Genomic DNA, 115,343 nt, shown 5'->3' with positions numbered 1-115,343 from the left:
TGCTGGTGAAACTATCCCCAAAACTGTTAGTTTCAAGGTTTTTGCTAATCCAGCGTTTGCACCCTATGAACAAATGCGGGGAGATAGAAAACCATCCCTTGATATCTACTCCCTAGCAGCTTCGCTTTACTATGCGGTAACAGGTGAACTACCAGAAGCTTCTCTTAATCGCAGGCTGTATGGTATGGCGTTAGTTTCGCCACAAGAGCATATTTCTAGTATGAGCGATCGCATCAATCAAGCAATCCTCACCGGGATGGAATTAGAACCAGAAAACCGTCCCCAAACTATGCAGGAATGGTTGGAATTGCTTGCTGATGAAGTTGTCACAACTTGGACTAGCGGACATCAGTTACAGAATGGCAAATACACCATTGAAAGAGATATTGCTCAAGGTGGTTTTGGCATTACTTATTTAGCCAGAGATGAAAATAACCGACAAATTGTCATCAAGACTTTGAATGAAAGAGTGCAACGTCGTCCAGATTTTGCCAAACTTCAGCAAGATTTTCTCAACGAAGCCGTAAAATTGGCAAAATGCAACCATCCCCATATTGTCAAGGTTAAAGAAGTATTCCAAGAAAAGCACCTTTGGTGCATGGCAATGGAATATATTGAGGGTGAACACCTTGCAGATAGGGTTGTGAATAGAGGTGTTTTATCGGAAGTTGAAGCGGTAGGATATATTCAGCAAATTGGGGAAGCATTAACCGTAGTTCACAATAGCGGGTTGTTGCATCGCGATGTAAAACCTGCGAATATTATTGTCCGTGCTGGTAAGCCAGAAGCTGTATTAATTGACTTTGGTATTGCACGAGAGTTTACACCCAATGTCACAAAGCTACATACTGCGAATTTATCTCACTGTTTTGCACCCATTGAGCAATATAAAACCGTGGCAAAACGTGGTGCATATACAGACGTTTATGCTTTAGCAGCAACGTTATATTTTTTGGTAACAAATAGATTGCCACATCCAGCTATAACTAGAGCTAGCGGTGTAGTATTGGAAGAGCCAAAAAGTATTAATCCTAATATTAGTATTAGGGTTAATCAGGCGATACTCAAAGGGATAGAATTGGAAGCAGAAAACCGTTCACAAACAATGCAAGAATGGCTTGATTTACTGTCAGTTCCAAAACCACCACCACCACCACCTCCTCCTCCTCTACTCCCAGATGATTTAAGTTCTGACAAAAATGTAGATTACCGTAGACTAGCAAATTTACTCAAAATTGGCGAGTGGAAAGAAGCAGATAAGGAAACTTTAGCTGTAATGCTTGAAGCATCTGGCAGAAAAAATGAAGGCTGGATGGATATTGAATCTATTAAAAATTTTCCCAGTACTGACCTTCATACTATAGACCAACTTTGGGTTAAATACAGCAATGGTAAATTTGGCTTTAGTGTTCAAAAAAATATTTTGGAAAATATTACCGCAGCTCCATCCATTAAAGAAAATATCAAGTTTGGCAGTCAAATCGGCTGGTATAGGGATAAAAAAGGTTGGTTAAGTGGAAAAAACCTATATTTCCATACATCTATGCACCAAGGATATCTTCCATTAGCAATTCGTTTAGGAATACCTCTTCGTGGATGTCGCTTATATTGGGAGTATTTTGTATGTGTTTCTCTGGTTTTTAGTTTCTCTTGCGTCCAGTTATTATTTTATATCCTTGTAGGAAATATGTTTATATATGGGGAGTTTTTTAGGAATTTAGTAGGGCAATCTTTTAGTAATTTTATTGGTGTGATTATTATTATATTAGGATTAGTAATCTCGCTGTTCTTCGTTTTGACTTTTATACCTTATGCGATGTATGACAGGAATGTCAATAGAACTTTGCAGGCTTATGAGATTATTTATAGTAGACTAAAATAATGAATTTATTTAAAATAATATCTTGATGCGATCACTAGCACAATATAAAAGCGATCGCATTTTGATAGAGAATATTTTTGGTGCGATCGCCAGCACAATATAAAAGTAATAGCATTTTTGTAGAGAAGATTTTATTGGTGCGATCGCAATTTAGTAATGTAGCGACTGTCTTAAAAGTCAAGCGCTCTTATATTTCCTAATTCAAATTCCTGATGTTAAAGTAACGGTAAGATTAGGAGATCGCAAATACTATAATTGAGACGGGAGGTAAACAAAAATGCTAAAAACAATTGAAGGAATTTATAAAAACGGCAAAATCGAACTATCTGAAACACCCCAAGGTATTACTGAAAGCAAAGTCTTTGTCACTTTCTTAGAAACAAAACCCACCATTTGGCCAGAAATTATTATGCAACATGAAGGTGTAGCAGAAAGTATCACTTTTGAGTCCTACCGAGATGAACTGTTACCACCTAACGAAATAGAGTTTTAATGATGGGATATTTACTCGATACCTGTGTAATTAGTGATTTTGTCAAGGGGGAAGAACTTACTATCAAGCGATTAAAGTCTAGCACTCCCAGTGATATTTTTATGTCATCCTTAACAGTTATGGAAGTAAAGTATGGATTAGCAATCAATCCCCAACGCGCCATCAAAATTCAACCATTGATTGAAACATTATTAAGTACAATCACAATTGTATCTTTCGGAGTAGCAGAAGCTGAACAAGCTGCCAAAATTAGAAGCATCCTCAAAACAGCAGGTACTCCTATCGGTGCTTATGATGTACTGATTGCATCAACAGCACTAACTCACAATCATATTCTTGTCACATCTAATATTCGAGAATTTCAAAGAGTGCCCAGTTTGCAAATTGAAAATTGGCGTTCTGCTTAAAGTCAAAAATAGTAGCGACTGTCTTAAAAGTCAAGCGTTCGCTCTGTTAGTAATATTATTATGCCTAAATATGATATAGTAGTAGGCGATCTCATTTTTTAGAGAAGATTTTGTTAGTGCGATCGCCAGCACAATATAAAAGTAATCGCATTTTGATAGAGAATATTTTTGGTGCGATCGCAGTACTGAGAAGATAGCGAGAGTTTACGGACTTTCAATATTTCTTTGTTTCCAATAATTAGGTTTGCGCTTACTATGAGCGATGGCAATTACCCAAATCACTTCTTCAAGCTCGGTATAAAAAATCAAATAGGGAAAACGTTGAATAGTATAACGACGTATTCCTTCAATCTTGTGTGGGGTTCCTAAATTGGGGTTTTCTCTAATCCTCTACTAAATCAGAAATTTGTCCCCTAACCCAAGTGCGAAAAGCACGGGTTGTAGCGATTTCTCCATTCTGTTTACTTTCTTGAATAAACCGAGGTATTTCTCTCACAGTTATAGGTATAAAAGTAGGACTAACTTCAACTTCTATATATTGTCGATTTTCTAGCCTATAAATTCGTAACACAGTCCCGTTGTATCGCCAAAATTCGGGAATTCCCATCGCTGCATACAATTGCAACTTATCTATTTTTGGTTTGGAATATTCCACCTCTAACACCAGATCTGGAGGTGGATCGGATGCTAAATCTATATTTTCTTTATTTCTTAGCAAAAATTCGTTTTGAATGTAGTAGCTGCTATCTGGTTCTCCCCCACGTTCTAAATCATCCCTAATTAATGTGAGAGACCCAGATCGTTTAATCTCAAATCCCAATTCTTCACAAAGTACACCAACAAAAACCTCAATTAGGCGATTTGAGTTTTCGTGCGGCATGAGTGGAGTCATAATTTCTATTATTCCATTGTCATAAGCAATTCGATTTTTGCGTTCTGTACCCATTTCAGCTAACATAGTTTTAAATGTCTGCCAGCTGATGTTCTCAAGTAAGACTCTGGTTTCTGCGGGTGTCGCTGTGGTCACCATAATTCAGTTCTCTTTTGTTTGTTGGGCTGGACTTGCACCATTTTCAATCACCGTAGTTAGGGCAATGTAGACAACGTCAGAATCAAGGTTTGAATCAAATGCCAACAGTGCCGACTCTACAAAAATTGCCATCAGATAACTTGATTCTTAGATTTTAAACCACCAAGTGCTGAGGACAAAATCATCAAAATTCATGACATACACTACTATAGATTTATATTAGCTCTAATCTAGCTGATAACTCTGGTAGGAAAACTTTGCTGATACAAAATCGTTATCGTTTACTCCAGCTAATTGGTAAAGGGGGATTCTGCAAAACTTACCTCGCTGTAGATGAAAATCAATATCCCCCAGTTCCTTGTGTTGTGCAACAATTTTCACGGCGCAATCAAACACCAGAAAATTTTTCCCAAACAGCACAACAGTTAAAGCTACTAGGTCAACATCCGCAAATTCCTGCTTTATTAGCACACTTTCAAGATGAACAATATTGCTACTTTGTACAGGATTTTATCGCAGGTACTAATTTAGCTACGCTTCTAGAAGCAGAAGGTGCTTTCAGTGAAAATCAAATTTGGCAACTTTTAGCAAATTTATTACCAGTTCTCAAATTTATTCATGACCGCAAGATTATCCACTGTGATATTAAACCTGAAAATATTATTCGCAGAGCCGCTGGAGAATTTGTCTTAGTTGATTTTGCTGCGGCTCAAATTTTCAGTGAGATTGACCAGTTTCTTGGTAAAGATTGCATTGGTAGCCCTGAATATATTTCACCAGAACAAGTAAGAGGAAAAGCCGTTTTTGCCAGCGACCTTTACAGTTTAGGTGTCATTTGCATTCACTTACTAACTCAGATTCCGCCCTTTGATTTATATGATGTTGCCAATGATTGTTGGGTTTGGCAAGAATATCTTAGCACCAAGGTAAGCGATGTCTGGCGACAAGACGCTTCTCTTCGAGAGGCTTCGCCAACGCGTCTACGCCTGACACAAATCCTCAATAAACTTCTATCAAAGTCCATCAGCGATCGCTTTCAATCAGCTGATGAAGTTATGCTAGCAATGGGAATTACTGATATACCTCATCAGCCTGTATCTGCATTACCCGCCAATAAGTGGCAATGCATACATACATTTAATCCTATTCCCAGTGTATCTACTGGGATAAACTGTGTTAGCTTCAGTCCTGATAAGCTCACTCTCGCCAGTGGTGACGATAAAATTATCAGATTGTGGGATTTAAATACCCAAAAAGTCTTAACTACCTTATCAGGACATTCCCAAGCCGTAAAATCAGTAGTTTTCAGTCCTGATGGCAAAATTTTGGCATCAGCTAGCGATGATCGCACAATTAAATTATGGGATATTCATCAATTCCTAGAAATTTGCACCTTAGTGGGACATTCACACGCTGTCAAATCAGTAGCTTTCAGTCCCGATGGACAGATTATTGCTAGTGCTAGCTGGGATAAAACAGTCAAACTCTGGGATGTGAATACTGGTAAGGAAATTTCTACCCTCAGCGGACACAAATTACAAGTGAATTCCGTAGCATTTAGCCCGATCCCCCCTTCGCCCCCCTTAGAAAGGGGGGTTGGGGGGATCTTAGCCAGCGCTAGTTGCGATCGCACAATTCGCTTGTGGAAAATACTTAATGATGAAGTTAAAACAGAAACAGAAAAAACAGAATTTAAAAACCGCCCAGATTGCACCTTATTAGGAATCCTTTCAGGTCATGCATGGGCGGTTTTAACAGTCGCGTTTAGTCCCGATGGCAAAATTTTGGCTACGGGTAGCGACGATAACACGATTAAATTATGGGAGGTAAACACTGGTCAGGTAATTACCACACTTTCAGGCCATTCTTGGTCAGTTGTCGCAGTGACTTTCACGGCTGATGGCACAATGTTGATTAGTGCCAGTCGCGATCGCACTGTGAAACTGTGGCGGGTGAGTACAGCAGAAGAAATTGCCACTCTCACTGGGCATACAGACTCTGTATCTACCGTTGCTGTCAGCCCTGATGCACAACTGATTGCTAGTGGCAGCAGGGACAAGACTATCAAATTGTGGCAACTTGTAAAACAGGGAGACTAAGGGAGAAATTTCAAGCGCTACCTGTAAAGGCGACTTCGGGAAATTTCAATTGTGCTTCTGCCATTGGACGGTTTCTGCCTTCCTCTTGCCAGTAGTTAATCACTTCTGTGGCTTTATTGAGTAACTCAACCCGATCCAAATCGCTAATCCAGTGTTTAGACTCTAATTCCTTCTTTAACTCTTCCCAAGCATCATTTCTCGGCCAGAAAAAGTACTTGGTTAAAGGACTTGTACCTTTACCGACAACTTGATCGACAGCAAGAGCAACGTTTTCATCCAACCAAAGAATTTTCAAAATAAACTTGGTCAATCAAACCTCCGGGAATATCCAAGCATTACTAACTTCGCGATCGCTTATTCTAACTTAATACCTTAGCAGATGGCTAAACAGTTGTATGACAAAACAAAATTCACCACGCGCGATCGCAGTTTTTGATATTGACGGCGTGATTCGTGATGTTAGTGGTTCCTATCGGCGAGCGATCTCAGACACTGTTGAGTATTTTACCAATCAAGCTTATCGTCCGACACCATTAGACATTGACCAGTTAAAATCCGAAGGTGTGTGGAATAACGATTGGGAAGCTTCTCAAGAATTAATTTACCGTTACTTTCAATCTCAAGGACAGTCCCGCGCCCAAATACAACTTGACTACAACACGATTGTTGCTTTTTTTCAATCCCGTTACCGAGGTACAGATCCCAACAATTTCACTGGGTATATTTGTGATGAACCTTTATTATTACAACCTATATACTTAAAACAACTAACACAAGCTAGTATTGCTTGGGGATTTTTCAGCGGTGCAACTCGTGGTTCTGCTAACTATATTTTAGAAAAACGCCTCGGACTCAAATCCCCTGTGTTAATTGCGATGGAAGATGCACCAGGTAAACCAGATCCCACAGGACTATTTGCGACTGTGCAAATTTTAGAAAATAATTGTGAGAACTTACCGACCGTATTTTATGTGGGAGATACGGTGGCTGATATGTACACAGTTGAGAAAGCACGAAATTTGCAACCGCACCGCACTTGGATTGGTGTAGGTGTTTTACCACCTCATGTCCAAGAAACAGCAGCGCGCCGTGATGCTTATGCCCAAACACTCAAAAAAGCAGGGGCAGCGGTAGTGTTGAGTAATGTACAAGAATTGAACCCAATAAAGATTCAGGAATTATTAAGCTGATTACCTCGATACGTATTCTAAGATTTTAGTTTATTGTTTAGCCCAGCAGGAGGAGTAAAGATGATAGCTAAGGGAAAACGTTCTCAAAATCAGCCCATCCTCCAGACTAGCTCTAGTTCAGTTTGACGAGTTGTAGAATGCGATTGCTGGGGAAGTATCTACCAATTTTATCTTCATTGCTGTGTTTGAGCCAAAACAGGTTTGCCTGTAGCAACAACTTGCTCAATAATATCAGCGGCTCGACTTACGCCTCCAGCACGGTGAGTAGCTTCTTGTAAGCTTAGCGCATTCTGTTTATAAGATTCTTGCGTTAATACCTGCTTTACAGCATCTCGTAACCTGGGAACATTCAATTTATTGAGAGGGATAAATTCACCCGCCCCTGTCCAAGCGATACGTGCTGCTACTCCTGGCTGATCGTTAGCAACAGGAATTGCTACCATTGGTACTCCCTTTTTCACGCATTCCATTGTTGTATTCATTCCCGCATGAGTAATCATGAGGGTTGCTTTTTCTAGGACTTCCAATTGAGGTGCGTATTCAACTACTAAAGGATTTCCTGGTAAATTTGGCAATGATTCGGGTTTAGCAGAACCTCCCAAAGAAATCACTAACTGGGCATCTAATCCTTCACAAGCTGAAGCAATAGTTTCAAAAACCCAAGTCAGACGATTTTGCAATGTTCCCATCGAAGCGTAAATTAAGGGTTTATCGTTCAATTTCTCATAGGGGAAAGAAACAAGTGCCCGATTGGCTGAAGTATGGAAGCTTCCTGTGAAATGGAACCAAGGAGGCAATTCCTGCCTAGGATATTCAAACTCAGCAGGTGCATTACTTATTTGAGCTAATTGAGAGTAGCCATAATTATTTTGAGAGTACAGCGGTAATTTCCATTCTTGGCGATACTCATCTATCAATTGTGTGATTGGTTTAGTAATGCGATGAAGTAAGGTATAACCCGCTTGATTACGTAAACGTGCCCACAAAGCTGGGCTATATTTCCAAGTTGTACAAAAAGGAGGAATTGTAGGCTCTCGATTAAATACTACAGCACTGCATACAGTGACGAAAGGAATACCCAGAAAATCAGCAATTGTTCCTCCCTCTATTGAACTTTGGTTAACTAGTAAGGCTTCTACACCTGCTGCTTTCATTGCTGCTGGAGCATCTCGAAGCGTCACAGCCGAGATTTGTTTAATCAACTCAATAGTATATTGCAATGCAGCTAGTCCCCGCAGTTGACCTAATTTGGCCAAAGCTGCTGCTGATGAGCCGACTAGAAAATCTTGTTCTCCGATTGGCGAGAATTCTATTCCAGCTGCTAATACTTTGGATTGAGTGTCAAGATTTCCGAAGAGAGTGACGCGATGACCACGCCGTTGAAGTTCTTGCCCCAAGGGAAGCATCGTGTTTAGTGGGCCTGTTGCTGCACCTGGACTAAGAATGCCAAAATGAGTCATAGCCAATACCCTACTGAAGTTTTAAGAACTTATCTAAGGCAGTTACCATGCTAGGCGGCCAGCGGCGAATATTTGTTACCCAGTTGATATCCTTGTAGCGGTTATCCAGTCCGACGGCTGCTACCCAATTACTTTCGGCTTCGCCTTGTTGTCCTGTTACCCAATAAGCAGCGGTTAAAGCAGCACGCATATCAGCAAACTTAGGATATTTACGGACAATATTTCGCATTTCCCGAATAGCTGGCTCGATTTGTCCAGTTTCATAAAGCGCTAAGGCATAGTTAGCGCGAGCAAAGGCGAAATTGGGGGCGATTTCAAAGGATTTTTTATAGTCAGCGATCGCATCTGACCATTTTCCTAAACCCGCTTTGGCATTACCGCGATTGTTATATGCCATCGCATCCTTGGGATCTAGTTCTAGGACATGATTATAATCTGCGATCGCCTCTGACCATTTACCCAAACCTTCCAACGCTGTACCCCGATTCAAATAAGGATCGGTAACATTTGGGGCTAATTCTATAGCTTTGTTGTAATCTGTCAATGCTGCTTGTAACTTGTTCTGACTCACCCGCGAATTTCCGCGATTACTCCATGCACCTGCATTGGTGGGAAATTCTTCAATTATCTCTGTCCAGTAACTTTCAGCTGTGACAAAATCACCCTGATTAGTCGCCGCAAAAGCTTTATTCGCCAACTCATCTCCTTTTTGTAACTGCTCTTGAGTCACACTAGGAGGTTGAGATAATGCCATGACTGGTGTACAAAAGCCAAACACAAGCAACAAACTGAGAAAAATACTAATTAACTGAATCATCTGGCTTTATCTGTTTCTATCTGTAATCGGGAATGGGGATTAGGGGTTAGGGGCTAGGGGCTAGGGGAATGAGGGAGTGTGGGGAGTGTGGGGAGTGTGGGGAGTTTTCTTCCCAATGCCCAATGCCCAATGCCCAATGCCCCATGCCCTAACTCCTATTCAAAATCATCACAGCAAAGACATCTGTTCGTTAGGTGGCTTAAAGCCTAAATGTTTGTATGCTGCGGTTGTGGCTGTTCTCCCACGGGGAGTGCGGCTGAGATAGCCAATCTGCATCAAATAAGGTTCGTAGACTTCTTCAATTGTTTGGGTATCTTCCCCTGTGGCGGCGGCAATTGTTTCTAATCCTACTGGCCCACCATTAAATTGTTCAATTATTACACTCAACATTTTGCGGTCTGTCCAATCTAATCCACAGGGGTCAACTTGGAATAGTTGCAATGCTTCGCCCGCAACACCTTCATTAATCTCGCCTGAGTTTTTTACTTCCGCATAATCACGTACTCGCTTGAGTAGCCTATTTGCTATTCGTGGCGTTCCCCGCGATCGCTTAGCAATTTCTGTCGCCCCATTTTCTGTAATTGGGGTTTGGAGTAATTGGGCAGTTCTCAGTACAATCTTACTGAGTTCATCAACTTCATAAAATCGCAGTTTTTGAACTAAGCCAAAGCGATCGCGTAGTGGTGAAGTTAAAGCACCGACACGAGTTGTGGCTCCCACTAGGGTAAATTTTGACAGAGGTAAACTGCGGATGCGAGCGCTGGAGCCTTTGCCAATGGTAATATCTAAGCGATAATCTTCCATCGCCGGATAGAGAATTTCTTCTGTCATCCGCGAAAGTCGATGAATTTCATCGACAAACAGAATATCCCCTGGTTTTAAGTTCACCAATAGCCCTACAATATCCCGTGGACGTTCTAGTGCTGGCGCACTCGTAATTTTGTAGTTTACCCCCATTTCTGATGCTAAAATCATTGCCATTGTGGTTTTACCCAATCCCGGCGGCCCGTATAGTAGCAAATGATCCAGCACTTCACTTCTGGACTTAGCAGCTTTGATGGCAATATCTAGCACATCTTTTAAGTCTTTCTGCCCAATGTAATCGGCAAATCGGTGCGGACGAATACTTTCTTCCTGCTTACCTTGTTCATCTATCGCCGCCTCGGCCTGCAAAAGTTCTTGATCACAAGAAGCTTTTACCGAATCCTGATGCTGCTTTTGTGGTTGTCCATTGGGTTCTTGAGGCTGTTTTTTCGAGGAGATAATCGCCATAATTCAGCTATCAACCTTAACTTGAGGACTGTGTGAGTGCCATGTCGGCTACAAAACTAGGCATACAAAGATTTTCGCAACAGAATACGCACGCCCATTTAAAATTTAAATTCCGGACAATTACCCAGGAGTTAAAAAAATATTATGTTATCTAAAAGAATCTTACCTTGCTTGGATGTTAAGGCGGGACGGGTTGTCAAAGGAGTTAACTTTGTTGACCTCAAAGATGCCGGCGATCCGGTAGAACTGGCAAAGGTTTACAATGATGCCGGTGCTGATGAGTTAGTGTTTCTGGATATTACGGCGACTCATGAAGACCGAGACACGATTATTGATGTAGTTTACCGGACTGCTGAACAGGTCTTTATTCCACTGACTGTGGGCGGTGGAATTCAAACCTTAGAAAATGTTAAAGGTTTGTTACGAGCTGGGGCAGACAAGGTTAGTATTAATTCTGCGGCAGTACGTGACCCAGACTTAATTAATCGGGCAAGCGATCGCTTTGGTAATCAATGCATAGTTGTTGCTATTGATGCCAGACGCAGAATTGACCCAGAAAATCCAGGTTGGGATGTGTATGTGCGCGGTGGTAGAGAAAATACCGGGAAAGATGCCTTACTTTGGGCACAAGAAGTCGAAAAGCGTGGAGCTGGAGAACTACTGGTGACAAGTATGGATGCTGATGGTACTCAAGCCGGTTACGATCTGGAATTGACAAAATCTATCGCTCATGCTGTACAAATTCCCGTGATTGCTTCTGGTGGCGCTGGCAATTGCGAACATATCCACGCTGCACTCACACAGGGGAAAGCTGAAGCGGCATTACTCGCATCACTTTTACACTTTGGGCAATTAAGCGTCGAACAAATCAAAAATTATTTACGCGATCGCTCTGTTCCAGTAAGAATGCTTAATTAAATCATGATTTATCCTTATATCCACATCTATCCCAGGTCAGAGACGCTTCCCCAAAACAGTGTTAATATGAATTAACTAGTATGAATAAATATTAAGAAATATGTTGATTCCTATTCTATTGTTTGATGTCGCCCTAGTGGCTTGGTCACTGCACCTGATGGAGAAAGCCTTTGAGCATAAGGAATTTTCCTTAATGTTGGCTGGTACATTAGTTGCCCTCGCGGCAGCAGCGATGTTAGTAGTTTACTTCCTCATGGGGCACTGTATGACCTACTTGCTGCAAGTATCTTAATCAAGTAGTGAGTGCTTGTATCTGAGTAGCAGCAATCATGCTTTACATTAATCATATATTAATAATTGACAAAGTTTATCTGTTCAGGCATAATAGATAATGCATCGCAAGGGGTTATAGCTCAGTTGGTAGAGCGCTTCAATGGCATTGAAGAAGTCAGCGGTTCGACTCCGCTTAGCTCCATTTCTCCATAAAATAAATAATTTCTTAGCTCGTGTAGTGAGAACTTGATTGCTTATTAGCCTTTGTCAGCACGATCGCATTTGACGCGATCGCAATCTAAAAATTTCGGCGCTGTGGCAATATCTGCAAAATCTGCTGGCAACTTTGCAGATGAGGGACGTTGCCCAAAATCCCTACAAGCTAAGTAGCAAATATTACTTAAGTGGCGCATAGCTTGGACTTTCGAGATATACAGATTTAACATTGTTGAACCTTAATTTAATGTTCAGCAATGTTTAAGTGTATCATGGAACATTGCTGAACATTGTTAAACATTATTTAGCCTTGTAACAAGGTAGTGGGGTTATGATGAACTGGCGATAAATGTTTTAAAGATTAATGAGCCAAAGCGATCGCGTACAAACTTCGATATATTTCCCCAAAGATATCCACGATGCTTTGGTGAGATGGGCGCAAGAAGAAGACCGTCCCATCAGTAATCTTGTTGTGCGGATTGTGAGTAAGGCAGTTGAAGAGCGAGAGAAGCAAAATCCGCCGCAATAATATGTAGCCGTTGCATTTACGCCAATTTGAGCATTCCTGGTATACGATATATCCTCAGCCACTACATGAGCTAAGTCCTTGGGCGTGGTATGTTATTGGTTCTTTGCAAGATGTCAAAACTTCAAGGCAAAGTGTCAGACGGGCTTGAGAACGTCTGGCAAAGTTGATTTGGGGAGGTCTTTTAAAGGCTACACAAAATGGCAATTAAGAAAAGTGAACTTTATAGTTCGTTATGGAAAAGCTGTGATGAACTGCGGGGTGGTATGGATGCCTCGCAGTATAAGGATTATGTACTGGTATTATTATTTGTTAAATATGTATCTGATAAATATGCGGGTGTCGCGGATGCGCTGATTGAAGTGCCTGAAGGGGGAGGCTTTCAGGATATTGTGGCGCTTAAAGGACAGAAAGATATCGGGGATGGTATAAACAAAATTATCGCCAATTTAGCCGAAGCCAATGATTTAAAGGGTGTTATTGATGTAGCTGATTTTAATGATGCTGACAAGTTAGGTAAGGGTAAGGAAATGCAGGATAGGCTTTCCAACTTGGTGGCGATTTTTGAAACCCCTGCTTTGAATTTTAGTAAAAACCGCGCCGATGGTGATGATATTTTAGGCGATGCCTATGAGTACCTGATGCGGAACTTTGCCACGCAATCGGGTAAAAGCAAGGGTCAATTTTATACTCCGGCGGAAGTGTCCCGTGTCATCTCTCAAGTTATTGGGGTTAATTCAGCCCAAAGCCAGAGTCAGACGATTTACGATCCGACTTGTGGTAGTGGTTCTCTGTTGTTAAAGTCGGCGGATGAAGCGGAACGGGGCTTAACTATCTACGGGCAGGAGATGGACAACGCTACCCGCGCCTTGGCTCGGATGAACATGATCCTGCACGGACACCCTACTGCTGAGATTTGGCAGGATAATACTTTATCAAGTCCTTATTTCAAAGATGCGGATGGTAGCCTGAAAACTTTTGATTTTGCTGTGGCTAATCCTCCGTTTTCCTCAAAAGCTTGGAGTAATGGACTTAATCCAGCCAAGGATGAGTTTCAACGGTTTGATGGCTTTGGCATTCCTCCAGCTAAAAATGGGGACTATGCCTTTTTGCTGCACATGGTGCGCTCCCTGAAAAGTAATGGCAAAGGGGCGATTATTCTGCCGCATGGGGTGCTGTTTCGGGGGAATGCGGAGGCGGAAATTCGGAAAAATCTGATTTGCAAGGGCATTATCAAGGGGATTATTGGGCTACCGCCGAACCTGTTTTATGGGACGGGGATTCCTGCCTGTATTATTGTGTTAGATAAGGAAGATGCCGAGAATCGCCAAGGCATTTTTATGATTGATGCCAGCAAGGGGTTTGTTAAAGACGGCAATAAAAACCGTCTGCGGGAGCAGGACATTCATAAGATTGTTGATGTCTTCAACAAACAGCTTGAGGTGGCGAAGTATTCGCGGATGGTTCCAGTTGAGGAAATTGAAGGGAATGAGTACAACCTGAATATCCCCCGCTATATCGACAGTCAGGAAGAGGAAGATATTCAGGATATTGAGGCGCATCTTTTGGGGGGGATACCCAAGCGAGATATTGAGGCTTTGAGCGATTACTGGCAGGTTTACCCGACGCTGCAACAGGAATTATTTGAGGCGGCGGATCGCCCAGGATACCTGATGCTTAAAATTCCAGGAGCAGAAGTCAAAGCTTGTATTTTTGCTCATCCTGAATTTATCAGCTATGGGAAAAACATCCAAGCGGTTTTTGAAACGTGGCAAGAAAAACACACGCCTTTGCTGAAAGCCATCCAGCCGGGAGATAAGCCCAAGGCGATTATTCACGCGCTTTCGGAAGACTTGCTGCAAGGGTTTACGGGTAAAAGTCTGATTGATAAGTACGATGTTTACCAGCACCTAATGACCTATTGGGTGGAAAGCATGAAGGACGATGTTTATATTTTGGTTGAGGATGGCTGGAAGGCAGAACTGAAAGCGGTGACGAATAAGAAAGGTGTAGTAACAGATTATGTCTGCGAACTGATTCCCAAGGAGTTGATGATTAACCGCTATTTTCAAGCTGAACAGGCGGCGATTCAAGAATTGGAAACGAAAAAAGATGAAATTGTCCGCCAGCAGGAGGAACTGCAAGAAGAACATGGCGGTGAGGAGGGTTTGCTGGAAGAAGTTACTAATGACAGTGGGAAAATTACCAAAGCGAATGTGAGCGATCGCATCAAGGCAATTAAAAATGATGCCACCTTTGCGGATGAGTTAAAGGTGTTAAAGGCTTATTTAAAGCTGATTGAGCAAGAGGCGGAAATTAGTAAACAAATTAAAGTATTGACTCAATTTTTGGATAATTATGTGTTAACAAAATACGGGGATTTAACCGAGGACGAGATAAAAACGCTGGTGGTAGATGACAAGTGGATGCCGACGTTGCAACAGGCGATCGCTTCAGAGATGGATCGGATTTCGCAACGGTTGACACAGCGAATTCAGGAGTTGGCGGAACGGTATGATACGCCTCTGCCGCAGTTGACGAGTAAGGTTGATGAGTTGACAGCTAAGGTTGAGGGGCATTTGCAGAGAATGGGGTTGGTGTGGTGAGAGAGACAGAAATACCAGAAGGTTATAAACAGACCGAGTTAGGGGTTATTCCTAATGATTGGGAAGTTCAATTAGTTGGTCAATGTTTTGAGGTTTTTAACAACCTGCGTTACCCAATTAGTGAAGAAGTTAGAAAGAAAAAGTTTGGAGACTATCCATACTATGGTCCGACAAAAATCCAAGGCTATATTGATGAATATAGGGTTGAAGGAGAGTATGCTTTAATTGGGGAAGATGGAGACCACTTTCTAAAGTGGCGTGAATTATCAATGACATTATTGGTAAAAGGAAAATTTAATGTTAATAATCACGCTCACTTAGTTAAAGGAACTAAAAACCTGACTCAGTGGTTCTATTATTACTTTTGCCACAGAGAACTCACTCCATATTTAACACGGCAGGGAGCGGGAAGATATAAGTTAACAAAAAATGCTTTGCTCCAAATTCCGTGTGTTATTCCTCCCACTCTCAAAGAACAAAAAGCGATCGCCCAATCCCTCAGTGATGTTGATGCCCTGATTACAGAGTGCGATCGCATCATCACCAAAAAGCGCAACACCAAGCAAGGCACGATGCAGCAACTCCTCACTGCTCAAAAACGCCTGCCCGGTTTTAGCGGTGAGTGGGAGGTGAAGCAGTTAGGTGAGATGAGTTTAGTCAGTTCCGGAGGAACTCCGAATAGAAATAATCCATCATACTGGAATGGGAATATTCCTTGGATTACAACATCTCAAATTGACTTCAACACCATAACTTCTCCAGACGAGTTTATTACAGAAATAGGCTTAAATAATTCATCTGCAAAAATATATGACGAGGGTACTCTGCTCATGGCGATGTATGGGCAAGGTAAAACTAGAGGAAAAGTAGCAATACTAGGAATTAAAGCTACAACAAATCAGGCTTGTGCATCCATCAGGCTTTATCAACTTACTTCTAATAAATATGTATTTTTCTATTTGTCTCACAAGTACGATGAAATCAGAAAACTGAGCAACAATGGTAATCAAGAAAATTTGAATGGAGAAATAATCAAATCTATTCGCATCCCAATTCCTCCTCTTACCGAACAAAAAGCGATCGCCCAAATCCTCAGCGACATGGATACAGAAATCACAGCCTTAGAACAAAAGCGCGATAAATACAAAGCCATAAAACAGGGCATGATGCAAGAACTTCTCACCGGAAAAACGAGACTAATTAGCAGTTCTTGATCAACGTTAGAGTTTTCAACCGCCAATCTCTAGAATAGAAGCAAGAATAAGAGCTAAACCAGATTATGGAACACATTGCTACCAGCGAACTACCTGAAACCCTGCAACAAATATTTGCAGAAATACAACGCACCAAAACACCCGTAACCGTCACCCATGAGGGAGAACCCTTAGTCATTATCTATCCTGCCACCCCTCAACTCCAGCGCCCAGCATTTGGAGTAATGAAGGGTAGCGGCGAAATATTGGGAGACGTGATTGCTCCAGTAATCCCTGCTACCACATGGGAAGCACTCCAGTGAAGTTGTTACTTGATACCCACATCTGGCTTTGGTATTTGCTTGGTAACGAACGCCTATCTCCTCAACTTCAAACCACTATTGCAGCAGCAACAACCGAACTTTGGCTCAGTCCAATTAGTATCTGGGAAACGCTACTTTTAGCAGAAAAAGGACGAATATCTTTACAGCCTAATCCAGTTGCATGGATCGATTTAGCCTTAAATACTCTAGAAATTCATGAAGCTCCACTTAACCGCCACATCGCTATTTTAAGCCGTCAGATTCAGCTACCACATCAAGATCCAGGCGATCGCTTTATTGCCGCTACAGCAGTTCACCACCAGTTGACCTTAGCCACAGTCGATACCAATCTCACGGGTACTTCCTGGTTACAAACATTAAGCTAGACAGAAAATTCACGGATGACACAAATAAAGATGACATAGTTTGATTAACAGTGTCATCTTTAAAGCTGAGTAAATCCGTGATTATCGCAGTAAGAGGGTTGCTATGAGCCAGGTCGGACAACGCGAACGCCAAACCCAAAACCGCATTGTGCAACTATTTCAGCAACAATTAAAATATCGCTATCTGGGTGATTGGCACGACCGACCTAACAACAGCAACATCGAAACGGAAATCCTCACCGCCTTCCTACGCGACAAACAAGGCTACAGCAACAGCCTGATCACCAAAGCCTTGTATGAACTCAACAAAGTCGCAGGCGATCAAAGTAAAAGCCTTTATGACATCAACAAACAAGTTTATAGCCTCCTGCGCTATGGGGTCAAAGTCAAAGAAGAAGTTGGCGAGAACACCCAAACCGTTTGGCTGATTGACTGGGAAGAACCCCTAGAAAATGATTTTGCGATCGCCGAAGAAGTCACCGTTAAAGGCGAAAACACCAAACGCCCAGATATAGTTATATACATCAATGGCATCGCCCTTGGTGTTCTGGAACTTAAACGCAGCACCGTCTCCGTCTCCGAAGGTATCCGCCAAAACCTCGATAATCAAAATTCTATATTTATCAAGTCCTTTTTTAACATCATGCAGTTAGTCATGGCAGGTAATGACACCGAAGGACTTCGCTATGGTACTATCGAAACCGCAGAAAAATATTACCTTACCTGGAAAGAAGACACCTACAGCGACATCGAGAATCGTTTAGATAGACATCTACTTCAACTCTGCGACAAAACCCGCTTTCTCGAAGTTATCCACAATTTTGTTGTCTTTGACTGTGGTGTGAAAAAACTCTGCCGACATAATCAGTATTTTGGTGTCAAAGCAGCCCAAGTTTATCTTTCCCGTAAGGAAGGGGGCATTATCTGGCATACCCAAGGCAGTGGTAAAAGCTTAACTATGGTTTGGCTTACCAAATGGATTCGGGAATATAACCCTAATGCTCGTGTGTTAATTATGACAGATAGGGAAGAACTAGACGAGCAAATTGAAGGGGTGTTTTTAGGTGTTAACGAAAACATCTATCGCACAAAAAGTGGTCAAGACTTAATTACCCAACTGAATAATACTACCCCTTGGTTACTTTGCTCCTTAATCCATAAATTTGGCAGAAAAGACAGTAATGCAGAACAACGTGGTTACGACAACTACATAGCCCAACTCAAGAGCAGTTTACCCCAGAACTTCCAAGTCAAAGGCGATATTTATGTCTTTGTTGATGAGTGTCATCGCACCCACTCCCAGACAGGTAAATTGCACAAAGCCATGAAGGAAATTTTGCCTCATGCCTTGTTCATTGGCTTTACTGGTACACCCATACTCAAAAAAGATGAACGGAATAGCCTAGAAATATTTGGGGAGTACATTCACACATACAAATTTGACGAAGCTGTGACAGATAAAGTTGTTCTAGATTTACGCTACGAAGCTCGTAAAGTAGAACAAAATGTTACCTCTCAAACCAAAATTGACCAATGGTTTGAAGCCAAAACCAGAGGCTTAACTGAACAAGCGAAAACCCTACTTAAGCAACGCTGGGGAACTATGCAAAGAGTCCTCAGTTCTAAATCACGCCTGAGTAAAATTGTCGGCGATATTATCCTAGATTTTGAAACCAAAGACAGACTACAAAGTGGACGGGGTAACGCCATTCTCGTAGCAGGTAGCATTTACGAAGCTTGTAAATATTATGAGTTATTTCAAGCAGCAGACTTTACAAAATGCGCCATTATCACCTCTTATGATGCCTCAGAGAAAAGCATTAAAGGCGAAAGCACCGGAAACGATGAACGCACTCAAAAGCTCCAGCAATACGAAATTTATAAAAAAATGCTGAATGGGAAAAGCCCAGAGAAATTTGAGGAGGAAGTTAAAGAGAAATTTATCAAATCACCTGCCCAAATGAAGCTACTGATAGTAGTTGACAAACTTCTAACAGGCTTTGATGCTCCTCCTGCTACCTATCTCTACATTGATAAAACCATGCGTGATCATGGACTGTTTCAAGCAGTTTGTCGTGTCAATCGCTTAGATGGGGAAGATAAAGAATATGGCTATATTATCGACTACAAAGACCTATTTAAAAGCTTAGAAAAATCAGTTAAGGACTATACCTCAGAAGCTTTTGAAGATTATGACGTAGACGACGTTGATGGCTTATTGAGTGACAGATTAGAAAAAGGCAGAGAACGCCTAGAAGAGACTAGAGAAGCTATTAAAGCCCTTTGCGAACCTGTAGAGCCACCTCAAGATACTCCTGCCTATATCCGCTATTTCTGCGGGGATAATAACAAACCAGACAGCGTTCAAGACAACCAGCAAAAGCGTGTTGCCCTGTATAAATACACATCCGCTTTAGTTCGAGCCTATGCCAACCTTTCTAATGACATGGTACAAGCTGGGTACAGCACAGCAGAAATCGACACTATTAAACAAGAAGTTAAGCATTACGAACAGGTACGTGCTGAGGTAAAACTTGCCAGTGGAGATTATATTGATTTAAAAGCCTATGAACCCGCTATGCGCCACTTAATAGATAACTACATTGGTGCAGAAGAAAGCGAAACTATTGCTACCTTTGACGACATGACACTGGTTGAGTTGATAGTCAAAAGGGGTGCTGATGCTGTTAACGCATTACCCCAAGGCATCAAGCAGAACAAAACAGCAGTAGCGGAAACCATTGAAAACAACTTACGCAAAGTTATCATTGACCAACAACCAACCAACCCGAAATATTTTGAGAAAATGTCCACATTGCTGGACGAATTGATTCAAGCCAGAAAAACAGCATCCCAAGAATATCAAGCTTACTTGCAGAAAATTGTTGAGTTAAGTAAACAAGTTGCTCAACCCAGCAGTTCCTCAGAGTATCCTCAATCATTGAACTCTCCTGCCAAAATAGCTTTATACGACAACCTTAATCAAGACGAAGTATTAGCTCTAGCGATAGATGAAGCGATTCGTAAAACCAAAAAAGATAGTTGGCGAGGAAGCATAATCAAAGAACGCGAAGTGAAAAATGTCATTAAACAACATCTAGATTCTCTAGAAGATGTAGAACGCATTTTTGAAATAGTCAAAAGCCAAAGCGAGTATTAGGATGCATCAAATTACAGTTGGTGAACTCGTCATAGACGTTGCCAGAAAAGACATTAAAAACCTGCACTTGGCAGTTTATCCCCCTGATGGTCGAGTACGTATCGCCACACCCTTACACCTGGATGACGAAGCTGTGCGTTTATTCGCCATCTCCAAACTAGCTTGGATTAAAAAGCATCAAGCTAATTTTGAAACACAAGAACGCCAGTCACCAAGAGAATTTGTATCTGGTGAAAGCCATTACTTCCAAGGTAAACGCTATTTACTAAATGTCATCTATTACCAGGGATCTCCCAAAGTAGAAATTAGAAATAATGCATATATTGACCTTTATGTCAAGCCAGGAAGTGATGAAGCGCAACGCCAACAAGTAATGATGTCCTGGTATCGACAGCAGTTAAAACAAGATATTCCCTCATTAATCGCCAAATGGCAAAAGAACATGGGAGTTCAGGTTGAGGACTGGGGGGTAAAACTGATGAAAACCAAATGGGGAACCTGCAACATCCAAGCCAAACGCATCTGGCTCAACCTGGAACTAGCCAAAAAAGACAAGCACTGCCTAGAATACGTTGTAGTTCATGAAATGGTACATCTGTTAGAACGTCATCATGGCGATCGCTTCGTGGCTTTGATGAATAAATTTCTGCCCAATTGGAAATTTTACAAGGATGAGTTGAACCGTTCCCCCCTTGGAAGTTATTGAGTTCACCATAGTCCTGATAACCGCAAGCAAGATCAGATTGAGCGTGATAATCTGAGGTACAACACTGGTTCTCAAGTCCTTACCCTGAGCCATGATGAGGCTTAGGTAAGGAAGTTGAGGCATTTAGCTAGTTTGTGAGTTAACAAGGAGTGCGATCGCATTTACAGAACTAGAACTTAAGCACCAATCAAAAATGTGGTGTTTATTGATTGTGCATAATTCCTTCTTAATCCATGCCACTAATCTCAGCACTATTCAGGCATTGTTGATACAGTCTCATAAATGGGAATACTGAGACTAGTGCATCGACAAGAAGAAATGGCTAACAAATCAAAAGAATCTGCACGGCTAGCAGATGTCAAGCAGCGTTTAGCAGACAATTGTGAACAACAGAGACTCATGGCTTTAGAAGAAGCACTGACACTAGGTCAGGAAGGGTTTGATTTGTTTACGCAGCAGGCTTTGCAGGATCAATCGGAAAAAATACGACAATCGGCTTACTGGATACTCCATCAATACAATCCTTATCTCCGCAAAAATTCTCAAGAAGCAAACTCCTCTAAGCGGATCTTTCCCACAGACACAATTGCGTGTGTTGCTATTAGTCATAATAACCAAATTCTAGTAGGCGGAAGTTGGCAAAAAATTTGGGTTTGGAATTTACAGACAGGAGAATTGCTTCGCACCATTGATGGGCATTCTCATTGGGTTTTATCCGTGGCTATTAGTCCAGACGGCAATACCCTTGTCAGTGGTAGTGCAGATAAAACTGTTAAATTTTGGAATTTAAAAACTGGACTACTAATTCGACAAATAAATGCTCATTCCAACTGGGTTAGTGCTGTCGCTATCACACCTGATGGCAAAACTTTAGTTACTGCGAGTGCCGATAAAACAATAAAAATCTGGAATTTTGATACAAATCAATTGCAACGTACGCTGTTGAAGCATTCTGGTTCAGTCTTGAGCCTAGCAATTAGCTCAGATGGAAAAGTTATTGCTAGCGGTAGTACAGATAATTCAGTTAAATTATGGAATCTACAATCAGGAGAATTATATCGCAGTTTAGAACAACATTTAGATTGGGTACAAGCAGTTAGTCTTAGTAAAGATAGCAAATTATTGATAAGTGGTAGTCGTGATGGAAGTATTAAATTTTGGCAAGCAGACTCCGAAGATGAGAATGAATCACAATCTTCTAATTTAGAAAATTCTAGTTTAATTAGTAGGTTCACAGCAGGAGCAGTTTATTGGATTGGTGCACCATTCTTTGGACTTGGCAAGCTAGTTGGCAAAGGAAATAATAAATTAAAATTAAATATTAATAATTTAGAATGTAGCAGCACTCTTCATCAAGATTTTCTGAGTTCAGTAAATAATATTATTATTAGTACTGAAAGCAACATTATTATCAGTGTAACTGATGATAATACTATTAAGCTTTGGAATATTGAAACAAAGCAATTAGTTCGTAATTGGATAGGTCACTCTAGCTTTGTTAATTCTGCTGCTATCAGTTCTGATGGCAAAATTCTTGCCACTGCCAGTAATAACTGGATCAAACTTTGGAATTTACATACAGGTCAATTACTGCATTCTTTAAAGGGTTGTTCTGAACCAAGATTAACCTCTTTATCAATTTTTCCCTCTCAACTACAAATGGAATGTGGTCAGAGCCAAACTTTTAGTATTAAAGGACTCGACCAATATAGTCAAGAAATTACTGTCGAAAAATTCTTATGGCAGGCAAAGGGAGGCAATATTGATCAAAATGGTTTATTTATAGCAGGTGAAAAAGAGGGGAAATTTACAGTTATAGCTACAACAGGAATGTTTCACATTTCTGCATCAGTTACTATTATCGAACCTCCCAAATTGACAAAATTAGTTATTATACCTCAACAAACAAACTTGGAGTGTGGTAAAACTCAAACTTTCAAAATCCGAGGTTTCGATCAGCGAGGTTCCGAAATTACTGTAGAAAAAGTGTTGTGGCAAGCAACAGGTGGCGCTATTGATGCTGATGGAATTTTCCATGCAGGACAAAACCCTGGCGCATTTACAATTACAGCAAATGTAGAAGCAGTCAAAGCCTCTACTTTAGTCACACTAATTGAACCACCAAAGCTTCAAAAATTAATTATTTCGCCTTTACAACCAACTCTAGATTTCGGGCAAAGTTTACATTTTACTGTCCAAGGTGTGGATCAGTATGGTAATAATATCAATATCAAAGAAATTTCTTGGCGTGCAACAGGTGGGACAATTTCTCCCGACGGTAGATTGGGAGCAAGTTACCAAGAGCAAAAAATTACTGTCACTGCTAGTGTTGGAGATATTAGTAGCTCTACAACCCTTAATTTTATTGAACCTGCGAAATTAACTACATTAGTAATTTCACCCGAACAAATTGAAATGAAACCTCGTGAACATCAACGCTTTAGCGTTAGAGGTTTAGACCAACGTGGTAATGCGATCGCAACTGGGAAAATAGCTTGGAGTGCCACAGGCGGAACAATTGATCAAGACGGAAATTTCATAGTTACTGACAATGCTAAGGGTGACTTTAGCATCTCAGCTAAGGCAATTGAACACAATATAAGTGCTACTGCTAAAGTTGCTATACCTGTAGTTTTGCAACGGTTAGAAGTTTTTCCCAATAACTTACAAATTGAACCCGATCAAATCCAAACCTTTACTGTTATAGGATTTGACCAGGGAGGAGATGAAATTCCCATAATAAGAGTTGATTGGCAATGTACATCAGGAGGACAGATTAATGACGACGGTACTTTCATTGGTAGTTACGAAACAGATATAGTTCACATCACCGCTTCCGTAGGGAATTTAAGTGATGTGGCTTGTGTCAGGTTGCTTCCGGTTTTGACAAGTTTAGAAATTGAACCACACAGGATGCAAATTAAACCGAATGAACGGCTTAATTTGAAGGTTAGGGGATTTGATCAATTTAGAAACGAAGTCAAAATCAAAAATATCCGTTGGCAAACAACTGAAGGCAAGATATATCCTGATGGAACCTTTGTAGCAGTTGACAAAAATGCAAATATCACAGTAACTGCAAGCTTAGGAAATATTGTAGGTACAGCCAGTTTCAAGGTAATTGAACCTTCGAGACTGACTCAACTTATGATTTCCCCAGAACAAATTGTAATGTCTCCTGAGACATTCCAGCATTTCGAGCTAATAGGTTTGGATCAGCGCGGGAATGCGATCGCTATCAGTGGAATAAATTGGAAAGCAACAGGCGGTAATATTGAGCAAAATGGTGACTACTTTACTGATAGAAATCAAAAAGGTCAATTTACCATTACTGCTACTGTTGGAAAATTGAGTGTCTCTGCCCATGTTATTGTTCCTTCAGTCTTAAAACGATTAGATATTTTTCCTCCTCAAATACAGCTAGAACCTGAAGCGACTCAAACTTTTACTGCTGTTGGTTTTGACCAGCAAAATGCTGAAATAGCACTTGAAATAGTTGATTGGAAATCAAGCCAAGGAGGTTCAATTAGCCGCCAGGGATTATTCCAAGGTGGTTATAGCCACAGAAAGGTCACTGTTACTGCCTCGGTTGGTAATATTCACAAATCAGCTGATGTGACTTTGCTGCCGATATTAAGAAAATTGCAGATTTCTCCACTTGCTGTACAACTGAAACCTAATGAAAGTCAAATTTTTAGTGTGATTGGTTTTGATCAGTACGGTGAGAAGATTGATCCAGGAGAAATTTTATGGGAAGCAAGTGGTGGTGAAATTGACCAAAATGGTAACTTCATTGCTGATTTTAATGCTAAAGGTCAATTTTGGGTAACTGCAACCTCTCGTTTAACCTACAAATTCAACAAACAGACAAGGATATTACTTGTTAACGTTGGTATTTCGATAAGACTGTTATCTTATCTTCTTCGTGTTTTGGCACAAGTACAAGATGAATATACATCAGAGCAAAACACAGAAGATGTATCTGAAGTTAGTGCTACATCTACATTAATAGATAATTTTGAGGTGTCTTTACAAGCATGGATACATAAATCTATTAATAAACTAATTTTCCGTACTCTTCTATTTATTAGTAAATTGAGTTTTAAGCAGGCTAGAGCTTATGTTAGCACCTCCGCAGAAGTTACAGTTCTACCTGTTTTAAGATACTTAGAAATTTCTCCTGCTAAAGTACAGCTTAAACCCTATGAAAAGATTAATTTTAAAGTCATAGGTTTAGACCAGCACTACCATGAAATACAGGTTAGTAACGTAGTTTGGAAGGCAACAGGTGGCAATATTAGCTCTAACGGTACTTTATCTGTAGATGATAAATATAAAAATATTACTATTACTGCCACTGTTGGGATAATTAGTAAATCTGCTAATGTCACTGTACTTGATTTACCAAAAATAATACAACCTATAATAGGCAACAATCCTGGAACGATAGCCAACAATCCTGAAACAATAGCCAACAATCCTGAAACAATAGCCAACAATCCTGAAACAATAGCCAACAATCCTGGAACAATAGCCAACAATCCTGAAACAATAGCCAACAATCCTGAAACAATAGCCAACAATCCTGGAGCTAACTCAGGTTATTTTAAAATATCAAAATATACAAACATTTCTGACTGCTATGATGATAAGCAAATTCTGCAAATAAGCGAAGCACTCCTACAAAATTCACCTAATCGCTATCGTCTTGTCCTCTTAGTAGCTCGCCGTGCTAGGCAAATATTGAAAAATCATTTATATGAAGATATGACTTTAAAAGAAGCTGTCATACAAGCGATTGAAGAAATTTATAGAGAATTGTCACAACTAGAGGTTTGATTGGCACAAGAGTGATCGCAAACGCAATTAATTAGTTACTACTTGTATATACTTGTAATAACAATTTCCACTCTAACAAAGCTAAACCCGTCATGTGTCTGACGGGCCTTTTGAAACTTTGGGTGCAGAATTAATAATTTCGTCTATCCATCGCCTGAGAGAATCATTTTCATCTCTCAGGCTGCGGTTTTTCCCAAGAGTTCGTTTTGAATGATTGCAACCTGTTGCTTTAAGTTCTCTAAGTCCCTGTGCATTTGGGTTAAATCCGGTGCTTCGTGGCGTTCTTCGGTAAGGTAAGACCGAATCCATCCCATAATTAATTCCGAAGCTGTTTTCCCTTCAGACTGAACTTTATCCATAAAAGCTTCCTTTGTCTCATCGTCCATTCTAACGATGATTTGATTGTTCAGCTTTGTTGACTGACGCTTTGCCATGTTAGTTATCGCTTCAAACCCTAAATCTGTAATAACTCTATTTACCTCAATTTTGCAGGGTTTGGAAAATTTTGTAGTAACGCTCTTGTTTTAGTAATAACAAGTAACTACAATATAGTAACAAAGCAAAGGCGATCGCCCAGTCGCCAAACCATGCGATCGCCTTTGATAAAACCCCATCAGTGAGGTTATTTACATGATTACACAAGAGGTATTTGACGACCAAACTTTGGCACAATCAGAGTTTGAGGAATACATTGACCAATTAACTGACCCAGCACCACCAGAAATAGAAATTGACTCTGTAACCGATGATTTTGGAGAACTTTATCGAGTTTGGAATGGTTGGCAACTGCTAGGCACTTTTTACCAAAATCTTGAAGGCAAATGGATAGTGCAGCCTTGCAATAGCGATGAAAGACCTTGTTGCGATACTCCTTTGCAAGCGCAGTTGCTCATCATAGCTGTTAATGGCTTGCTAGTGGCAGATGCAGCGTAAACGCTTTGATATATAAATTTCCCATCGCCTAGAGACGTGGTTCATTCCCGTCTCTTTCTTATTGGCTGTGCCTGCCAAGCTGCAGGACTTGGTAAAGGTATTTTGCAGTTACTACATTTTGTTTGCAGACGTAACTGGTGGCGATGTCTATGACAGACTACGGCTAAGTATCTTTGAGAAAATGTTGGTAGTAACAACCTCTCGAACGCCTGGTTAAAGCAATAAAACTTCACTAGCAGTATTACTTAGTAAGCTTTCTGCCGCTTTTTCATACTTCTAAAAGGGGCATGACATTTCTTGCATTCTCCCTGTTCCCATAACGCTGGGATAGCAAAACGCTCTTTGCAGAAGGGGCATTCTGAAAGCAACCGCAACTGGTGGCGATCGCAACCCACTGTTGATTGAAATTGCCACTCCAATCGATGATATGCTTGCTCTGCATAACATGCAGCACACAAGCGGATTGGCTCTAGTTTCATTTTTTCACCCTTGGACGGGAGCATTTGAGCAATTCGGTCTACATCCAAGCCAATTAATTTACCAATTGCCTCTAATTCCTTTTGACTAGGAAACGGATTAAATCGAAATTTCTCCCACCTTGCTAATACTGGACCAATTCCTACAGCTTTACTTAAAGTTCCAGGTGATGATACACAGACTGCTTCGTGTCGCCTAAATCGACCAAAATAGTGACTGATACTTTCTCCTTCCTTCGGTTCGATATACCAAGGTGGATGTTGTACAACTTCTGGTTCCATGATCCCATAATTGACGTTCTACTACTTAGAGGTTGTTTGAAAAGTCGGGAATGTTGTAAAAAAGCTCTCTCAGTATACGCTGTGAATAGATAACAAACAGCACCGAGAGAGTGGTATGAGTAAAGCATACAAGAGCAACCTGAGTTTAGAGCAATATAAATTGATTAGTGACCTAATTCCGGAAGCGAAACCAGGTGGTCGAAAACGTGAAGTCAATATGTGGGAGGTGATTAACGCGATTTTCTACATTTTGGTAGAAGGAGTTAGATGGCGATAAGCCTTCGGCATAGCTTCGCTTACCGCTGCCTGGAGACTTTCCAGCTTGGCAGACGGTCTACACACAATTGGGAACTGGCGTAAAGATGGAACTTGGCTAAAAATTCATGACAGCCTGAGACAATGGGTTCGGATAGAAAATCAACGCCAACAAGCGCCCATCCGAGGCAATAATTCACAGTCAAAGCGTGAAAAGCGCCGCAATGGTCAGCAAGTTAGTTGGTTTTGATGCAGGTAAAAAGACCAAAGGACGTAAGCGATTTATGACCGTCGATACCTTGGGATTAGTGTTGAGGGTTTTAGTCACCGCAGCCAATGTAGCTGAACGAGAAGGAGGAAAACAAGTTCTCAAACGGGTCAAACAGTCTCATCAAAAGATATCTCGTTTGACAACCATCTGGGTAGATGGTGGTTTTGATGGAGAACCTTTTATGCAGTGGGTGATGAATGTTTGCCGTTGGATTGTGCAGGTAGTTTTGCGATCGCAAGAGGCTAAGGGTTTTGTGTTGCTCAAAAAACGTTGGGTTGTAGAGCGAACTTTTGGTTGGCTCATGGGATGTCGCCGATTAGTTCGCGATTATGAGTTATTGCCCGAAACATCCGAGACTTTTATTTATCTTGCAATGATACGTATTATGGTGAGGCGATTGGCATAATTTTTAGCCCTCAAAAACTTTTCAAACAACCTCTAAAGTTACTGCCCAATTCCAAATATCTGCTTTATCCCCACGATTGACATTAGCACCAGAAGTATTTTCGGCGATCGCTTGGGTATATCCTACCCAACCTCCAAGGGTAAATAGGGGGCTGAAACGATAGTTGGCTTCTATGCCATAGTGATTGGCTGTAGTGTTAACCGGAGTAGCAGCAGTAGAGTTAAAGGGATTGTTCGCAAATGCACTACCATAAGACCCTGAAACTACGACATCACCATCATTATTCGCACCTCTGAGGTAAGAGTGAGCATAAGTCAAACCAAGAGTAAAGTCTTTGTTTGGCTGAAATGCTAGTTGTGCTAATGCCCCATAACTACCATCAAATAGAGCTTTACCGTCACTGGGATCGCTTCCTCTACGAGCCAGATAACCACCTGATAAAGTAATTGTGTCAGTTAACTTGAAAATCGCACTCACCCCTGAACCTGTATTGCTAGCGGAGGAGGTGTTACTAGCACGGTAAATCGGAGAGAAACGCCCAAAGCGTGACAACGAACCAATGGGAGTTGAAGAGAACAAAGGGTTAAATGTATTGAAGTTGTCGTAGAATTCTCCACCAATAGCATCAACAATCACGTTGAGGCGATCGCCTACCGGAAAGCGATAATATAACTTGCCCAACTGCACGCTGTTGTCGGCATTATTGGTAGTGTCCCAGGATGTACGAGTCATATTTGTACCTGTGACAGCACCACTAAAGGCAGTTGTGTTGTTAGCTTCTAAACGAGTAAATAATTGGTCTTTACCAGTAAAGCTAGTAATTAAGTTTAGTCGGATGCGATCGCTAAAAGTGGCTCTATCTTGCAGGCTTCTTCAGCAGTAGTAATAATGAAGACCTTACAAAAGTGGACATTACCCTCACACCTCAAATATAATCAAACCAACATAATTGGTATAAATACCAGCATAGTTAGTATATAGTAGCAAGAATTAGGTATTTTGAGAACTGATGACTCTGCTACCATCAAATTATTAATCCATACAGCTAGTACAACCATCACACTACATTTCTCGCAGTATCAAGGATTAAGCCTCTTTACCAACAAAGTCAACCAAATACCAATATTAATTATAATTTTGGAGCTTCTGGTGCTTTGCAGCAACAGATTGAGCAGGGAGCGCCCGCAGATATCTTTATTTCGGCTGGCAAAAAGCAGGTAGATGCTTTAGAGGAAAAAGGACTCTTGCTAGCAGGAACTCGTTCTATCTTGGCAAAGAACCGTCTGGTCTTGATTGTACCTAAAAGTGTTGTGGGCATCACCAGCTTCTACAACCTCAAAGACTCCAAGATTAAGAAAATTGCGATTGGTGAACCCAGGAGTGTTCCCGCAGGACAATATGCAGAGCAAGTCCTTCAGAAATTAAAGATTTTGCCGCAAGTTAAGTCAAAATTGGTTTACGCTAACAATGTACGTCAAGTACTAGCATCTGTAGAAAGTGGTAATGCTGATGCAGGTTTAGTTTACATCACTGATGCCAAAATCTCAGATAAGGTAAAAGTCGTAGTGGCGGCTGATGAAAAATATCATTCTCCCATTGTTTATCCTCTAGCAGTTCTGAAAAGCAGCAAAAATAGTGACGCTGCCAAAGAATTTGCCAAATTTCTAACTAGCAGTCAAGCTAAAGCAGTACTCCAAAAATACGGCTTTATTCTGCCTTAATTTTTCAGAGCGGGTCTTTTCTGAAAAAAAACAGTAGCTATTTATAGCCTGAAATATCCACGTATCAAGTGCTTTGAAAAAAAGTTAAGGGGGAAATGAATTTAAACATGTACCCCCTTTTGCCTTTACCCCGTACTGAAAAGTATTGTGTCCACTCCTATGGATAAATTCATCAAAAATTTTCTACTTGGAATATTGATAGGTAGTAACCTGTTGATACCGATAGCTATGCTCCTAGGTAATAACGATGGGTTCAAGGTTGGATTGATGATTTACATTGTATCTAGCTTATTGGTACAAGAACTAAATCCGCGATCGCGCAGTTTCAAAAGACAGGATTTAAATTATCTGGAATATCTTTAGATTGAAAGCCTATTACAAGAAGGTTTTCAAGCCTGTGACTGAATTCTCTTTGTACTAATTTGCGTTCATCATATTTCGTTTGTTCTTGAATGGCTTTTTGACTGTTGTCTAGTACAAAAAGGATGACGCAGCAAGTTCTTACTGATATTGGCTTTGTTGTCCTCAAACACTATGAAATGCTTCACCAATTCCAAGAAGCGTCGCTTGTCAAAAATTCCTTGAATTAATACCTCTAGTTCAGTTTCTCCTTGGGAGGGAAAGTCTTCGCCGTCAATAGTGCGCCAAGGTAAAAAGTCTTGCCAATCCGAGGTTAACGTACCAACTCGTGCGCGATTTCCACAAGCAATGACTACAAATGCATTGTAGGCAAAAAGGGTTGGTATCTGTTGTTTGTAAATCTGGAATCGTTGATAAGCTTCCTTCAGGAGAGCTTTTTCATTTTTGGGGTGAGTCCAGACAATGACTGCTAACGGTAGCCCATTAATAAAGACAACTACATCGGGGCTGCAAGTATAATTGCCCTCAACAACAGTAAATGGATGTATAACTAACCAATCGTTATTTTGCAGATTAGATGGGTCGATCAGCCATAGTTGATCGTTAACTATTTGCCCATCTCTGTGGTAAGTAATATCAATCCCATCGGTTAATAGTTTGTGAAAGCGACGGTTATTTTCCACTGTCAAACAATTATTTTTGCCAGTCAACTGACAGATAGTTTCTGCGATCGCTGGCAATGGTATTGTGGGGTTAATTCTCTGGCAAGCATTTAACAAGCGATTGCTCAAAATTACTTCGCGATCGGTATGACGTTGTACCGGATGTCTCGCACAGCCAATGTCTGACTGTAAAAGCACTGTGTAGCCGATCACCTCAAACCAGGTGAGGATAGATGGTTCTACAATCAATGGTGTTAAGTGCAAGCGGTGGCGAAGCTTTCTCGCAAGGCTACTCGCTCTTACAGTTGCTATTCTTCGCTGTGCCAGATTCATCGAATTAAAAGAAATAATTTTGAGTTTATGTGAATGGTTGGTATACCAGATAGAAGTTATAATGCTTGCCTAGTAATTATCAAAGCTTAGATCTTCGATTAAAATTGTATCGGTTGTACCATTTTTACCAGCTAAGTTGGTAAAAATGACCATAAATAATTTATAAAAATTCCCATTTTCATTGCACCGCTCTATTTAAGTAGTCAGTGCTATACAATTTAACCAATAATTTATGGCAGTTAGAGTTACTTCAAATGAGACCAAAAATGCATTTTGCGTGTGAGATAGACTAGAGCGATCGCCAGCATTAATTCAAGTGGTACTAGAGAAAAAAATATGCTGGAGCACAACCAAAATATAGCAAATAGTATGGTGAGTATTTGCAATAAATGATTGGTGATTTTTGTAGTGATAGTAAAAAAAAGTAAAGCTAGACCTAGCGCAATCGATGAATAGACAATTAACATTGTGAGCGAGCCTAATGTTTAAGAACCTAAGATGATTGATGAACTGCAAGCAGATCTATGTCTCCCCAGAACAATAGAACTGCTATCGATCTATCAACGCTACAATACCTCCAGAACATTGTAGGATCGGATCATCAGTTCATCAAACTATTAGTTCACCCAGGTATGGGATTTTGTTCCTTCACCATAGCAATAGGAACATCAGCCAACAGTTTGTTCGCTAATAACAATGGTTCAACTACAACTGATTTGGTAACTTTTCTGTTTCTGTTTGGGCTGTTAACCTAGCCTCAGAATCCTTAATCCCAAATATCAAGAGTGATTACTATCTCCCTATCAGCTAAAGCTTAACATATTAAGGGAGGATGATAATATCTTTTTCTGGGTTTATACAGATACATCCCAATTTTTTAGTTACAAAAAGCTACATTGGATTTGCTTACACAAAAGCAGAGTTTTTCATTTTAGGTTATACCTGATTCCTAATGAAAACCTTTTTGCTTTTGCTTTTTTGATTCCCTATATAAAAATCATAGCATACATATTGCCAAATAACTTGCTATTAGACAAAATTCTTGCTTCAGAACATATATTAATGGTCAACTTTCGCTTCTCCTGACGCTAACAGCAGATTACCGATATCAAATAAAAGCTGGATAGTCCCTCGGTAGCCAACTTTGGTGGACTGATTATGGCCTAAACAATCATAAATAGGAATTCCTTGACGATAAAGTGAAATTTTTAGGCGTTTGGCGATCGCAGCTGCATGAGAATTACTAATGAGTAGATCTGAGCCAACAGCCAGTTGCTCAAAGTCCTCTAAATCGCCGATAGTCACACTGGTGATGGGAAGGTTTTCTAGCAGAGGAGAGCGTGTTGTGGTGACGGCGGCGTGAATTTGAACTCCCATCGATTGCAAGAAAGAAACTGTTGACCAAAGTAAATCTGGTTCCAATGCTAAAGAGACTCGTTTAGCACCAAAGTAAAAGCGTGCATCTAGCATCACATCTTGTAGTTGTAGACGTTGGCAACGGTATTTCTCCGGTACACTGTTACCACTGATATCTGCCAATGCTTGCAGAAATTTATCTACAGCTTCTAATCCTGAGAGTGTGTCAAACACTTCGTAGGGTGTACAGAACTTCTGTGATAAGATTCGCGCTGCACCCCGCATACTCTCGCCTAGTGTTAACGTGAACACAGAATGAGCGATCGCTCTTAATTGTGGCAGAGTTGTACCACCAGATGTGACTAAACTGTGTCGAGCGTCTAATAAACGACTATTAAGTAAGCCAGACAGGTCAGGTACAACGATAGGCTTCAAACCAAAAGCACTGACCATTTCTTTAATCTCTTGCACATCACCAGGAGTGAAAGCAGAACTAGCCAAAATTGTGATTTGCTTGGGACAACACTTTTGTTTGTTGCTAGTTTGGGGAATTTCCTTAACTATGCTTTCCACAGCTGCGGCAAAGCCATCTTGTAATGTACCTTTGAAATCTGGTGTCGAGACTAGGTAAATCGGTACTTGGGACAGTTCTGGATAACGTTGGCGCATTTCTTTGAGCAGTCGTCCCATGTCATCCCCTCTGGTTTCCGTCAATCCAGTGGTACATAAACCAATCATTTGCGGTTGAGATAGTTGTACCAATTTGGCGATCGCTTTTTCAATCTTGTCCTCACCACCCAAAATCGTGGACACTTCTGTCATTGCGGTACTAGAGAGGGGAATTACCTTACCCAGATGTTTTGTTAAAACGACTTTGGTAAAAGCACTACAGCCTGGAGAACCATGTAACATTGGCATTATCCCTTGCAATCCTAAAAAAGCTAAGGTTGCGCCTACTGGTTGGCTTTGCTTGAGCGGATTAACTGCAACTGATGTACTTGTGATACTAAGAATCGCCATAATTTCACCTTTAACTGAGAGCAGAGGGTGCACAGGAAGCACAGGAAGTAATATCCTCCTTCCCTTGTCTTCCTTGTCCCCTCATCGGAGCTAAACTTAATCCCAAGGAGCAGGCTGACGTACTTGCTCCCATACAGGACTGTAGAGAGTTGTATATAATTCTTGTGCAACGCTGATAATTCCTGCATAGCTCGTATATGCTTTTTTGCGTTCCTGATTTATGTCTAAAAAAGGAATCTCGGCTTTTATAGCCGTAGTTTGATAGTGACTGCTGGCAATTAATAAATCAGGTTTATATGCGTTAATTATTTGGCTAATTTCAGCTTCTAAAATATTGATATTTTCACCAAATAGACTTTGAATTTTAGCTTTATCATCTTGGCTAATCTTTTTATTGCTAGTAACTCTCACTACCATTCCTAGGTGTTGAATTGCTGAAATAATTGCCCAACTATTCAGATTGGCAATATCAATTAAAATTTGCTTTCCTTGCAGATAAGGATGATAAACAGTAAGTTGCTTATTTAAAGCAGTAGTTTCTGCATTAATTAAATTTTCTGTGCGTAATTGTAACTCTGGATCGCCTAATTTAGCTGCAATATTCCTGAGACAACGGTTGATGTTATCTACACCATAAAAAGACTCTATGATATAAGGAATATCAAAACAATCTGACATTTGTTTTGCCATTTTTAACATGGCTTTGGCGGAGTTATTAACGACATTTAGCTTGGCACGGTGGGCGTAACATATTTCCTGATACCGAGCATCACCTGTAATTTTGGCAAGAACGCGAATACCTAATTTCTCTAACAGTGGTAAGATATTCCAAATATCACCACCAATGTTATATTCACCAATCAAATTGATATCGTAAGGTGTGATAGTATCAGGTTCGTTAGTGCCAATAACGTATTCTAACAAAGCTTCAGTTGCAAGCCATGTTCCCTGATTTCTATGCCCAACAAATCCTGGTGCATCTACAGGAATAATTGGTGTTTTCGTAGTTTCAGTAGCTGCTCTGCAAGCTCCATTAACATCATCACCAATGAGAGCAGAAACGCAGGTAGAGTAGACAAATATGGCTGCCGGTTTGTAACGCCTTTGCAATTCTAAAATCGCTCTGTACAGCTTTTTTGCACCACCAAAAATGATATCGCTCTCATCCATGTCAGTGGTAAAGCAAGTTTTGTACATGAGAGAACCAGAAGACAGACTGTCACGACCACCCCAATAGTTACCGATACAGCCGTTTGGCCCGTGGACTAAATGAGCCGCATCAGTAATAGGTACTAGGGTAATCATTGCACCATCAAAGGCACAATCGGAAGTATCTCCAAACTGGGATAATTGCGTACAAGAGTTATCTTTGTTTTCAGCTTTTGAGCTATGAGGCTGTTCGTTGATTTCTTCTTGACTGGTTTTCATTGCTAGTGATAGGTAGGAGGTAAGGGTTAAAATAAGACAGAATGAAAATTCTTTTTTTCTAGTACTAGAACAAACTAACTTGAATACTTAAATAAGTTTTTAATCATGACTTTAGCTTTTAAAAAATAAGGAATGAGAAATTTTTGTTCCCATTCCCTAAAAAATAACCAACCAAATAGAGAAGGAAAAAACCAAACTTTAGCTAAATTATTAGCTGTGCAAACATTAACAGATTTAGGCTAATACGGTGTCGGCTCTGAGACTACCTCCATATCTTGAACAACAATTGAGGAAAGGATGGACTGAAATAGTCCACCTAATTGATTAAGCTAGCGAGTGCTAATACCAACCTTATTTTTTGTCGCTACCAGCAACGATTTCTACGTTGCCCTTTTTCAGTGCTTCGAGTGCTTCGCCTTCAGCATCTTCTTGTTTCTTGTTAGCTTCTTCTTGAGCGTTGTTCACACCAACCAATTTTGCAGCATTTTCTTCACTTTCGAGAATACCGAATTCAATTAGCAACTCTTCTAATTCATCCATCTCAATGGGAGTAGGAACCGCAAGATTTTGATTGTTGATAATCTTGTCTGCTAATGTCCGATATTCATTAGCTTGATTGCTATCAGGTGCGTACTCATTAACAGTCATCCGGCGCAATTCTGCGTGTTGCACGATGTTATCACGAGGGACGAAGTGAATCATCTGAGTGCTTAATCGGTCTGCCAGTGTGGTAATCAGTTCGTCTTCCCGGTCAGTTTTCCGGCTATTACAAATTAGACCACCCAAGCGCACGCCCCCAGTGTGAGCGTACTTGAGAACACCACGAGCAATGTTGTTGGCTGCAAACATCGCCATCATTTCACCAGAAGTAACGATGTAAATTTCTTGTGCTTTACCTTCACGAATAGGCATCGCAAAACCACCGCAAACAACGTCACCTAATACGTCGTAGGAGACAAAGTCTACGTTTGAGTAGGCACCGTTTTCTTCGAGGAAGTTGATAGCGGTGATAATACCCCGACCTGCACAGCCTACTCCTGGTTCTGGACCACCAGATTCTACGCATCTGATACCTCGGAAGCCTTCAATCACGACTTCTTCAAGTTCTAAATCTTCTACTGCACCTCTTTCAGCCGCCAAATGCAGCACAGTGGTTTGGGCTTTAGTGTGCAAGATCAGGCGGGTGGAGTCAGCTTTGGGATCGCAACCCACAATCAGAATGCGTTGACCCACTTCTGCCATTGCAGCAAGGGTATTTTGGGAGGTGGTAGACTTACCGATACCACCTTTACCGTAGAAAGCTATTTGTCTAATTTTTTCGTCTGACATGATCTCTTATCCTGCAATGGTTTGTTTACTGGGTCGATTTGTTCATGAGGCGTTCACTGTAGAAGGCCAACAGTGACCGGATGTAGAACGTCGTTGGAGGCGTTGGCACTTAGTGCCAGATGGAGGCGATCGCTCTACAGCAAAAGCAGTTAAAATCCAGAACATATTCAAGTTTTGAGAAATTTGTCTTGGTCATTAGTCATTGATGTTGTGACCTGACTAATGGCTTGATTTTGATATAGTTGCGATCGCGCAAGTAATATGAAGAGTGCAAGTATTACCTGGTGACGCGATGAAAATAGGGCTTAAAGTTTCGGCAGGAAATCTCTATATGCCGATGACGGAAGCTAGACAGCGTTGACTAGAATCTAATCTTCAGAGGTTTTTCAAGCCTAGAGAGTGGTTGCACTCGGAATTGAAATTTACGCAGAATTTTTCCGTAAACCACCCAACCAAATTGCAATCAATTCCTAATTGTTGCTACAACTTCCCCAATATTGCTTGTGTCATAACCACCGAGAACTTCTAATTGTGAGTGAACAAGCTTATGTCCCAAAGTACTTAGCAACTGCTGCACTGGTGCTTCTTCCAAATATTCTTTGAGAATTACTAAATCGTATCTTGATTGATGCAGATGTACAAATCCTAGCCCAAAGGTCTTAGCTACCGATGCTGTGCTAATACCTGCGTCAGCCATTCCTGTGGCTACAGCTTCAGCAACATCTTGGTGGCTTCTGGCAATCTGCTCAAAACCCTGAATGGCATGAAACGGCACTTGTTCCTTTTGCAGTGTTTGTTCTAACAGCATCCGACTCCCAGAACCTAGTTCGCGATTAACAATAGTTGCTCCCGCTTCTACTAAGTTGGTAACTGTTTTGATGCCTTTGGGATTTCCTGGCTGGACTAAGAGTCCTTCTTCCCAAACTCCCAGAGTAATCATGACTGCTTCCCTTCCGGCTAATACTTCTCGGGCAAAGGGAATGTTATATTCCCCAGTTTCCGGGTCGTAAAGATGCATTCCTGCAATGTGAGCTTCGCCTCGGCACAAGCTGTGCAATGCCGCCATGCTATTTGCGAAGTTATATTGGACTCGCAGTTGCGGATGCCAACGTTCGGTTGCTCTAGCCCATAATGAAATCACAGGGGAACAGCCAGCAATCACGACCGTGTTATGAAGTGCGGCGATATTATCGTCTAACAGCCGGACTCGAACTTTATCTGTAGCTGCCTGACTTACACCTTCCCCCTTCGGGTTCGACAGTTTGCTTATGCCGGGGAACCCGTCCACCGCAACTGTCTCAGCGTCAGCCGGGATCATATCTTGGCGAAAAGCATCCTTGCCAATCAAAGGATAAGCTATCCATTGCCCTCCCACTCGTGCCAAACTGAGTCTCAGTTGCTGAGCGAATGGGACTTTTTTTGCCAAAACTGCTTCAATTTCCGGTAAATCCTGCTCTATCCAGAATAGATCCTCAACTTGACAACCCAGTGCCTTGGCTAACCGAAGTGTAATAGCAACAGAGGGAGCGTATTGTCCCGACTCTACACCACTAATAGTCTGACGGGTAACTCCGGCTATATTTGCTAAATCTTGCTGGCTCATGCCTAGACGGGTTCTGATTGACTTCAAGTTATTGCGGAGATTGCTATCCTGCTTCATTGGCTTAATTTGCCTGATTTATTCTCTCAATTACAAAAAGCTGTCCCGGATTTAACTGTATCTGTCAATGCAAAAGCGCCGTTATTTCGTCCACCTGATTTACAAGTTTCCTGCGTCTTTGCCGCCTTGATTCCCTATATTTCAACAATATCATAAACTTTGGCTAATTTACTTGCGAAGGGGAAAAATTTTTGCGGAAGACGATTGATTACCAACTGCTAAAGAACAAAAAGCCTTTATGTGTGAGCAATTCAGGGCTTTTTTGATGAAATACTATCAAGTATTTACCAATTAAGTTGGTAAATAGATACATATGATACAGTTTCCAAAGCTGAACTTAGTCTTTGATGGGTGGTAGGCAATCAGCATCAGCTGTAAGAAATACTTAGAGCGATCGCACCAGATAGGTAAATGCCATGAATGAAGCAACAGCCAGCCAAAATTTTCAGACGGGTTATCCAGCCACCCCTGCACATCGGCAACCATTGCCGCCGTCGAAACCCAAGTGTAGCCAGCGTTAATGTTTTGGCTGACTGTGGTAGTCGCGCTCTTATTGGCAGCAAAATCGCCGCCCGGTGTTCCCCACAGAACCGGATTAACAGGATCGTAAAAGCGATCGCTCCAAGTTGCGTCTCCTGGATTCGGTGCAAACCCTTCACCAGTGCCCCCAATAGTACCTGAGGGTGGGACAGGCCCGCTTGTTCCCTCTCCCCAAGAGTTGCTGGCCCGGAAGAGCGAGATATTCCTCGGTGTTTGGTCACCACTTCCAGGATTCCCACTGGAACCAGAGACTTGACCAAGGAATAGGGTAAGTTGCACATCGGTGATGCTTGCTCCAGTTGGTAAGTTGCTAGCAATGTCGAAGTAGATTAATGACCGCCGCGTCGCATTTGAACCGTTGTTACCTACAAATATTCCTACTCCGGTTCCATTGCTGTTATTGTTATTTTGGTAGATCGTTGTATCTCTCTTAGCCCCAATAGTGAGTGTGCCAGCCTGACTTGCACTCGCAATTGTCGCAACCATTGCCACTGCTCCAATCGCAGATAATGATAGCTTTGCCAAGATGCTTGCAATAGACATGAATATTCTTCCTTACATGAGATTGGTTTTATATTGAGATGACCCCGATCTACGAGCAATACAATTTGCCCAAAAATGAAAAGTATTGAAATTAACCTTTGTCGGAAAGACATTCAATCGTAAGTTTGTGCCGATGGAGGTATAGGGCATATTACGACTTACAATTATTACAGGTTAAAAATTCTCTCAATCTAAATTAAAAATTGAATGCTATTTTCTAGCGCCAAAATAAGCGATTTTTACGTGCTCTTAAAGCCAGAATAAAACAACCACCTAATATTAGAGAACCGGACATTGATGGTTCCGGAACTTCTTTAACCACAAGTGAGAGATTATCTGCATAAGCGTCATTTACACGCCCACGAACATAATTCATATCTAAAACAACTTTTATTTCCCTCGCACTCACAGGAACAAAGCCTGTTGTGGACTTAAATAATAAAGCTGTTGTATTGTTTCGTTCCTCTGCGGTTGGGGAAGTAATAAAAGCTGTGCCTAAAGATTGACCATTCTGATTTAGGAAATCAAGGCTAAGTTTGACATTATCTGCATCAGTTTGATAGCCACCTAACCAAGCACTTAAATCATACCCACCTTTACCTGCATCAATAATTGAGGACAGATTACTCACATCAATTAATTGCGAAGCACTAGATGAGCCTCTACTACCTCCACCATAAAATAAATTGAGTCCGCGATTAGTTGGCCCAGGGCTATTTGCATCAGGTAATCCGCTAACGCTGACTGTATTACCAAGAGGGTTGACAAAATCAAACCCTGTTGCACCATATTTCAACACACTAAAATCACCAGTTTTAGTCCAACCTGGAATAGCAGGTATGTCAGTACCGACAGCATTACCAACGCCATCTCCTACTCCCTGTTCTGCATCTGAGTTGACAATTAAGTTCGTGCCTAGTGTGGCTGCATAAAGAGGGTTGCATAGCACAAGAGTAGTTCCAACTCCTGCGATTAAGGTTAAACCCAACTTGGCAATTTTTTGCGAAACTAAAGATAACATACTTAACTTGCTCATGAATATTATTTTTTGTAATAAAATCTTGAGCTACTTCTCCAAGAGCCGCTCTCAAGCTGCCAGCACCGTAAAGAGTAACCGCAAAAGCCTGATTGGGAAACGTGACACTGACAGCACAAGCTATCAATGAAAAGGCAAAATAATGCTTTTTCATGGTTTTGCTCTGATTTTGTTGGTATGACTACTCAGCTAATTCTCAGAAAGTCTTACTTGCACAAGAAATATATGAGTGAGTGAATAAATTAATCACTTCTCCCATCAGCGTTTACTGGTGTATGTTGATATATGCGTGGTTTTTCGGATAAAGTTATAATACCAACATTGTTGGCTGAAATCAATTGGATTACATAGTTAAATCCTAACTTCATCAAACTTTTATACTATCCGAGCCGCTACATCTCAAGCCGTAGGCGATCGCTTATCACCTATTAACTACAGCATTAAATTATATAAATATTATTACCAACCTCATTAGCATCAATTTCAGTAAATCGTGTTTAGCATATCTGTTCGTTGATAGCGATCGCTCCTTTGATAGTTCAGAAAAACAGGCGATCGCTATTGGTATGCTTTGCTCAAATGTGGCTAGATTATGACAATTCCTCAATAGCCAATTGGTTTTTATCAACTTTATTGGTATATACCAACTAAATTTTTGACTAAATTATCATTTGTCATCGTTTCATTACCAAATAGGTTGGTATAAATGCCCAGGTTTGGTATGCTTAAGCGTAAATTACCAAATACGTAGGTATAAAACATCAGGGTTGGTAATAGTACGGGAAATCCACCTTACCCAGAAAACATTTTCAGTATGTTTTTTCTCACCCAAAAAAAAAGATTCCTCAGTTGGATAGCAGCAGCAGTTACTAGCTTGATTATTGTAATCAGCTTGCCGTTGTTAATCAATCCCACAAATCAAACAGCGCAGGCGGCAGTTACCCTGCGAGTTTATGCGGCTGTGAGCTTATCAGAAGTGATACCTGAAATTGAGAGTGATTTTGCTGCGGCTAACCCTAGCTTAGGGGTTAGCTTTGTCAATACTTTTGATTCTTCTGGTGCATTGCTCAATCAAATCAACCTGGCATCAAACGAGTCTGCCGGCATTCCAGATATTTTTATCTCGGCGGCGACAACTCAAATGAATAGCTTGCAGAGTGCAGGAAAATTGGCTTCAGGTTGGCCGAAGACAATTGCAACTAACCGTCTAGTCTTGATCAGACCGAATACTCCTACTAGTCCTGCTCCTTCTCCAGCTATTGCTGGTTTTGATAAATTGGTCAATGGTTCTGGGCTAAGTGGTAGAAGAGGGATTGCGATCGGAGATCCGGCAACTGTTCCCGCAGGAGCCTATGGTCGAGAAGTTCTTCAAAGTACCCTCAGCGGTTGTGGAGCAGGTACTTACAATACCCTCCTCAACAGTACAACTGCCAACAAGCTAGTATTTGCGAGCAATGTCCGTAACGTCTTGGCGGCTGTGCAAAATAAAACCCTCAATGGCAACACAATTGATGCGGGCATAGTTTACACAACCGACCAAAGAATTTCTAGTACTACTACCCTCATCACAACTGCCGCGCAAAACTGCCACAGTGCGATTGTCTATCCGGCGGCTGTACTCACCAGAACTGCTAATCTTTCAGCTGCAACTAGTTTTGCCAACTACTTATCCAGTACCACAGCCAAAAATAGGTTGACTGCTCGTGGCTTTGGTGTTCCCGCATAACTTGTTTGACAGATGTGCGATCGCTTTTTCTTGACAGCTCGATTTTATTTTCGTTTTTTTGAACTATTTGGAGTGAAATCTGATGAAATTAGCAAAAAGTTTCGGACTGTTTGTTGTTGGCTTAACTAGTGCCATTGCGATTACTGGTGCTTATATTCCCCAAGCAAAAGCGGTAAAAGTGAATCTGGTGCAGAATGGAGATTTTGAAGCTGACCCGCTTGTAGATCCTAACTATGACCCCACTCTACCCAATCCTTTTATTACTGGATGGAAAAATGATAGTCAGTTGGAAGGTGGTGTATATGCTAACCGCCTGTCAAATTATCCCAACCCCGAAACCAATGGTTTACGCAGTGTCGAACTGGGTTACACTCCTCCTGGTACATTGGCTAACCTTTCACAAACTCTAGCCACGAAAAAGCATAACAAGTACCAACTCAGCTTTTACCTAGCCTCTGTAGAAGAAGCACCCCGTCTGGACAATATATTTCAAGTATCTGTCGGTGGAAAAAAGCTGTTAGATTTAGCAAATGTTTCTTTTCAAGGATTCACCAAATATACCTTGGATTTTGTCGCCAAATCCAAAGCTACAGATATCAAGTTTTCTAGTCATACTGGATATGACTGGTTAAACTTAGATGATGTTAGCGTCTACAAAGTAGATGATGATGCACAAGGCGGCCCTCACTCTTCTGTTCCTGAACCCTCAACCATTGGCGGTCTAGTAATTGCCGGTTTATTAGGCGGTTGGATGAAGCGCAAGAAAGCCGTGAGTTGTTAGTGTGAAGGCGATTTAACAGAAAAGAATATACCAGGGAGTTGGCTTCGACTGCGCTCAGCCAACGACGGCGACGGCGCTCAACCAACGACGGCGACTGCGCTTAGCCAACGGCGTGCCCTTCTCCTTCGGAGACGCTAGCGCGAACGACTCCGCTCAGGGCACAACGATTGGTACAATATTTTCTGGAAATTTCCTAATCTAAGTATCTTGACGAAGAGACGCGAAATTCCGCGCCTCTTCAAGTGTTAGTGGTATTAAGCCTTTAAACTATTTCCCGCGCTGGCTGTCAGAATCTTACGCACTTGGGCATCAGTGAGACTTTTATTCGCATTGAGCATCAAAGCTACTACTCCAGCCACATGGGGAGTTGCCATAGATGTTCCGTTCCAAGTACCATACTTGTTACCAGGAAGTGTGGAATAAATAGCAACACCAGGGGCTGTCACATAGCTAAGTAGTTCAGATCCAGCTCGGTTAGAGAAGTTAGCGAGATTGCGATATTTATCGACTGCTCCCACAGCCAACCCCCAGTCTTGTGCATAGCTGGCAGGGTAGTATGGTGTTGAGCCACCGTCATTTCCCGCCGCCATGACTACGATCGCGCCTTTGCTGCTAGCATATTTAACAGCTGACTGGATTTGAGTATTCCCCGGATACTTACCTATACTGACGTTGATGACATTCGCGCCATTGTCTACTGCATAACGAATGCCATTAGCGATCGCACTATCGGAGCCTGAACCGCGATCGTCTAATACCTTCACTGGCATAATCTTGGCATTATAGGCAATGCCAGTCACACCAAAGCTATTTTTTACGCCGGCGATCGTACCTGCAACATGAGTCCCATGACCATTTTTATCTAAAGTTTTGTTGTTTTTGTCAACAAAGTTCCAACCGTAAACATCATCAATATAGCCATTGCCATCATCATCCTTACCATTGCCAGCAATTTCTTTGGTATTTTTCCAGATATTAGCGCTCAAATCGGGATGGTTGCGGTCAACTCCAGTATCTACAACAGCTACAAGAATTCCCTTACCTGTATATCCTTTTGCCCAAACTTCTGGCGCTTTGATGATGTCTGCTCCCCAATTGCGACCCCCTAAATTAGGAACATCTGCAAAGGTAGTCTGACCGATAGCACCAGCCACTGCTGCTGCTGCATTAATCAAGCCGTAGCCATTAGTAGAACTAAAGCTATTCTTAACAGTGACAGCTTTAGCAACAATGTTATTGCTTTCATTGGTTTCAATAACATTATTGTAGCCATCAGCTTTGTACAACAGATAATAGCTACCTGCTGTAATATTCTGACCAATCCTGAGTGAAGATGTTTTTGAACTGTAAGCACCTGCTGCCAAACTGCCAACATCGTTGTAGCCTAAATATAAATCATCATCACTCAATGTTTTATCTTTAGATATATAAAACATTGTGGCGCTAGGAAAGGCTTTATCAACACCTCTATTCTTAATTTGATAACTAATTTTCCAGCTATCTCCGACAGATACTAAACTAGGAGCTACAGCATTTTGAACTATCAGATCTGTTTTAGTAGAAGTAATATTGATAGCCTTGGCTAAAGTATTATTGTTTTCATTGCTTTCAATAAAATCTCCATTGCCATCAGCTTGAAATATTAAATAATAGCTACCTGTGGCGATGTTACTTTGAATTTTGAATATGGCTGACTCTGAACTATAAGCACCTGCTGCAAGAATATCTACATAGTCTGAGCCTAGGTATACATCATCATCACTCACTGTTGAATCTTTAGATAGATAAAAAAGAGTATAGCTAGAAAAAGCAGTTTCGTAGCCCTGGTTTTTCACCTGATAGTTTAGTTGTATATTGCTACCAACGGCTGTTGAAGTGGGAGATACAGCATTTTGTATAACTACGTCTGGTAAAGGAGGAGTCAGATTAATAGCGCTAGCAACAATATTGTTGCTTTCGCTGCTCTCACTCACAACTTTATTACTATCAGCTTGAGATATTAGATAATAACTACCAGGCGCGATGCTATTATCGATTTTGATGGTTGTTGATTCTGAAGTGTTAACACCTGTGGCAATAATATCAACCGAGTCGTAGCCTAAGTATCTATCATCATTGCTGAGAGTCTTATCCTGGGATAGATAAAATTTAGTGGTACTAGCAACAGCATTACTTGTACCTTGGTTTTTGACTTGATATTTTAATTCGATAGTACTGCCAATAGATGCTAAACTAGGAATTACAGTATTTTGGATGATTAAGTCTGCTTGGTTAAGAGTAACAGCAATGGCTTGAGCATTAAGATTACTATTATTGGCGATAATTGATGCTAAGGCATTGTTTTGTGAGCTTGATTTGAATATACTGCCATTACTAAAATTAGAATTACAGTCATTAGTAAAATCTGCAAAAGAGTTATCTGTTTTAGTAAGTGGAGCAATAATACTGTTATTTATTTCTGTCAGTTCCACTGTTACTTTCCTATTACTAAGTAAAAAATGGGCGAACTGGGAATTTAAAATTGCATGGCTTGATTGACATAAATCTCAACTGCTGTACCTGCGCTTAGAAACCAAATGTTAGTTCGTTGAGTCATTTGGGAAATTGCTTGTTGATTGCGTTGGGCCATTTGGGGAACTACAGTGTTAATACCACCTTCAAAAATTCCCGCCACAATGTTACGCTCAGGGTTGGTATTGTTAACGATAGTAGTCGAACCACTTGTAGTTACAACTTGAGACTGGGAACGATTAGATAACTCTGCTGCTTTACCAAGACCACCTAAGACAAATAGTCCCATATCCATACTGGCTATAGATGATCCGCGATTAGGAAATTGGTTGGCGATTAGTGGTTTACCTTGGGGAGCACGAATCATCAGTGCATTTGGTGGTAAGTCCCTTTGTGTGAGTTGTCCTTGAATCGGCAAAATAACTTTAACTACGTCTAACTGTACTAAGCCTTGCTCAGAAACAGAACTCAATTGAGTTAATAATTCAGTATTTGCAGGGAAAGCGATCGCACCATCAAAAGCTTTTAATGGTTCTTTTAACCGGACTACAAAGACATTTGTGCGATCGCCATTTTCAGATTTAGACGTTTCGCCAAAGACAGCTGTCGCTAACACAGCTTTAGCATGACTACCAACTACCAGAGATTTTGGACTCTGCTGTACCGCTTGACTCACCACAGCAGTTTGCTGATTTGATGTTTGTTCAGGGTTGGGATTTGTTGTCTGTTGTTCTCCCTCGTCATTATTTTGTTGTGGCTTTGGCGTTACATTCACATGAGATTGTTCGCTCACACCCATCTGTCCATAACTACCTAACTTTGCTAGATTTTGCCAAATTTGCAATAGGTTTGGTGTCGGTGGTGGAGTTTGTGGGTTAACAATAATTGCTTGGGGTAGTGATGAAGTTGGAGCCGGTTGAGAATAAGGTTGAGAAGATGGAGATTTAACAATCCGCTCAACTGTCACTATCCGAGGTACGTAAACTGTTGACATCGGTGTCGGTGTTTTTTGTACCACTGTTTGTCTACTAGAAGCATTCATCTGTAAATTTCGGGGAACGCCTAGAAAAGAAGGCGATATCTGTTTTCCACCTCTAAGTTGTTGTTGTGCTAATTTCACAGCTTCTGCTTGTTCAGTCAAAGCTAATTTTGTTTTGAGAGTCTCTACTTTTTCCTCTAAATTTGGCTCTCTAGATTGCTGTAGGGTTGGCGATCGAGTTTTTCGAGCAACAGCATGATTATTTTTTGGCTTTTGCTGAGTATTACTCATCATCTGAGTCAAAAACCCACCAGCAAATAAAACTATAGCTAAAGTAGCAGTACCTACCAAACCTAACTTAGCAAAGGGATTTGGTGATAATGATTGTTCAGTCTTCTCTTCTATTGGGTGAGATGGTGATGGCTCTTTGTTAGCTGATTCTTCTATTACTTCAGCATCAGTTGATAAAGATTCTGGCTCTAAGCCTACTAATTTCGCCATTCTTAATTCCCAATCGCCCGCATCTACTCCTAATGAATAGTTGTCAGATTGGTGATTAGATACATTTTTTTTAGTATCATCTGGAATAATTGGACTTTGAGTCATAATTTATTAAATTAAAAGTTTTTTCTGTACTGTTATTCAAAATTTTTATTTAAATATCATAATTTACTTAAAAAATATATGTGAAATTAAAATATTAACCCAATGCCTAACTATTATTAAATAATGGTTATTCTCAATATAGGACAAAGGTTTCATATTTATTGCCAATTATATTTGGCATGTTGCCATGAGCCACAGCCGCCATAAATTTAATATTTCTGTTAATTTTTCAGTAGGTTTCACCTGATTAAGAGATAATTTTAGAAAACATTTCTTATTAATACTTCGGCTGGACATCTATTAACTTTGTATATAACTACTTGGCGGATTATCCTAAAGTCGTACTGAAGTAAGACAAATCAGGGTAAGTGAATAAATTAATCACTACCCTCATTAGCATTTACTGTGTATGTTGATATTTGCGTGGTTTTTCGGACTAGACCATAATACCAACCAGGTTGGTGAAAATCAATCTAACTATGTAGCCAATTCCTGACTTTATGAAATCTTGTCGCTATCTAAGCCTCGAAACCTCAGCGCTAGGAACGAGCGTCATTACGAATTGCGAATTCGTATTACTCCATCAAAATTAAGCCCAGGGGATCTAGACGCAAATACCAAGGAAAAGGCTGGTCTTTCATGGTTGCCCATTTTTCTTTGAAGACTTCTGCTTGCAAATGGTAGTCTTGAGGATTATTAGCAGCAGAATGTAGTTTTAAAAACAAGGTCATGCGGTGGGGTGTTTCACTAGTTCTGACTAACCAACAAGGAAAGGTATTTACTTGGTTGGGGTCTTTGGTTAAGCTGATGTGATGGGCACGAATACCAACATGAGATATGTTGTGAGGAATTCCTTCCATAATTTGGAGGTTACAACCCCAATCAGGAGCTTCAACTTCGCCCGATCGCAAAAGCATCGCAGACGAAAAGTTCTTGCAACCTGTGATTTGGGCAACACTCACAGTTGTAGGATGCTCGAAAATCTCGTATTTAGAACCATATTGAACAGCTCGACCATGTTCTAATACCAACAAATTTGGGCAAACTCGGTAAGCTTCCTCCATATTATGGGTAACAAACAAAGACAAGCCTTAGTAATCAGCCAAAATCTCAGTCATTTGCTGTTCTAGTTGACTCCGCAGGTGGGTATCGAGTGCGGAAAAAGGTTCATCTAAAAGTAATGCTTCTGGTTGAGAGGCTAATGCTCTGGCCAAGGCTACACGTTGTTGCTGACCTCCAGACAGTTGGTGTGGATAGCGATCGCCTAATCCTTGTAACTGCATAGCTAATAATTGCTCTTCTACCTGCACGCGGATACTGCCTTTAGATAGTCCCTTGGGTAAGCCAAAAGCAATATTTTCAGCCACAGTCATGTGTGGGAACAAAGCATAATTCTGCACTAAAAAACCGATGCGGCGATCGCGGCTTGGCAGATTAATTCTTTGTTCGGCATCAAACAGTACTTTGCCATTGAGAACAATGCGTCCTCTAGTTGGTGTTTCTATCCCAGCAATGCAACGTAGAATCATGCTTTTACCAGCACCAGAACCTCCCAACAATCCCAAGGGTTGCTCATCGCTATTGAAAGCAACTTCAAGATGAAAACTCGGCAGTTGTTTTTCGATCTCTACACTGAGTCCGACGGTCGAGGATATTGTAGGCAACACAGATGCTTCATTTGTTTGGGTCTTTTGTTTACGTACCCTTGTTTTCCTGTTTCCTCGCCTCCCTTTCTCTCTCGATTCCTGCCAGAAGTTGACGGTAATAATTCCCGATAGAGAAATTGCCATAATCGCGATCGACCAAAACCAGGCTTCATCCATTGCACCTGCTTCCACAGCAAAATAAATTGCCATTGGGATCGTTTGCGTTTGTCCAGGAATGTTACCAGCCAGCATCAACGTTGCACCGAATTCACCCAAAGCGCGAGCAAAAGCAAGAGTTGTCGCTGCTAAAATTCCCGGCAGTGCTAAAGGTAAACTAATGCGCCAAAAAATTGTGGATTCGGTTGCTCCGAGAGTTCTGGCTACCCGCAGGAGATTATTATCAATTTGCTCAAAAGCCCCTAATGCTGTTTTATACATTAATGGGAAGGAAACTACTGTAGCTGCGATCGCTGCACCGTACCAAGTAAAAACAATGCTGAAGTCAAACGGCTGCATGAGTTTCCCCACAGGCCCATTCTTCCCAAAAAAGATTAATAACAAAAAGCCGACAACCGTAGGGGGCAAAATCAATGGTGCAACAAAGATACCCTCAATCAGTGATTTTGCTTTGCCCCGATATCCCAGCATCCAGTAGGCAGCAGCAATACCCAAGAAGAAAGTAATAAATGTGGCTAGTAATGAAGTTTTCAGCGATATCCACAGGGGCGATAAATCCGATGCCATAGTTTTTTGGTTAAGAAGGTACTGAATTAGGGCTAGTTTGAATCGTTTGTTCTACGCTCAAACAGCCCTGTCAAAATTTCTCTTGTTAACTATCAGCTACTGTAAAACCTTGTTTTTCAAACACAGTTTTGGCTTCATTCCCCGATAAAAATTGCGCGAAATCCTTAGCCGCATCGACATTTTTACTGCTTTTGAGCACCGCGATGGGATAGACGATAGGAGAATGAGTTTTTTCGGATGCAGTGGCGACAATTTTGACTTTTGGTGTACTTTTGGCATCTGAGAAGTAGACCAGCCCCGCATCAGCATTACCTGATTCTACGTAATTGAGAGCTTGACGAACGTCTTTAGCGTAAACTGCCTTGCTTTTAACTTGGTCAAGAATTTTTAATGAAGTTAAAACTTGTTGGGCGTATTGTCCTGCTGGTACGCTTTTGGGTTCACCGAGAGCGATTTTCTTAATGCTTGGTGAAGCTAAGTCTTTGAAATCAGTGACAACTGTGGATTTTTGCGGTGCAATCAACACTATTTGATTTTTCAGCAAATCCTTGCGAGTGCCATCAACCAATAAACCTTTTTGCTGTAAAGCATCTATCTGTTTAGTTGCAGCTGAGATAAAAACGTTAACGCCTGCACCTTGTTCAATTTGTTGTTGCAAAGCACCTGAAGAACCAAAATTGTATGTCAAATTGACATTTGGCTTTTGTTTGCTGTACAGAGGCTTGATTTCATCCATTGCATCTTTGAGGCTAGCAGCTGCTGATACCGTCAAAGTTGTTGTTTGGGCTGCTGGGCTAACAGTTGAGGATGGGTTAGATGTAGTCGTTTGACTACAGCCGACAATGAGTAGGAACGAAATTAATACCCAACTCGCAAAAGTCAGGATGGGTTTATTAATCATTTGCACTCCTCAAGCGTTCTTTCTTAATTCATAATCTACCAACCTATGAGCCTATAAGCCAAAAAAATTGGTAAATAAATTGCCGATTATCAAGGTTATTACCAATAATTATGGTAATAACCTCAAATTACGATAGCTTCCTCCTCTCGCTGGTGGGATTGCTGTCTCGGATGAAACAAGTGATCGCATTTACAACCGCCTCAATGAGCACATTAAATCTATCCTGCAAGAAGCTTAAGGAAAAAATCTTCGATTATAAGGTATTGAAAATTACTTAAAGCCAAATACCAGTAAGCTCGCAGCTAAAGACAAGATTGAGCTTAATAAGTAAGTAGGCAAGAAAAAATCAAACTATGTGAAGATAAGTAAATATGGACAATGTATCTACGAGGTTACTAAAAGATGGGTGCAAGCAAATAAGCTTAGCCGAAAGTTTCTATCCTATACCAACATGAACCGCTTCTGCTGCATTCTAAAAAAATCTGGCGCTTTCCAGCTTTTGTGACTTAAAGGAATTGTTTGCCGTTGCGGCAAACAATTCCTTTAAGTCACAGCTTTCTATGCTTGATTGGACTCACGGCAAGCTTATCCTTCCAATTAGGACTAGCGGCAAACTTATGGTTCCAAACTCTAAATTTCATCCAAAATTAGCTGACGCAAGAATGAGGGTTATAACGTTGGTGGCGGCAAAGTTATGGTTCCAGCAGCGGCAAACTTATGGGTAAAGTCACATTCACCACTTCACCTTATCAGAGCGATCGCCTACAGTCTTGACTCATTCCTCAGACAGCTATACAATTCAGATTGTAAAGAAGGGGAGTAGCTGCTGGTAATTAATCGCCAGCCCATCTGAATCAACATACTGGCGATGAGCCTGGTTCAGATGACAAGTATAAAATATTTGTATTTGCAAGCGAGACCTTCACTAAGTTCACACCAAAAAGTGTGGAGCTTGGTGAAGTTTTAGGGCTTTCATCAAGCTTCACATCGTTTAACGATTCTTTAGGAGCTTGAAAGAGTGCTAACAGCTTTTACCGCAGGTTTGTTACTAATTACAGTTTCCGAGTTAGGTGATAAAACATTTTTTATCGCCGTGATTTTAGCAATGCACCACCCCCGACGCTTGGTATTTACCGGAGTGGTAGCGGCTTTAGCGGCAATGACAATCCTTTCGGTGATGTTAGGACAAACAGCATCTTTGTTGCCCAAGGTTTATATTCATTATGCGGAAATCGCTTTATTTATTGCCTTTGGTATCAAGCTTTTGTATCAAGGTAGTAAGATGTCCCGTGCAAGTAGCGAGGAAGTAGTAGAAGAAGCCAAAGCTGCGGTAAAGCAAGCCGATTTAGAATTACCACTACGCAAAACACCACTGGCAATTTTAACCGAAGCCTTTATTTTGACATTTATGGCTGAGTGGGGCGATCGCACACAAATTGCGACAATTGCCCTAGCAGCCGGAAATAACCCCATTGGGGTGAGTGTGGGTGCAGTTTTAGGACACGCCATTTGTGCTGCGATCGCAGTCATTGGTGGCAAATTAATTGCCGGCAGAATCTCCGAACGTCAACTCACTTTAATTGGTGGATGCTTGTTTTTAATCTTTGGTGTTGTTGCAGCAATTGAAGGAGCATAATTTTGGGCATGGGGCATGGGGCAACAGTCAACAGTCAACAGTCAACAGTCAAGAATTTTTCCTTGTCTGCTTTGTCTTCCTCATCCCCCCTAGCCCCTAGCCCCTAGCCTCTAGCCCCTATTTTCACTTTTTACCTTCAGGTGTGGGTGTCGGGGATGTAGGCGGAGTAGGAGTTGGCGAAGCCTCGGCGGCTTTATTAATTTCGTCTTTGTACTGAGCAGGTGCTAAAGCTGAAGCAGTATTAAACAAAGGTTTAGCTTCCGCGACTTTGCCTTGTTGCTTCAATAGCATTGCCTTAGCTAAAACTGGGCGAAAATCTTTGGGATCTTTCTTAGTTGCTTGGTCGTATGCAGCGAGAGCTTGAGTATAACGTTTTTGGGAAGCGTGAACTGTACCCAAAAGTACCTGTACGGCGACTGTATCTATACTTCCCGGCTGGATTTTATTCACTTGCGGTGCAGCAGTCAAAGTCTCTTGCAATAAACCAATAGCTGCTTCGGGGCGTTGTTGGCTTAACAACAGAGACACCATACCTTGTAAAGCCTTCAAATCACCTGGTTTTGTGGTCAAAACAGTACGGTAAGCTTGGGCTGCGCCTTCTTTGTCACCAATTTGCTGCTTTGCTTGAGCCAGTAGTACTGCATATTCTGTCTGTTCTGGATTCAGCTTGGCTAGCTTTTCTAAAGGTTCAATCACTCCCTGAATATCACCTTCTTTGATACTTAAGAGTTCTAACCGTGCCTGTAGCAGCCCTTTAAGAGCAGTCTGATTTTCTGGTTCCCGTTGCAAAACCAACTGATAACCCCGAACTTCGTCTTGCAATTTTGATTTTTGGTCAGGCGAAGGCGAATTACCCTTAGTGCTGGCGTTGTTATTCTGGGCTGGGGTTTGTGTATTATTATTAAATGCAGAAATTAAGGGAACCATTGAAATTCCCACAAAAGTAAGAACTGCCAAAGCCAAGACGACCTTAACTATCCAGCTGCGCGGTTGAGACACAAGACTTCTTTCTCCTGAACTTTAATGACATTATCATCCACATAAATCCGAGTAAATCCGAAAGTTAAAAATTTCCAAAACTTTGCGGAATACCGTCGATTGCCTGTGAATTTTATAACAAATAACTATCCACGCTGCTAAAGTAAGTGATGACTTTAGGAGGAGCCGTCAGAATTCTAGCTATGATATGCTTCCCGAAACTAGTCTAAAGACGCTAAATTACACATTTAGTGTAGAAGTGCGTCTTTAGAATGCTAATGGGCGTTCTAAAGTGGTTGGTTGAAAGCAAATATACTTTCATCAGCCGCACAAACGCTCTTTTCAGCTGCCTTCGTAAAATCCCACAATGGGATGTGTCTCCGCCGCAAGGAGTTTTTTATGAATTCCGACCTGATGCCGTCGCCTGAATCTTCCAATTCTTCTGTCTCTGACCAGAGTCCAACTCAAGTAGAGACAACAGCTAGTGTTCCTACAGTAGCAACCAATGACTCTAAATTAGACAATTCGACTGTTAACCCCAGCGACACTAGCTCCAATGGGAACCTAGCCAATCGGCAGCAACCGATTCCGCCGCCTAGTGAACCCATGCAGTACCGCGCCATCGGCTTAGTCCGAGGTCGTTACCGTGCCAGCGATGAACAATTTACTCAAGGTGATCTGCTAACCACAGATGGTGTAGAACTCAATGCCGTTCTCCTAGGACGGATTATGAGTTTAGTTAAGAATCATTTGGATTTAGAACAAGAACATCTGTGGGTAGTTTATCCACGGACAAGACAAGAAAATGACACATTGCACCTCCAAATTGTCGGAGTTTGGGAGCCGGAAAAACTGGCTAAACATTTGACAGAGGAGGATGAGGAAGATTCGGAATTAGAAGAATTACAGATCTTAGATGATACTGTATCTGCTAGTTCCCAAGAATCTACAAGTAACCTCAAACCCTCATCAGACATACCTGATGGTGGTTTTTCCGTTCGTGGTGAAGTAGTCTACCAGTCTTTTGATGCCAAGAGCTTAGTGGTAAAAATCAAACAGGCTCCGCGCAAACCAACTGACAAACCCAAATATTTTAAATTGAAACTGACGGGTGTTTTAACTACCAAAGCAGTAGGCAAGTTTTGGGATTTTCAAGTTAAGCGACAAGCTGACCTATTACTAATAGAAAGTGCAGAAGCGATCGCTGACTTACCCAAAAAGCGCAGACCACCATTCAACAAAGGTGGTTTCCGTGGTGGCGGTGGTGGTGGTGGTGGTGGTAGAAGACCATTCCCCCCCAGACGCGGTTCAGAAACTCCACGCCCAATCAAAAAAATAGGCGGCGATTCCTCAGCTGTGTCTAAACCTGTACCAAAAACGCCGGCTCCTAAGCCGATTAAGCGTCCGAAACCAACCCAAGAATAGGGGATGGGGCATGGGGCATTGGGCATGGGGCATTCGTCCCCCTTGTCCTCCTTGTCCCCCTTGTCCCCCTTCCCTCATCCCTAGCTCCCAATATCAAAATTCCGTCCAGCGGTCTTGAGGTAGAAAAGAACGCTCCATCGGAATTGGGGAAACTGCTTCTGTCAGGGTAAATTTGCCAGCTTCGATCCACTGTTTCAACTCTAGGGCAACTTTTCGAGAAAGAAACAAACTTGCTAGAGGTGCAACACGCACTGTTCTACCTTCAATGGTGACACGCCCAGACTTGAGTTGGGCGTAACTCACCAAACCAAATGTGGGACGAACGCGCCGGGGAATAGAAAAGTCTACAATGGGCGCGACTAAATCTTTATCTTGTACTGCGCAATGTTCTACTACTTGGGCGGATAATACCGGAAATGGAACACCTACGCCCAACATTAATGAAGGACCATAGCTTTTGAAGTAACATCCCCTCACCCAACGAGCATCCATTTGCTTGGCATCACCGATTAAAGCTAATGTGGCAGCAGGCCCAATGGGCGTATGATTGGCTAACCGTTTTTGTAAGGGGAAGTGTTGAGTACCTTCCCAGGCGACATAACCAATACCACCGCCTAAAAAAATTCGCGTTCCGATACCAATAAGTTGTAAATCTGGGTCGTTGAATAAAGGCGAAATCGCACCGGGATTAGAATAAACAGCATTTCCTAACCGTGGTTGTAAAGGCCCAAGATAAGTAAACAATGGGCGATCGCCTCCATTTACCCCTACAATAAAATTTTGATACAGATTACGCGGGTTAAATAAATAAAACTGATTTATCGTTTCCCGCATGATAGTAGTTTCAAAGGTGGCGCGTGGGTAACAATCTGTAACTTGTCCTTGGGCGCGTACTTGGACAGCTTTCCCGGCGATTAAATCTTCTATCACATGACCGCCGCCCCGTTCCCTCACTTCTTCACCATCGTTCGCCTCCACAGCAGAACTAGCACCAAGGTATAAATCTACTGCGCCAAAACCAGGGTATGCTGGAACACCATCTAACCAACAACGGCGAATTTTGATCGGCGGATCTGTATGGCCTAGATTAATAATTGCACCACTCGATTCCATCGGTTCAAAAGTGCCCGTGGTAATCACATCAACTTCCTGAGCAACTTTTGTCACACCAACTTCGGCTACTCGTGCTTTTACTTCTTCAACTGTCAACACCACCGCACGTTGGCAGCTGATTTTCTCATTAATTTCCGCAATTGTGCGCATGTTTAATGTAGCGAATTCATATATTAATTGTGGAGCAATATCGCTGCCACGTTAAATCATTATATTTGTCTAGGGAAACTTTACGAGTCAGGCGATCGCCTATATAAGTAAAATAAGACTGCTGTTATGTGTGGGAAGTGCGATCGCGCCAGCAGATTTTCGTCAACAGAGCAGTTAAAAATTAGGTAATAAACCTGCTTGTTTACAAATCTCATTAGCCGTAATCCGATCGATGGTACGATGGCGTTTTACAGGAATAGTTTTGATATCATTAGTATAAATGGAATGATTTCCTCCTTCTCTTCATAAATAAAAGCCATTTGCTTCTAAATATTTAATTAGCTCTTTTCGTTTGACTGACACACTCAAACCTCTATAGGAATTTGTTCCAGCAAAGCATCACCTGTGGGAATTTCTTTATTTTGTTGACGATAGGCAAGAATCATTTCTTTCGTTGCATCTTGCAACATAGCTCTGCATTCTTCTATGGTTTCTCCTTCTGTGATCACTTCTTGCCATTCAATGAGTTGTCCCATATATCCGCTATTAGTTTTTGTATATTTTGCAGTGTATGTAATTAACATTACTGTGGTTGTGAAGAGAATTATATGATTGATCGTAGCTGATTTTTTGTTGCCGAGGCGATGTCTGACGACAAGCCGCTGCGCGTCTACGCTTGTGATTTTACCATCTCAACAAGAGCGATCGCGCCTATTGAGTAAAATGAGACTGATGTTGAGTGTGGATTTGCGATCGCACAGTAGATCACAGAGAATTTTCAGGGAGCGATCGCGCCTATTGAGTAAAATGAGACTGATGTTGAGTGTGGATTTGCGATCGCACAGTAGATCACAGAGAATTTTCAGGGAGCGATCGCGCTTATTCAGTAAAATGAGACTGATGTAGGCTGAGGATTTGCGATCGCACAGTAGATCACAGAGAATTTTCAGGGAGCGATCGCACTCAGAACACCATCATTCCACCTCAGAACTCGGAACTACTAGCTCAGAACAGGAACATTCTCACTTGAAACAGAAACGTTCTCTTTCAGAACAGGAACATTCTCGTTTGAAACAGGAACGTTCTCGTTCAGAACAGGAACATTCTCACTTGGAACAGGAACGTTCTTGTTTGGAACAGGAAACTTGGAGTTCAGAACACGGAACTTGCAGATAAAAGCTTGATTGATTAGACTGAAAGCTTCAATTTTACTGCTCTGAGGTAAGGCGATGCCTGCGGCGGGCTACGCCGGAGCGCAAATCTGCTAAATTTTGATGTACAGTAACAGTATTGGGATGATTAGCGCCTAAGCATTGCTCAAGAATATCTAAAGCTTGGATGTAAAGGGGTTCGGCTTCGCTGTATCTGCCTTGGGAGTTGTAGAGTACCGCTAGGTTGTTGAGGCTAACAGCGATATGTGGATGTTCTTCACCCAGTAGCTTGCGCCTGAGTGCCAAAGCTTGGATGAAAAGAGGTTCAGCTTCGCTGTATTTGCCTTGGGATTTGTAGAGTACCGCTAGGTTGCTGACACCAGTAGCGACATCTGGGTGTTCTTCACCCAGTAGCTTGCGCCATAGTGCCAAAGCTTTGATTAAAAAGGGTTCGGCTTCGCTGTATTTGCCTTGGGATTCGTAGAGTACCGCTAGGTTGTTGAGGCTAGTGGCGACATCTGGGTGTTCTTCTGCCACTAACTTGCGTGTGAGCGCCAAAGTTTGGATGTAAAGAGGTTCGGCTTCGCTGTATTTGCCTTGGAATTCGTAGAGTTCTGCTAGGTTGTTGAGGCTAGTGGCGACAAATGGGTGTTCCTCTCCCAGCAGCTTGCGCCATAGCGCCAAAGCTTGAATTAAAAATGGTTCGGCTTCGCTGTATTTACGTTGGGATTTGTAGAGTTTTACTAGCCTGTTGAGGCTAGCGGCGACATTTGAGTGTTCTTCTCCCAGTAGCTTGCGCCATAGTGCCAAAGCTTGAATGTACAGTGGTTCAGCTTCGCTGTATCTGCCTTGGAATTCGTAGAGTTCTGCTAGGTTATAGAGGCTAGTGGCGACATTTGAGTGTTCTTCTCCTAGCAGCTTGCGCCATAGTGCCAAAGCTTGAATGTACAGTGGTTCAGCTTCGCTGTGTCTACCTTGGGAATAGTATAGTTTTGCTAGATTGTTGAGGTTAGCGGCGACATCTGGGTGTTCTTCTCCCAGTAGCTTGCGCCATAGTGCCAAAGCTTGGATTAAAAAGGGTTCGGCTTCGCTGTATTTGCCTTGAGAATAGTAGATTCCCGCGAGGCTGTTGAGGTTAGAGGCGACATCTGGGTGTTCCTCTCCTAGCAGCTTGCGCCATAGTGCCAAAGCTTGAATGTACAGAGGTTCGGCTTCACTGTATCTGCCTTGGGATTCGTTGATTTTCGCTAGGTTGCTGAGGCTAGTGGCGACATCTGGGTGTTTTTCTCCCAGCATCTGGCGTTTGAGTGCCAAAGCTTGAATGTATAGAGGTTCGGCTTCGCTGTATTTGCCTTGAGAATAGTAGATTCCCGCGAGGCTGTTGAGGTTAGAGGCGACATCTGGGTGTTCCTCTCCTAGCAGCTTGCGCCTGAGTGCCAAAGCTTGGATTAAAAAGGGTTCGGCTTCGCTGTATCTGCCTTGGGATTCGTAGAGTTTTGCTAGGTTGTTGAGGCTAGTAGCGACATCTGGGTGTTCTTCTCCCAGCAACTGGCGTTTGAGTGCCAAAGCTTGAATGTACAGAGGTTCGGCTTCGCTGTATCTGCCTTGGAAATGGTAGAGTGCCGCTAGATTGTTGAGGCTAGTGGCGACATCTGGATGTTCTTCTCCCACTAGCTTGCACCATAGTGCCAAAGCTTGGATGCACAAAGGTTCGGCTTCGCTGTATCTGCCTTGGAAACTGTAGATTTGCGCTAGGTTGCCGAGGCTAGTAGCGACATCTGGGTGTTCTTCTCCCAGCAACTGGCGTTTGAGTGCCAAAGCTTGAATGCACAAAGGTTCGGCTTCGCTGTATCTGCCTTGGAAACTGTAGATTTGCGCTAGGTTATTGAGGCTAGTGGCGACATATGAGTGTTCTTCTCCCAGTAGCTTGCGCCATAGTGTCAAAGCTTGAATGTACAAGGGTTCAGCTTCGCTGTATCTGCCTTGGAAACGGTATATTAATGCTAGGTTGTTGAGGCTTTGTGCGATATCGGGGTGTCGTTCTCCCAGCAGCTTGCGCCTAAGTCCTAAAGCTTGGATATGCAAGCGTTCAGCTTCGCTGTATCTGCCTTGGGATTTGTAGAGTACTGCGAGGTTGTTGAGGCTAGTGGCGACATCTGGATGTTCTTCTCCCAAACATTTTTTGGTAACTTCTAGACACCGCTTGTAGCAAGGTAATGCCTGATTATACAATCCCTGACCTTCATAAAATCTACCGTTACCGACAAAAGGCCAGGGTAAATCATCATTGCTGACGTATTGAATGAGATTATTCGCTACTTCATCTAGATGAGGTATTGCAGGGGAGATTGTAGTGATTTTCTCAAGGGTGGGGGAGTCAGGAATATCTTTTGCAACTGCTACCATTACCCGACAAAGCGATCGCTTAAATTCCTCTGCCTGTTCTAAACCTGTAAGCTTATATTGGAAAAACTCCCGCAATAGTGGATGTAGTTGATAGATTCCCTCACCTTTACGCTGGAGTAAATGCAAATTCAGCAGACTATCATCTCTAATTTCCTCTAAATCTTCGGCATCTTCCTCTGGTAAACACTGTTCCACCAACACCCAAGGTATGGGTGCGGCGGCAAATAAACTTAATAAACAGCCCAGTTGTTGATCATTCTCCTCTAATTCTTGCCAACTCAACTCAAAGGCTGCTAACACACCTCGTTGTGCTGTCATGTCGGCTTCCGACTTAGATTTAGACAAAGAACGCTCATCTAATCGCTTGTTCTCCAACCGCCGCAACATTTCTGCTAAAGATAAATCCTGTTTCCGCGCCAGATAGCGCCCCACTAATTCCACACCCAAAGGTAAATATCCCAGCCACTCACACAACTGATTTGCTAAAGCTAATTCTTTTTCAACTCGCCCCGGTGTTTCTTTGAGTAAAGACTTTAATAATTCCAGCGCCGCCTCTGGTTGCAGCACATCCAAAGATAATTGTGCTATCCGCCCCAATTTCTGGCGCGTAGTCATCAGCACTTTAAACCGAGAAGATGATGACGGTAAATAAGGCTTGACTTCTTCATAGTCGCTGACATCATCCAACACCAGCAGCACCTCACCCTCTCGCCAACGCCGCCAGCAATATTGCACTTGGGCGGGTAAACCTACATCTGTTGGCGGGTTTAAATCAAGCTGCGTTCTGGCAAACTGGACAATTTGAATACCTATATCTCCAGATTTTGGCAACAACCAGCAAAGCCCACCGTTGTATGTTTCGCGGTACTGGATGGCATATTGTAAGGCGAGTTCTGTTTTCCCAACTCCCCCCATCCCCGCAATAGCTGCAATGGCTATACTTCGACTACGCTCAGTAACCACTTGTTGATTTTGCAGCAAAAGTTCGTGGAGTTTTTGCAATTCTGTGGCGCGTCCGACAAATTCCACCACCCCACTCAGGGGTAAATTTTGCGGTATTTCGTTAGCGAGATTTGACTTTACCTGTTCTCCTCCAGGCGACGGTAGTCAGTTGTAAGTGTTGTGCTGTTGCTCAATTATGACTTGTTGGGCAACCGTTGATCCTTTCTCGACTTTGATTTCATCCGCTAATTTGGCAAAGTTATTGACAATAGATGGCTGCGCTTGGATTTTTGTTACTAATTTTTGAATTTCTTCAGCACCCTGAGACTGTTCATTGTTAACGGCTGCTTCTACTTCTCGCACTCGTTGAGCAATGTCGTCATCTTTATCTGCTGCTGCTTTCAACTCCAGCACTGCTTTGCCATAATCTAACGGCTGCTGTGAATTTTGCTGTGTCCCATCCGCTAGCCAGGGTAACTTATTTTTATGATGTAGCTGTTCAATTAACTCACGACTTTTGTCTAATGCAGCTTCCCCAAGCTTTTCGCCAGTTTTTTCTAAAGCCTTAGTTAAAACTATAGTAGCGATCGCTGTTGCAACTGCTGTTAATGTTACAGGTTCCATAATAATGAAATAGTTAATGGCACTGGGAGATACAAATACAGTTCTGTGTATTTCGGAAATATATCACACCGAATTAGCAATTAAAAAGTTAAATATCTAATAGATTAGCATTAGCCTTAATTATGGTACAGAATGCAACTATCGATGCCAACTTATTTTTAGTGTGTGGGCTTGGCAATTTAGGACAGTATTGTGTGTCTGTTCTCAAAGAGTTTGGTGTCAAGGTAAATGCGATTGAAGTTGCAAATATTCAAAGATGGGAAATTCCCGAATTACCTGATTTAGTAGACAAACTCATAATTGGTGATTGTCGCCAACCGAAGATATTAGAACAGGCAGGAATTAGACAGTGTCGGGCAATTTTGATTGTAACTAGTGATGAGCGGGTGAATATTGCTGCTGCATTTGCCGCGCGATCGCTCAATCCGAAAATTCGTCTGGTGATTCGCTCCGCACAAGAAAATCTCAATGAATTACTCAGTCAAAATTTGGGTAATTTTGTCGCTTTTGACGCTACCCAATTACCAGCCAAAAGCTTTGCGATCGCCGGCTTAAGCAGTGAAACTAGAGGCTTTTTCACTCTAGAAAATCAGTTACTACGAGTTTTTAGAGTACCTGTAGATGTTTCCCATCGTTGGGGTACTCATCCCCAAATTCATGAAATTAATACTGCTCATCGCCGAGTTTTAGCTCATGCTAGAGCCGGAGAACCTGTACCAAAAGCATTCTATCAATGGGAGCCGAACACGCAAATTTTACGCGGAGATACTGTTGCATATATTGAAGTCAGCGATGTCTGGGGACAAGACGCGAAGCGTCTACGCCTCCCTACTCGCACAGCACAACCTGTTACCAGTCGCAAGCAATTCTTTTGGGCACTGATCGTTGGTATGAGATGGCAAAATCTGCGCCACAAGCTGAGTCAATTTTGGCAGGATAGTAGCCAAACCCGGCGTGTAGCTTTGGTTGGCGGTTTTCTGATGCTGAGTTGGTTTTTCTGCGGGACTTTACTATACAAGCTACAATATCCCAAAATCAGCTTCCAAGATGCCCTGAATGTCTCTTTAGTTTTAAGCATCGGCGGCTATGATAACCTATTTGGACAGCTACAACTACCTTTTGAAATTCCTTGGTGGCTGCATTTATTCAGCATCACTCAGACTGTAGCAGGTACAGTTTTTGTCGGCATTCTCTATGCCATTATGACTGAACGTGTCTTAGCTGCTAAATTCCAGTTTTCTCGGCGGCGTCTCCCAGTACCCAAAGCCGAGCATATAGTATTAGTTGGTTTAGGGAGAGTTGGTAAGGGTGTAGCCCAGCTATTGCAAGAACTCAAACAACCTTTGGTAGGTGTTCATGCCACTGAACTAGACTCAGAGATATTATCCACAATGCCGTTGATTATTGGCAATATTAAAAATGCTCTCAGCCAAGTCAATCTGGCAACTGCCAAAAGCGTTATTGTTGTAACCGATGATGAAGTAACTAATTTAGAAATTGCATTGACAGCCCATGCTAGCAATCCGACAGCTAATTTAGTAATTCGCACCTACGACCCCCATTTTAGTGAGAATGTGGCGAGATTACTACCTTATGCTCGGGTTTTAGGCGTTTATGCTCTGGCTGCGGAAGCTTTTGCAGCGGCGGCGTTTGGGGAAAATGTCCTGAATTTGTTTCGCCTCAACGGACAAACTACACTAGTGACTGAATATCAAATTGAAGCTGATGATACTCTCAATGGCAAATTGCTGGCTGAGATTGCTTATGGTTATGGGATAGTACCAATTCTCCATGCCAAAGCTAGCCAATCCAATTCTAAGTTGATGCCCTCTGATGATATCAAACTAGCTGTAGGCGATCGCTTGGTAGTTTTAGCAACTATTGAAGGATTGCAAAAAGTAGAACGGGGAGCGATCGCACCTGGGCAATTGCAAGTCCGAGTAGAATCGGCGCTGACATCAGAAGCTGCATTTGAAGGCGCAGCAGTAATTTCACGGATTTCTGGCTGTGATATGCATACAGCCAGAACATTAATGAACCGACTGCCTGGAACTTTACAATATCCACTTTACAAGCACCAAGCACATCGTTTAGTCAGTGAATTAAGTAAATCTCAAGTCCAGTCTCGTATTGTGTCTGGATAAGGGGGATAAGGTAGACAAATGACAAATGACTATTGACTATTGACTCCTAAAAAACCAAACTCCGATTTAATATTCCAACGCCTACCGTCGTGAATTAATAAAGTCAACTTGTCAGCAGTAAACTCAAAATATAATTGCCGATTTTCAAATTCAGCCCAAGCAGCTTGAAAATTCTGTCGCGTTAAGTCCCGAAAAGCAACTGTCATGTGGGGTGCAAAGGGGCGGGTTTTCCCAACCTTGTCAACAATTCCCAAACTTGCTTCTACATGAGCCGTTAAATCTCGTTGCAAGGTTAACAGTTCTTGGCTTCTGACTACATCTATATATATGACGCGCGGTGCAAATGCCGCAAACCCACTTAATGTAATAGGTAGCAGCTGTTGCTGGTTAGCAAACTCCAAAATAGAAGATTCTAGTTGTGACATATCCCTATGTGCCCATTCAAAGGGCGGTTGCAGGGTAATGTGAGGCGGGGACTTTTGCGCGTGTCGGCTGGCGTAGTTATCAGCAAAGTATTGCTTGATTTGGTTAACGTCATCTTGAATATCTGGCGGTGGTAGCAAGGCAATGAAAAACAGGCTCATTCAATTTTAGATTTTAGATTTTGGATTTTAGATTTTAACATTGAGCAGCAAAGACTGGTGGGAAGATATTACGCCTTTTGTGAGAAATTTGGGTTGATCATTCCATGAGAACACTGGGAAAGTATAAATAACGTAGCTGTGTTGATATTAAAATTTAAAACCTATATAAAAATATAGTTAATTTTTTATATGGTGATTGAAACTAACAAAGTCAATTTTGCTTTTCCCTACTGTATGAGCCTAATATACGTAGGGTTTTTTACTTTTTAAAGTTGAAATATTTGGCAGTGAAAGTAGGCAGCCATGAAAATAGTTAATGCACAGTATAGAGTTTGATTTTTAAAGAATTAGACAAAAACTTGTGACTAAGTTAGTCACACCATAGTCACAAATAAATCATAAATTATCAGTATAAAGTTAATAACCCCAATAACTTTTCTCAGCCTTCTGGTATATAACTAGATGCCGAAACTCAGGAGATAGTAGAAAGCTTTATCTTTTTCTCTGTAGGACATCTGGGTACTTGTAGTGGGTGATAATTCTGCTTGCCAATATTTGTAATCTAAGTGGAAGATTTATGTTAGCAGGAGAAGAAGCTGTAAAAATCTTTGATAATTTTCATAACGAATATGTACAAGCTAAGATTGTACCTATTTCATTAAGACATATTCAACAAATTGAATTAAGTTGGAAGCCTCAACTTCAAAATGAAAAATGTTGGGATAAAAACTTAGATATAAGCCAATATTTAAATGAGCCGAGAACTTATGAAGTCTGTGTACTGGAATACGACTCAATTGCTCAAGGTTTAATAGTTTTACAAATTACCAAACACTATTCTAGGTTAGAAATAGGTAAAAATTTAATTTATGTAAACTTACTAAATGTAGCTCCTTGGAACCGTGCATCTATTCAAGAAATAAGGAATTATAAAGGAGTAGGAACTATTCTACTGTTCTTCGCAATTTTACGTAGTTTTAGTTTAGGCTTTCAAGGAAGAATAGCTTTAAATTCTGTAAAAGAAGCTGAAAATTTTTATCAAAGAATGCCTTTTCTAATTGCAGGTTATGATTTATTTGACTTGGAAAATAACGGCAAAATTGTTAACCTAAAATATTTAGAGATGCCGGAAGAACAAGCAGAATTAGTTATGCTAAATTTATATTTAAGTAGTTATTTGAATTAGATTTTAAGAGGATCTCTCACGACGAGTGGGGGAGCTATTGTCAGTAGACTGAAATCTTTAGATCTGATTCTATAAGCTGAGTTTATCATTCACCTAGAGAAATCAGCTTTTGTACATTTCTGCAAAAATGGTACCATAAACTACTATTTTTTAGCGTAGGCGTAGCCCGCCTCAGGCATCGCAGAATTTTTTGGTCTACTTAAATTACAATACCAATACCAAAATTCTAGAGGTTGGAAGTAGATGCCGACTTTTGTGAAAATTGAAGCAGGTAAAGTTGATAAACCTACCTTTGACCAATACATCCCCGCCCATAAAGCTTACATTGAGGATTTGATTGCCAAAGGACACAAAGCCAAATCAGGTTATTGGGCAGAATTCGGCGGCGGGATGATGCTGTTTGAGGCGGAATCAATGGCCGAAGCCCAAGCAATTGTAGCCCTTGACCCATTGGTACAAAACGGTTGTGTGAATTATCAGTTACACGAATGGCGAATTGTTGTGGAATAACATCCAATTACGGAATTTTAGTGTTATATTGTTAAGAGACCTGGACCTATGCGACTTCAACGCCCAAATCTTGTCAGGACCGGAAGGTAGCAGCAATACGGGATGCTTGTGGTAGGCGTAGACTCCGGGTCGCCCTATTTTGAGGAGCGTTCAGCAGCAATGCCTGGTTTTGGAGATATTGTTCAAAAAGCTTTTTACCTCGGTGTTGGCTTAGCTTCTTACGCAGGTGAGAAAGCTGGGGGAAAATTAGCGGAACTGCGATCGCAAGTCCAAAAACTGGCAGATGAAATGGTGGCAAAGGGCGAAATGACCACAGATGAAGCCCGTCGCTTTGTCGAAGATATGATGAAGCAAGCGCAACAGCCCCAATCATCTGGTGCAGATACAGAAAAAACACCACCTGCTGAACCCCGCCGCATTGAAATTTTAGAAGACGATGAAGAACCGACGGTGAAAAATTCCGCAACCAATGATGATGATGATGTCGGTGGATTGCGTGACCAAGTGCAAAAACTGCAAGAAGAGTTAAAACGGCTGCAACGCAACGAGTAGTCAATAGCAGCAAAAGAGCGATCGCACAAAACCCTGTCAATATATGGGTTGTGCTGATTGTTTCTATGTTTTATGCATAGAAGCGTAGCGGTTACCTCCACGAGAACGCCTTAAGGCAAACCTGCTTGATTAGGCGCAAAAATTTTATATAAATCCATAAAATCATCCAAGCGCTGGGAAGCCGACTTTTTCAAGAGGTGGGATGAGCTTAACCCCCGTTTATACATCGCCAATTTTTGAATATACTTGATCTAGGAGCGCGGCGGAAATAAACAAACCATTGCGAAAAGTAATTACGAATTACGAATTCCAACGCATCTGTACTATTACTTCCAGCCAGGCCACACAAAGCGCTGTATTTATAGCTAGTAAAGGCGTTAAGTTTATGGACAATTGGCAGAAAGATTTGATGGACATCATTGAGACAGTGGCTGATGAAGTAGAGGACTTTTTCCTCGGCATGAGTGACATAGTAGATGAGATAGTAGATGCTGTTTTGGAACTCACAGAAGAAATTACAGAACAAGTACAAATGACAATTGCTACTGAAGTTGACCAGTATTTACACGACTTAACAGAACCCATGTTAGAGGTTTACTGGGAACTAGAAGACGTAGTAGCAGATGTAGATTTGGGTTTTCCTTATCCAGTTGAAGCCACACCAGACAAAAACCCCGCCTGCGTTGGTTGCACTCACTACCACGGTCAAGTATATGGTGGTAACCTGTTAGTTTGTGCCATGCATCCCAACGGTTGGGATGATAGTAATTGCCCAGACTGGGAGCAAGAGTAGGCGATGAGGGAGTAGGGGAGACTGTTGACTGTTGACAGTTACCATCTTGACAAATGACAAATGACAAATGACAAATGACAAATGACAACTGACACCACACAAATGAAGTATGGCGAACGCGAGATTGAGGAAGGACAATTAATTACCTTTCCAAATCCGCGTGTGGGTAGGCGATATGACATTAGCATTACTTTGCCGGAGTTTACCTGTAAATGTCCGTTTTCTGGCTACCCCGATTTTGCAACGATTTATATTAGCTACGTTCCTGATGAACGAGTAGTGGAATTAAAAGCGCTTAAGCTTTACATTAACAGTTACCGCGATCGCTATATTTCTCACGAAGAGTCTGCTAATCAAATTCTCGATGATTTTGTTGCCGCTTGCGATCCTTTAGCAGTGACGGTGAAGGCAGATTTTACTCCTCGCGGTAATGTGCATACTGTTGTCGAAGTGCGGCATCAGAAGTCAGTGTAATTCGTAATGACGCTCGTTCCTCGCTACCGCTTCGCTAACGTAATTCGTAATTAGCTGACGGAAATATGAATTTTCGTGTTTGGGCGGGGTTTGCTGATTTAATCCAGGGAAACCCCGCCTTATTTGTATCAACGATCAATATTTACGCGCTGCAATCAGGCATGAAGCATACATGCCCCTCTGGTCTCGAATCAGTATTTTCCCTGGCACTGATGGGGAAAATCATGTATATACTATGTATTAATTATTATTTTTCTGGAAAATTAACACTTAATTTTGCTAAAAGTGTTATTTAATACAGAAAAATATCAAAAAAAATGTCATATCATTGGACATTACCACTCAAAAGCTTGTCTATCGTAGCTTATATGAGGGTGATAGTTACAGCTAGAATCGATATTTTGGTCTAAATTATTGATAGAAGCAGCTTTATAGTACTGATACTGTGCTAAAAACGGAAATTTCGTCATCTCACTCTGATACCACTGGCAATGCAACAGAAGCACTTGCTAACTTTGATGCTCAATCCTTAGTTTTACCTGGTACGCCGATTAGCCCTAGTCAGGCGCTCATCAGTAAAACTCCCTATCTCGCCCCAGGATTAGGAGCATTAACTCTCGAAGAAACTGCGATCGCTCATCAAGCTTGGTTATATTTCCAGCGTAACTGGAACCAGGAAACCGGCTTGGTGAATTCGGTTGAGGGAATGAATTCGGCGACAATCTGGGATATCGCAACTGCGATCGCGGCTTTGGTGAGCGTTAGAGAACTCAATTTGGTATCTGGATATGAATTTGAAGCCAAAATGAGCAGAATGTTGCAGACTCTAGCTTCTATGGCTTTATATAAAGGGGAACTACCTAACAAAGTTTACAATTCTCAAACTCTAGAACCAGTGAATTATGGTCAACTAGAGACCAGAGAAGAAATTGGCTGGTCAGCTATTGATATCGGACGATTGGCAATCTGGCTGAAGATTGTCGGCGCAAAATATCCATCCTTCCAACCCAAAATAGAAGCTGTTTGGCAACATTGGCAAGTTCAACGTCTCACCCGCAACGGACAAATGTATGGTACTACCGTCATCAACGGTAAAGAACAGTACCACCAAGAAGGACGCTTAGGCTATGAGAATTACGCCGCCTATGGGTTAAAACTCTGGGGATTGAATGTTGATCAAGCATTAAATTATCAATCCCATGTTGCCTTTGCCAATCTTTACGGCAAAGGTGTACCTTACGATCAGCGGAACCACGAAAATTCGGGAGCTAATAACTACGTTCTGAGCGAACCTTATATCCTCGATGGGATTGAAACCGGATTTCAATCTTTGCCTAAAGCTTACGCTGACAGGATTTTAGCCGCTCAGGAAGCTCGCTATCTCACGACAAAACAATTAACAGCCGTTACAGGAGACTACTTAGATCGTCCTCCCTACTTTGTTTACAGCAGCTTGTTTGTCAATGGAGAAGCTTGGGCAACTATTACAGATACTCAAACAAAATACAATAATTTGCGGTTCCTTAGTACCAAAGCAGCTGTTGGCTGGCATGTACTTTATAATACGGCTTACACGCGTCAGCTATTTAATTTTGTCCAAAGAAATCTCAATACTCATAAGGGTTGGTATAACGGCTTTTATGAGTCTCTCAAGCAACCGATTCAAATTTGGACGGCTAATAATAATGGATTAATTCTTGAGAGTTTGCTGTATAAACAGGTTAGACAGCCTTTAACTATTTGGGCTGGAGTAAAATCTCCAGGTTTTCCTAGCAAAAAGGCTGCTTTATAAACATTACCTTCGCCAACCTTGGGCGTAGCTGACAAATAAAAAACATCCCAATCATAAATTTGCCTATCCTATCACTTGTAGGGCGGGGAAACCCATTGGTGTCAACTTAACGTGAAACCCTTATCAAGAAATGATTTTGCCTTTTCACGCTTCCCATCAAGATCCGCCCTACCCCACCCCAGCTTTGCTGACGCAAAACGTCCCCTCCCCGCTTGCGGGGAGGGGATTGAGGGGTGGGGTAAAATGCCTGTGGGATAAGCCTTTTAACTTAAGTTAACACCAATGGGGGTTTCCCCGCCCCTACAATGTTTGATTCGCCGCACCCTTGGTAGGTGACGGACTGGATTTATTGGTTAGGGACATCCAATTTTTTAAATACCCAATAAATTTGGAGTGCGTTCACGTAGCGTGTCCGTTGGCGCAGCCTCCCGCAGGGAAGGGCAAACGTCTCGCTCGCTGATGTTCATTCATCGAGCAAGATGCTCGCACTACAGAATATGGGTAATTTATTTTTTGTAAGTCCGTTATTGAGTTTTTCCAAGGGTGAGTATTGCGGAAAATCTAGTTTGCGACTCGTAAATTAAGTTTGCGACTCGTAAATTAAGTTTACAAATCAGAATTTAAGTTTGCGAATCGCAATTTAGCATCATAATTGAAAAAATTGCGAATTAAAGCAAATTTTACGAAAAATATCTTTATTTAGCTTATTTGCTCATACATAGGCGCTATAACTTATTCTGGCTTCTATTGATATTTTCCTAAAGGCGATGTCTGTAGAGTTGCTGTTACGCTTATACGCATCAAAGAAATGACTACAGGCGATCGCAAAAATATTGATATTTGTTAATGCCGAGCCAAGATTTAAAGATTTATAATTTAATATGCATTTAAGTGAAAAATTAATATCAATTGTTTTTATTTTAAATTAAACTTTTACGGCTCGTTATCTAGCAAATCACTATCGCAAGCGAATTTTTGAGATGAAAATTTTAGTTGTCGAGGATGACGAGTTACTCGCAGAGGTACTCAGAGAAATTCTCACTAACCAAAACTATGCTGTCGAAGTTGCTAATGATGGTAAAGCTGGTAGGGATTTAATTGAAACTTATGACTATGATTTAATTTTATTGGATGTCGTGTTGCCTAAGTTAGATGGCATCAGTCTTTGTCGTCATATCCGCTCCCGTGGTTTGCAAATGCCCGTGCTATTACTAACAGGATGTGATAGCAGTCATGAAAAAGCAATTGGGCTAGATGCAGGCGCAGATGACTATGTAGTTAAACCGTTTGACCAAGAAGAGTTGGTGGCTCGTGTCCGTGCTTTATTACGTCGGGGGGGAACTACAGCGCAACCGGTACTGGAGTGGGGTAATTTACGCCTCGATCCTAGTAGCTGTGAAGTAATTTACGATCGCGAGTTGCTGTCATTAACTCCTAAAGAATACGCCCTGTTAGAATTATTTTTGCGCAATAGTCGCCGAGTATTTAGTTGCGGCATGATTTTGGAGCATCTCTGGTCTTATGATGATACTCCAGGGGAAGAAGCTGTCCGCACCCATATCAAGGGCTTGCGGATGAAACTGCGCCATGTGGGAGCGCCTGGTGATTTCATCGAAACAGTTTATGGTATTGGCTATCGCCTCAAGCCCCAAACAGTAGAGGAGCAGGGAAATAAAGCAGGATTAGACCGCCCAAAATCTGCAAATATAAGCAAATCACAGCAACAAACACTCGCAGCAGTTGCAGGAATTTGGCAGCGATTTCAAGGACGAGTCAAAGAGCAGGTGGGGCTGCTCGAGCAAGCTGCAACAGTTAACTATAAGAGTTTAAGTCCAGAATTGCGATCGCAAGCAGCCCAAGAAGCCCACACCTTAGCAGGCTCTTTGGGTACTTTTGGCTTACCTCTAGGCTCGAAACTAGCACGTAAAATTGAGCAACTACTGAAATCTGATAAAACTTTGACGCAATCAGATACCAGTAAATTAAAAACTTGGGTGCAGCAATTACGTCAAGAAATTGAAAGCAAACAGCAGGAATCGACATCTCCCCCAGTAACTGCTGATGAGAGGCCTTTAGTATTGGTGGTTGATCGCGAACAATCTTTAGCCGCAAATCTCGAAACAGAGTCTGCTAACGGCAATCTCCAAGTGACAATTGCCACTAGTATTGAAAATGCCAGACATGTAATCTACCGCGAGCATCCCAGTGTGGTGCTGCTTGATCCTAGTGTTTCTGATAATCAAGAAGAAAGTTGGAGTTTACTAGCAGAACTTTCCCAGAATCAGCCTCCTGTACCTGTGCTAGTGTTGACTGAGCAGAGTGATTTTACTCATCGTTTACAACTAGCGCGTAACGGCGGACACACCTTTTTGCAGAAGCCGATGCCGACACCACAGGTGTTAGAAGCAATTACCCAAGTACTGCAACAAGCTCCCCATGCGGAAGCCAAGATATTAGCTGTAGACGACGATCCGCAAATTCTGGCATTGTTACAAACTTTACTCAGTCCTTGGGGTTTGAAAGTCATCGGCTTGGAAGATCCGCGACAGTTTTGGACAACTTTGCAAACGGTGTCTCCAGATTTGCTGATTCTGGATGTGGAAATGCCTTACACCAATGGGATTGAAATCTGCAAAGTAGTACGGAATGATCCCCATTGGAGTGAATTGCCGATATTATTTCTCACAGTTCATAGTGATGCGGAAATTGTTAACCAAGTATTTAGTGTTGGTGCTGATGATTTTGTGAGTAAGCCGATTGTCGGCCCGGAACTTGTAACTCGGATTATCAATCGCTTAGAGCGGATTAAATTGTTGCGGCGCGTCACTAATAGTCAGAGTACCCAAAGTGAGGCAAACGTTGCAGGTATTCCTTCTGCCTCCTGCCCTCTGGACACTGCCTTGTGTGATAAAGTAGCTGAACCAGAGAATCGCTGGCGGGCAATTTTTGATGCTGAACCAGATTGTGTCAAAATTATTGCCGCCGATGGGACTTTATTGGAAATCAACCCCGCCGGAATTGTGATGCTAGAGGCTGATAGCAGCGTAGCGGTGATTGGTAAATCAGTTTATTCTTTGATTACACCAGAATATCAAACAGCATTTCGCCAATTCCACGCCAGTATCTGTGAGGGAAATAAGGGGACTTTACAGTTTGAGATGGTGAACTGTCAAGGTAATCGTCGCTGGATGGAAACTCACGGTGTACCCTTAGCCAGCGAAACGGGTGGAAAAATAGTAAATTTGGCAATTACGCGAGACATTACAGAATATAGAAGAGTAGAAACAGAAATTCGCCGGGTAAATCGGACACTTCAGGCGTTGAGTAATTGCTCGCAAGTACTTGTGCGTGCCAAAGATGAGTTAGATTTGCTGCACAGAATTTGCCAAATGATTGTGGAAGTGGGTGGCTATCGCTTGGCGTGGGTTGGTTTTGCTGAAAATGATGGCGAAAAAACTATTCGCCCGATCGCGCAAGCAGGTTATGAAGATGGATATTTGCAATCTCTCAACCTCACCTGGGCTGATACAATTCATGGTAGAGGCCCATCGGGGACAGCGATTCGCACAGGTCAAACCGCGATTATCCAAAATATTTTAACTGATCCTAATTACGAAATTTGGCGGTGTCAGGCAAGTAAGCAAGGCTATGCAGCATCGATATCTTTACCGTTAATTGCCGAACATCAAGTATTTGGGGCGTTGAATATTTACGCCACTGAACCAAATTCCTTTGATAGCGATGAAGTAGAATTATTGCAAGCACTAGCCGCAGACTTAGCTTATGGGATTATGGCATTGCGCAATCAACGCGATCGCCAACTCGCCCAAATTGCACTCCAACAAAGTCAGCAAAGCTACCAACAGCTAGTAGAACTTTGCCCAGAAGCGATATTTATTGAAGGCGACGGAAATTTTGTCTTTGTCAATAGTGCCGCAGTCAAGCTGTTTGGCGCAACAGTACCCATAGAATTACTCGGTAAAAAAATACTTGATTTGGTTCACCCCGACTCACAACAGGCTGTGAGCGAAAATTTCCGACTTTTAAAAGAATTTCACCAAGAAATTCCCCTACATGAAGTACAATTTCTGCGGTTGGATGGAACTGCGATCGCTCTGGAAATAGCCGCCGCCCCTTGTATCTACCAAAGTCAACCAGCTTCGCAATTTATCGCCCGGGATATTACCAAACGCAAGCAAACCGAAGCATTTTTACATAAAGCTAATAACGAATTAGAATTGCGCGTTGCCCAACGCACGGCGGAGTTAATTAGCCTCAACCGCAAATTACAATCAGAATTGGATGAACGCCAAAAAATTCAAGAACAACTGCGGATCTCCCAAGTAAAATTTGCCCGCATCTTAGATATTGCTGATGATGCCATTATTTCCATCGATGCCCAGCAAAAAATTACATTATTTAACCAAGGAGCCGAAAAGATTTTTGGCTATACTGCCTCTGAAGCCATCGGCAAGCCCCTAGATTTACTATTACCATTACGCTTTGCTCAAGCCCATCGTCACCATGTCGTTGACTTTGGTACATCTCCTAACCTGGCTCGGAGAATGGGAGAACGGCGAGAAATATTTGGTCGTCGTCGGGATGGGACAGAATTTCCGGCTGAAGCTTCGATCTCGAAATTAGATCAGGGAAACAAAGTATATTATACAGTAATATTGCGTGATATTACAGAGCGTAAGCAAATCGAACGGATGAAAGATGAGTTTGTTTCCGTTGTCAGCCACGAACTCCGCACACCACTAACTTCAATTCACGGTTCCTTAGGAATGCTCACCAGTGGTTTACTGACAGCCACATCAGAGCAGGGAAAACGTCTACTGCAAATTGCTACCGATAGCACCGATCGCCTAGTTCGCTTGATTAACGACATCTTGGATATAGAGCGCATCGAGTCGGGTAGGGTAAAAATGGAACGGGAAACCCGCAATGTTGCTGAGTTAATTGAGTCAGCAGTGAATATTATGCAGCCTTTAGCAGAGAAAGCTGGGGTAAAACTCTCAATTGAGAGCTTATCAGTTGAGCTATGGATAGATCCAGACCGAATTGTCCAAACTCTCACAAATCTGCTGAGTAACGCCATTAAATTTTCGACTGCGGGCGCAACGGTTTGGTTAGTAGCAGCACAGGAAGAAAATGAAGTTTTATTTACAGTTAAAGATACCGGACGGGGAATACCAGAAGACAAACTGGATAGTATATTTGAGCGCTTTCAACAAGTTGACTCCTCAGATTCACGCAACCATGACGGTACAGGTTTAGGTTTAGCAATTTGCCAAAGCATTGTTCAACAGCATGGCGGACGCATCTGGGTGGAAAGTAGACTAGAGGAAGGTAGTAGTTTTTACTTTAGTATTCCCATAGTGCGATCGCCCCAGGCTGTAGAAATAGTCCCGACAACTCAGCACCCAGAGATGAAGAATCACTACTCACCCCTGGTGCTAATCTGCGACGACGATCCGGTAATTACACAGGAAATGCAAACCCTACTGGAAACAGGTGGTTATCGGGTAGTAACAGTGACTACCGGCGAAGAAGCGATCGCCTTAGCCGCAAGTCAACATCCAGATGTGATTTTATTGGATTTGTTAATGCCTGGGATGAATGGTTGGGAAACAATGGCAGTATTAAAAGAACGGGCAGATACCAAGGATATTCCGATTGTGATTTGTAGCGTCTACAAACCCAGTTCCCAGAATCAACCCAGTGTAGACTTTGCTGATTGGGTAAGCAAACCAGTCCCCGAAAATTACTTGTTACAGTCACTCAGACAAGTAGTCGCTAAATCTTCAGTGCGAATGCGGATTCTGATTGTTGAAGACGATAACGATTTAGCCCAACTGCTAATTACCTTGTTTGAAAGACACGACATTGAAACCTTCCTCGCCCAAACGGGAAGGGAAGCAATTCATCTCAGCCAAAAAGTCAACCCAGATTTATTAATTCTTGACTTAATTTTGCCAGAAAGCGATGGATTTGCAGTGGTAGATTGGTTAAAAAAGCACAATCAATTATGTAGCACCCCTGTAGTGGTTTATTCAGCGAAAGATTTGGACGAATCAGAACGCAATCGACTCAAATTAGGACATACAGAATTTTTAACCAAAGGACGTGTAACAACTCAAGAATTTGAACACCGCGTCATGGAGCTACTTCAAAGGATGACACAAAATCAACAAGAAGGTGGTGGTGATGAAACAAAAGCGAATTCTCGTTGTTGATAACGAAGAATATATTCAAGAAGTTGCCAAAATTTGCTTAGAAACCGTCGCCGCGTGGGAAGTGATGACAGTCAGTTCTGGTAGAGAAGGCATAATGAAAGCCGAAACTTGGCAACCAGATGCAATCCTGTTAGATGTAATGATGCCAGATATGGACGGGATCGCTACCTTTGAGAAATTACAAGCAAATCCAGCCACCAAAAGCATTCCCGTGATTTTGTTAACCGCAAAAATCCAGGCTGCGGATCGTCGCCGTTATGCACAGATGGGAATGGCAACTGCGATCGCAAAACCGTTCAATCCCCTAGAATTGGCTGGACAGATTGCGACGGCTTTGGGTTGGTGAGGATGAGGGGGATGAGGGAGACGCGGGGACGCGGGGACGCGGGGACAGGGAGAATGACAAATGACAAATGACAAATGACAAATGACAAATGACAACTGACAACTAACTATTTTTAATCAAATGTTTTTGGAAGGCGACGACGACGGCTTGAGTGCGATCGCTTACTTCTAATTTCTGTAAAATTGCATGAATATGAACGCGCACTGTTCCCGGTGCAATATATAATTCATGGGCAATTTCTTGATTAGTTTTGCCGGCGGCTAACAGCGAGAGAATTTCTTGTTCGCGCCCAGTTAGGGGATTGACAGGCTTTGTGATGTTTTCTAACTCCGGAGGCGATGGTTCAGAACTCAACGAAGAACGAATTTCTTTAGTTGCAGTTGCATCCCACCAAGAAGCACCAGCCGCTACAGAACGCAGGGCTAAAACTAATTTTTCTGCCGCAATTCCTTTGAGACAGTAGCCTTGTGCGCCTGCTTCAATTAATCTTGTAATTAAAGGTTTTTGCGAATGGGAAGTTAAAACTAAAACTGGTAGCAGAGGATTTTGCTGTTTAATTTCTCTACAAGCTTCAATTCCGCCAATTCCTGGTAAACCCACATCCAACAGCACCACATCTAGAGGAGTTTGCTTAACTAACTCAATAGCTGTTTCACCATCTTCAGCTTCAGCGACAATCTCTAAACCTGGTTCTTGTTGCAATCGCACACGCAAACCCAAGCGGAAGAGTTCATCGTCCTCAACAAGGAGAATTTTGATCATTTGTCAGTTGTCAGTAGGGGCGGGTTTATTTAGATCATCGCTGATCGGTGAGGATATCTGTCAACCCGCCCGTACAGTTGTCCGTTGTCTTCTTCCCTAGGGCGTGTTTTCAAACTCATCGTTATTCCTAAGATTCCGCGCCGATCCCCCCAACCCCCCTTATTAAGGGGGGCAAAAAATCCTTCAAAGTCCCCCTTGTAAAGGGGGATAATGGGGGATCTAAGACTTTGAAAACACTCCCTATCCCCTATCCCCTTGAAACGGGTAAATGGGCAATTTGAAAGCAAATATTGCACCAGTGGGTATTCTGTTCTCTGCCCAAATTATACCTCTGTGAGCTGAAATAATTTGGCGAGAGAGATAAAGCCCCAATCCTGAACCTTTGGCTTGGCGCTGGCTATGTCCTTGATAAAATCGTTCAAATATATGGGATAACTCTTCTGTCTCAATCCCCGCACCTGTATCTAAAATTTTTACAACCTGGTAAGTAGTTTGGGGTTCTAAAACTACTTCCACCCTTCCCCCGCGCCGGGAATGATTAATTGCATTCACTAACAGATTATTAAAAACTCGTTGCAGTTGCAGTGCATCACCTTGAACCCATAAGGCGCGTCGCCAATCAGAATCACCATAATTCACCGAGAGATGAACACGACGATTGGCGGCTAATTCAATCAAACTAGCAGCTGCATCTTCTGCTAAGTTCGCTAAATCTACAGGTGCTAACTCCAGCTTTAAGCCTTCAGTATCGTTGCGATAGATATCTAATAAAGTTTCTAAAAGTTGCAGGGAAGTTTTATGGCTGCGTGCCATTGTATCTAAGACTTGTTGCTGGGTAGGTGACACAGAGCCAAATTTTTCTTGTTGAAAGGCTTTGATGGTTTCCATTGCGCCCAGCAACGGCGTTTTTAAATCATGGGTGAGTGTCGAAGCAAAATCTTCGCGGACTTTGACTAATTCCTCTTGCGATTCTAACTTGGCACGAGCCAGAGCGATCGCTTCTTGGGAACGACGCAGGCGATCGCTTAACACACCTGTGACAATTAAAGCCAAAACTGCGATCGCGCGACTTGCAACTGTGGATGCTTTGATTACTCCACCTTCTGGTAACCAAATATTCAACATAGTTAAGCAGACAGCAACCACTGTCGCTTGAAAAGTTGCAATTCTCCCAAACCATGAATTTGCTAATAATATAGGGCCTGTATACAGATAGCCAAATACATATTCAGTCGGGGTAGAAAACTCCATGAACATGACAGTGAGAAATAGCGCCAAGATGACTGTAATTCTACTCACTTGAGAGTTATTGGGCATTGGGCATTTGTTATTTGTTATTTGTCATTCTCCGCGTCACCACGTCACCGCGTCACCGTGTCTCCTCATCCCCCCTCCCCTTACTAGCGAGATGTTCTCCAAAACTCTGGTGTTCTGCACTTGCCAAACCTTGCTGCAAAACTTCTAAGACTTTAGCTAAATTTCCGGTTAATAATGCTGCTTTATCTAACCATAAACCCGGAAAAACTTGGGAACAAATCACACCATCAGCATTCGGTGTTAGCTGAATATATTCGCCTTCCTGTAACTTGAACCAATCAAATTCACCGTCATAAACTCGCCATACTAAATACTCTTGCACTTGATTACGGCGGTATACTTTTAACTTGTCGTGTAAATCTAGAGAAACACTACTAGCTGCAACTTCCACAATTAACTCTGGCGCACCTTCAATATAGTCATCATCGCTAACACGCGTCTGTCCCCCATTGGCAATTCTCAAGCAGACATCTGGTTGAGGTTCGTTATCTGCATCTAGACGTACAGTGGAATTATCAGCGAGTTTAACGCCTGGTGTAGCCACTTTGTAAAGTCCCAACCAAATGATAATATCAGCATGGGGTTCACCATGACCTGTAACTCGTAACGGAGATGCCATATACACAATTCCTTCAATCAGTTCTGCTTTTTTCACTTCAGGCATAGCATGATAACGACGCTCAAATTCAGCGCGAGTGAGTTTATCACCGTTTTCCAAAGGTGGAAGGGTTGAGAGAGGTATGATAATTGTGCCAGGACGTGTAATCATATTTTGATTTACGGCAATTTCACTATTAATCTCATTTTAAGGAGTATCTGTAGGGTGGGCATTGCCCAGACTACTAGTGGTCTGTCCCATTAATTTTGCGAGGCTGCTAGATCCCCGACTTCTTTAAGAAGTCGGGGATCTGAACATCCGCGACTCATCAGAATTAATGGGATGAACCACTAGGAAAGGATCTAAACGCTCTAAACGATAAATATAGGCATCATAAACGCTACCTATATCAAAAATAAGCCTGTTTTTATATCTTCTATATCTTGTATCTCTTAGCAAAACAATTGATGATGAAAGTAAATTAACAATTTGTATTACAAGTTACGAATTATCGATTGGTATAAATCATGCTACAGGGATGGATTCAGATAGCATTAACGCTAATAATTGTAGTAGTAATAACTCCATTTTTTGGCAGATATATGGCGCGTGTCTATCAAGAACAGCGCACTTTTCTCGACCCAACTTTAAACCCAGTTGAACGATTGCTTTACTCTTTGGTAGGCGTTCCCACTAAAGCAGATATGACAGGTTGGCAGTATGCCAGAGCCATATTGTACAGCAATGTAGTGATGGGTTTGCTGATATTTTTCATCATCATGAATCAAGGATGGCTACCCCTAAACCCGACTAAGATAGGTGCGCCAACTTGGGATACAGCATTACACACAACCATATCTTTTATTACTAACACCAACCAGCAGCATTATTCGGGTGAAACCTACCTCAGTTATGCCAGCCAAATGTGGGGGCTGGGATATCATATGTTTACCTCGGCGGCGACTGGGTTGGCGGTGGGGATTGCTTTTATCCGAGGTTTGACTGGTAGATCTTTGGGCAATTTTTATGTAGATTTAATTCGTTCAATCACGCGGATTTTGTTACCTATTTGTATTGTCGGTGGTATTGCTTTGATGGCGGCTGGTGTTCCCGAAACCTTAGCAGGGCCAGTTGTCTTCCCCACCTTAGAAGATTCTAATATTAGTCAGGCGATCGCGCGCGGCCCGGTTGCTCATTTTGAAATCATCAAGGAATTGGGAGAAAACGGCGGCGGCTTTTTCGCTATCAACTCAGCCCACCCTTTTGAAAATCCCAACCCCTTCACAAATTTAATTGAGATTGTGGCGATGATTTCAATTCCCACATCTCTGATTTACACCTATGGTTTGTTTGCTAATAACACCAAACAAGCTTGGTTAGTCTACGGGATGGTGAGTGTACTTTTCCTAACATTTTTGACGGTTAACGCCATTGGCGAATATAACGGTAATCCGGCTGTAAATGCACTGTTGGGCAGTACACAACCAAATTTAGAAGGCAAAGAAGTTAGATTTGGTTGGGCACAGTCGGCGCTGTTTGCCACATTGACAACAGGGACTATGACTGGTGCTGTTAATAGTATGCATGATTCATTCATGCCTAACGGTGGTTTTGTCACTCTGTCAAATATGTTTCTGCAAATCATTTGGGGTGGACAAGGTACGGGAACAGCATACTTGTTTGCTTACTTGATTTTGGCAGTATTTGTCACAGGTTTGATGGTAGGGCGCACACCAGAATTTCTTGGACGGAAAATTGAAAAGCGTGAAGTGGTGCTGGCGAGTTTTTTGATTCTCTTAGTTCACCCCATTGCCATTATGATACCTGCGGGCATCACGTTAGCATTTCCCGACCAACTCGCAGGAATCAGCAATCCCGGCTTTCACGGTTTCGCGCAAGTTATCTACGAATACGCCTCCGCTGCGGCTAATAATGGTTCAGGATTTGAAGGTTTAGGAGATTCTCAACCATCACCAATCGCTATTGCAACCGGTGCAAAAACCACCGTAACAGCTTTGTGGTGGAACCTCAGTACCTGCTTTAGTTTACTTGCAGGACGCTACATCCCGGTTATCGGGTTGCTGTTACTTGCAGATAGTCTATCTCGCAAACAACAAGTCCCTTTCACCGCAGGCACATTGCGCACCGACACCGGATTATTCACAGGTGTCACCGCCGGCGTAATTTTAATTCTCGGCGCACTAACATTCTTCCCCGTTTTAGCATTCGGCCCCATCGGCGAGGCTTTTTGGATTGCGAAAGGGATTGGGTAGTTAGTTGTTGGTTGTCTGTTGTTTGTTGTCTGTTGTCAAACTCGAAGTTTTAGTTTTAAAGGTGCAACGTTCAGGTTTAAAGCTGCAATGTTCCGGTTCAAAACCTCAAAATTCCAGTTCAAAGCTGCAACGTTCCGGTTCAAAGCTGCAATGTTCATGTTCAAAGCCTCAACATTCAGGTTCAAAGCTGCAACGTTCATGTTCAAAACAGCAAATTCCGACATCAAAGCTGCAACGTTTAGGCTCAAAGGTGCAAATTCCAGCATAAAAGCCGCAACTTTCAAGTTCAAAGCCTCAACTTTCAGCCTCAAAGCCTCAACTTTCTCCATCAAAACCGCAACAGACATCATAAATTCTCAACGCATTTTACCCCAATCACCTCTCCCTTGTCCCCCTTGTCCTCCTTGTCCCCCTTGTCCCCCCCACTCCCCTTTATGACAACCAACATCGACTCATCCCCCCGCCCGCCCCGTGTTCCCCACGGCACTCGTGACTCCCGCAGACACACGCCGAAAGCAGATATGCGGGGACTTTATCAAAAAGCAATAAAAGAGTCATTTGTCAAGCTCAATCCCCGCATTGCTGTCAAGAATCCTGTGATGTTTGTGGTTTGGGTAGGGACAATTGTTACATTCTTAGTAACTATTGACCCCAATTTATTTGGTACATTACAGGCGGATGTCAACCAGCAACGCTTATTAAATGGGTTGATTACCTTCATTCTCTTTTTCACAGTTCTGTTTGCCAACTTTGCCGAGGCTGTTGCTGAAGGAAGAGGTAAAGCCCAAGCAGATTCTTTAAGGTCAACCCGTACCGATGCGATCGCGCGCAAAATCCTGCCCGATGGTACAATTGTCCAAGTCAATTCTCCAGAATTACGCCGTAACGATTTAGTAAAAGTCATTGCCAATGATCTGATTCCGGCAGATGGCGAAGTAATTCAAGGTATCGGTTCGGTAGATGAGTCAGCAATTACTGGAGAATCTGCCCCTGTACTCAAGCAACCAGGTACAGATATAGCTAGTTCCGTCACCGGCGGTACACGCCTACTTTCAGATGAATTAACAATACGCATCACCGCCGATCCTGGTCAAGGCTTTATCGATCGGATGATTTCCTTAGTAGAAGGAGCAGAAAGAACTAAAACACCTAACGAAATTGCCTTAACAGTATTATTAGCCGTACTTACCCAAGTCTTTTTAATTGTAGTTGCAACCATGTCTCCCTTTGTCAACTACATCGCTAACTTCATCAGTACAGTATTTGGTGCGGAAGCCGCAAACAGTTTACGTGCAGGTGCTAGCGTTGCCATCTTAATTTCCCTGTTGGTAGCTTTAATACCCACAACCATCGGTGGTTTACTCAGTGCAATTGGGATTGCTGGCATGGATAGAGTCGCCCAGTTTAACGTTATCGCCACCTCTGGGCGAGCAGTAGAAGCCTGTGGTGACATCAACGCCTTAGTGCTAGATAAAACTGGTACAATTACCTTGGGAAACCGCATGGCTGATGAGTTTATCCCTGTAAATAGTTATACAGTGGAAGATGTCGCCAGAGTTGCTCTCACAGCCAGTGTATTTGATGAAACACCAGAAGGCAGATCAATTGTCAAACTAGCCGAAAATTCAGGAATCACGGTTGATTTCGACACCAAACAAGCCGAAGGTGTGGAATTTTCCGCCAAAACCCGGATGAGTGGAACAAACTTACCCAGTGGGAAACAAGTGCGTAAAGGAGCAGTCGATGCAATTAAAGGCTTTGTGCGATCGCGTGGTGGTAAAATTGCCGATGATGTAGACGCAGCCTACGAGCGAGTTTCCCGCTTAGGTGGTACACCCTTAGCAGTCTGTCAAGATGACCAAATTTTCGGAGTTATCTATCTCAAAGATATAGTCAAACCAGGTTTACGGGAAAGATTCGATCAACTCCGCCGTATGGGTGTGCGCACCATCATGCTGACAGGAGACAATCGCATCACCGCAGGTGTAATTGCGCAAGAAGCTGGCGTAGATGACTTTATCGCCGAAGCCACACCAGAAGACAAGATTGGCGTTATTCGCAACGAACAATCCCAAGGTAAACTAGTCGCCATGACAGGCGATGGTACCAACGACGCACCCGCATTAGCCCAAGCCAACGTAGGGGTAGCCATGAACTCCGGTACTCAAGCCGCCAAAGAAGCTGCTAACATGGTGGACTTAGATTCCGACCCCACCAAATTAATTGATTTAGTCACCATTGGGAAACAATTGCTCATTACCCGTGGCGCATTAACCACCTTTTCTATTGCTAATGATATCGCCAAATACTTCGCCATCATCCCGACAATCTTCGCCGCTGCTGGAATTGGCGCACTAAATATTATGGGACTCAAAAGCGCCCAATCGGCAATTATTTCCGCTTTAATTTACAACGCCTTGATTATTCCCGTACTGATTCCCTTAGCACTCAAAGGCGTAAAATTCCGTCCTCTCACAGCGGATCAACTATTAAAACGCAACATTTTCATTTATGGCGTAGGCGGTATTATTGCACCCTTCATCGCCATCAAACTCATCGATGTCATCTTACCTCTTTCTTAACCTCAAATACCTCTCTTTCCCTTGGCGTACTTGGCGTACTTGGTGAGACCAGCCCCCGTCTTGGCGGCTTCCGTCACGATGGGGGACTGGCGAACCCGTTAGCGCAGCGTTAGCGAGTCTTCGAGCGTCAGGGCGGTTCATTTAAAAAAGAATCTCACGCAAAGGCGCAAAGGCGCAAAGGTACAAAGAAAAATCATCTCTCTGCGTCTGGGCGGTTCATTTCTCTTAAAAATAACTACTCAACTATGAAACCTCAACTCTCAATCCAAACACTTGCAGCTATCACCGAAATCTTCTCAGATTGGCGCAAACAAAAACTGCCCTTATACCTATTCCTAGGAATGTGCTTCAACCTAGTAGTTGCGCCTGTCGTATATGCAGCCACAGGCGAACAATTTTCTCGCACTCAAGCCTGGGCTTTAGGATTATTAGGAATAGCAACCCTAAGCCTTTCCATCTATTTATTCTTTGTCATGTTCGTACCAGAGAAATTCTAAGAGACTTACTCGTAAAAAAATATTTCCTTGCTATTGTTCACAGTCAACCGTCAACAGTCAACCGTCAACAGTCAACCGTCAACAGTCAACCGTCAACAACTTTAACGGAATAATTTATTTTTTGGAGTTCCCTAATGAGTTTTACCACAGAAGCCAGCAGAGCAATTCGTTCTACATTTGTACTTTGGATTATTGGCGCAATTATCTACCCATTTATGATGATTACTGTTGGGCAAATTGTATTTCCATCCCAAGCCAACGGTAGTTTAATCAAAGATGATCAGGGTAAGGTTATCGGTTCTGCCTTAATTGGTCAACCCTTTAAGAGCGATCGCTATTTTAACACTCGCCCCAGCACCACCAGCTACAGCACCGCCGATCCCAAAAAAGATGAAGCTGGAATTCTCCAAACCGGGGTTTCTGGTGCTAGTAACCTCGCTCCGAGTAATTCAGCCTTACTAGAACGCATCAAAGGTAAAGATGGCGATTTCAACCGACTTAAAACAGCAGGTGTACAGCCTACCGCAGATTTACTTTACACCTCTGGTTCCAGCCTTGACCCCCACATTACCCCAGAAGCAGCCAGAGCGCAAATTTCCCGTATCGCCAAAGCGCGAGGAATTCAACCCCAACAGTTAGAAACTTTGATTAATCAAAATACTGATGGTCGCTTTCTGGGTATATTTGGTGAACCTGGGGTTAACGTCTTGAAATTAAATCTCGCTTTAGATGCATTAAATTCGTAGTTAAAACTTCTCGAAGCACCGAAGCACTGACGAACTCATCAAAATTTTTAACGGTGAATGTTCAATAACTCGACAAACTCGCCCGACAGCGCTTACATCCGTCCTCACCGACGCGGGAAACATAAAATATTCATCGGTATGGCTCCCGGTGTCGGTAAAACCTATAAAATGTTGGAAGAAGCCCATCAGCTCAAGCAAGATGGTATTGATGTTGTCATTGGTATCTTAGAAACTCATGGACGCAAAGACACAGCCGAAAAAGCTCTAGGGTTAGAGGTGATTCCTAGAAAAGTCAGTATTCGCGAGCAAGTGACTTTAGAGGAAATGGATACAGATGCAATTTTACAGCGATCGCCTCAACTTGTGTTAGTCGATGAACTGGCGCATACTAATGTACCGGGTTCTCCAAGAGAAAAGCGCTACCAAGACGTAGAAGTAATTCTCGCCGCTGGAATTGATGTCTACTCCACCGTTAATATTCAGCATTTAGAAAGTTTAAACGACTTAGTAGCCAGAATTACAGGCGTTGTCGTGCGAGAACGGATTCCCGACAGGATACTAGATGAAGCTGATGCGGTTGTCGTCATTGATGTAACTCCCGAAACTCTCGAAGAACGCTTGCGAGAAGGCAAAATTTATGCATCAGAGAAAATCCAGCAATCCCTAGAAAACTTCTTTGTACGTCGTAACTTAATTGCTTTGCGAGAACTCGCTCTGCGAGAAGTTGCAGATACAGTTGAAGAGGGAGCAAACACTTCTCCATTGGAAGGACAAAACTGTAATATTCACGAACGAGTTTTAGTTTGTCTGTCTACCTATCCTAACTCAGTACAATTGCTGCGTCGGGGCGCACGTATTGCTAATTATATGAATGGGCGACTTTATGCCATTTTTGTCGCCCACCCTGAGCGATTCCTCACCAAAAAAGAAAGTTTACATATTGATACCTGCGAGAAATTATGTAAAGAATTTGGTGGCGAATTTTTACACGTCAAAAGTCCCAATGTTTCCCAAGAAATTGCTCAAGTTGCAGCCAAGTATCACATCACCCAAATAGTCATTGGTGAAACCCAACAGCCTAAATGGAAAAGATGGCTGAAAGGCTCTTTTACCCAGCGATTGATGGAGTTAATTAGAAAACAAAATATCGATTTACATATCATCGCCACAGAGAAATAATTTGTCAGTTGTCAGTTTATTGAGAACAGAAAGCTTGTACCATAGCGACCTAAATGAGTGGGAAAATTTATCGTTGAGGTAGGCAACAGGAAATAAGGATTTAAGAATATACTTTGTTTTTTCACAAATGATTTAGGAATGTTATAGAAATCTTAAATCATTTGTGAAATATTTTATAAAGGTTGTTAACAGTCAACAGTCAACAGTCAACTGTTAACAATTAATAAGTGAACTTATCTTTTGGTCTTCCCGGATCGTAGGCTTACTGAGTATTGGTTAAGTGAATTAAGTGGCACATATACAGCCACAATATATTTTATGCAAGATTTGATAAAAATATATCCTTATACGGATGCGGTGTATGTTACCCGATCGCCCGCTCAAAATTGAAGTTAAGTTGTCATCCTCCCATCCTCAGCTATTGGAGGGACTGGATTTATGGTTGCGTTTAGGTTTGATATCGGATACCCAAGTAAGGCAAATTTGCCGAGAGTTTCTGGTGTGTCCGATGGTATTGAACCCTCAGAGAGTTAAAGCAACTGCTGATCCTGTGAAACCATTACCTGTAGAGATGTTACAGGTAACTTCTATACCATCGCCTAGCAGTAAGTTACCAGTTGAACCAGCAAAACCCAACTTCTTCACCACAATGTTGCAGTCTTTGGGTGAGGAATTGAGTGTCCGCTGGTTGCTGTTTTTAGGAGTATTTTTAGTAGTGGTATCCTCTGGGGTACTAGCTGCTAGTCAGTGGGAAAAGTTTCCGGCTTCGGGACAGTATGGGGTTTTATTTGCTTATACTTTAAGTTTTTGGGGTTTCGGCTTTTGGGCGGCGAAACAAAACAACCTAAGATTAACGGCGCAAACATTGCTGCTGGTGACTCTGTTGTTAGTACCGGTTAATTTTTGGGCAATGGACAGTTTTAAACTGTGGCACAATCCTTTAGATTGGATCACAGTGGCGATCGCAGCTCCTACCCTAACAGTGATGACTGTTTTACTTTTCAGTAATCGCCTATTTTTTATTAATGTCCGCACCGATAAGTTACTGCTAATCAATATTCTGGGGTTATCTTTCTTACAATGGGGTTGGAAATTACCGAACTTTCCCTTAATTGCCGTGTACTTGGCAATGATCGGCACAACTATTATTACTATTTATCACAATCGCTACCGCCGTCAGAAAACCCCAGATACTTCAGCTAGTGAAGGTAGTAGCCGCATTAGTGTAGGTATTAATTTACCTGCTGCCGTGATTATTTATGCCTTAATCGTGCTATTAGTGCGGGCAATTTTTATTGTCAACGTAGATGTTACTCAGCTAGGGTTAGCGATTGGGATTTGCGGCTGGTTAATGACTTGGTTAGCACAGCGAGAGATGCGGGAAGAAGACACGGAGATCAAGGGACGCGGGGACGCGGGGACAGAATTCTCCTCGTCCCCGCGTCCTCGCGTCTCCCCATCCTTCATCATTTGGGAAAGACTAGGCAGTATTGTACTATTCTTAGGTTGGTTGGTTGCAGTCACAAATTATCCTTGGCAAGCAATAGCTGTGAGTGGGTTAAGTTTGCAGTTTGTGGGTAGTCGCTTGCAGAGGTATAGTTTACAGACTGATTTCGCCGGAGTATTTGTTATTGGCTTACAGACGATTTGGTTAGGTTGGCGGTTAGTACCTGCAAATATTCAAGCACAAGCGATCGCATTTGGTACGCAATTAACTAATTCCCAAAATCAACCTGGGGCGTTGCTGAGTATTGCTTTGTTTCCCTACCTCATTTTGATGGTGGCGCTGACAAATCGTTTTTATCGGGCGCAAAAGCGAGATTTGGTACTATGTGGTGATGCGCTGACGCTAATATTGGGAACTGTGTTAACTACGATCGCTCTCGTAAATCCTATATTGCGATCGCTCAATTTACTATTATCTACCATCACCCTGCTTGTCATTACCAAACGCCGCTTTCCCAGACAAAGAGAATCTTCTCCCTTGCCCTATCTGACTCATATCATGGGAGTATTGACGCTTTGCTCAACTGTGAATTGGCTATTCCCAACTTTGGGTAGGGAATTCTGGGCAAGTATTTTGTTAATTTTGATGGTAGCAGAGTGGGGATTAAGTCTCACTCCGGGAATTTGGCGACTGAGTTCATGGCATATTGGTTTAGGATTAGCCGCTACTAGTTTCATTTTACTTTGGGGAAATACAGCATCATCTTGGTCTGGTGTTGTTCAAAGTCAGCACCAGTGGGGAATCATCTGGTTAGTTACGCCTTTAACTCTCACAGGTATTGCTAGCCGTAGCCATCGAGAAGAACGCACGATTAATACTACCTTGAGTGTTATATCTTTAGGATTAGCTCAGTTACTAACTATACAGCTACCAGGGATAAGATTAATTGGTTTAGCAGTAGCTGCGGCGTTGATGTATGTCAATACCAGTTATTTAAGATACGAAATTACAGCCGCAATTACCCTGGGTTTTGGACTGGGTTTTATCGGCACGCTGTTATGGGAAGGAATACCCGGATTACCCCATTTAAGTGTAATGGGTTGGTTGTTGGTCGGGGCGATCGCTACTTTAAGTTTATGGTTAGGGCGTGCAGTTTTAATCCGCCAAAATAACGAACTAGCAAGGATTTATGCCGCCGCTAGTGATAAATGGGCGATCGCATTATGTAGTCTAGAGTTATTCTTACTTACAGTCCATTCCCTCGCTGTGTACGAGAAATTTCAGACACCAGGAGTTTTATATTTAACTAGTATTACCATTACTTTAACTGGTATTGTCTATCGCAGTTGGCGCGAACCTAATAACTGGGCGTTTTATGCTATTGGTTGGTGCATGGAACTACTGGTAGCAGAAATCCTCGGCTTTTGGGGACGTTCGACAGTGAATATGGCGATCGCCAATATTGCCTTAGGTTTAAGCGCGGAACTTCTGGGAGAATGGTGGCGACGACGTTATCAATTAAATCGTCTCACCAGTCTGCATATTCTCCCATTGGCATACGCACTCTTAAGTGTCATCCTCCGCTTAGATACCTTTGAAAGTTGGACAGGCTTATGTTCTCTGGGCGTAGCTTTAATTTTCATTGGTGTGGGGCGCAGAACTGAAAAATTCCAACCCCTGCTGTATTTGGGAATCGTGGGTGTTTCCCTTTCTGCTTATGAATTGTTGTTTTACCAGATGTCGCAAGCCAAAGGCGGTGCTTATGGTGATGCATTAATTGCAATGGCGGCTTTGGGTACAGGCATTATGTACGCCTACCGGATTTTATCACCTTGGGTAGGGGATTATTTGCGTCTGACTCCAAGGGAATTAAAAACTATCGCCCATCTTCACTGGGCTTGGAGTAGTTTGTTATTACTCGCTGGAATTATTGCGCCTATCGCCGTGAATCGCCTGTTAGGTTTGGGTACAGGGATTGTCTTGATTCAGTATGCGATATTTCAAGGCAGGAATATCACTGCTTCTACCCAAATTATGGGTAACATTACCATAGCAGAGATATGGGTTTATCTTGGTTTATTACAGCTAGCCGCCCTGAGAATATATTGGCGAGGGACAATTGTCGAGCATCTTCTCAGTCATGTATTAGTACCTTGGAATGCTGCTATCTCCTGTGTCTTCGCCTACTTTCTCTACATTTTACCTTGGGAGGATTGGGGATGGTCAAAAAGACCTTGGCAAAACGCCGCGTATATTATCCCATTGATAATTTTAGCCGAAACCAGCCTGAAAGTTTACCCCATAACTTTAGCGATCGCGGCTTGTTACTATATCTTCCTTGCCAAAATTGAAGACAACATCCGCTTTACCTATATCAGCGTCGCTTTAATTGATTGGGCACTATTTCGCATCTTCTCAGACTTCCGCCTCAATGATGGTTTGTGGTATGCCACAGTAATTGGTTTATCCTTACTATATATTGCCCAAATAGATCCCCTACTCAGGCTACCAGAAGGTAAAGAAGCTCGCCACAGTTTAAGGATGCTTGGCAGTGGATTGATTTGCGGCTGGGCAGTGTTTTTTAATCAAGATACCGCCTTAATACCCGGAATTTTCAGCTTAATTACCATTTTTGCTGGATTAGGACTGCGCATCAGAGCATTTCTCTACATTGGTACAGCCGCATTTTTATTTACTAGTATTAACCAACTAGTAATTTTTAGCTTGCGTTATCCATTTTTAAAATGGGTTGTTGGTTTGTTCGTAGGGATAGTCTTAATTTCTATCGCTGCTAACTTTGAAACTCGCCGCGCCCAAATTAGTTCTTTATTGCGCAATACCAATGATGAATTTCATCACTGGGAATAGAATTAATTCGTAATTCGTAATTTAATTTTAGAATTAGGGTGTGTTATTGCTGAGAGGTTGTTTGAAAAGTCAAAATCTATACTAAAAACCTCTCTCCAAACCTCTCTCCTGCAAGGAGAGAGGCTTTGAAACCCCCCTTCCCTACAAGCAGGGCTGTTTCATTCGATAATGAGGCGTAATTTGTCAATATCATTGGCGATGTTTTTTTGATATAGAAGTGAGAGAAAACCTACATTTCAACCCAGGAAAATCAAATTTTCGCCTAGAAAATTCGCGCGATTGCGAAACATAACCCTTGACATTATGAGCCTTTGAGGGAATGAAACAGCCCTGCTTCCCTACAAGGGAATGGGGGGTTAGGTTTTTGAGGCTTAGATGTTACCAAAAATACTTTTCAAACATCCTCTGAGGGTAAAGCACCTTGGACAATTAAATACTAAGTTGAAAAAATCAGGCAACAAATCTGATTGTAGAGACGTTTCATGAAACGTCTCTACAGCAGTTTTGGATAAATTCAATTATTATAGCGGTTATCGGTTGAGTCCAATACACTCTTTTGGGCACGGCAGTGTTCCCTACATGCGACGATATAATTTTGTATTACATCCAAACCAGAAGCGCTATATATAGATAAAATTTATAATAAAGCCAAGCTAAATTATGACACGACAAGAATTAGTAACACAACTGCAAGCATTAAATGCAACTGAAAAAGCCGAAGCCATACAAATATTGACTAAAACTTTAAGTAATGGCTCACTAGGAATTACCAAAACTATCGGCGTGTGTGGTGGAGATGCTTGTATTGCTAACACTCGCATTCCAGTTTGGTCACTAGTAAATGACCGTCGTTTAGGAATGAGTGATGCTCGCATTTTAGAAGCATTTCCCCATCTTACTGCTGCTGACTTAGTAAACGCTTGGGCTTATGCAGATGCAAACCCAGAAGAAATTGAACAAGCAATCAGAGAAAATGAGGAAGTAATGCTAGAAAATCTGGAATATTGAAAATTGGCACCTCTTTATACAGATGAAAACTTTCCATTACCAGTGGTGGAATTTCTTCGCGCGTTCGGTCACGATGTCTTAACAGCTAGGGAAGCAGGAAATGCAAATCTGAAAATTCCTGATGAAGATGTATTAATGTTCGCCACAAGAAATGAGCGAGCAGTTTTGACCCGTAATCGTCGCGATTTTATCCGATTGCATCGTTTACAACCAAACCATGCTGGCATAATTGTCTGTACAGAAGACCCAGATTTTGAACAATTAGCAACTCATATCCATGAAATGATTTCTGCTGAAACAAGGTTAAAAGAAAAATTGATGCGCGTTAATCGTCCAGCAATATGAACAAGATGCTAGAGGGATAGAAGAAAAATTGTTAAGATTAATAATTACAGTTGGAACTAAACCATATTAAATTATACAAAATGTCAGTCAAAATTAAAAATAACCAGTCAGAACAATTTGCTAGTGATAATAACTCTGGGATTTGTCCCGAAGCCTGGGAGTACATGCTGCAAGCTAATCAAGGTAGCGCTCCCGCCTATGGAAACGATGAATGGACGCAAAAAGCAACCGATTATTTTCGCGAACTTTTTGAAATTGATTGCGAAGTATTTTTCACCTTTAATGGTACAGCCGCCAATTCCCTATCTTTAGCTGCACTTTGTCAGTCATATCACAGTGTCATCTGTCATGAAACATCCCACATAGAAACAGATGAATGTGGCGCACCGGAATTTGCTTCTAACGGTTCTAAATTACTACTAGCTAAAGGTGAAAATGGCAAGTTAACAGCAGAAGCTATAGAGACGCTGGTAACTAAACGCACTGATATTCATTATCCCAAACCAAAAGTAATTAGCCTTACCCAAGCAACCGAATTAGGAACGTTATATACACCAGACGAACTTTTAAGTATTAAAGAAACTGCTCGCCAATATAACTTAAAAATCCACATGGATGGCGCTCGGTTTGCCAATGCAGTCGCCGCATTAAATCAAAGCCCTGCTGAAATTACTTGGAAAATTGGTGTAGACGTGCTATGTTTTTGTGGCACAAAGAATGGTATGGCTTTAGGCGAAGCGATTATTTTCTTTAACAAAGCTTTAGCCGAAGATTTTGATTATCGTTGCAAACAAGCAGGGCAACTAGCATCAAAAATGCGGTTTATTTCTGCCCCGTGGTTAGGTTTATTAGAAACTGGAGCTTGGCTAAAAAATGCCCGTCATGCAAATCAATGTGCTGCCTATTTAGAAAATAAATTATTGAACATAGATGGCGTAGAAATGATGTTTCCTAGAGAAGCCAACGCTGTTTTTGCTAAACTACCCGAACAGGCAATTCACATCTTAAAACAAAAAGGCTGGCAGTTTTATACATTTATTGGTGTCGGAGGAGTCCGTTTTATGTGTTCTTGGAACACCACACAATCGAGAATTGATGAATTAGTTAATGATATCAAAAATGCGATTTAAGTCATTAGTCATTAGTCATTAGTCATTAGTCATTTGTAAAAGGGAACAGGGTAAAATGCGTGAATTTTGAATTGTTGATCTCCCTTGTCTCCCTTTTCCCCCTTGTCTTCCTTGTCTCCCTCATCTCCCGTCCCTTGGCGTACTTGGCGTACTTGGCGGTTTGGTAAAAATAATTATTCTCACTCAGGTAAGATTGCTATAGTAAGTATCGAAAAATCTTATCAAATAATGGTTGCTGGAGATTGAATATTGACTATGGCTAGGAAATTATGTTTGCTAGCTATAGCGAAGCTCTCCTATGCCAAAATGAAAGTAACTAATACCATAAGGTGAGCGATCGCTCTGAAAGCTAGATAAAGGATTGACCTGAGCAATGGCAGACGAAACCAATCAAAATCCAGCGGGAGAGGTAGCTCCCACCACTGACGAACCAGTAGCGACAAGCCTCCCTACTGCCAACACGCCAGATCCCAAAGCAGCAAACCCAGAAACTAACCCGAATGCTGCCAAAGCTGCTGCTGTACCCCCCAAGCGCGAGAAACCCGCTGCTAAAGCAGATGGAGAAGAAAAACCCGCCGCCAAAGCAGCAGCCAAAAAGGAAAAAGCCCCAGCAGTGGAAGATAAGCCCTTTGTAGAGTTCATACAGCAAGAATACTTGCCAGCTGTGCAAAAGGCTATTACACAGCAAGGAGTGTCAGATTTACAGCTATCTTTTGCGAAACAAAAGTTTCCCATCACTGGCTTTGAATCAGCACAAGAATGCTACCAACTTATAGGTAGTTGGCAAAACGGTTTGCGCCAGTTTAACCTTTATTTTCCTGATGAAGATATTCAAGGAAAAAAGGGATTTTCTTGTAATGAAGGTAAAAAACCTAGCACTCTTGAGTCCTTCTTAATTGATGAACGGAAAATCACTCTTGACTTGCTGGTATTTGGTTTGGTGCAACGCTTGAATGGTCAAAAGTGGCTAGGTAGAAATTAGTCATTGGTCATTTGTCATTGGTCATTTGTCATTAGTTTTTAGACAACTGACAACTGACAATTAAAGCTCATGAAAATGGTAGGTGACGGCTCCAGTAATGGGGTCGTTATCTATTCTTACATAACCTGATTTGAACATCTCCTTGAGGTTTTTTTCCACTTCAGCAAAGCTGACCCCCGTTGCTTTCACACCTTGGGTGACAGTGAGAGTACCACCATTTCTCTCTGCGGCTTCGATGAGTTTAACAATGAGTTGGTTACCGCTAGGGCGATAAGTTGAAGTTGCAACTACTGGCTGGTGTAGCGGTACACCCAAGGGAGATAGCCCTGCTTTGTCTCTGAGTTTTTGTTCGTAGTCTTCTACCATTCGCGGAATGAGAAACAAATCTACGAACTGACCTACACCAAATAAACCACCGCTAAATAGCCACAAAAAACCTGTGAAGATTTTGCCATTGTATAAACGGTGCAGTCCGCCGATTCCCACAAAACCAACTGCACACAATAAATAAGAAGTAAGAACAGGATTGTTATTGCTACGATTAATTTCCTCTCTCAATACCTCAGATAAACTATTGACTTGATATGCATTTGTATGCATATAGCTGGTAGCGTTACTCTTTGGTGAATACACTGCATAGGGATTAGCAATCAGTTTTTGCACAAATTTGCCATATTCTTCCACATCAGCCCGTGTTCCACCGAATCGATTACCGTGAGCAACCTCATGACAGAGTCTATTGGCATTGAAGATCCGAGAACGCGCCTCGTAGTTGAGATTGCCATAGTGTTGCATCAAATCGATTAACTCTTGCCAGTTTACTACTTGTCGGTCTAGCAGTTTGTAACGAGTTTCCATCTCAACAGCAGAATTTGCGGCTAGCCAGTCCCGAAAATAGTCTGCCAAAGCACCGTGAAAACTAACCAAAGCGCAACCCAGTAATTCTGCGTCGTTGCCAGCTTTTTGGAGTCGCTCCCAGCCTATGCGCAGCTTATCTGAATAATTACTCATCTATAATTTTTTACTATGGTTGTTATACAAAAATTTTACTGTTTCCACAATTTGGGCTTGTGCGATCGCACTAGGGGTAGATCTGCTCTTTCGTATGACAGTAGACTAGCGATCGCCGATTCTGGGTTCCAGCAAAATTGAAGTATTGTTGCAACTCTTAACGTTTCTTCTACAGGTTTTGATCCAGCAACTTGGTAGACTGAATTTTATACTAATGGTTTATTGTCATCTCGTTGCGCCAGTTTTCTGGTGTACTCAAGATAATAAAGACAAAAGAGAAATTAAGACATGGTAGATTCCCTCAAAAAACCAGGCTTTGAAGAATTGCGCCCAGGGATCAAGATCCCGGCAAAAGAAACACTGTTAACACCCCGGTTTTACACCACCGACTTTGATGAAATGGCGCGGATGGACATCTCCGTCAACGAAGACGAGTTAAAAGCCATTCTCGAAGAGTTTCGTGCAGACTACAACCGCCATCATTTTGTTCGGGATGCCGAGTTTGAACAATCCTGGGATCATATTGATGGGGAAACTCGCCGTTTGTTCGTTGAATTTCTAGAACGTTCCTGTACAGCCGAGTTCTCCGGATTTTTGCTGTACAAAGAACTCGGACGGCGCTTAAAAGACAAAAGCCCAGTTTTGGCAGAATGCTTCAACTTGATGTCACGGGATGAAGCACGTCATGCAGGCTTCTTGAACAAAGCAATGTCAGACTTTAATCTCTCCTTAGATTTAGGGTTTTTGACAAAAAGTCGGGCTTATACCTTCTTTAAGCCGAAATTTATTTTCTACGCAACTTATCTTTCAGAAAAAATTGGTTATTGGCGGTATATCACCATTTATCGTCATTTAGAAGCAAATCCAGAAGACCGGATTTATCCGATTTTCCGGTTCTTTGAAAACTGGTGTCAGGACGAAAACCGTCATGGTGATTTCTTCGATGCAATCATGAAATCACAACCACAAATGTTGAATGATTGGAAAGCAAGGCTCTGGAGTCGTTTCTTCCTGTTGTCAGTATTTGTAACCATGTATCTCAATGACATCCAGCGCAAAGACTTTTACGCTTCTATTGGACTGGATGCACGGGAATACGACATCTATGTCATTAAAAAGACTAATGAAACCGCAGGCAGAGTTTTCCCGTTGATGCTGGATGTTGAAAATCCAGAATTCTATCAACGCTTGGATGATTGTGTGGAAAAGATGGCAAAATTGAGTGCGATCGCCAATTCCAAAACTCCAAAATTCCTGCAATTCTTCCAAAAGCTACCAATTTACACCTCTCTTGGTTGGCAGATGCTAAGGCTTTACCTCATGAAACCGATTGATGCAGCTTCGGCTCAAGGTATGGCCCGTTAATAGATAACGGTTTTGCGAATTTTTAGTGGTTCTGTGTTAACACAGAGCCATTTTTTTTGGTTAATTCGTCATTTGTCATTCGTCATTGGTCATTTGTCAGAGTAACAGTCAACAGTCAACAGTCAACAGCTATAATACCTTTTCTCTAAAATCTGGCTACATATATCACCCTCAAGGGTACTACTCCTATATAGGTCAAACTAGTTAAGTTAAAGAAGTACTGACAATCTGAACAGCGAAAATATTTCGAGATGAAAGATATAGATAAAAAAATATGGCTGATATCAATAAACCTTATCTAGGATGGGCACTGATTATTACCTTATTTTTAAGTAGTGGAATTGCAATTTTTGCTAACCGGACATTATTCTCAAAGACTTCTACACATGAACTTGCAGCAGCTAAGAAAAAGTGGACTGCACAAAATATTACACATTATCGTTTAACTCTCAATTATTCTACCTTCAACAATTGCCAGCAAGAGGTAGAAATTAAAGATGACAAAGTGATTGCTGTTAAACAAAACTCTTGTTCAACAATACCGTTGCAGACTATTACTCAGTTTTTTACTGAGATAGAATCTGCCGCAAACGGCGAGAAATGCGGCCCAAATGGATGTGCCTGTGATGGGCCAATGCGTATAGATGCAAACTATGATCCTAAATATGGATACCCAAATCAACTTGATTTTAAATTAAAGCCAGAACAGCGTTGGCAATATATTGATTACTGGAAGAATCAATTGTCTGGGGGATATTGCACATTAATTGGTTTTGTGGGTAACAAAATTACGGTTAGTAAATTTACAGCTATTGAGTAGTTTTTATGTTTCGCGTGTAGTAATGGGCTTTGCTGATGGAAGCATCCCAATTTGCTTAATTCCTGGTTAATGAGTTCATTCATTGAGCTTTTCGGCTCACACTACGGAAGATAATGAAGCTTAATTCCTGGTTAATGAGTTCATTCATCGAGCAACATGCTCGCACTACGGAAAATAATGAAGCTTACAGCAGTTTTCACCTATTTGCACCACATCTATCGTAGGGGCACAGCACTGCTGTGCCCTGAGAGCGTGGTATATTTACCTGAAAATGGCTGTAATTCCTGGTTAATCAGTTCAAAAGCGAGCAATATGCTCGCACTACGGAAGATAATGAAACTTAATTCCTGGTTAATCAGGTTCAAAAGCGAGCAAGATGCTCGCACTACAGAAGATAATGAAGCTCAAAGCCTGATTAACGGAGTTCAAACACTCGTTAACGGAGTTCAAAGCCTGATTAACGGAGTTCAAAGCCTGATTAACGAAGCTCAAAGCCTGATTAACGAAGCTCAAAGACTCATTAACGGAGTTCAAACACTCGTTAACGGAGTTCAAAGCCTGATTAACGGAGTTCAAAGCCTGATTAACGGAGTTCAAAGCCTGATTAACGGAGTTCAAAGACTGGTTAACGGAGTTCAAAGCCTGATTAACGGAGTTCAAAGCCTGATTAACGGAGTTCAAAGACTCATTAACGACCTTTCTGTAGATGCGATCGCACCTGAGTCTCTTTTCCCAAAAATTCCTATCCAGCACGATTGGCTAATCGGGAGCAAAATACTGCAAATTAACGTCATATAGAGAAATAGTGACGAATATTGAATATATTTATAGATGGATAAGCGTTTTTTTAATAAGTTGCCACTGTTATTGACATTCTGCCTATTTACTAGCTTTTTACCTGCCTCGGGATCGGTTTTCTGTTCTGCATCTGCCCATGAAGATTACGGTAGAACAAGTAGAGATTATGGCACAGATGGTAGCAAAGGAAGCGATGGGCGATCTGGTAGAAGTGGTCGCAATGGTCAAAGCCAAACTATTTTTGTCGATGGTTCACCTGTAAATCTCGATTTATCAGGTCAAAATGGTGAGGATGGTGAAGATGGTCAAAGAGGCGATCGCCCTCACTGTGGTCATCAACCAGACAATGAGACCCACGATATCCAAGCACCAGATGGCGGTGCGGGCGGTGATGGTGGGAAAGGTGGAGATGGGGGAAATGGTGGTTCCCTGACTGTCTATTACAGTAACTTGGCAGATTTACGGAAAATTTCCGTCCGTGCAACTGGCGGCGAAGGTGGTCGCGGTGGTCGCGGTGCTAACGGTGGTCTAGGTTGTAATTGTCGCCGCCGAGAATGGGAAGTTAAAACTTGTACAGGAACTCCTGGTAGCGCAGATTATAAGTGTAAGGAAAAGACTTATAGATGTCATGATGGTAGAGATGGGCGCACTGGCGATGATGGTAGTAATGGTAACCGAGGTAGCTTAGGAATCTTAAGTATTGTCAAAGGTAAAGAATCCTTGGCTGGTGATATTCCCACTTTACAAACAGCAGTTTCGGAACTGACTCTTAAGCAATTCAATCTTTCCAAGAATAAGTGGAATATCAGGAGGGGAGCAACTTCCTTACTTGCGCCTGGTTCGGCGATCGCAGATGAATACCGAGAATTTGAACAACGATTAGAAGGGACTTTTCAACTGGTTTGGCAAGATAGGCAACCGATAACCAGCTTTGCTGGTCAGGTGGCAACACTGAATTTAAATGACAATAAACAAGTTGAAATTACTTTTGGGGAAGATTTATGGGTTGACGGTACAAGCAAAACTGAGGCTAACTTGACAACCTTGACTGTGAATAATGCAATTGCTAAAAAGGATGTGACACGTTTAGCAGTATCAGAATTTGCGGGTGCAGAACAAAATCTGAATTTAAAAATAGTAGATTTAGCAGCAAAATCTCATGCCCTTCAAACTCAGTTTCGCGTCAAATTCCGCGCACAGGATAATTCTTCCGGCTTATCTGATTTCCGTACTGTATATGAAGGTGATATTCCTGCCGAACTGGTGACCCGTGATTATAATCGTTTTATTCTCGCCTTAGGCAAACTCCCAATTCCCGCCACCGCCCTCAGTCCTGGGGTCAACGTTGATATTGAAGTAGTCGCAACTCGTTCTTTAGGTGGACGTTCAGCCAAGCAAAGCATAAACTGGCAAGGTCAGATCCGGAGGAGATAGGATTTGTTGACGGTTGACTGTTGACTGTTGACAAATGACCAATGACTAATGACAACTGACTATTTATTAATAGATATAGGTAGGAAATATTACTAAATCTAACTTATGATTTTATTGAGCAATAATTTAATACTTATATTTATATGTCGCTTCCTGTTCTGACTCAGCGCTTTCGCAGACTGTGGCAGCCAAGAAGAGGTTTAGCGATCGCAGAAGCTTCTGTTATCGGTCTTGTTGCTGCCTTATCGGCGGTATTTCTCAAAGTGGGGTCGGGATGGCTGGGTACATGGCGAGTCCATAGTACCCATATTTTACCAGCATGGCTGGTTTTACCCTTGGTAGGCTTGGGTTTTGGGTTTCTCTCAGGCTGCTTGGTACAGCGTTTAGCACCGGAAGCGTCGGGTAGCGGTATTCCTCAAGTTAAAGCCACCCTGGCAAATGTGCCGATGGCGCTGTCTTGGCGTGTGGCTGGTGTGAAGTTAATCAGTGCCATTATTGCTTTGGGTTCGGGTATGACTCTCGGACGACAAGGCCCTACTGTTCACGTTGGGGCTGGTTTGGCAGCTGGGATGAGTCGTTGGGTTCCTACTTCCCCCGACCACCGACGACAGATGATTGCTGCGGGTGCGGGTGCAGGTTTGGCAGCTGCTTTTAATGCGCCGATCGCAGGCGTATTGTTTATTGTGGAAGAGTTACTCCAAGATTTATCGGGAATAACTCTCGGAACTGCGATTATTGCCTCGTTTATTGGTGGGGTGATATCTCGGTTGTTGGGTGGCCGTAGTCTTGACCTGAATTTGCCTCCGACTGAATCTCTTAGCCAATTTTCGATCCCAGAAATTCCCTTTTTCTTACTTTTGGGTATCTTGGCGGGGTTGTTGGCGGCATTATTTACTCAAGGTCTAATTTTTAGTATCAAAATTTATCGGAGATTACATGTCAGTTTACCGCTAAGAGTAGCCTTAGCTGGGTTTATATCTGGTTGTGTTGTGGCAACCCTGCCTGCTTCTTTCCGTGATAATACAGGATTACGAGAATATTTAATTACCGGAGATGCGAATGCTGTATTAGCTGCGATCGCATTTGTCGCCCAGTTCCTTCTTACCTTGATAGCATTTGGTTCTGGCGCACCTGGAGGTTTATTTGCTCCCAGCCTGATTTTGGGTTCCTGTTTAGGTCATATTGTCGGTGTGTTTGAGTCCCAACTTTTGGGAGGAGGTTCCTACACTACCTACGCCTTAGCCGGAATGGGGGGATTTTTTAGCGCCGTTTCTAAAGTCCCAATCACGGCGATTGTGATTGTGTTTGAAATGACTACAGATTTTAACTTGGTACTACCTTTGATGATCGTATCTGTAACCTCTTACTTAGTTGCAGAGAAAGTTGTACCAGGTTCCCTGTATGAAAAACTTTTAAAATTAAACGGCATTACATTGGCTCACAATGTTCCTGTAGAAGGCATAATGACAACGTTAACAGCCCAAGAGGTGATGCAACAACGAGTAGAAACTCTTGATGTTGAGATGACTATTGATGAAGCCATCCAAGCATTCTCTCGTTCCCATCATCGGGGTTTTCCCGTAGTCGAGGAAGGAAAATTAGTCGGAATTATTACGCAAACCGACTTACTCAAAATCAGGGAACGCAACTTACCCAATGAGACTGCGATTAGAGAAGTGATGACCTCCAAACCAATTACGGTCACACCAACACACAATTTGCGGAATGTGCTTTATTTCCTCGATCGCTATCAAATTAGTCGTTTACCAGTAGTGGAAGGACGAAAACTCATTGGGATTATTACCCGTGCAGATATTATCCGCGCTGAAGCAGATCATCTTAATTGTGAGAACGCCACTACCGGGCCGCAACCAGAACCATCTTATGTAGTTTACCAAACGCGAGCGCCAAACATCGGTAGAGGCAGATTATTAGTCACAGTTGCGAATCCGGAGACAGCAGGGACATTATTACAAATGGCCGCAGCCATTGCCCGCGATCGCCATTATGAAATAGAGTGTGTACAAATTATTTTAGTATCGCGCCATAGTTCCCCCACCGAAACCCAAGTCAGGACAGCAAAAAGTCGCCGCTTACTCAGACAGGCGGAAGTATTAGCCAAAAAGTGGAAAATTCCCCTCCATACACAGATTCGTGTCGCCCACGATGTCGCCCAAGCAATTTTAGAAACAATCAACGAACGTCACATCGACTTAATCTTGATGGGTTGGAAAGGTAACACATCTACCCCTGGACGGATTTTTGGCACAGTTGTCGATACCATCATTCGCCAAGCCACCTGCGATGTCGTCTTAGTAAAATTGGGTAATAGTCAACAGTCAACAATCAACAGTCAACAGTCAACAATCAACAGTCAGTACACTTTCAATCGCTGGTTAGTACCAATGGCTGGTGGGCCGAACGCAAGGATGGCGATTAAATTACTCCCCGCCTTAGTGACATTAGGAAACGATCCGCAAATTCGCCTCACACGGGTATTTAAACCCTCGGAATTAGCACCAGACATGACAGTTTTAGAACAAGCCATTCGCCACCTAATTCGCCGTCGCAAATTATCTAGTACTGTAGTTGCTTACCCAGTCAAAGCCGATTCCGTTTCCCAAGGTGTAATTAACCTAGTGAAAACCGAAGGTTACGATGTAGTAGTTTTAGGTGCTTCGCGGGAAGGATTATTACAGCAAGCGATTCAAGGTAACATACCAGAAGCGATCGCCTCTGGTGTGGAAAGTACAGTAATTTTAGTCAGAGGTGCGATCGAGACCTAGTTCGCCAAGATCCCCGACTTCTTAAAGAAGTCGGGGATCTAAAGCCCAGTCATTTTCACACAATAATTAGGACAAACCTCACCCACCCAACCTCCCTCTCCTGCGAGGAGAGGGAGGAGTCAGAAAAATTACAATTTTTGCACCCCTCTCCCCAGGGGAGAGGGGCTGGGGGTGAGGGTAAAACGTTCTCAGCAAGCGGGTTTAACGTTAAGTTGACACCAATAGACTGGCGATGAGGTCAATTAGCACTCGTCGAATTCACGTTAACCCAATTATCAGGAATTCTTTCTAAAATTCCTGAACCAAATACTTTATGCAATTCTAAATAATCAAGATGAATATAACCGATATGACAATGACAAGTTTGATTAGTACAAGGTTTGTCAGACAAAACTGCTTCCCAGTCAGCATGATAAATATTCCCGATGGGTTCCTTAATAAAATGACAGCGGCGCATTGTCCCGTCACCATCAACAGAAAACACTGATTTTCCCGCCCGACAGTCACGCCCAAAGCTAGGATAATGATGAGTATTTAATTCATATAACGGGTCGATAGATTGGAAGAATTCTCGGTCTGCTGATGATAAATTATTCAATTCAGCTTTGACAGCATTAATCCATAAATAAACGTGGTATGGTAACTCATGACGTAAAGCAGCTATTTCTGCTTTAAATTTGGGGAAACCCACAACTCCCACGCTAAATTTAACATTTTTGTTGTCGAGAGCGAGACATTTTTGTAAAAAGCGATCGCATGACACCCATTCAGAATGAAAAGTAGCCCAAAGTGCCAATTTATCTTTATTACATTCCTCTACCCAATCTAGCTGACAAGAGAGATTAGTTTGAATTGCGGCTTTATTAACATTAGGTAGATGGGTTAATTTTACCAGCGCTTCCTGATACCAAGAATGGATTAAAGCTTCTCCCCAAGGAGTAAACAGAATAGAAAATTGATGTTGGGGATGTTGGGAAATCCAATCTACAAACCGTTTTAAAGATTGTTTATCGATAGATAATTCTGCGGCTGTTTGTTGGCGTTTAGCAAAAGGGCAATATTCACAGCCGTAATTGCAACTAATTAAAGAACCACGATAAAGGATGGTGAGGTGCATAATTAATTATTTGAGTTTTAATTATATATCATTTCAATTCATAACCATGCATTAATTTTTGAACTTTATCAGAAAATAACCACGCGCCAATAGTATCAGAACGTTCAATGCCAAATTCAGTTAACTGCAAAATCTCCTCATCTTTTATCGCTAAATTTAACGTCAGCAATTCTGATAATTCTGGGAAATCAGCGTACACATCACTACCAAATCGCTGACGATAACCAACCAAATTTAATCCTTCATGAGAAAGTAAAGATAACAGAATATACCGCCGACGTTGTTCTTCTGCATCTAATTGAAAACCATAATGCGCGTATTCAAATAACTCATCCGGTGTTTGAATATATGCTTGCAAAATATCGCGGATTCCCTTTGCACCCACAGCATACTCATTAGAATAGTGCAAAGTATTCGTGTAGGAACGTGCGCCACAACCTAAACCAACCATCCCGTCAGCTTGACAGCAGTAGACGGGAGAGGGGGGAGATGAGGGAGAAAGATTAACTCGTTGAAACATCCGCATGGAAACCTGGGTATATCCTTGAGATAATAAAAGCGATCGCCCTTGGCGGTAACAAGCTAAACGAATATCGTCCCATTCTTGGTCTGTGCGTCCTAAACCTGTTAACGGTCGCACATATAATGGATATAGATAAATTTCCTCTGGTTGAAACCGCAAAGCAGCGTGTATTGATTGCAACCAAGTATCGACAGTTTGTCCGGGTAAACCGTAAATCAGGTCAATATTCAAAGTCGGAAATCCAGCGGCTTTTATCCTTGTCAAGGCTGCTTCTACCTGAGTAGTAGATTGACGGCGCTGGGTGGCTAAGACTTCCGAGTCGATGAAACTTTGGACACCAATACTAACACGATCAACAAAGTGCGATCGCAACAGTTTTAACTTCTCCTCAGTCGCGGTTTCTGGTGAAACTTCCACAGAAATCTGAATTTCCTGCAACTTTGCACCCATCGTATTTTCCGCAATATCGAAAATAGTTTCCAAATGCTGAATGGGTAATTGCGTCGGAGTTCCCCCACCAATAGCAAACCTAGCAAAAGACGCATTACCTAACACAGCTTTCATCCGTTGCGCCTGTCGCTGTACCGTGCCGACATATTGACTGATAAAATCTTCATTGTGGCTGACTGTCGTAAACAAATTACAGAAACCACAACGCATTTCACAAAACGGAATGTGGATGTAAAGAAACAGCGCTTGTCTATCTTGCTGCGTCCAAAGTTGAGGAAGATATATTGGCGGAGTGAAAGGACGGTAAGCTGTTTTGTGGGGATAAGAATAAACGTATGCTTGATAGGGAGACTGAGAAATTTTGGATTTAAGATTTGGGATTTTGGATTGGGTATTTTGGGTTTTAATCATCATAAATTTTCCAAGTTTTCATAAAATAAACTCTGCATAGGGAACCGTCCAAACCATAGGATGGCTAAGTCGATGTCCAGTGTAACCATCTTCACCATAAGTTGTCCCGTGATCGGAACACAGAATGCAAAAAGTAGAATTTCTTTTTCGTAAAGTATCCCAGAGATTAGCTAATTGACTATCAACATATTCCAAAGCAGCAGCGTGAGATTCAATAGTATCGATTTTATCTTTTGCATGGGGAAGGTAAAAATAATTTGGTTGATGCAAAGCCGAAATATTGATAAATAAAAATATTCGTTGATTATGTGGCGTTTTCTCTAAAATCTCCCGCGCCAGATTTACCTGATTTTCTGTAGATTTGGGGTGAGTAACACCTAACTCAGGACTCCAGTAACTTTCAGCAAACATCCCAGGAATTACATTACCTAAAGGATTGCGTTTGTTAAAAAAACCAACGCCCCCAATACAAACTGTATGATATCCCTTAGCAGCTAATCCACTAACAATATTTGCGCTATATAACACACAAGTTTCATCAGTTGTGGTGGTACTTCCTTCAAATCCTAAAGCAAAAATCCGGGGATGAATTCCTGGTGTTATGGGTGTGGGTAAAAAACCCGCAAAAAACGCATGATGCGCCGCGTAAGTGAAATTTCCCGGTGAATGGCGTTCTTCCCAACCTGTGTTTGGTAGAACTTTTTCTAAATTAGGAGTGCGTCCTTGTGCGAGTAAATTTTTAGCTACATCATAACGCAATGTATCTATAGTGATAAATAAAATATCATGCTTTCCAACAATTTGATTCATATTTAACATAGCCATAAAAAATTATGTTTTATAAACATATGCACCCGTAGGGGCGGGGTCTCCCCGCCCTTTGCGACAATCCATATATCACGATCATTAATTGAATCGGTATTTAGATCCCCAACTTCTTTGAGAAGTCGGGGATCTGGACAACGCAAATTCTTACAAATCATATATTCTCTGCGCCTCTGCGGTTATTTTCAAAATTGCCTTAACTTCACTCGTATAAGTATCCATCCCATTCCACAAAATACCCGGTAATAAATCACCAAAAGCATTAATCTCTAAAATCGCATGAGTTTTCCAATCTGGTAAAATCAGTAAATCAACTCCGCAATATAAACTATGAGGAAATAAGCTGGCTGCTTGTTCACAAGTTCGCTTCATCATCTCCCAATTTTCTGCACCAACTTTTGCTAAAAATTCCTCAGTATCTCCCCGTTCATTCCCCAAATGTAAATTTGTCATCGGACTTTTACCAAGGCGAACAACTATATGTTGTGCTTCACCATTGATAACCACCACGCGCACATCAAAACCGCATCCTTGTAAATGTGCTTTGGGTAGCCATTCTTCAACTTGTACGCCTTCTGCTGTTAAAATGTTGATGATATCGGCGATTTCTTCGCGGTGGGTGTAGTGTCTAATTTTCCGGGAATTGTAAAGCAGAGTTTCCCCATTTTCCCGCACTCGTTCAACGGTGGTAATAGCTGATTCAAAACGCGAATTGGCGCGGTAAGCAACAACTCCAGAAGCAGCGGAACCGTGAGAGAGTTTGACAAATACTCGTTCTATTCCCTGGGTTTGCATTTGTTCGCGTAAATGCTCGTAATTGTGAATTTTACCTAGAGAACGAGGTACGGGAATATTGTAATTGCTGAATCTTGCGTGACAAGCTGGTTTGTCAAACATCACAGCAATATCTTGGGGATGGTTCATGAAGTACCCCACCCCCAACCCCTCCCCGCAAGCGAGGAGGGGGGTAAAGAAGGTTTCCCATGTTTGTAAGAGATAGCGCCAGCCTAAATACCACTGTCGCGGGTAGAGGATGCGTCCTTTGTCGAATTCTAATTTCATAGCTTCGCCGGGACTGATGCGTTGATGTTGTCCGTTATCTGATACATTGAAACCTGCGGCGATGATTGCGCGATCAATATCAAAGTTTTTCTCAGGAGAATCGAAGCGGATAATAGTGTTGGGTGCATTGAATTGTTCGAGAGTTTGTTTACAGGAAATTAAATCTGCGTAATCTACTACCGTGGCTGGTGGTAAGTTGAAATAAGTTAGTGCTTGTTGGAAGAAACCGACACGGCGATTTTCAGGGTTGGCGATGAGGATAAAGTTCAGCATTGTTTTTTCTCTTATCTCCCCTTTATTCAGATAAAGTGTAGTAGCGATACTCTGCACTGTCAGCTTGTGGTTCTGCAACTACCCTGCATTTTAAATTGGATAATTTTTCAATCATTGTGGTAGATAAAAGATTCATTGATACATTAAGGGTATGCAGCTGATTTATTTTCGGACAGTTCAATAAAACTTCTGCTCCTATATCACTTAAAGTCCCCATCGAAATATCAAGAACTGCGAGGTTTTCTAGTAGCGGAGATTGTACTATTGTTTCCGCGATCGCGTTAGAATAGCTAGTACTACGTAAGCCTAAATATTTAAGTTTAGGAAAAGCCTTACCAGAAATAATTGGTGTTAAATTACTAAGAGACGAATATGCGATGTTACTACGGAAATCCTCTTCATTCTCATATTGAGAGTAAAGTCGTGGATAATAATTTTCATCATTACCTAACCATAATTCTAAATATTCAAGATTTGGCAAGTCAAGCTGGCAAATTTGATCGATAATTTTACTACATAGCATGTAACCAGTTTCAAGAATTAGAGATTTGAGATTTTCATGTCGTAATGGTTTAAAAGCTAAACCAGAATCAGAATCATATGCAAATCCACGAACTTGTAATACTTCTAATTGAGGATAAGCATTTAATAGAGGACTCATGTCACTTAATCTTGCATCAGAAGTCTTGTATTCATAATCATGCATATCTCCAATGTACAAGGCTTTCAGATTTTTCAATTCTTCTTTAGCATTGACCAATGCATTAATAACAATATCTCCAGAAGTATGTCTTCCATACTTGCATTGTAAAGCTTCAATATAACCAGTATGAGGCTTTTTAAGAATAAGCTCATTTAGTGCATTTCCACTGTACGGAATTGTTATGATATACGCATTACTAACTTGTTCAACAGTATTCGTCTGATGATTGATTTCTTGGCTATCCCAATCTTCTAATTTAGTAAAAAACAAATTATAGTCATAATGTAGCAATGCTTCTTTCGCTTTCAAATCTCCAGTTGACTTCAATATTTTCACAGCATTTCGCTGAACATAAAGCGAAGAATCTTGCAAAGCCTCAATCACTAAATCTAAACCCACATCCCCATAATTCAACGCCTCAGAAAGCGCCGCAACCCGCGCCTCAACCACCGAACTTTGCAACCGATTTTTAACTCCTTCAATTCCTCCTAAAACCACACCACTAACAGGAGGTGGCGCTTCTCCACCAAGTACTGCGTCAAATTCTCTGGGTTGATTGTCATTGTTGTTCATTTTGGCTAATCCTAATTTATAGGTAAAAACTTTTATTCGTGTAACGAAGAATAGCGAGAAGGGCTATATCCTTCATATATCTTTTCTTGAGAATGAGCAATCAATAAACAATCAATCAGGGATGATTGTTTAATCTCCTGAATAAATTCTTCTGATACATAATTGTTAGCGATATTGAGAGTATGTAAATTAATAATTGCTTGAGATTCAATCAAAGCGTTCAAACCTGTGTCTGTCAAGTTTCCCATTGATAGATCTAGTACTTCCAGGGTTGCGAGAAGGGGAGATTCAGCCATGAAAGAAGATTGTGCGATCGCATCGGCTATTGCATCAGCATAATCACTATGTAAACCTAAATAGCTTAAATTCGGAAATGATTCACTAAAAAGAATTGGTTTGAGGCTGTCAATAGTATGATCGGAACTATGTTCATAAATTCTACCCATCCATAATTGAAAATACTCTAAAGCTGGTAAATCGAGTGAGCAAAGGCGATAAATTGCTACATCACTAATATTTGTTCCATTAATAATTAAACTTTTCAAATTATTATGTTGTAGTTTTTCACATTCCAATTCGTTACAACCACCATGAAGATACAGTACTTCTAAGTTAGGATAAGCTTTCAATATTAAACTTATGTCTCCTAAACCTATATAAGATTTTTGATAATATTCCCAAGAATCCCCTATATATAAAGCTTTAAGATTAGTCAATTGATGACGTTCTTCAAAAAGAGTATCAACGTAACTATAAAAATCTTGACTGGCTTTGTAATAAGAGTCGTATCCAGATAAATAACAAATTAAAGCTTCAATTTGATTAACTTGTGGGTCTTGCAATAATAACTTTAATTGCTCTAGATTTACTATATAGGCTGTCTCAGATGAACTAGCGATACCAGTATGAGGATTAAACTTTTCAGCTTTCCAATCATTTAAAGTTGTATAAAATAACCCTAGCTGACATCCTAAAAGCGCTTGCTTTCCTTTTCCTTCTGTTTCTTGCAATAGTTCAACTGCAATTTTATGAATTTTATGTGAGGAGTCTTGCAATGCATCAATCAGCAAATCTAAACCCGTATTTCCATAATTTAATGCATCAGCAAGTGCAGCAACCTGTAAATCAAAAACTCCACTCTTAAAACGACTCTTGACTCCTGCAATCCCTCCTAGCACCGCACGATTATCAGGTGCATTTCCCCCAACTACTGCGTCAAATTCCCTTGGTTGTTTTGGATTGTTGTTCATGTTGACTAGTGCTAATTTATAATAATCAAAAATTAAATCAGATTCCTATATTACTCATGCAAAGCCGAGTATCGTGATGCACCACATCCTCTGTCCACCTCACTTTCTTGTTCATATGCAATCACCTGACAATTAAGTTTTAACAATCGTTGAACCATACTTTCTGATACGCAGTTATTAGAAATATCGAAGGTATGAAGCTGATTGATTGCTGGACATTTTAACAAAGCTCGTGCGCCGCGATCGCTTAAATTACCTTTTGATAAGTCAAGTTCTAAGAGGCGTTCAATAATTGGTGACTGCACTATATTCTCTGCAAGTAAATCAGCAAATTCACTGCTACGAAGTCCTAAATAAGCCAAGTTTGGGAATGATTCACCAAAAAAAATTGGTGTTAACCGATCCATCACAAATTTTGAATGACGTAGCTGTCTACCAAACCAAAGTTCTAAACATTCTAGATTTGGTAATTGTAAAGCACAAATTTGAGCAAAGTTTTTCTCATCGATATCTGCTGTTTCTATGATTAGTGTTTTGAGATTTTCATGCTTGAAAGATTCGCACTCTAAAAGATATTCATGAAATTGACCGCGTACTTTCAGCAATTGTAAATTGGGAAATGCTTCTAAAATTGGACGAATATCAAAAACTGCCAGTTTAGATTTGCGATATTCATGTTGCTCTCCATCTCCTATAAATAATGCTTGAAGATTGGGTAATTCTTCGCAAGCATCACACAGGGCTTCTAAAACCATCCCAAAGCAGACATTCTCGTTACAATAATTTTCATATCCTATTTGACAAATCAAAGCTTGAATTTGATTAACTTGAGGGTCTTGCAAGAGACCATGAAAAGGCTCTAAATTTATGCTCTTACTGCGATTTTTAGGTAAAAATCGAATTGCATAAGCATGATTTTCAGGGTTGATAATACCAACTTGAGGATTAAATTGCTGGAATTTCCAGTTTTCCAGTTTGATAAAAAATTGATTAATATTTTCTGACATTAAAACCTCCACACTTTGACTACGCCATCTGCACCACCACTGACCAATGTTTGTCCATCAGAACTCAGCGCCAATGAACGAATAGCTTCTGTATGACCTCTAAAGGTGAGGATTTTCTTCCCGGAAGCTAAATCCCAGACTTTAATATTATGGTCGCCAGTAGTCAAAAAAGTTTGACCATTTGGACTAAATACAATAGAACGAACCCAATCACCATGACCATAAAAAGAAAATAGTTGTTCTCCAGTTTGCATATTCCAAATTTTGATTCTTTGGTCACTACCACTCACTAAATAACGTCCATTAGGACTAATTGCTAGAGAACGAATTGACTGTGAATGTCCTTGAAGACTCCATATTTCTCGTTGAGAATTCAAGTTCCAAATTCTAATAGTTCTATCTTCTCCACCACTGATTAACAGCTTGCCATCAGGAGATAGACAAAGAGCATAAATTGAGCGATAATGCCCTTCTAAAGTAGCAATTTCTTCACCCCAATTCCATCGCCAAATTTTGATATATCCACTTCCATCTGCACTAAAATAAGTTTCTCCATCAGGATGTATAGCCAGCGCATAAATTATAGTTGAATGTTTGTTTAATTTGGCAAGATGTCTACTTGTATTTACATACCAAAGCATTATGTTTTGATCTGCACCAGCGCTAATCATCCTTTGTCCATCAGGACTAATAGCCACCCAATTAATATCAGCCGTATGATGAAACCTGAGATCAGATTTTTGTTCTCCTGTATCTAAATTCCAGACTTTTGGCTCAATGATACTGTTGTAGCTGTTATCCCCTCCACCACATACCACAATTTTGTTATCTGGGCTAATAGCTACAGAATGAACTTGTTTGTAACCTGCTTTTAATGTATGAATGCACTGAAAAAATTCATAAGGATTAAAATTTTGCAGTGCTTGTTTTACAGATGGTTCAGGACGCGATAGCGAAGCGCTGCCGCCTACGGCAGATCGCAAAATATTATAAGCTGATAATCTCACCTGTCCTGACTGATTCTCTAGGGCTTGAATCACTATCTCTAAACCAGCATCCCCATAATTCAACGCCTCAGAAAGCGCCCCAACCTGCGCCTTAACCACCCCACTTTGCAATCGACTTCTTACCCCCTCAATTCCGCCTAAAACCACACCGCTAACCGGAGGAGGTAGTTCTCCACCAAGCACCGCATCATATTCTCTGGGTAGATTTGGATTGTTGTTCATCTTGGGTTGTCCTGAATTTTAGACACGATATCTGCGAAGCATCACGCCTATGTATATTGTCTCTATTGTTATATTCGCTACTTAGATAGATTGACAAATGCTGATTTTGTCCTTAGTTTATTCCCAGACTGAGTAATAGCGATCGCTAAACTGAGAATCTGTAATTACTCGACATTTCAAGCTTGAAAGTTGCTCAATTGTATTGTTATGTAAACGATTTGCAGAAACATCGAGAGTATGGAGGCGGTTAACCGCTGGAGAATTTAACAAAGTCATAGCACCCCCACTACTTATATTTCCATCTGTTAACTCAAGTATCTTCAAATTTTTCATAATCGGCGAATTAACAATAGCCTTAGCAACCTCACTCATATTCCCACATTGTCTTATTGCTAAGTACGCTAAGTTAGGGAAGGACTCACCTGAAAGTACAGGGGCTAAACTATCAATATTAATATTGCTTAAATGGCTTCTATCTAGCCATAATTCAAAGTACTCTAGAGATGGTAAATCTAATTGACAAATTTTTACAAGATTATCATCAGATATACCATCAGCATCAACAATCAGAGTTCTTAGACTTTCATGTTTTAACGGCTTGATAGGAATATTAGAATTATTTTGATTATTCCGAACTTGTACTATCTTTAATTCAGGTTTTAGAATATCTTCCTCAACCATTCGTCCGCGTATGTGAAGTAATTCTAAATTAGGATAGGCTTTTAACAGGGGATGAATGCTACATACATTTATATTTGATTCTTGATATTTAATATTATCTAACTCGCAGCGATCGCCAATCAATAAAGCTTTCATGTTTATCAGTAATTCACGAGCATTAACCAGCGTATCAGTGAAATCTTTAAAAGCGGTTTTAATATCTGGCTCTCTGTAATACATTTCGCATCTAATTGCTTCTATAGACTTAGCTTTAGATTCTTTAAGCAAATGCGATAATGTACCTTTACTTTGCACATAATATGCTATATTTTTTGTGTCATGTATCCTACCTTCATAATAACGAACTCCCCAATTATTAAATGTAGTAAACACTAACCAAGGGTCATAATTAAGTAATGCCTGTTTTCCTTTAATACCTGCTTTGCGTAGTAAATAAACAGCACAATCATGTATTGGCTCTGAAGAGTCATATAACGCTTCAATAATCAAATCTACTCCTGCATCACCATATTTAAGCGCATCCTCAAGTGCTGCAAATATCACTTCATAATCTTCGCTATTTAGACGATTTTTGACTCCCTCAATTCCTCCCAAAACTACAGCATAATTTGGATTTTGTGCTTTACCACCAAGTACTGCGTCAAATTCTCCGGGTTGATTTGAATTGTTATTCATCTGAAATTTCCTGTAAATTTATTTTTTTCTAGTGCAGGATTATAGCCCGCTTTCTGGACATTATGGAGCAAGATGCTCCCACTACAAATTTATTCAGAAACAGAACAATAGCGACTGTGGATGTAGTTATCTCCATCTTCTTTTTTCTGATTATTTGCTAAAACACGCACATTCAAAGCAGATAATTTATCAATCATTTCTTCAGATAAAAAGCTCTCTGAAACATTGAGAATATAAAGATAATTGATAGCCGGACAATTCAGCAATGCTTCAGCGCCCGCATCGCTCAATGTACCCATCGAAAGGTCAAGTACGCTAATAGAATTAATAATTGGAGAATTCACAATATCATTGACTATTTCATCGGTAAATTGGCTATTGCGTAATCCTAAATAATCTAAGTTAGGAAATTTATCCTCAAAAATAATCGGATGTATATCTTCAACCCAACAGTCTCCGCCATAATTTTCATTACCAAACCATAATTCCAAATGTTCTAATGCTGGCAGATCTATATTACAAATTTGGGCAACAGTATTTCGACTTAATCCACCAGTTTCTACAATTAATGCTTTGAGGTGATTGTGTCGCAATGGTGGACTAAATTGTAAACCATCCCCACCACGAACTTGTAAAATTTCGAGTAGGTGATAAGCTTGTAAAATAGGACTAATATCACTTTGTTTAATCCAAGAAATTTCGCATTCATTATAAGTAATATCGCCCATAAAAATGGCTTTGAGATTAAGTAAATATTCTTTGACATGAACTAAAGCTGCGATAATGCGACTTGAATCTCTTTCGTATGCTTCTCCCCAAAAGCCAAATACTAAAGCTTGTAATTTGTCGGCGTTGGGTTCTTGAAGAAGTCTATTAAATTTAGTTGTGAAATCTTCCTCTTCTTCGTCATCATGCTCACATCTGAGGGCGTAAGCATTGTTAACAGGTTCAATAATACCTATATTTGAATCAAAATCTATAACTTCCCGATTGGCAAATTGACTAACATTCATCCCCTGATAACCTGGATACTTATTTAATCTTTCTTCCAAGTTCCAAGGTTTATATGCTTGCAAAGCTTGTATAATTTGCGGTTCCACTCTCTGCTTTAATAGTCGATAAGCAAAACGCCGCACTAATTTTGATTCATCTTGCAACGCTTGTCTGACTACATCCAACCCTGCGTCACCATATTTCAAGGCTTCGCTAAGTGCAGCAATTCGCACTTCAATTACAGGACTTGATAAACAATTTTTAACTCCTTCAATTCCTCCCAAAACTACTCCATACACAGGCGGTGGAGATTGTCCTCCTAAAACTGCGTCATAATCTCTCGGTTGATTTTGCTTGTCTGTCATGGCGCTTTACCTTTTGATTCTTAATTAGAATTCCCAATTCGGAATATACATACATCAAGCTGTATGTATCAGTACATAAATTTTGGTTAAGCGCCAACTTCAACAGTTACCGCAGCGCTTATCCAGTAGTCAAGACTGAAATCCTGACCACACAGCAAAAATGCGAATTGTTTGTGAATTTCATTGACTATAGTACATTTGTTTTAGTATATTAGCAAAAGCTTTTATATGTTTGTTTATGCTGGTTCTAGCTGTTAATTGCTGTTTGCTGGCAAAAGTGATACAACCAAGTAATTGTGTATCGCTGTAAAAACCGGAAAAATATTGTAATTTTACTTATGGCAGAGTATCAAAAAATCGAGTATCGCATTGGTAAAGATGGCAAAATTACGGAAACCGTAATTGGTGCTTCTGGTGCAAGTTGTACGAACACAACATCTGGAATTGAAGATGCTTTAGGAGAGGTAGAAAATCAAGAACTGCTTCCTGAATATTACGAGGGAGAAGAAAATGAGACAGGAACAGAACAACAGTCTCTCAAGCAAAAATAGGAGGGATGTAAATGCTTGCAGACATCCTATCAGATATTGAGGGAATAGGAATGTTTTCTCTAAGAAGCTTTTTGGTAATGGCGATCGCAATTTTTGCGCCACTGTTGATGATTCCAGCAATTAGCGCTGCGAAAACCCGAAAACTCGACAGTAAATTGCAAATTAAACTACTAGAAGATGAAATCCAAGCATTTCAGGAAAAATGCTTGGAATTAGAGCAAAAAGTATACCAGCTTATTTCCGCAAAAGAAGCACTGCACCAGGAAGGTGTGCGATTGCATGAAGAATTGCAACAGCAGCAAGTTCAACTGACAGAGGAATTTCGCGTTTCCACATTTGAACAATTGCAGACATTGCTGACAAACTATCCCAGCATTCACCAAATGGTGAGTGTTAAACCAGAATTACCGGCGAAAAACTTGCTTTCCATGTTTACGCCTCTAGATAACCTCTTAAATAAATGGGGTTACGAACAGATTGGTAAACCTTGGGAACAAGTACCTTACAATCCGCAAATTCATCAACCCGACACTGCTGATATTGCTGAAGATGAGTTAGTTTATATCCGATTTGTCGGTTATCAGCATCAAGGACGGATTCTTTGTCCAGCCAAGGTTAGTCGGACTTTACCCGGAGGGGGGAGGTAGCGGACAAGGGAGACAAGGGGGACAAGGAGGACAAGGAGGACAAGGAGGACAAGGAGAGGTTGGGACGCGGAGAAATTGTATATGACAAATGACCAATGACAAATGACAAATGACTATTGACAAATGACCACAGTAATAATTGATTTTGGTACGAGTAATACTGTTGTTTGTACGACTGATTTGATTACGCAAAAACCACGGACGTTGCGATTTGATTCGATGTCGCGGCGGTTTGAGGTGGGGGCTGAACAAGTTAGTGTAGTACCGAGTTTGGTGTTTGTGGAAGGGCGCGATCGCATTTTGTTTGGTGAGTCTGTACGGGCTAAACGCTTGGGGTTTGTCCAGCCGGAACGCTGTTTTCGCGCTTTTAAACGGGATTTGGCAGCAGATTTTGTGCCGCCTCCGAGGCAGTTGGATGGTAATAGTTATAGTGCAGAGATAGTTTCAGAACTGTTTGTTAAAGAAATTTGGCAACAGATTGAACAGCAATTACAACCAACAAACGTTATCTTTACAGTCCCGGTAGGTGCATTTGAACGATATCTTGACTGGTTCCGCAACTTAGGCGATAAACTCAATATTCCCGCCGTGCAAATTGTCGATGAATCCACAGCCGCAGCCCTTGGTTATGCCGTCAAGCGTCCTGGTACTCTGGTTTTGGTGGTCGATTTTGGCGGCGGAACTTTGGATTTAAGTTTAGTCCGAACTGTGAGT

95 protein-coding genes, 1 tRNA gene, 1 other RNA gene and 3 pseudogenes (2 of these 100 only partly in view) are annotated in these 115,343 nt (G+C 41.6%); 53 read left to right on the top strand and 47 right to left on the bottom strand.

The window, feature by feature from the left end:
- A protein-coding gene (locus tag AACU32_RS20440; RefSeq protein ID WP_339378125.1) for a serine/threonine-protein kinase crosses the window boundary here: on the top strand, positions 1 to 1,882 show its 3' portion. Its footprint begins 491 nt before the window's first position; 1,882 of the gene's 2,373 nt are visible here — the last part of the coding sequence; the start codon falls outside the window, past its left edge; its stop codon occupies positions 1,880 to 1,882.
- A gap of 34 nt (positions 1,883 to 1,916) precedes the next feature.
- On the opposite strand, the gene AACU32_RS20435 is transcribed toward AACU32_RS20440, so the two are convergent.
- Positions 1,917 to 2,063 carry a hypothetical protein gene (locus AACU32_RS20435; RefSeq protein ID WP_339378124.1) on the bottom strand — a complete coding sequence of 49 codons (147 nt, stop codon included), beginning with the start codon at positions 2,061 to 2,063 and terminating at the stop codon, positions 1,917 to 1,919.
- Between the two features lie 96 nt (positions 2,064 to 2,159).
- Here AACU32_RS20435 and AACU32_RS20430 point away from each other — a divergent pair, with 96 nt between their 5' ends.
- Both AACU32_RS20430 and AACU32_RS20425 read left to right on the top strand, forming a co-directional pair.
- Complete coding sequence (locus AACU32_RS20430) at positions 2,160 to 2,375, top strand: hypothetical protein (protein WP_096602739.1); 216 nt, start codon at positions 2,160 to 2,162, stop codon at positions 2,373 to 2,375.
- Positions 2,375 to 2,782, top strand: a complete 408-nt coding sequence (locus tag AACU32_RS20425) for a type II toxin-antitoxin system VapC family toxin (RefSeq protein ID WP_339378123.1) — start codon at positions 2,375 to 2,377, stop codon at positions 2,780 to 2,782. Before AACU32_RS20430 ends, AACU32_RS20425 begins: the two co-directional genes overlap by 1 nt.
- 204 nt (positions 2,783 to 2,986) lie before the next feature.
- Here AACU32_RS20425 and AACU32_RS20420 read toward each other — a convergent pair whose 3' ends face one another.
- Both AACU32_RS20420 and AACU32_RS20415 read right to left on the bottom strand, forming a co-directional pair.
- Positions 2,987 to 3,109, bottom strand: coding sequence for a hypothetical protein (locus AACU32_RS20420; protein ID WP_339378699.1), 123 nt, complete (start codon positions 3,107 to 3,109; stop codon positions 2,987 to 2,989).
- A gap of 55 nt (positions 3,110 to 3,164) precedes the next feature.
- Complete coding sequence (locus AACU32_RS20415) at positions 3,165 to 3,812, bottom strand: Uma2 family endonuclease (protein WP_096602735.1); 648 nt, start codon at positions 3,810 to 3,812, stop codon at positions 3,165 to 3,167.
- Positions 3,813 to 4,069: 257 nt separating this feature from the next.
- Between AACU32_RS20415 and AACU32_RS20410 the strand changes: the two genes are divergently transcribed.
- On the top strand, positions 4,070 to 5,911 hold the full coding sequence (locus tag AACU32_RS20410; RefSeq protein ID WP_096602733.1) for a serine/threonine-protein kinase: 1,842 nt from the start codon (positions 4,070 to 4,072) through the stop codon (positions 5,909 to 5,911).
- A 10-nt stretch (positions 5,912 to 5,921) separates the two neighbouring features.
- Here AACU32_RS20410 and AACU32_RS20405 read toward each other — a convergent pair whose 3' ends face one another.
- Positions 5,922 to 6,221: a 30S ribosomal protein PSRP-3 gene (locus AACU32_RS20405; protein ID WP_045870192.1), complete on the bottom strand. Its 300-nt coding sequence runs from the start codon at positions 6,219 to 6,221 to the stop codon at positions 5,922 to 5,924.
- Between the two features lie 85 nt (positions 6,222 to 6,306).
- On the opposite strand from AACU32_RS20405, the gene AACU32_RS20400 reads away from it, so the two are divergent.
- Entirely contained in the window at positions 6,307 to 7,101 is a 795-nt protein-coding gene (locus AACU32_RS20400; RefSeq protein ID WP_096602731.1) for a TIGR01548 family HAD-type hydrolase, read from the top strand.
- 173 nt (positions 7,102 to 7,274) lie between these two features.
- Here AACU32_RS20400 and AACU32_RS20395 read toward each other — a convergent pair whose 3' ends face one another.
- From AACU32_RS20395 to ruvB, 3 genes are all read right to left on the bottom strand, one after another.
- On the bottom strand, positions 7,275 to 8,561 hold the full coding sequence (locus tag AACU32_RS20395; RefSeq protein WP_096602729.1) for a glycosyltransferase: 1,287 nt from the start codon (positions 8,559 to 8,561) through the stop codon (positions 7,275 to 7,277).
- A gap of 10 nt (positions 8,562 to 8,571) precedes the next feature.
- Positions 8,572 to 9,378, bottom strand: coding sequence for a tetratricopeptide repeat protein (locus AACU32_RS20390; protein ID WP_096602727.1), 807 nt, complete (start codon positions 9,376 to 9,378; stop codon positions 8,572 to 8,574).
- Between the two features lie 168 nt (positions 9,379 to 9,546).
- The gene (ruvB, locus tag AACU32_RS20385; protein WP_096602725.1) at positions 9,547 to 10,650 is read right to left on the bottom strand and encodes a Holliday junction branch migration DNA helicase RuvB; all 1,104 of its coding nucleotides are present in this window, start codon (positions 10,648 to 10,650) and stop codon (positions 9,547 to 9,549) included.
- Positions 10,651 to 10,794: 144 nt separating this feature from the next.
- On the opposite strand from ruvB, the gene hisF reads away from it, so the two are divergent.
- The 3 genes from hisF to AACU32_RS20370 all read left to right on the top strand — a co-directional run bounded on the left by hisF (position 10,795) and on the right by AACU32_RS20370 (position 12,043).
- Positions 10,795 to 11,568, top strand: coding sequence for an imidazole glycerol phosphate synthase subunit HisF (gene hisF / locus AACU32_RS20380; protein WP_096602723.1), 774 nt, complete (start codon positions 10,795 to 10,797; stop codon positions 11,566 to 11,568).
- A 100-nt stretch (positions 11,569 to 11,668) separates the two neighbouring features.
- Complete coding sequence (locus AACU32_RS20375; RefSeq protein ID WP_096602721.1) at positions 11,669 to 11,860, top strand: hypothetical protein; 192 nt, start codon at positions 11,669 to 11,671, stop codon at positions 11,858 to 11,860.
- A gap of 110 nt (positions 11,861 to 11,970) precedes the next feature.
- A tRNA-Ala gene (locus AACU32_RS20370) sits at positions 11,971 to 12,043 on the top strand.
- 55 nt (positions 12,044 to 12,098) lie between these two features.
- On the opposite strand, the gene AACU32_RS20365 is transcribed toward AACU32_RS20370, so the two are convergent.
- Positions 12,099 to 12,287 carry a hypothetical protein gene (locus AACU32_RS20365; protein ID WP_096602719.1) on the bottom strand — a complete coding sequence of 63 codons (189 nt, stop codon included), beginning with the start codon at positions 12,285 to 12,287 and terminating at the stop codon, positions 12,099 to 12,101.
- 134 nt (positions 12,288 to 12,421) lie between these two features.
- Here AACU32_RS20365 and AACU32_RS20360 point away from each other — a divergent pair, with 134 nt between their 5' ends.
- The 8 genes from AACU32_RS20360 to AACU32_RS20325 all read left to right on the top strand — a co-directional run bounded on the left by AACU32_RS20360 (position 12,422) and on the right by AACU32_RS20325 (position 25,796).
- Complete coding sequence (locus AACU32_RS20360; RefSeq protein ID WP_010996845.1) at positions 12,422 to 12,586, top strand: ribbon-helix-helix domain-containing protein; 165 nt, start codon at positions 12,422 to 12,424, stop codon at positions 12,584 to 12,586.
- 197 nt (positions 12,587 to 12,783) lie between these two features.
- Positions 12,784 to 15,189, top strand: a complete 2,406-nt coding sequence (locus tag AACU32_RS20355) for a type I restriction-modification system subunit M (RefSeq protein ID WP_096602717.1) — start codon at positions 12,784 to 12,786, stop codon at positions 15,187 to 15,189.
- The gene (locus AACU32_RS20350; RefSeq protein ID WP_339378122.1) at positions 15,186 to 16,403 is read left to right on the top strand and encodes a restriction endonuclease subunit S; all 1,218 of its coding nucleotides are present in this window, start codon (positions 15,186 to 15,188) and stop codon (positions 16,401 to 16,403) included. Before AACU32_RS20355 ends, AACU32_RS20350 begins: the two co-directional genes overlap by 4 nt.
- Before the next feature lie 65 nt (positions 16,404 to 16,468).
- On the top strand, positions 16,469 to 16,705 hold the full coding sequence (locus tag AACU32_RS20345; RefSeq protein WP_096602713.1) for a prevent-host-death family protein: 237 nt from the start codon (positions 16,469 to 16,471) through the stop codon (positions 16,703 to 16,705).
- Entirely contained in the window at positions 16,702 to 17,091 is a 390-nt protein-coding gene (locus AACU32_RS20340) for a PIN domain-containing protein (RefSeq protein WP_096608088.1), read from the top strand. The genes AACU32_RS20345 and AACU32_RS20340 overlap by 4 nt, the downstream gene beginning before the upstream one ends.
- Positions 17,092 to 17,194: 103 nt before the next feature.
- A complete protein-coding gene (locus tag AACU32_RS20335; protein ID WP_096602711.1) occupies positions 17,195 to 20,251 on the top strand; it encodes a type I restriction endonuclease subunit R in 3,057 nt (1,018 codons plus the stop codon).
- Position 20,252: 1 nt separating this feature from the next.
- Complete coding sequence (locus AACU32_RS20330) at positions 20,253 to 20,957, top strand: M48 family metallopeptidase (RefSeq protein ID WP_096602709.1); 705 nt, start codon at positions 20,253 to 20,255, stop codon at positions 20,955 to 20,957.
- 318 nt (positions 20,958 to 21,275) lie between these two features.
- Entirely contained in the window at positions 21,276 to 25,796 is a 4,521-nt protein-coding gene (locus tag AACU32_RS20325) for a DNA-directed RNA polymerase subunit omega (protein ID WP_339378121.1), read from the top strand.
- Positions 25,797 to 25,972: 176 nt separating this feature from the next.
- On the opposite strand, the gene AACU32_RS20320 is transcribed toward AACU32_RS20325, so the two are convergent.
- Together AACU32_RS20320 and AACU32_RS20315 are read right to left on the bottom strand one after the other, a co-directional pair.
- Complete coding sequence (locus AACU32_RS20320) at positions 25,973 to 26,230, bottom strand: hypothetical protein (RefSeq protein WP_096602705.1); 258 nt, start codon at positions 26,228 to 26,230, stop codon at positions 25,973 to 25,975.
- A 46-nt stretch (positions 26,231 to 26,276) separates the two neighbouring features.
- Entirely contained in the window at positions 26,277 to 26,438 is a 162-nt protein-coding gene (locus tag AACU32_RS20315; RefSeq protein WP_339378120.1) for a hypothetical protein, read from the bottom strand.
- On the opposite strand from AACU32_RS20315, the gene AACU32_RS20310 reads away from it, so the two are divergent.
- Positions 26,427 to 26,729, top strand: coding sequence for a hypothetical protein (locus AACU32_RS20310; RefSeq protein WP_096602703.1), 303 nt, complete (start codon positions 26,427 to 26,429; stop codon positions 26,727 to 26,729). The two genes, AACU32_RS20315 and AACU32_RS20310, sit on opposite strands and share 12 nt — an antisense overlap.
- 245 nt (positions 26,730 to 26,974) lie before the next feature.
- On the opposite strand, the gene AACU32_RS20305 is transcribed toward AACU32_RS20310, so the two are convergent.
- Positions 26,975 to 27,487 (bottom strand): TniQ family protein, encoded by a 513-nt coding sequence (locus tag AACU32_RS20305; protein ID WP_096602701.1) that lies wholly within the window; start codon positions 27,485 to 27,487, stop codon positions 26,975 to 26,977.
- A gap of 115 nt (positions 27,488 to 27,602) precedes the next feature.
- Between AACU32_RS20305 and AACU32_RS20300 the strand changes: the two are divergent.
- A pseudogene (locus AACU32_RS20300) lies at positions 27,603 to 28,419 on the top strand (IS5 family transposase).
- 21 nt (positions 28,420 to 28,440) lie between these two features.
- Here AACU32_RS20300 and AACU32_RS20295 read toward each other — a convergent pair.
- A complete protein-coding gene (locus tag AACU32_RS20295; protein WP_339378698.1) occupies positions 28,441 to 29,241 on the bottom strand; it encodes an iron uptake porin in 801 nt (266 codons plus the stop codon).
- A gap of 251 nt (positions 29,242 to 29,492) precedes the next feature.
- Here AACU32_RS20295 and modA (AACU32_RS20290) point away from each other — a divergent pair.
- Positions 29,493 to 30,140, top strand: a pseudogene (gene modA / locus AACU32_RS20290) (molybdate ABC transporter substrate-binding protein); the annotation flags it as partial.
- A 431-nt stretch (positions 30,141 to 30,571) separates the two neighbouring features.
- Here modA (AACU32_RS20290) and AACU32_RS20285 read toward each other — a convergent pair.
- From AACU32_RS20285 to AACU32_RS20250, 8 genes are all read right to left on the bottom strand, one after another.
- Entirely contained in the window at positions 30,572 to 31,495 is a 924-nt protein-coding gene (locus AACU32_RS20285) for a type I restriction endonuclease (RefSeq protein ID WP_096602695.1), read from the bottom strand.
- 1,059 nt (positions 31,496 to 32,554) lie between these two features.
- Positions 32,555 to 33,871, bottom strand: a complete 1,317-nt coding sequence (gene nifN / locus AACU32_RS20280; RefSeq protein WP_096602693.1) for a nitrogenase iron-molybdenum cofactor biosynthesis protein NifN — start codon at positions 33,869 to 33,871, stop codon at positions 32,555 to 32,557.
- Between the two features lie 96 nt (positions 33,872 to 33,967).
- Positions 33,968 to 35,299 carry a nitrogenase iron-molybdenum cofactor biosynthesis protein NifE gene (gene nifE / locus AACU32_RS20275; protein WP_096602691.1) on the bottom strand — a complete coding sequence of 444 codons (1,332 nt, stop codon included), beginning with the start codon at positions 35,297 to 35,299 and terminating at the stop codon, positions 33,968 to 33,970.
- Between the two features lie 351 nt (positions 35,300 to 35,650).
- The gene (gene nifH, locus AACU32_RS20270) at positions 35,651 to 36,628 is read right to left on the bottom strand and encodes a nitrogenase iron protein (protein WP_096602689.1); all 978 of its coding nucleotides are present in this window, start codon (positions 36,626 to 36,628) and stop codon (positions 35,651 to 35,653) included.
- Between the two features lie 42 nt (positions 36,629 to 36,670).
- Positions 36,671 to 36,793 (bottom strand): hypothetical protein, encoded by a 123-nt coding sequence (locus AACU32_RS20265; RefSeq protein ID WP_339378119.1) that lies wholly within the window; start codon positions 36,791 to 36,793, stop codon positions 36,671 to 36,673.
- A gap of 298 nt (positions 36,794 to 37,091) precedes the next feature.
- Positions 37,092 to 38,288, bottom strand: coding sequence for a substrate-binding domain-containing protein (locus AACU32_RS20260; RefSeq protein WP_096602687.1), 1,197 nt, complete (start codon positions 38,286 to 38,288; stop codon positions 37,092 to 37,094).
- Positions 38,289 to 38,579: 291 nt separating this feature from the next.
- Positions 38,580 to 39,371, bottom strand: coding sequence for a DNRLRE domain-containing protein (locus AACU32_RS20255; protein ID WP_096602685.1), 792 nt, complete (start codon positions 39,369 to 39,371; stop codon positions 38,580 to 38,582).
- Between the two features lie 217 nt (positions 39,372 to 39,588).
- Positions 39,589 to 40,407, bottom strand: coding sequence for a PEP-CTERM sorting domain-containing protein (locus tag AACU32_RS20250; protein WP_339378118.1), 819 nt, complete (start codon positions 40,405 to 40,407; stop codon positions 39,589 to 39,591).
- A gap of 814 nt (positions 40,408 to 41,221) precedes the next feature.
- On the opposite strand from AACU32_RS20250, the gene modA (AACU32_RS20245) reads away from it, so the two are divergent.
- Positions 41,222 to 42,133 (top strand): molybdate ABC transporter substrate-binding protein, encoded by a 912-nt coding sequence (gene modA, locus AACU32_RS20245; protein ID WP_096602681.1) that lies wholly within the window; start codon positions 41,222 to 41,224, stop codon positions 42,131 to 42,133.
- Positions 42,134 to 42,215: 82 nt separating this feature from the next.
- Entirely contained in the window at positions 42,216 to 42,914 is a 699-nt protein-coding gene (locus AACU32_RS20240) for a PEP-CTERM sorting domain-containing protein (protein WP_096608087.1), read from the top strand.
- Between the two features lie 254 nt (positions 42,915 to 43,168).
- Here the strand turns inward: AACU32_RS20240 and AACU32_RS20235 are convergent, their stop codons facing one another.
- The 4 genes and pseudogenes from AACU32_RS20235 to modA (AACU32_RS20220) form a co-directional block, all read right to left on the bottom strand.
- Positions 43,169 to 45,385: a S8 family serine peptidase gene (locus AACU32_RS20235; protein ID WP_096602679.1), complete on the bottom strand. Its 2,217-nt coding sequence runs from the start codon at positions 45,383 to 45,385 to the stop codon at positions 43,169 to 43,171.
- 44 nt (positions 45,386 to 45,429) lie between these two features.
- Positions 45,430 to 47,010: a TrbI/VirB10 family protein gene (locus AACU32_RS20230; protein ID WP_096602677.1), complete on the bottom strand. Its 1,581-nt coding sequence runs from the start codon at positions 47,008 to 47,010 to the stop codon at positions 45,430 to 45,432.
- A 575-nt stretch (positions 47,011 to 47,585) separates the two neighbouring features.
- Positions 47,586 to 49,400, bottom strand: a pseudogene (gene modB, locus AACU32_RS20225) (molybdate ABC transporter permease subunit).
- An 85-nt stretch (positions 49,401 to 49,485) separates the two neighbouring features.
- Positions 49,486 to 50,301: a molybdate ABC transporter substrate-binding protein gene (gene modA, locus AACU32_RS20220; protein WP_096602675.1), complete on the bottom strand. Its 816-nt coding sequence runs from the start codon at positions 50,299 to 50,301 to the stop codon at positions 49,486 to 49,488.
- Positions 50,302 to 51,319: 1,018 nt separating this feature from the next.
- Here modA (AACU32_RS20220) and AACU32_RS20215 point away from each other — a divergent pair.
- The gene (locus AACU32_RS20215) at positions 51,320 to 51,937 is read left to right on the top strand and encodes a TMEM165/GDT1 family protein (protein ID WP_096602673.1); all 618 of its coding nucleotides are present in this window, start codon (positions 51,320 to 51,322) and stop codon (positions 51,935 to 51,937) included.
- Between the two features lie 123 nt (positions 51,938 to 52,060).
- On the opposite strand, the gene AACU32_RS20210 is transcribed toward AACU32_RS20215, so the two are convergent.
- Positions 52,061 to 52,936 (bottom strand): tetratricopeptide repeat protein, encoded by an 876-nt coding sequence (locus tag AACU32_RS20210; RefSeq protein WP_096602671.1) that lies wholly within the window; start codon positions 52,934 to 52,936, stop codon positions 52,061 to 52,063.
- A gap of 378 nt (positions 52,937 to 53,314) precedes the next feature.
- On the opposite strand from AACU32_RS20210, the gene AACU32_RS20205 reads away from it, so the two are divergent.
- Entirely contained in the window at positions 53,315 to 54,340 is a 1,026-nt protein-coding gene (locus AACU32_RS20205) for a hypothetical protein (protein ID WP_096602669.1), read from the top strand.
- 93 nt (positions 54,341 to 54,433) lie between these two features.
- Here the strand turns inward: AACU32_RS20205 and AACU32_RS20200 are convergent, their stop codons facing one another.
- The 4 genes from AACU32_RS20200 to AACU32_RS20185 form a co-directional block, all read right to left on the bottom strand.
- Complete coding sequence (locus AACU32_RS20200) at positions 54,434 to 55,603, bottom strand: homocysteine biosynthesis protein (RefSeq protein WP_096602667.1); 1,170 nt, start codon at positions 55,601 to 55,603, stop codon at positions 54,434 to 54,436.
- Between the two features lie 80 nt (positions 55,604 to 55,683).
- A complete protein-coding gene (locus AACU32_RS20195) occupies positions 55,684 to 55,818 on the bottom strand; it encodes a hypothetical protein (protein WP_339378117.1) in 135 nt (44 codons plus the stop codon).
- Positions 55,778 to 55,870: a hypothetical protein gene (locus AACU32_RS20190; protein ID WP_339378697.1), complete on the bottom strand. Its 93-nt coding sequence runs from the start codon at positions 55,868 to 55,870 to the stop codon at positions 55,778 to 55,780. The genes AACU32_RS20195 and AACU32_RS20190 overlap by 41 nt, the downstream gene beginning before the upstream one ends.
- A gap of 98 nt (positions 55,871 to 55,968) precedes the next feature.
- On the bottom strand, positions 55,969 to 56,187 hold the full coding sequence (locus tag AACU32_RS20185) for a type II toxin-antitoxin system HicB family antitoxin (RefSeq protein WP_096602665.1): 219 nt from the start codon (positions 56,185 to 56,187) through the stop codon (positions 55,969 to 55,971).
- Positions 56,188 to 56,281: 94 nt separating this feature from the next.
- Between AACU32_RS20185 and AACU32_RS20180 the strand changes: the two genes are divergently transcribed.
- Positions 56,282 to 56,509, top strand: coding sequence for a hypothetical protein (locus AACU32_RS20180; protein WP_339378116.1), 228 nt, complete (start codon positions 56,282 to 56,284; stop codon positions 56,507 to 56,509).
- A gap of 9 nt (positions 56,510 to 56,518) precedes the next feature.
- The gene (locus tag AACU32_RS20175; RefSeq protein ID WP_339378115.1) at positions 56,519 to 56,779 is read left to right on the top strand and encodes a hypothetical protein; all 261 of its coding nucleotides are present in this window, start codon (positions 56,519 to 56,521) and stop codon (positions 56,777 to 56,779) included.
- Between the two features lie 32 nt (positions 56,780 to 56,811).
- On the opposite strand, the gene AACU32_RS20170 is transcribed toward AACU32_RS20175, so the two are convergent.
- Positions 56,812 to 60,192: a tetratricopeptide repeat protein gene (locus AACU32_RS20170; protein ID WP_096602663.1), complete on the bottom strand. Its 3,381-nt coding sequence runs from the start codon at positions 60,190 to 60,192 to the stop codon at positions 56,812 to 56,814.
- Between the two features lie 75 nt (positions 60,193 to 60,267).
- Complete coding sequence (locus tag AACU32_RS20165; protein WP_096602661.1) at positions 60,268 to 60,726, bottom strand: hypothetical protein; 459 nt, start codon at positions 60,724 to 60,726, stop codon at positions 60,268 to 60,270.
- Between the two features lie 122 nt (positions 60,727 to 60,848).
- Between AACU32_RS20165 and AACU32_RS20160 the strand changes: the two genes are divergently transcribed.
- Positions 60,849 to 62,870: a potassium channel family protein gene (locus tag AACU32_RS20160; RefSeq protein ID WP_096602660.1), complete on the top strand. Its 2,022-nt coding sequence runs from the start codon at positions 60,849 to 60,851 to the stop codon at positions 62,868 to 62,870.
- 29 nt (positions 62,871 to 62,899) lie between these two features.
- Here the strand turns inward: AACU32_RS20160 and AACU32_RS20155 are convergent, their stop codons facing one another.
- A complete protein-coding gene (locus AACU32_RS20155; RefSeq protein ID WP_096602658.1) occupies positions 62,900 to 63,454 on the bottom strand; it encodes a 2'-5' RNA ligase family protein in 555 nt (184 codons plus the stop codon).
- Between the two features lie 577 nt (positions 63,455 to 64,031).
- On the opposite strand from AACU32_RS20155, the gene AACU32_RS20150 reads away from it, so the two are divergent.
- The 9 genes from AACU32_RS20150 to AACU32_RS20110 all read left to right on the top strand — a co-directional run bounded on the left by AACU32_RS20150 (position 64,032) and on the right by AACU32_RS20110 (position 75,346).
- The gene (locus AACU32_RS20150; protein WP_096602657.1) at positions 64,032 to 64,640 is read left to right on the top strand and encodes a hypothetical protein; all 609 of its coding nucleotides are present in this window, start codon (positions 64,032 to 64,034) and stop codon (positions 64,638 to 64,640) included.
- 243 nt (positions 64,641 to 64,883) lie between these two features.
- Complete coding sequence (locus AACU32_RS20145) at positions 64,884 to 65,150, top strand: YciI family protein (RefSeq protein WP_096602655.1); 267 nt, start codon at positions 64,884 to 64,886, stop codon at positions 65,148 to 65,150.
- A gap of 37 nt (positions 65,151 to 65,187) precedes the next feature.
- Positions 65,188 to 65,284, top strand: an RNA gene (gene ffs / locus AACU32_RS20140) — signal recognition particle sRNA small type.
- Positions 65,285 to 65,309: 25 nt separating this feature from the next.
- Complete coding sequence (locus AACU32_RS20135) at positions 65,310 to 65,702, top strand: phasin family protein (RefSeq protein WP_096602653.1); 393 nt, start codon at positions 65,310 to 65,312, stop codon at positions 65,700 to 65,702.
- Between the two features lie 385 nt (positions 65,703 to 66,087).
- The gene (locus AACU32_RS20130) at positions 66,088 to 66,495 is read left to right on the top strand and encodes a hypothetical protein (protein ID WP_096602651.1); all 408 of its coding nucleotides are present in this window, start codon (positions 66,088 to 66,090) and stop codon (positions 66,493 to 66,495) included.
- 81 nt (positions 66,496 to 66,576) lie between these two features.
- Positions 66,577 to 66,969, top strand: coding sequence for a preQ(1) synthase (gene queF / locus AACU32_RS20125; protein WP_096602650.1), 393 nt, complete (start codon positions 66,577 to 66,579; stop codon positions 66,967 to 66,969).
- Between the two features lie 445 nt (positions 66,970 to 67,414).
- Entirely contained in the window at positions 67,415 to 68,761 is a 1,347-nt protein-coding gene (locus tag AACU32_RS20120; protein WP_096602648.1) for a DUF3131 domain-containing protein, read from the top strand.
- 980 nt (positions 68,762 to 69,741) lie between these two features.
- The gene (locus tag AACU32_RS20115; protein WP_096602646.1) at positions 69,742 to 75,000 is read left to right on the top strand and encodes a response regulator; all 5,259 of its coding nucleotides are present in this window, start codon (positions 69,742 to 69,744) and stop codon (positions 74,998 to 75,000) included.
- On the top strand, positions 74,972 to 75,346 hold the full coding sequence (locus tag AACU32_RS20110) for a response regulator (protein ID WP_096602644.1): 375 nt from the start codon (positions 74,972 to 74,974) through the stop codon (positions 75,344 to 75,346). The genes AACU32_RS20115 and AACU32_RS20110 overlap by 29 nt, the downstream gene beginning before the upstream one ends.
- 102 nt (positions 75,347 to 75,448) lie before the next feature.
- Here the strand turns inward: AACU32_RS20110 and AACU32_RS20105 are convergent, their stop codons facing one another.
- The 3 genes from AACU32_RS20105 to AACU32_RS20095 all read right to left on the bottom strand — a co-directional run bounded on the left by AACU32_RS20105 (position 75,449) and on the right by AACU32_RS20095 (position 78,194).
- The gene (locus AACU32_RS20105) at positions 75,449 to 76,108 is read right to left on the bottom strand and encodes a response regulator transcription factor (RefSeq protein ID WP_096602642.1); all 660 of its coding nucleotides are present in this window, start codon (positions 76,106 to 76,108) and stop codon (positions 75,449 to 75,451) included.
- A gap of 240 nt (positions 76,109 to 76,348) precedes the next feature.
- A complete protein-coding gene (locus AACU32_RS20100) occupies positions 76,349 to 77,365 on the bottom strand; it encodes a sensor histidine kinase (RefSeq protein WP_445223231.1) in 1,017 nt (338 codons plus the stop codon).
- A gap of 112 nt (positions 77,366 to 77,477) precedes the next feature.
- Positions 77,478 to 78,194, bottom strand: coding sequence for a Uma2 family endonuclease (locus AACU32_RS20095; RefSeq protein WP_339378114.1), 717 nt, complete (start codon positions 78,192 to 78,194; stop codon positions 77,478 to 77,480).
- 356 nt (positions 78,195 to 78,550) lie between these two features.
- Between AACU32_RS20095 and kdpA the strand changes: the two genes are divergently transcribed.
- Positions 78,551 to 80,296, top strand: a complete 1,746-nt coding sequence (gene kdpA, locus AACU32_RS20090; protein ID WP_096602639.1) for a potassium-transporting ATPase subunit KdpA — start codon at positions 78,551 to 78,553, stop codon at positions 80,294 to 80,296.
- Positions 80,297 to 80,331: 35 nt separating this feature from the next.
- Here kdpA and AACU32_RS20085 read toward each other — a convergent pair whose 3' ends face one another.
- The gene (locus AACU32_RS20085; RefSeq protein WP_339378113.1) at positions 80,332 to 80,646 is read right to left on the bottom strand and encodes a hypothetical protein; all 315 of its coding nucleotides are present in this window, start codon (positions 80,644 to 80,646) and stop codon (positions 80,332 to 80,334) included.
- A gap of 84 nt (positions 80,647 to 80,730) precedes the next feature.
- Between AACU32_RS20085 and kdpB the strand changes: the two genes are divergently transcribed.
- From kdpB to AACU32_RS20040, 9 genes are all read left to right on the top strand, one after another.
- On the top strand, positions 80,731 to 82,878 hold the full coding sequence (gene kdpB / locus AACU32_RS20080) for a potassium-transporting ATPase subunit KdpB (protein WP_096602637.1): 2,148 nt from the start codon (positions 80,731 to 80,733) through the stop codon (positions 82,876 to 82,878).
- A 245-nt stretch (positions 82,879 to 83,123) separates the two neighbouring features.
- Positions 83,124 to 83,375, top strand: a complete 252-nt coding sequence (locus AACU32_RS20075) for a potassium-transporting ATPase subunit F (protein ID WP_096602635.1) — start codon at positions 83,124 to 83,126, stop codon at positions 83,373 to 83,375.
- A 134-nt stretch (positions 83,376 to 83,509) separates the two neighbouring features.
- Positions 83,510 to 84,121, top strand: a complete 612-nt coding sequence (gene kdpC / locus AACU32_RS20070) for a K(+)-transporting ATPase subunit C (RefSeq protein ID WP_096602633.1) — start codon at positions 83,510 to 83,512, stop codon at positions 84,119 to 84,121.
- A gap of 57 nt (positions 84,122 to 84,178) precedes the next feature.
- A complete protein-coding gene (locus AACU32_RS20065; RefSeq protein WP_096602631.1) occupies positions 84,179 to 85,300 on the top strand; it encodes a sensor protein KdpD in 1,122 nt (373 codons plus the stop codon).
- A gap of 361 nt (positions 85,301 to 85,661) precedes the next feature.
- Positions 85,662 to 89,615 (top strand): DUF2157 domain-containing protein, encoded by a 3,954-nt coding sequence (locus tag AACU32_RS20060; protein WP_445223185.1) that lies wholly within the window; start codon positions 85,662 to 85,664, stop codon positions 89,613 to 89,615.
- Positions 89,616 to 90,275: 660 nt separating this feature from the next.
- Positions 90,276 to 90,623, top strand: coding sequence for a DUF433 domain-containing protein (locus AACU32_RS20055; RefSeq protein WP_096602628.1), 348 nt, complete (start codon positions 90,276 to 90,278; stop codon positions 90,621 to 90,623).
- Positions 90,624 to 90,626: 3 nt separating this feature from the next.
- Positions 90,627 to 90,968 (top strand): DUF5615 family PIN-like protein, encoded by a 342-nt coding sequence (locus tag AACU32_RS20050; protein WP_096602626.1) that lies wholly within the window; start codon positions 90,627 to 90,629, stop codon positions 90,966 to 90,968.
- 80 nt (positions 90,969 to 91,048) lie between these two features.
- Positions 91,049 to 92,098, top strand: coding sequence for a threonine aldolase family protein (locus AACU32_RS20045; protein WP_096602624.1), 1,050 nt, complete (start codon positions 91,049 to 91,051; stop codon positions 92,096 to 92,098).
- A 373-nt stretch (positions 92,099 to 92,471) separates the two neighbouring features.
- Positions 92,472 to 93,080, top strand: a complete 609-nt coding sequence (locus tag AACU32_RS20040; protein ID WP_096602622.1) for a DUF2996 domain-containing protein — start codon at positions 92,472 to 92,474, stop codon at positions 93,078 to 93,080.
- Between the two features lie 60 nt (positions 93,081 to 93,140).
- Here AACU32_RS20040 and AACU32_RS20035 read toward each other — a convergent pair whose 3' ends face one another.
- Positions 93,141 to 93,680: an NINE protein gene (locus tag AACU32_RS20035; RefSeq protein ID WP_096608085.1), complete on the bottom strand. Its 540-nt coding sequence runs from the start codon at positions 93,678 to 93,680 to the stop codon at positions 93,141 to 93,143.
- Positions 93,681 to 94,379: 699 nt separating this feature from the next.
- Here AACU32_RS20035 and acsF point away from each other — a divergent pair.
- The 5 genes from acsF (at position 94,380) to AACU32_RS20010 (ending at position 101,294) form a co-directional block, all read left to right on the top strand.
- The gene (gene acsF, locus AACU32_RS20030) at positions 94,380 to 95,456 is read left to right on the top strand and encodes a magnesium-protoporphyrin IX monomethyl ester (oxidative) cyclase (protein ID WP_096602621.1); all 1,077 of its coding nucleotides are present in this window, start codon (positions 94,380 to 94,382) and stop codon (positions 95,454 to 95,456) included.
- Positions 95,457 to 95,730: 274 nt separating this feature from the next.
- Positions 95,731 to 96,276, top strand: coding sequence for a DUF6174 domain-containing protein (locus tag AACU32_RS20025; protein ID WP_096602619.1), 546 nt, complete (start codon positions 95,731 to 95,733; stop codon positions 96,274 to 96,276).
- Between the two features lie 333 nt (positions 96,277 to 96,609).
- Positions 96,610 to 97,074 (top strand): hypothetical protein, encoded by a 465-nt coding sequence (locus AACU32_RS20020; RefSeq protein WP_339378112.1) that lies wholly within the window; start codon positions 96,610 to 96,612, stop codon positions 97,072 to 97,074.
- A gap of 33 nt (positions 97,075 to 97,107) precedes the next feature.
- Complete coding sequence (locus AACU32_RS20015; RefSeq protein WP_096602615.1) at positions 97,108 to 98,508, top strand: hypothetical protein; 1,401 nt, start codon at positions 97,108 to 97,110, stop codon at positions 98,506 to 98,508.
- Positions 98,509 to 98,651: 143 nt separating this feature from the next.
- On the top strand, positions 98,652 to 101,294 hold the full coding sequence (locus tag AACU32_RS20010; protein WP_096602613.1) for a chloride channel protein: 2,643 nt from the start codon (positions 98,652 to 98,654) through the stop codon (positions 101,292 to 101,294).
- Positions 101,295 to 101,532: 238 nt separating this feature from the next.
- Here the strand turns inward: AACU32_RS20010 and AACU32_RS20005 are convergent, their stop codons facing one another.
- The 10 genes from AACU32_RS20005 to AACU32_RS19960 all read right to left on the bottom strand — a co-directional run bounded on the left by AACU32_RS20005 (position 101,533) and on the right by AACU32_RS19960 (position 113,431).
- Positions 101,533 to 102,411, bottom strand: coding sequence for an STM4011 family radical SAM protein (locus AACU32_RS20005; RefSeq protein WP_096602612.1), 879 nt, complete (start codon positions 102,409 to 102,411; stop codon positions 101,533 to 101,535).
- Between the two features lie 28 nt (positions 102,412 to 102,439).
- Positions 102,440 to 103,798: an STM4012 family radical SAM protein gene (locus AACU32_RS20000; protein ID WP_339378111.1), complete on the bottom strand. Its 1,359-nt coding sequence runs from the start codon at positions 103,796 to 103,798 to the stop codon at positions 102,440 to 102,442.
- 15 nt (positions 103,799 to 103,813) lie between these two features.
- Entirely contained in the window at positions 103,814 to 104,605 is a 792-nt protein-coding gene (locus AACU32_RS19995; protein WP_339378110.1) for an STM4013/SEN3800 family hydrolase, read from the bottom strand.
- Between the two features lie 162 nt (positions 104,606 to 104,767).
- The gene (locus AACU32_RS19990) at positions 104,768 to 105,955 is read right to left on the bottom strand and encodes an STM4014 family protein (RefSeq protein WP_096602606.1); all 1,188 of its coding nucleotides are present in this window, start codon (positions 105,953 to 105,955) and stop codon (positions 104,768 to 104,770) included.
- Between the two features lie 22 nt (positions 105,956 to 105,977).
- On the bottom strand, positions 105,978 to 107,231 hold the full coding sequence (locus tag AACU32_RS19985; protein ID WP_096602604.1) for a HEAT repeat domain-containing protein: 1,254 nt from the start codon (positions 107,229 to 107,231) through the stop codon (positions 105,978 to 105,980).
- 32 nt (positions 107,232 to 107,263) lie between these two features.
- Positions 107,264 to 108,481, bottom strand: a complete 1,218-nt coding sequence (locus tag AACU32_RS19980) for a hypothetical protein (protein ID WP_096602602.1) — start codon at positions 108,479 to 108,481, stop codon at positions 107,264 to 107,266.
- A 50-nt stretch (positions 108,482 to 108,531) separates the two neighbouring features.
- Entirely contained in the window at positions 108,532 to 109,488 is a 957-nt protein-coding gene (locus tag AACU32_RS19975) for a hypothetical protein (RefSeq protein ID WP_096602600.1), read from the bottom strand.
- Entirely contained in the window at positions 109,488 to 110,717 is a 1,230-nt protein-coding gene (locus AACU32_RS19970) for a WD40 repeat domain-containing protein (protein ID WP_096602598.1), read from the bottom strand. The genes AACU32_RS19975 and AACU32_RS19970 overlap by 1 nt, the downstream gene beginning before the upstream one ends.
- 117 nt (positions 110,718 to 110,834) lie before the next feature.
- The gene (locus AACU32_RS19965; protein ID WP_096602596.1) at positions 110,835 to 112,073 is read right to left on the bottom strand and encodes a hypothetical protein; all 1,239 of its coding nucleotides are present in this window, start codon (positions 112,071 to 112,073) and stop codon (positions 110,835 to 110,837) included.
- 89 nt (positions 112,074 to 112,162) lie between these two features.
- The gene (locus AACU32_RS19960) at positions 112,163 to 113,431 is read right to left on the bottom strand and encodes an STM4015 family protein (protein WP_096602594.1); all 1,269 of its coding nucleotides are present in this window, start codon (positions 113,429 to 113,431) and stop codon (positions 112,163 to 112,165) included.
- Between the two features lie 338 nt (positions 113,432 to 113,769).
- Between AACU32_RS19960 and AACU32_RS19955 the strand changes: the two genes are divergently transcribed.
- The 3 genes from AACU32_RS19955 to AACU32_RS19945 all read left to right on the top strand — a co-directional run.
- The gene (locus AACU32_RS19955) at positions 113,770 to 113,982 is read left to right on the top strand and encodes a DUF2997 domain-containing protein (RefSeq protein ID WP_096602592.1); all 213 of its coding nucleotides are present in this window, start codon (positions 113,770 to 113,772) and stop codon (positions 113,980 to 113,982) included.
- Positions 113,983 to 113,993: 11 nt separating this feature from the next.
- Positions 113,994 to 114,629: a hypothetical protein gene (locus AACU32_RS19950; RefSeq protein WP_339378109.1), complete on the top strand. Its 636-nt coding sequence runs from the start codon at positions 113,994 to 113,996 to the stop codon at positions 114,627 to 114,629.
- A 123-nt stretch (positions 114,630 to 114,752) separates the two neighbouring features.
- Positions 114,753 to 115,343 carry the 5' end (the start) of an Hsp70 family protein gene (locus AACU32_RS19945; RefSeq protein WP_096602590.1) on the top strand. The gene runs 969 nt beyond the window's last position, so only the first 591 of its 1,560 coding nucleotides appear in the window; it begins with the start codon at positions 114,753 to 114,755; its stop codon lies off the right edge, out of view.

It is taken from the genome of Calothrix sp. NIES-2100 (assembly GCF_963875285.1).
In the GTDB taxonomy this organism is placed as follows: Bacteria; Cyanobacteriota; Cyanobacteriia; order Cyanobacteriales; family Nostocaceae; genus Aulosira.
The sequence above is the reverse complement of the archived record's forward strand: the minus strand, read 5'-3'. Positions and strand labels throughout refer to the sequence as shown.

Excerpts from the sequence above, each read along its gene's own strand:
- AACU32_RS20045 (WP_096602624.1), top strand. The coding sequence starts at position 91,049 with ATGTCAGTCAAAATTAAAAATAACCAGTCAGAACAATTTGCTAGTGAT.
- AACU32_RS20255 (WP_096602685.1), bottom strand. The coding sequence starts at position 39,371 with ATGTCTATTGCAAGCATCTTGGCAAAGCTATCATTATCTGCGATTGGA.
- AACU32_RS20415 (WP_096602735.1), bottom strand. The coding sequence starts at position 3,812 with ATGGTGACCACAGCGACACCCGCAGAAACCAGAGTCTTACTTGAGAAC.
- AACU32_RS20355 (WP_096602717.1), top strand. The coding sequence starts at position 12,784 with ATGGCAATTAAGAAAAGTGAACTTTATAGTTCGTTATGGAAAAGCTGT.
- AACU32_RS20165 (WP_096602661.1), bottom strand. The coding sequence starts at position 60,726 with ATGGAACCTGTAACATTAACAGCAGTTGCAACAGCGATCGCTACTATA.
- AACU32_RS20100 (WP_445223231.1), bottom strand. The coding sequence starts at position 77,365 with ATGTTCATGGAGTTTTCTACCCCGACTGAATATGTATTTGGCTATCTG.
- AACU32_RS20025 (WP_096602619.1), top strand. The coding sequence starts at position 95,731 with ATGGCTGATATCAATAAACCTTATCTAGGATGGGCACTGATTATTACC.
- AACU32_RS20110 (WP_096602644.1), top strand. The coding sequence starts at position 74,972 with ATGAAACAAAAGCGAATTCTCGTTGTTGATAACGAAGAATATATTCAA.
- AACU32_RS19980 (WP_096602602.1), bottom strand. The coding sequence starts at position 108,481 with ATGAACAACAATCCAAAACAACCAAGGGAATTTGACGCAGTAGTTGGG.
- AACU32_RS20390 (WP_096602727.1), bottom strand. The coding sequence starts at position 9,378 with ATGATTCAGTTAATTAGTATTTTTCTCAGTTTGTTGCTTGTGTTTGGC.
- AACU32_RS19995 (WP_339378110.1), bottom strand. The coding sequence starts at position 104,605 with ATGAATCAAATTGTTGGAAAGCATGATATTTTATTTATCACTATAGAT.
- AACU32_RS20365 (WP_096602719.1), bottom strand. The coding sequence starts at position 12,287 with ATGTTAAATCTGTATATCTCGAAAGTCCAAGCTATGCGCCACTTAAGT.
- AACU32_RS20115 (WP_096602646.1), top strand. The coding sequence starts at position 69,742 with ATGAAAATTTTAGTTGTCGAGGATGACGAGTTACTCGCAGAGGTACTC.
- AACU32_RS20065 (WP_096602631.1), top strand. The coding sequence starts at position 84,179 with ATGTTCAATAACTCGACAAACTCGCCCGACAGCGCTTACATCCGTCCT.
- queF (WP_096602650.1), top strand. The coding sequence starts at position 66,577 with ATGACAACTGACACCACACAAATGAAGTATGGCGAACGCGAGATTGAG.
- AACU32_RS20035 (WP_096608085.1), bottom strand. The coding sequence starts at position 93,680 with ATGCATACAAATGCATATCAAGTCAATAGTTTATCTGAGGTATTGAGA.
- modA (WP_096602681.1), top strand. The coding sequence starts at position 41,222 with ATGTTTTTTCTCACCCAAAAAAAAAGATTCCTCAGTTGGATAGCAGCA.
- AACU32_RS20000 (WP_339378111.1), bottom strand. The coding sequence starts at position 103,798 with ATGATGATTAAAACCCAAAATACCCAATCCAAAATCCCAAATCTTAAA.
- AACU32_RS20325 (WP_339378121.1), top strand. The coding sequence starts at position 21,276 with ATGGCTAACAAATCAAAAGAATCTGCACGGCTAGCAGATGTCAAGCAG.
- AACU32_RS20395 (WP_096602729.1), bottom strand. The coding sequence starts at position 8,561 with ATGACTCATTTTGGCATTCTTAGTCCAGGTGCAGCAACAGGCCCACTA.
- AACU32_RS20040 (WP_096602622.1), top strand. The coding sequence starts at position 92,472 with ATGGCAGACGAAACCAATCAAAATCCAGCGGGAGAGGTAGCTCCCACC.
- AACU32_RS19985 (WP_096602604.1), bottom strand. The coding sequence starts at position 107,231 with ATGAACAACAATGACAATCAACCCAGAGAATTTGACGCAGTACTTGGT.
- AACU32_RS19990 (WP_096602606.1), bottom strand. The coding sequence starts at position 105,955 with ATGCTGAACTTTATCCTCATCGCCAACCCTGAAAATCGCCGTGTCGGT.
- kdpC (WP_096602633.1), top strand. The coding sequence starts at position 83,510 with ATGAGTTTTACCACAGAAGCCAGCAGAGCAATTCGTTCTACATTTGTA.
- AACU32_RS20425 (WP_339378123.1), top strand. The coding sequence starts at position 2,375 with ATGATGGGATATTTACTCGATACCTGTGTAATTAGTGATTTTGTCAAG.
- AACU32_RS20265 (WP_339378119.1), bottom strand. The coding sequence starts at position 36,793 with ATGTTCTGGATTTTAACTGCTTTTGCTGTAGAGCGATCGCCTCCATCT.
- AACU32_RS19950 (WP_339378109.1), top strand. The coding sequence starts at position 113,994 with ATGCTTGCAGACATCCTATCAGATATTGAGGGAATAGGAATGTTTTCT.
- AACU32_RS20375 (WP_096602721.1), top strand. The coding sequence starts at position 11,669 with ATGTTGATTCCTATTCTATTGTTTGATGTCGCCCTAGTGGCTTGGTCA.
- AACU32_RS20205 (WP_096602669.1), top strand. The coding sequence starts at position 53,315 with ATGAATTCCGACCTGATGCCGTCGCCTGAATCTTCCAATTCTTCTGTC.
- AACU32_RS20285 (WP_096602695.1), bottom strand. The coding sequence starts at position 31,495 with ATGAATCTGGCACAGCGAAGAATAGCAACTGTAAGAGCGAGTAGCCTT.
- AACU32_RS19965 (WP_096602596.1), bottom strand. The coding sequence starts at position 112,073 with ATGAATAACAATTCAAATCAACCCGGAGAATTTGACGCAGTACTTGGT.
- AACU32_RS20145 (WP_096602655.1), top strand. The coding sequence starts at position 64,884 with ATGCCGACTTTTGTGAAAATTGAAGCAGGTAAAGTTGATAAACCTACC.
- hisF (WP_096602723.1), top strand. The coding sequence starts at position 10,795 with ATGTTATCTAAAAGAATCTTACCTTGCTTGGATGTTAAGGCGGGACGG.
- AACU32_RS20060 (WP_445223185.1), top strand. The coding sequence starts at position 85,662 with ATGTTACCCGATCGCCCGCTCAAAATTGAAGTTAAGTTGTCATCCTCC.
- AACU32_RS20320 (WP_096602705.1), bottom strand. The coding sequence starts at position 26,230 with ATGGCAAAGCGTCAGTCAACAAAGCTGAACAATCAAATCATCGTTAGA.
- AACU32_RS20430 (WP_096602739.1), top strand. The coding sequence starts at position 2,160 with ATGCTAAAAACAATTGAAGGAATTTATAAAAACGGCAAAATCGAACTA.
- AACU32_RS20185 (WP_096602665.1), bottom strand. The coding sequence starts at position 56,187 with ATGTTAATTACATACACTGCAAAATATACAAAAACTAATAGCGGATAT.
- nifH (WP_096602689.1), bottom strand. The coding sequence starts at position 36,628 with ATGTCAGACGAAAAAATTAGACAAATAGCTTTCTACGGTAAAGGTGGT.
- acsF (WP_096602621.1), top strand. The coding sequence starts at position 94,380 with ATGGTAGATTCCCTCAAAAAACCAGGCTTTGAAGAATTGCGCCCAGGG.
- AACU32_RS20130 (WP_096602651.1), top strand. The coding sequence starts at position 66,088 with ATGGACAATTGGCAGAAAGATTTGATGGACATCATTGAGACAGTGGCT.
- AACU32_RS20230 (WP_096602677.1), bottom strand. The coding sequence starts at position 47,010 with ATGACTCAAAGTCCAATTATTCCAGATGATACTAAAAAAAATGTATCT.
- kdpB (WP_096602637.1), top strand. The coding sequence starts at position 80,731 with ATGACAACCAACATCGACTCATCCCCCCGCCCGCCCCGTGTTCCCCAC.
- AACU32_RS20330 (WP_096602709.1), top strand. The coding sequence starts at position 20,253 with ATGCATCAAATTACAGTTGGTGAACTCGTCATAGACGTTGCCAGAAAA.
- AACU32_RS20085 (WP_339378113.1), bottom strand. The coding sequence starts at position 80,646 with ATGATGTCTGTTGCGGTTTTGATGGAGAAAGTTGAGGCTTTGAGGCTG.
- nifE (WP_096602691.1), bottom strand. The coding sequence starts at position 35,299 with ATGAAAACCAGTCAAGAAGAAATCAACGAACAGCCTCATAGCTCAAAA.
- AACU32_RS20005 (WP_096602612.1), bottom strand. The coding sequence starts at position 102,411 with ATGCACCTCACCATCCTTTATCGTGGTTCTTTAATTAGTTGCAATTAC.
- AACU32_RS20095 (WP_339378114.1), bottom strand. The coding sequence starts at position 78,194 with ATGATTACACGTCCTGGCACAATTATCATACCTCTCTCAACCCTTCCA.
- AACU32_RS20075 (WP_096602635.1), top strand. The coding sequence starts at position 83,124 with ATGAAACCTCAACTCTCAATCCAAACACTTGCAGCTATCACCGAAATC.
- AACU32_RS20135 (WP_096602653.1), top strand. The coding sequence starts at position 65,310 with ATGCCTGGTTTTGGAGATATTGTTCAAAAAGCTTTTTACCTCGGTGTT.
- AACU32_RS20015 (WP_096602615.1), top strand. The coding sequence starts at position 97,108 with ATGGATAAGCGTTTTTTTAATAAGTTGCCACTGTTATTGACATTCTGC.
- AACU32_RS20200 (WP_096602667.1), bottom strand. The coding sequence starts at position 55,603 with ATGCGCACAATTGCGGAAATTAATGAGAAAATCAGCTGCCAACGTGCG.
- AACU32_RS20150 (WP_096602657.1), top strand. The coding sequence starts at position 64,032 with ATGTTAGCAGGAGAAGAAGCTGTAAAAATCTTTGATAATTTTCATAAC.
- AACU32_RS20105 (WP_096602642.1), bottom strand. The coding sequence starts at position 76,108 with ATGATCAAAATTCTCCTTGTTGAGGACGATGAACTCTTCCGCTTGGGT.
- AACU32_RS20055 (WP_096602628.1), top strand. The coding sequence starts at position 90,276 with ATGACACGACAAGAATTAGTAACACAACTGCAAGCATTAAATGCAACT.
- AACU32_RS20260 (WP_096602687.1), bottom strand. The coding sequence starts at position 38,288 with ATGAAGCAGGATAGCAATCTCCGCAATAACTTGAAGTCAATCAGAACC.
- AACU32_RS19960 (WP_096602594.1), bottom strand. The coding sequence starts at position 113,431 with ATGACAGACAAGCAAAATCAACCGAGAGATTATGACGCAGTTTTAGGA.
- AACU32_RS19975 (WP_096602600.1), bottom strand. The coding sequence starts at position 109,488 with ATGTCAGAAAATATTAATCAATTTTTTATCAAACTGGAAAACTGGAAA.
- AACU32_RS20195 (WP_339378117.1), bottom strand. The coding sequence starts at position 55,818 with ATGAGATTTGTAAACAAGCAGGTTTATTACCTAATTTTTAACTGCTCT.
- AACU32_RS20345 (WP_096602713.1), top strand. The coding sequence starts at position 16,469 with ATGGAACACATTGCTACCAGCGAACTACCTGAAACCCTGCAACAAATA.
- AACU32_RS20020 (WP_339378112.1), top strand. The coding sequence starts at position 96,610 with ATGAAACTTAATTCCTGGTTAATCAGGTTCAAAAGCGAGCAAGATGCT.
- AACU32_RS20360 (WP_010996845.1), top strand. The coding sequence starts at position 12,422 with ATGAGCCAAAGCGATCGCGTACAAACTTCGATATATTTCCCCAAAGAT.
- kdpA (WP_096602639.1), top strand. The coding sequence starts at position 78,551 with ATGCTACAGGGATGGATTCAGATAGCATTAACGCTAATAATTGTAGTA.
- AACU32_RS20155 (WP_096602658.1), bottom strand. The coding sequence starts at position 63,454 with ATGAGCCTGTTTTTCATTGCCTTGCTACCACCGCCAGATATTCAAGAT.
- ruvB (WP_096602725.1), bottom strand. The coding sequence starts at position 10,650 with ATGGCGATTATCTCCTCGAAAAAACAGCCTCAAGAACCCAATGGACAA.
- AACU32_RS20240 (WP_096608087.1), top strand. The coding sequence starts at position 42,216 with ATGAAATTAGCAAAAAGTTTCGGACTGTTTGTTGTTGGCTTAACTAGT.
- modA (WP_096602675.1), bottom strand. The coding sequence starts at position 50,301 with ATGATTAATAAACCCATCCTGACTTTTGCGAGTTGGGTATTAATTTCG.
- AACU32_RS19970 (WP_096602598.1), bottom strand. The coding sequence starts at position 110,717 with ATGAACAACAATCCAAATCTACCCAGAGAATATGATGCGGTGCTTGGT.
- AACU32_RS20010 (WP_096602613.1), top strand. The coding sequence starts at position 98,652 with ATGTCGCTTCCTGTTCTGACTCAGCGCTTTCGCAGACTGTGGCAGCCA.
- AACU32_RS19955 (WP_096602592.1), top strand. The coding sequence starts at position 113,770 with ATGGCAGAGTATCAAAAAATCGAGTATCGCATTGGTAAAGATGGCAAA.
- AACU32_RS20310 (WP_096602703.1), top strand. The coding sequence starts at position 26,427 with ATGATTACACAAGAGGTATTTGACGACCAAACTTTGGCACAATCAGAG.
- AACU32_RS20335 (WP_096602711.1), top strand. The coding sequence starts at position 17,195 with ATGAGCCAGGTCGGACAACGCGAACGCCAAACCCAAAACCGCATTGTG.
- nifN (WP_096602693.1), bottom strand. The coding sequence starts at position 33,871 with ATGGCGATTCTTAGTATCACAAGTACATCAGTTGCAGTTAATCCGCTC.
- AACU32_RS20250 (WP_339378118.1), bottom strand. The coding sequence starts at position 40,407 with ATGAGCAAGTTAAGTATGTTATCTTTAGTTTCGCAAAAAATTGCCAAG.
- AACU32_RS20160 (WP_096602660.1), top strand. The coding sequence starts at position 60,849 with ATGGTACAGAATGCAACTATCGATGCCAACTTATTTTTAGTGTGTGGG.
- AACU32_RS20305 (WP_096602701.1), bottom strand. The coding sequence starts at position 27,487 with ATGGAACCAGAAGTTGTACAACATCCACCTTGGTATATCGAACCGAAG.
- AACU32_RS20400 (WP_096602731.1), top strand. The coding sequence starts at position 6,307 with ATGACAAAACAAAATTCACCACGCGCGATCGCAGTTTTTGATATTGAC.